The sequence below is a fragment of the Burkholderia plantarii genome (assembly GCF_001411805.1).
Taxonomy (GTDB): Bacteria; Pseudomonadota; Gammaproteobacteria; order Burkholderiales; family Burkholderiaceae; genus Burkholderia; species Burkholderia plantarii.
Map to the genome: position 1 here is coordinate 3,261,169 of NZ_CP007213.1, position 111,989 is coordinate 3,373,157.

Consider the following 111,989-nt stretch of genomic DNA (forward strand, 5'->3'; position numbering starts at 1 on the left):
GCGCGTAGCACCGCGATTCCCTTCTCCAGCGACTGATTGAACAGCGCATCCGGCGTCTCGTCCGATCCCGGAGAGGCTTCCGGCGGCGCGTCGGGGGTCTTGCGTGTCATGGCTTACCCATTGGTTAGGCGTGGTATCGACATTACCATATCGAATATCGATACGCAATTTTCGTTAATCGATAATTTTGATTCGAATACCATAGCTATATCGATGGTAGTCGATACCCCTGTCGGCCCCCGCCAACTCCGTGGAGAGACTCATGTTCCAGTTCGCCAAACGCTTCGCCAGTGTCTTTGCAACAGGATTGCTGCTCGCCGGCGCGCCGGCCTGGGCGGCTGCCGCCACCACCTACGAGGTCGGCTCGACGGCCACCGGCGTGCCGTTCACCTTTCTCGATGTGAAGAGCAATTCGATCCAGGGGCTGCTGGTCGATGCGATCACGGCAACGGGCAAGGCGGCGGGCTTCGACGTGAAGATCGAGCAGACCACGTTCTCGTCGCTGATTCCCTCGCTGACCACCAAAAAGATCGACATCATTTCAGCCGCCATGCTGAAGACGCCGGCGCGCCAACAGGTCGTCGATTTCTCCGATACGGTCTATTCGTATGGCGAAGGCCTGATCGTTCGCGCCGACGACAAAGGTCAGTACAGGTCCATGGACGATCTCAAGGGCGAGATCGTCGGCGCGCAGGTCGGCACCGCGTTCGTCGACGCCTTGAACAAGAAGGGCATCTTCAAGGAAGTGCGCACCTACGATTCGGTCGCCGACATCATGCGCGACGTCGCATTGGGCCGTATCAAGGCAGGTTTCGGTGATCATCCGATCATTGCGTACCAGCTTCAGCACAATCCGAATCCGCAACTGCGTCTCGTCAGCGGATATCAGCCTTCGGTGAAAGGCCAGTTGTGCTTCGTCGTGCGCAAGGGCGACACGGCCATGCTGGAGCAGTTGAATGCCGGCATCAGGAAGATCAAGGCCGACGGCACGCTCACGCAGATCGTCAAGAAGTGGCAGGTGGAATGACGCCGTTTCCAGAATGAGGACAGCCCGCCATGTTCTTCCAGAACGCCGTTGAATTCCTGCCGATCCTGCTGAAAGGTGCGGTCGTCACGATCGAGATCACTTTCTGCTCGTTCGTGCTGAGCACCGTGCTCGGGTTGCTGCTCGCGCTGATGCGCGTGTCCGAGAACCGCGTCGCGTCGAACGCGGCCGCTACTTTCATCAACGTGATTCGCGGACTGCCGATCATCGTCCAGCTCTTCTACATCTACTTTGTGCTGCCCGATCTCGGCGTGCAGTTATCCGCCTTCCAGGCCGGGTTTATCGGCCTCGGCATCGCGTACTCGGTCTATCAGGCCGAGAACTTCCGCGCGGGCATTCAGGCGATCGATCACGGGCAGATCGAAGCGGCGCAGTCCATCGGCATGCGCGGCGCGATGATCATGCGGCGCGTGGTGTTGCCGCAAGCGTTCCGGATCGCGTTGCCGCCGTACGGCAACACGCTCGTGATGATGCTCAAGGATTCGTCGCTCGCCTCGACCATCACGGTTGCCGAAATGACGCGTGCCGGGCAGCTCATCGCATCTTCGACGTTTCAGAACATGACGGTTTTCACGCTGGTCGCGCTGCTTTATCTCGGACTCAGCCTGCCGCTCGTCTATGGACTGCGGCGGCTCGAACGCCGCCTGGGACTGAAAGGAAAACGATGATCAAGGTCGACTCGATTCACAAGCGATTTCACGATCAGCACGTGCTGAAGGGCGTCAGTCTGAACGTGGAACGCGGCCAGGTGGTATGTCTGATCGGTCCGTCGGGCTCGGGCAAATCCACGCTGTTACGCTGTATCAACGGGCTGGAACGGCATGACGCCGGAGAGATTACCGTCGAGGGTCGCACCGTCGACGCAAAATCGAAGCAGATCCACGAACTGCGTGCGCAGGTCGGCATGGTGTTCCAGCGTTTCAATCTGTTTCCGCATCGCACGGCACTGGAAAACGTGTTCGAGGGTCCCGTGTTCGTGAAGAAGCACGCACGCGCTCAGGCACGCGAGCGAGCGCGTCATCTGCTCGACAAGGTCGGGCTTGCGCATCGTATGAACGCGCATCCGGCGGAACTGTCGGGCGGACAGCAGCAGCGCGTGGCGATCGCGCGAGCGCTGGCCATGGAGCCCAAGGCGATTCTCTTCGACGAACCCACCTCGGCGCTCGACCCGGAGCTGGTCGGTGAAGTGCTCGGCGTGATGCGCCAACTTGCCAGCGACGGCATGACGATGATCGTCGTCACGCACGAAATGGCGTTTGCGCGCGAAGTGGCAAACCGCGTGTGCTTTCTTCACGACGGTACGATCCATGAGGAAGGGCCGGCCGCCGACCTGTTCGAACGTCCACGCAATCCTCGCACCCGCGAGTTTCTCGGCAAGATGCCTGCGCTTACCGGTGCATCCCGGATTTGAATACCACTATGAGCCTGGTCGAAGTTGCAAACCCGTTGCCCCCTTCGCTGTGGGCGGCAACGGCGGAACCCTCCGTCGCTACACCGCCGCTCGATGCTTCGGTCACGGTGGACGTGGCGATCGTGGGCGCGGGATACACGGGTTTGTCGACAGCCTTGCATCTGGCGGAACAGGGTTTACGCGTCTGCGTGATCGACGCCAACGAACCCGGATGGGGCGCGTCCGGCCGCAACGGCGGCCAGGTGATCCCCGGCCTGAAATACGATCCCGACGAACTCATGCGGCGCTATGGCCAACGAGATGGAGCCGCGCTCGTGCAGATGGCGGGCGGCGCCGCGGATACGGTGTTCGACCTGATCGAGCGTCACGGTATTCAGTGCAATGCGACGCGCGCCGGCTGGATTCAGCCGACTCATTCGAGCAAGCTGCTCGGCACGCTGCACGCCCGGGCGCGGCAGTGGGAATTGCGCGGTGCTCCGGTCGAACTGCTCGACCGTGCGCAGATATCGAGGCGGCTCGGGACGGGCGCATTCGTCGGCGGCTGGGTTGACCTGCGTGCGGGTAGCGTGCATCCGTTGAGCTTCGCGCGCGGCCTCGCGCGGGCGGCGCAACAGGCAGGCACGGCGATCCATGGTGGAACCCGCGCCGCGAGCATCGAGCGCGGTCCGGCAGGCTGGCGGATTCGCACGGCACGGGGGCCGCTCATCGATGCAAAGCAGATTCTGCTGGCCACCAACGGCTATACCGACGGGCTGTGGCCACGCCTCGCCCAATCGGTGATCGCGGCGAATAGCTTCATCGTCGTAACCAAACCACTGCCCGACGATGTCGGCGCCACGATCCTGCCAGGCGGCGAGGTGGCTTCCGATTCGCGGCGCCTGCTGCTTTATTTCCGCAAGGACGCGCATGGGCGTCTGCTGATGGGTGGACGCGGACCGTTTCGCGAGCCCCGCCATGCGGCGGACTGGGCCCATCTGGAGCGCGCGGCGCAGTTGATGTTTCCACAACTGAAGGACATCGGATACGAATACCGGTGGGCCGGCCGCATCGCCATTACGCGCAATTTCCTGCCGCATGTTCATCTGCCGGCGGAAGGCATGACGATCGCGCTCGGTTACAACGGACGCGGCATTGCGATGGCGACGACCTTGGGCAAGCATCTGGCCGCTTTGATCGCCGGGACGACACGCGGGTTGCCGCTTCCGCCAACGTCGATCGAGCCCGTTCCGCTCCATGCCCTGCAGCGGTTTTACATCAGCGCTGGCGTGGCGTGGTATGGACTACTCGATGCGCTTTCCTGAGCACGCGTTCAAGCGCATCCAGTGAAGCCCGCACGGCTTCGTTTGAAGCGACACGCGCTTGAGGTCCACGTGCGATGCCAGCGCCTGCGCCGCCCCCCGCATGCCCGCCAGGAATGACTGTTATCGCCGCCCCCCGCCTTCTTCGCCGACCGCCCTGCCGTCAAGATTCGCTCATCGACCCAACCACAACAGGAGCAACACGATGAGCCAGTTCCCCTCCCACACGATCGACACCGCCCCGGCCGACTCGAAGGCCTCGCTCGAAGGCGCGAAAAAGGCCTTCGGCTTCGTGCCGAACCTGCAGTCGCACATGGCCGAATCGCCCGAACTGCTGGCAGGCTACTCGGCCCTCTGGGACCTGTTCGGCAAGAGCACGCTGAGCGCGCACGAGCAGCAGGTGGTCTACCTGACCTCGAACTTCGAGAACGACTGCCACTACTGCATGGCCGGCCACAGCACGCTGGCGAAGATGATCGGCATGGACGCGGCCACCGTCGCCGCGCTGCGCGCCGGCACCGCGCTGCCCGACCCGAAGCTCGAGGCGCTGCACCGCCTGACCACGATCGTGGTGCGCGAGCGCGGCTTCGTGCCGGACGCCGAGATCGACGCGTTCCTCGCGGCCGGCTACACGCGCCGCAACGTGCTGGAAGTGATCCTCGGCGTCGCCACCAAGGTGATGAGCAACTACACGAACCACGTCGTGCATACCGAATACGACGCGTTCATGAAGGGCAACGAGTGGACCAAGCCCGGCACTGCCACGGCCTGAAGTCCACACGCGGCACGACATCCGACACACCTGACACCTGACGCGCCGCCTTCCCGCACGCTTCGCGGCCGGCGCGACACGACCTCCCCGATGGAGACGACCATGTCCCTGCAACAGCAACTCGACGCCTTCAAGGCCGACTTTCGCGGCGGCAAGCCGCCCTACCACGCGCCGCCGGAAATCCACCCGATCATGGAGCGCGCCACCGCCGAGCTGATCGCGGGCGGCCAGGCCGGCCGCGCGATCAAGGCCGGCGAGCGCGCCCCGCAATTCACGCTGCGCGACCAGAACGGCCAGGACGTGGCCTCGGCCGACCTGCTCGCCCAGGGGCCGCTGGTCGTCACGTTCTATCGCGGCGTCTGGTGCCCGTATTGCAACATCGAGCTGCAGGCGCTGAACGCGGTGCTGCCGCGGCTGCGCGAATACGGCGCGAACCTGGTGGCGATCTCGCCGCAAACGCCCGTCAACAGCCGCAAGTCGGTGCGCGAGAACCGGCTCGACTTCCCGGTGCTCAGCGATGCCCACGGCGAGACGGCCGCCGCGTTCGGCCTGCGCTTCGCGCTGCCCGACTATCTGGTCGACCTCTACAAGCAGCTGAAGAACGACCTGCCGGTGGCCAACGACGATCCGTCGTGGACGCTGCCGATGCCGGCACGCTACGTGATCGGTCGCGACGGAATCGTGCTTTACTCCGAGGTCAATCCCGACTACACGCATCGCCCCGAGCCGGACGACCTGTTCCCCGTGCTCGAACGCGCCCGCGCGACGCGCTGAACGCCGCGCCGCACTCCGCGCCGGCCCGCGTCATGCGGCGCCGGCGCATCGTCCATGGAGCATTCCGATGAAGCAACGTACCTTTCTCGTCACCGGCGCCTCGAAGGGCATCGGCCTCGCGCTCAGCGAACGGCTCGCGCGCGCCGGCCATCGCGTGGTCGGCCTCGCGCGCGGCCCGGCCGAGTTCCCCGGTGAACTGGTCACGGTCGACCTGGCCGACCGGGCGGCCACCGACGCGGCGCTCGCCGCCCTGCTCGCGCGCCACGAATTCGACGGCGTGGTCAACAACGTCGGCCTGGTGAAGCCGCAGAAGCTCGGCGGGATCGATCTCGACACGCTCGACGAAGTATTCTCGGTGAACCTGCATCCGGCCGTGCAGACGGTGCAGGCGCTGCTGCCGGGCATGCGCGCGCGCGGCTGGGGCCGCGTGGTGAACGTGTCGAGCCTGACCATCCTCGGCATCGCCGAGCGCACCGCCTACGCCGCCGCGAAGGCCGCGCTGGTCAGCTTCGCGCGCTCGTGGGCGCTGGAACTGGCCGAGACCGGCATCACCGTCAACGCGGTGGCGCCGGGGCCGACCGAAACCGAGCTGTTCCGCGCCAACAACGGGCCGGGCAGCGAGGGCGAGCGCCGCTACCTGTCGGCCGTGCCGATGGGCCGCTTCGGCCGGCCCGACGAGATCGCGGCCGCGATCGCGTTCCTGCTTTCGGAAGATGCCGGGTTCATCACCGGCCAGACGCTGTTCGTGGACGGCGGCGCGTCGATCGGCAAGCGCGCGTTCTGACCTCAGGCGGGCGGCGCGGCGCTCTCGGCCTTCTCGTCGCCGCTGCCGCCCAGCAGTTCGGCGACGAAATCGACGAACGCGCGCGCCTTCGAGGTGACCATCCGCCCGGCCGGAAACACGGCCCACAGGTCCACGTCGGGCAGCACCCAGTCGGTCAGCACCGCGCGCACGCTGCCGTTCGCGAGTTCGGGCTGGAACATCCATTCGGAGGCCACTGCCAGCCCCATATGGCCGAGCACCGCGGTACGCATGCCCTCGGCCGCGCTCATCCGCACCCGGCCCGAGACGGCCACCGCCACCTCGGTGCCGTCGCGGCGGAACGCCCAGGTTTCGCCGCCGCCGCGCTGCGAATAGATGATCGCCTGGTGGCGGCTCAGTTCGGCCGGCGTGGCCGGCGTGCCCGCCTCGGCCAGGTATTGCGGCGTGGCCACCACGAGCCGCCGGCTGCTCGCGATGCGCCGTGCCGTCATCGACGAATCGTTGAGCGCGCCCATGCGCAGCGCCACGTCCACGCCCTCCTCGAGCAGGTCGATCGAACGATCGTCGAGGATGATGTCGAGGTGCAGGTCGGGATGGCGATCGGCGAAGGTCTTCAGCGCCGGCAGCACGTGCAGCCGCGTGAAGGTGACGGCCGCGCCGATCCGCAGCCGGCCCGACAGCCCGGTCGACGATTCGCGCACGGCCTGCTCGGCCTGGTCCGCCTCCTCGATCGACAGCCGCGCATGTTCGTAGAAGCGCAGGCCGGCGTCGGTGGGCGTGAGGCCACGCGTGGAGCGCAGCAGCAGCCGCGCGCCGAGATGCTCCTCGAGCTGCGCGACCGATTTCGACACGGCCGGCTGCCCGAGCGCGAGGCGCCGCGCCGCGGCCGAGAACGAGCCCGCGTCCACCACCGCGACAAAGGTTTCCATGGCTGCCATTCGGTCCATCGCGTCAATTCTCCCCGGGTCGCCGCCTGCGCGGCTGCATGAGTTCGCGTGAATTCGGCTGAATTCGCGTCGGCGCGCGCGCCACCTGCCGCGCGCCAGCGTGAAGTCTAGCGCGGCGGCCGACGCTCGCGGCCCGGGCGCGCCGGCCGGCGCGCGGATAACAGTCATTCCCGACGGGAATGACGGCACCGCAGCGGGGCCGGCCAGACGTGCGATGCCCGCCGGGAATAAGCGCTATTGCCGCCGCCGGCGTTCCCGGCGCGCGGCCGGCCGGGCACGATGCGTCATCGATCCACCCACTCCGACCCGAGGATTCCCGATGTATCACGTCCATGCCTTTGCCACCCCGAACTCCGTGAAAGTACCGATCGCGCTGGAGGAACTGGGCGTGCCGTACCAGTTGCACGCCGTCAACGTGCGCGCCGGCGAACAGCGGCACGAGGCCTTCCTCGCGCTGAACCCGAACGGCAAGGTGCCGGTGCTGGCCGAGGCCGACAGCGGCTTCGTGCTGACCGAGTCGGCCGCGATCCTGGTCCATCTGGCCGAGCGCCACGGCGCGCTGCTGCCGGTCGAGCCGCGGGCGCGCGCCCGCACCTTCGAGCAGCTGTTCGTGCATGCCTCGGGGCTCGGCCCCGCGTTCGGGCAAGCCGGCCACTTCCGCCGCGCGGCGCCGGCCGACGGCTCGGCCTACGCGATCGAGCGCTTCGCCGGCGAGGCCGAGCGGCAGCTGCGGCTGCTCGACCGCGTGCTCGGCGAACACCGCTTCGCGGCCGGCGACAGCTACACGATCGCCGACATCGCGCATTTCGGCTGGCTGTGGCGGCGCGGCTTTGCCGGCATCGAGCTGACCGACGCGCCGAACGTCGCGCGCTGGTACGACGACATCGCCGCGCGAGCGGCGGTGGCCGCCGCGCTCGCGAAGGTCGAGGCGCTCGCGGCGGCGAGCTGAAGCGGGCCGGGCGCGCGCCGCCCGGCAGCCCGGGCAGCGCGGCGGAGAACATGGCGGAGATCGCGGCCGGAAGCACCGCTGGAAGCACCGCCGGAAGCGGGGCCGGAAGCGGGGTTGTAAGCGCAACGAAACCCGCGCTGACAAACACGGGCGACGGCCGTGCGGCCCACACCCCGCATCGCGCCGCCGGCCACGCGGCGCGACGGGCGCGAACGTACCCACGCATCAATTGCTGTTTATAATCCCGCTGGCGTTTTCGCTTCGTCGAGCAATCGCCGAACGAGCGCCGCGGTCATTCACGACGGATCGACGATGAAGTCATGGCACGCCGATGCGAGAGGTCGGCGCGCTTCATGCAGCGGCATCCGCGCGATACGCGCGAGCGGGCAGGCACGGCCTGCCGACGCGCATCGCCGATCTCCGTTCCCGCCGGACCGGGTGGCAGGCCCCCACCGCGTCCGGACCGGGTTGCCTGCGGCGGGCGCGACCGCTCAACTTTCAGGCAAAGTCAGAAAAACATGTCGAGCCCGAATACGAACAAATACTCCGCACTGCCTTCGTTGCGTGCGCTGCGCTATTTCGTCAGCGTCGGGCGGCATCGCAGCATCAAGATCGCCGCGGAGGAAATCCACGTCACGCCGTCGGCGATCAGCCAGCAGATCGTCAAGCTCGAGGAAGAACTCGGCGTGAGCCTGCTGCAGCGCTCGCCGCGCGGCATCGACATCACGCCGCTCGGCAGCCGCTACCTGCAGGAACTGCAGCAGGTGTTCGACCTGATCCTGCGCGCGACCGACCGCCTGCGCAGCAACGCGAACCACACCGACATCGTCACCGTCAGCTGCGCGCACAGCTTCGCGATGCAATGGCTGGTGCCGCGCCTGTCCGATCTCGCGCAGTACGCGCCGGCCGTCGACCTGCGCATCAGCACCACCAACCGCTACGCCGCGTTCGTCGACGACCAGATCGATTTCGGGCTGCGCCACGGCGCCGGCCGCTACCAGGGCCTCAAGTCCGAGCTGCTGCTCGACGATCCGCTCTATCCGGTCTGCAGCCCGCGGCTCGTCGAGCGGCTCGGGCCGTTCACGTCGTTCCAGGACCTCGCGCGCACCACGCTGCTGCACGACGAGCGCCACAAGGAATGGCTCGCGTGGCTCAAGCATCATCAGGTGGACGGCGTGCGCGGCGACAAGGGCGCCGTGTTCATCGATTCGAACGGCGTGCTGCAGGCCGCGATCGCCTGCCATGGCGTGGCGCTCGCGCGCCGGTCGATCGTCGCCTCGGAGCTGGCCGACGGGCGCCTGATGGTGCTGTTCGACGCGCCGTTCACGCCCGATTACGCCTACTACCTCGTCTATCCGGAGCAGACGCTCGACAATCCGAGCGCGCGCGTGTTCCGCGAGTGGCTGATGCAGGCGGTCAGGGGCTCGGACGCGGGCGGCGCGCCGGTTGACGGCACCGTGCCGGAGTGATCGCCGGCGGCAGCCGCCGCATGGTTTCGCCGCTGCCGTCTGCCGGCGCTTCGTTACTTCATGGCGCCACGCCGCGCACCGCGCTCGCGACGCCGGCCCCGCGCCTCAAACCGGACGGATCCCGCCGCCGCCGTCGCTGCGCGGCCTCGTCGCTCGCGGCGCTCGGCACCCACACGCCGCCACGCCGCACGCTTGCCCTTGCTCGCGCCTCGGACCACATCTCGAACCGGACCGATCCGCCGGCATCGGCAGCAGCGGCCACCGCACGGAGGTTCATCGCTGCCGTCTGCCGGCGCTTCCTCACTCATGGCGCGGAGCCGCACGCCGGTCTCGCGCCTCACACCATGCCGGCCGCCACGCCCCGGCCCGCCACGCCGGCAAGCGCGGCGCGCAGCGCCGCCAGCCCGCCGTCGAGCGCCGCTTCGCGCCAGTCCTCGCGCGGCACGTCGAAGAACGCGCGCAGCGCGGCCCGCGAACGCAGCGCCTCGGCCGACTGCCCGAACGGTTCGTCGCGCCACGCCACCGCCTCGGCCCGCAGCGCGGCGATCAGGTCCGGTACCGGGTGCGTGCCGATCTCGAGCGCGATCGAGGTCAGCGAGCGGCCGAACAGCCAGCGCCGCCACGCATCGTAGAGCGTGCCGTCGAGATCGACCGACACCGCCTCGCCGGCGCGCGGCGCGCCGAACGCCGGGCCGAACCATGCGCTGGCGCGCGCCAGCGCGGCCGAGCCGGGCTGGTCGAACGACACCGCCTGCACGTCGCCGTAGGAACCGAGCCCGGTATGCAGGTCGACGAGCGCGATGTCCGACGCATGGCCGAGATACTCACGCACCAGCTCGCCGATCAGCTGCGCGCTCCAGGCCGGCTCGGCGCCGCCGTAGAACAGGCCGTCGGGATGGCGGTACTGGCCGCGCGCGAGCACCTGCCGGAACGCGGCGATGCCGTGCCGGCCGGCGTAATCGCGCAGCGCGGCGTCGGCCCGCGCGCGGGCCACCGGGTCGCCGTCGCCCGTCAGCAGCGCGTCGTGCAGCGCGTCGTAGCCGGGGTTCTCGGGCAGCGCCGCGCTGCGGTCGACGAAGTTGCGGTTCAGGTCGACGTTGTGCTCGGTGGCGCGCCGGTGCCAGGCGAAGCCGAACGGGTTCAGCGCATGCACCAGCATCACCGCGGTGTCGTCCGGCAGTTCGGCCGCCTCCGGCAGCCGCAGCCACGCGCACTGGATCGCCGAGCCCGCGAAGCCCTCCACGCCGTGCGTGCCCGACACCACCGTCAGCACGCGCGGCGCGGTGGCCGGCCCGAGCCACGCGATGTCGGTGGTCAGCGTCACGCCGTCCGGCCCGGGCACCGGGTTGTGTCGCTGCGCGAGCCGCGCGCCGCGCTGCGCCGCCGCCTCGCGAAAGCGCGCGCGCGCCTGCTCGAAATCGCGCGAAAACAGTTCGTTCGGCACCATCACGCCGCCAGCTCGATGCCGGTCGCGCGCTGCCAGTCCACCACCAGGCCGAGCGACGTCATTTCATTTTCGAAGCGCGCCACCGCGCGCTCGCGGTAATCGGCATGCAGGATGCCGTGGCGGATCCCGGTGCCGAGCAGCCCCGAGATGTCGCGCCACAAGTACGGATGAATGTGGTCGCGATACCAGTCGCAATGCATCTGCGCGCGCTCGCGCTCGGCCGGGTTCTCCTCGAACACGCGCTGCAGCACCTTCTTGCCGAACGCGAGATGCGTGAGTTCCTCGCGCGCGATCTGGCGAAACGCCGGAAAGATGTCGGGCCGCGTCTCGCCCATTTCGACCAGCGACTCCATCGCCAGCACCCCTTCCGCGTAGACGTTCAGGCCGATCAGCACCTCGAGCTCGTCGTCGCTGTCGAGCAGCTTGGCGAAGCGGTGGTCGAGATCGCTGAGCCGGTAGCGCTCGACCAGCGCGTCGTCCCACTGCAGGCCCAGGTGGCGCACGCCGTCCTTGAAGAGGTTCGAATGCGTCATCTCGTCGTGCGCGTGGTGGACGAGGTAGAACTTCTCGCGCGGGTCGTCACGGCGCGGAATCCACTTCGCGCAGAGGTCGATGATCTCCAGCTCCGAGAAGTAGAAATTGACGTTGACCGTCAGGATCAGGTCGAGCAATTCCTGGCCGCCCTGATCGAGGATCTTCCTGTGTAACTCCATCCGTCATGCTCCTTGGTCGTGCCGACGCGTCGGCAGATCGCGCGCGCGGCGCGGCGGGCGGGCGCGAGGCGCCCGGCTGGCGAATGCGGACCGCATGCGGGGCGCCAGCGCGCCGTGCATCGCGTACGCGGGTCCGTCGTCGCAAAGGGAAGCGCCGGGCTGCGCCGGCATGAAAAGCGTGTGGGGCGTGGGCGCGGTGGCCGGAACGGGGGATCGCGCGCGGCGGCCGTCGGGCCGACACGGCAAGGCGGCACGGCGCGCCGATGGCGCCAGCGAACCGACGCGTCTCGCCTCACGGCGGCGTGCGCGCCCCCGATGCGCCGGATACCCCGGACGACGCGCGATCTCGACCGCAAGCCGCCGGCGCTTCGCGCGTTGCATAGGAAAACTGAATACTGCAATCGAAAAAAAACGCCCGGCCGGCTGGCTGACACGCGAATCGTGCGCAACGCGCGCAATCGCGGCCCGCTGCCGGCCGGCCGCGCGCGGCGGCGCCGGATCGTGGCGCCTGGGCAGGCGGACGGCGGGACGTGGCACGACGGCCACCCGGACTCGCGCAAGGCCGGCATGATCCGGCGCTTCCACGAGCGGCCCCTCGACGCTCGACACCTCTTCCCGCATAGGCTGTGCTCTCGTTTTCCGCAGGCCCGGCCTCGCGGGTTCTTCTTACGGTTGTGGGGGCTCGTACCCCTCGCTCTCTCTGCCGCGGGTTGCCCTCGCGGCGCTCTCAGGTTCGGGGGCTTTTCGCCCCTCTGTGACGGCTTCGGAACTCACGTCCCTCTGCTCTCTCGGATGCAGGGAGTCGTTGCTCCCAGGCTGTTATTCGATCCGGCGCGGGGCCGACCTGCCCCGCCCGGCGGACGCCGCCGTCGAAACGGCCCGCGTCCGGCATCAACACGCCAGACCATCGGCCGGCGATCTCCCCGCCCGCCGCGCGGTCCGGCTTCGCGCGCGCGCCGCCCTCGCGCAGCAACGCGACAGGCGAAACGACAGCGAATTGGGATGAATCCGGTAAAACCACGTCGACAGCGAATACTGACAACAACGGCCAGGCTTTACCGGCGTCGAAAGCGGACAATCCGCGGTGATGGCGGATGCGTCGATCACGCGATTCGCGACACGGCGAATCACCGGCCGATCAAAGACCAATCGACGACAATAACCGGAGCCCTGCTTCAGCAAACGGGATTTCCGGGCGGCAATGAAACGCCCCGACCAAAAAACCGATCAGACCGATATTCGATCGTACTGGCGTGTAACCACCCCCACTATTTCTTCCCGATTGCGTATCGTCTCACGAACCGAAAAGAATCGTCGGGTCGATTAATAAAGCGGCACAAATTCAACATCGGTGGGCAGATTACCAATGCGAAACTGGCCGAACAAGCTAGATTTTCTTCACGAGCATTAGATTTACTAATCCGCGAAGAGGGGGATTCGGGATCGGTGGCGGTGCTGAGGAATTGGCCAGAATCCTTATCTGGCGAGGCTTTCCGGCGATCGACGGGGGATTTGCCGGGGCCGTGGACGACGGCCGGCGAGCATGCAGGGCCGTGTTGCTTCCGGGTCGTGCGATTTCCGGTGTTTTTTAGAATTTTCAACTGCGATCGCAGCGTAAAAGACATTAATTAACGCACGCCGCCGCGATTACTCGTAATTCTTTTTTCGATATTATGCAGAACAACCTGCCGGCCGCGCAAGCGCCGGATTGAAATTCCGGCCACCTTCGCGTCGATGCCCTGGCGCGGCCCGGCCATTTGCCACGTCAATGCCCGCATTGATGTCCATGCATGCCGACAGCCCCGGGAAAACCCGCTCTTGCGCCGGTTTTCAGATAGGCGCATATCACCGCCCCGGCCGATACGCCGCCGCTTGGTGCCGTCGCCTATCCGGCCATGAGCCTGATTTTTTGCGACGGCGTCGCCCTAAATATTTACTTAAATCGACCGTAATCAGAAAGGCGACGGCGCAATCGAATACCGCGGACCGCTTGTGCGGTGCCATATCAAGCTGGTTCACCGACTGTCGCGTTCATTCCAAACAGGGCCCAAAAACCATCATGAAGAACAAATTCCGGTTACTGAGTCTGCTGGTCGGCGCGATGCTCGTGCCGTTCCAGGCCCATGCCGCGCAGCCCCTCAACGCCGAATCGTACGTGCCGGGCATCAGCAGGAACGACGCCCTGCCGGCCGCCGGCCGGGTGGCCGCGGTAGCGGGCAAGACCACGCCGATCCAGCCGCAGGGCGTGCTCACCAGCCGCCTGCAATCGCTGCGCACGCTGCGCGGCGCGCCCGTCTCGCGGCTCGCCGCGGCCGGCACCGCGGCGGCGGCCACCGTCGCGCCGCCGGTGGCCGGCTGCGCCGACATCCAGGTCGGCGCCGCGTACAACGCCAGCACCGCGCCGGCCGGCCAGACCGACTGCTTCGAGTTCGTGGCGGCCGACCTGACCAAGACCGTCGGCTACGTGGTCAACCTGCCGGCCAACGAGGAACACGACGCACATCTCGTGCAGGTCAACAACGACGGCACGCTGACCTATCTCGACGACGACACCGGCACGGCCCAGACCAAGATCGTCGAAGGCACGCCGGCCGGCCCGGTGCGCCTGCTGCTGCTGGTCGATTCGCAGCAGGGCACGGGCGGCGCCACGTTCCAGTTCCAGGTGACGGGCACCACCGGCTACGACAGCTACGAGCCGAACGACTCGATCCTCCATCCGACCCAGCTGACCGGCAACCAGCAGATCAGCGCGAACCTCGACACCGTCAGCGACGTCGACTACTACACGGTGCAGACGCCGAGCACGCAGACCGCCAGCCTGCTGACCTTCACCGGCACCGGCACGCAGACGGCGCAGCTCGAAACCGCGCCGAACACCTGGGCCACGCTGGCGAGCGGCACGACCTACAACGTCGGCTCCTCGGCCGGCGCGACGCTGGCGCTGCGCGTCTACAACACCGGCACCACCGCTCCCGCCTCGCAGGCGTACACGCTGCGCGTGTCGGACGGCGCCGGCATCGCCGGGTTCTACAGCTTCCTCGACAGCGAGAACATCACGCACCTCGTGCCGGGCAAGGAGAACGTGGCACGCAGCATCAGCGCGGGCGTGGTCGGCTGGGACCACACCGGCAACGTGCGGCTGCCGGGCGGCGAACACGTCACGATCCAGGTGTTCGACCGCAGCACGACCGGTGCGCTGACGCTGCTGACCACCGCTTCGGGCTACACCGGCACGGACGGCAGCGTGATGCTGCCGCTCAACATCGGCGTGTGCCAGGGCGCGGGCACCTTCACGCAGAACTACCAGACGCTCTCCACGCCGGCGGATCACTGGCAGATCACCTACAACCCGAACGCCGTGGCCGCCGCAGCCACGGACGCGGGCCAGTACCGTGCGGGCTCGTCCTACACGTACTTCACGCACATCTGCAGCGAAACCTACCTCGGTCGCTACTGACGGCCCGGCCGGGCGCCGCCGAGGCAGGCGGTGCCCGGCCGACGGCGCGGTCGCCTGAACCAGCGGGCCCGGCATCGCCGGGCCCGTCTGCTTTCCACGCACGGCAGGCGCCGCCGCGCTCAGCGCGCCGCACCGCCTCGCGCATAGGCGCCGAGTCCCTCGGCCAGCGCCGTAAACGCCGCCATGCAACGTGCGCTGCGCCGCAGGTCCTCGTGCATCGCGATCCAGGTGTCCATCGTCAGCGACATCGCGCGGCGCAGCACGCGCACCAGCGACGCGTCGCGCGCGGCCAGCGACGCCTGACAGAAGCCGATGCCGAAGCCGGCCCGGATCGCGGCCAGTTGCGCGAGATCGCTGTCGGCGCGGAACGCGAAATCGTCGCGCGTGAGCGGCGCGAACCGGCCGGCGACCGAACGCGTGAAGGCGGTTTCCCGATCGAAGCCGATCATCGTGTGGCGCGACAGCTCGGCGAGCGAGCGCGGCGTGCCGTGGCGCGCGAGATAGGCCGCATGCGCATGCAGCCCGACCTCGATGCCGCCGACGCGCCGCACGACCAGCGCCGCCTGCTCCGGGCGGAACATTCGTACCGCGATGTCGGCCTCGCGATGCAGCAGGTCGTCGGCGCGGTTCGACAGCATCAACTCGATGTCGAGCCGGGGATGCGCCTCGCGCAACGCGGCGAGGATCGGCGGCAACACCTCGACGCCGATCACCTCGCTCGCCGTCAGCCGCACGGTGCCGCGCACGCCCTCGCCATGCCCGCTCGCGGCGCGCCGCAGTGCCGCCGCCGAGGCGGCGACGCCCGCCGCGTGCGGCTGCAGTTCGCGCGCCGCATCGGTCGGCGCGAAGCCATCCACCGAACGCGTGAACAGCGTGAGGCCGAGCGCGGCCTCGAGCCCGTCGATGTGCCGCCCGACCGTCGGCTGCGCGATGCCCATCGCGCGCCCCGCCGCCGACAGTGAACCCGTTTCCAGCACGCTCAGGAAGGTGCGGTACCACTCCCAGTTCGGTTCGTCTTTGCTCATGGCGATGCAATGTTGCAGGGTATGGGTTGATACGCGCACGCTACCGCATCGCAACGGCAAGCGGCAACCTGCCGGCGCGCGGCGGCGCCGGTGAGGCGCCCGGAAGCCGTGGCCCCGACGGCGCGGCGCAAGCCGCGCTCGGTCGATCCGCATGGCGCCGGGCCTCGGATCGCGCGGGCGGCAACGTTCGCGCCGATGCCATCCGCCCCGGCTACAGCGTCGTGACCTGCAGGACCGCGTCGGCGAATGCCCTCGGTGCTTCCTGAGGCAGGTTGTGGCCGATCCCGCCGACGACGTCGCGATGCTGGTAGCGGCCCGTGAACTGCTTCGCGTAGCGGGCCGGCGGCCGATGCGGCGCGCCGTTCGCGTCGCCCTCCAGCGTGATGGTGGGGACGGCGATCGTCGGCGCGAGCGCCAGCCGCCGCTCCAGTTCGTCGTAGCGCGCCTCGCCCGAGGCCAACGACGGGCGGCGGGCCCGGACTCAGAGGTTCGACAGGTCCGGATTCATGCCCCGCACCGGGCTCACGCTTTCCAGCAGCGCGGCCAGGTGCAGGATCGTGAACTCCGCCAGCCACGGCCCGACCAGTTGCACGCCGATCGGCAGCCCGCCGCCGCTGGTGCCGAACCGCAACGACAGGCCCGGCAGCCCGGTCACGTCCCGGCACGCGGCCCGCGAAGATCGGCGAGCCGCGCTGCGTCTTCACGCCGGCGGTATCGATCGGATCCTTGGCCGTGAACGGCACGCCGTGCAGCGGCCCGAGCACCTCGCCGTTCAGGACCGCGGCCTCGGCGGCCCGCGCGGCATCGAGCGCATCGTCGGCGAGCGTGACGATCGCATTGATCCTCGGGTCCACCGCCTCGATACGATCGAGATGGGCCTGTACCACCTCGACCGGCGATACCTCCCGGGTGCGGATCAGTTCCGCGAGACGGGTTGCATCCTGATAGAAGATTTCGTCGTTCATGGCTTGCCTTTGAATGAAATCGATGGTCATGCACAAAGCCAGGCAGTGATTTTTTAAGCTACCTAACGTTTGTTAGAAAAATGCCAGGAGGTTATAATTCGGCTCGTCAACACTTTTTCCGGGGCGAGTCGATGAAAGACCAGGCGGGCATGAATTCCAGCGAGAGAATCCTGGCGGCGGCCACCAGGATGGCGCAGGCCCACGGGTACAGCGGCCTGAACATCCGCAATCTCGCGGACGACGTCGGCATCAAGGCCGCGAGCCTCTATCACCATTTCCCGGGCAAGGCCGAGCTGGCGGCGGCGGTCGCGCGGCGCTACTGGGAGGACGCGGCCGCGACCCTCGAAGCGTTATGGACCGAGGCGAAGGACCCCGTCGACCGGCTGCGCCGATATCCGGCCGAGACGTTTCGCAAGTCGCTCGAGAACGGCAACCGCATGTGTCTCGCCAGCTTCATGACCGCCGAATACGACGACCTGCCCGAGATCGTGAAGACCGAGGCCCAGACCTTCGCGGACGTCAACATCGAATGGCTGAGAAAGGCGCTGCTGGCGGCCGAACTCGCCGGCCCGCGCGACGCCAGGCGGCAGGCGCGCGCGATCTTCGCCGCGGTGGTCGGGGCGCAGTTGGTGGCGCGCGGCCGCTCGGACCTCGCGCTGTTCGATACCTTGATCGACGGCTACCGCGCCGCCGGGCTCCTGCCGAAGTAACGGCGCGCACGCCGGCTCCGGTCGCCTCCTGCGTGCCTGGTTCGTGGCGTTTTCGCGCGCCACCGGCGAGGTCCCGCCGGCGTCAGTCGGCGGCGCAGTCGAGCACGGTCAGATGCACCTCGCGCCGCACCACGAAACCGAGCGTGCGATAGAGGGAAATGGCGTTGTGGTTCGAGGCCAGCACATGCAGGATCGGCACCTCGCCGCGCGCGCGAATCAACGCCATCAGTCGTGCCATCAAGCCGGTGGCCAGGCCCTGCCCGCGGAATCCGGGATCCACGCACACCGCGCTGATCTCGGCATAGCCGTCGATCTGCAGCCGCTCGCCCGCTCGCCCGCTAGCGCCGCCAGCGCTCCCTGCCGGCGCACCCCGGGATAGGTACCCCGTTCGATCGTGCGCGGGCCGAACGGCCCCGGTTGGGTCTTCGCCGTCAGCGCGAGCAGGTCCGGCACGTCGCCCGCCCCGCCCCGCCCCGAGCCGGGCCTGGCCCGGCAAGGCCGGCGCCGGCCGGTCCGATCCAGGCACGCGTGCGCCGATCATCTGCAGCAGCGTCGCGCGCCGCAGCACGGTGAAGGCCGTGGGCGGCTCGATCGCGGCCACCGTCGTCAGCGCGGCCGGCCCGTGCTGCGGGATCGATTCGCGCAGTGCCTCGAACGAGGCCGGCGTGGCGTCGGGCATCGCGGCGCACGGCGCGACCTCGGGCGGAAACCGCAGCACGCGGCCGGTCGGCACCGCGAAACGGCGCTGCCGCCCCGACAGCGCGTGGTGGATGAGGGCATCCAGCGGATGGGCGCCAGCGCGCGATCCCGTTTCTGCCTCGAACATGCAGCGCTCCCGGGTTGCCGTCCTGTCACGCTGGAAAAGGACGCGGCCGACAGCCGCCGGCGGCTGTTCGCGATGACTCCGGACGACAGCCGCCGGCTGCGAGCCGCCCCGCGGCTCTGGAAGCCGGTGCAGAAGCGTTTCGAGGCCTATCTGGGGCGGCTGGAAACGAAGATGTTGCTGGCACTGCTGGATCACCTGGCGTCGGGCGGTTTCGGCGAGGCATAGGCGGCAACGGCGCGGCTTGTCGGAGAGGCCCCGCCAGGCCACCCTGATGCCGGGCCCGCGCCGCCGGCATAGCCATGCATTTCTGCATGGATACCGCACGATATCAGCCGATTTCCTTTGCGGCGCCCCACGCGCAAACTGTGCCGCATCGGTGGCCTCAACGGGCCGTCCGCCAACAATCAGCCACCACCTGGAGCCCTCATGTCGAAAATTGCCCTGTTCGGCGCCGCCGGCGCGATCGGCCAAAGCATCGCCGAGGCGCTGCACGAGGCGCGGCGCCCATACCGCGTGGTCGGCCGCAACCTGGCCGCGCTGCGCGACAGGTTCGGCGCCGATCCGCTCGCCGAGATCGTCGGCTGGGATCCCGAGGCAGCCGAATCGATCCGCGCCGCCGCCGACGGCATCGACACGCTCGTCTATCTGGTCGGCGTCAACTACTGGCAATTCGAGCTACACCCGGAGCTGATGCGCCGGACCCTCGACGGCGCGATCGCCGCCGGCGTGAAGCGCATCGTGTTGATCGGCACGGTCTACCCCTACGGGCACTCGCGCGGCAACCCGGTGCGTGAGGACCATCCGCGCGAGCCGCACACGTTCAAGGGCAGGATGCGCAAGGCGCAGGAAGACCTGCTGCTGGCGGCGCACGCGCAGGGGCGCATCGAGGCGTGCGTGTTGCGGCTGCCGGACTTCTACGGCCCCGGCGTGCAGGCCAGCATGCTGCACGAGGCGATCCGCGCGGCGGTGAAGGGCGGCACGGCGAACCTGCTCGGCCCGCTCGATCGCGAACACGAATTCGTGTTCGTGCCCGACGTCGGCCAGGTGGTGGCGAGGCTGCTCGACACGCCGGCCGCGTTCGGGCGGATCTGGCATCTGGCCGGCGCCGGCGCCACCACGCAGCGCGCGCTGCTCGACGAGCTGGCGCGGCAGACCGGCCGTCCCGTCAAGACACGCGTCGCCAACAAGACGATGCTGCGCGTGCTCGGCCTGTTCAATCCGCTGATGCGCGAGCTGGTGGAGATGAACTACCTGATGACGGCGCCGCTGCTGCTCGACGATTCGGCGCTGCGGCAGTTGATCGGGCCGATCCGCAAGACGCCGTATGCGGACGGACTCCGGCAGGCGCTGGCGGCCGTCGCGGCCGAGCCGGCGCGCGTTTCCTGACGATCCTCGATGCCGCCGCGCCGCCGGCGGCCGGGCCGGGTCCGGTCTCAACCGCGCCCGGCCGGGTCCCCCCGAAGCTCCGGCGCCTCGATCGCGGCCAGCGCCGCGCGCAGCCGCGGCGCGACGAAATCGATGAAACGGCGCAGCTTCAGCGGCATCAGGTTGCGCGAGACATGCACCAGATGCACGGGCACCGGCTCGCATTCGTAGTGCGTGAGCACCGCGCGCAGCTTGCCCGAGGCCAGCGCGTCGGCCACGTGGTAGCTCAGCAGCTGCGTGACGCCGACGCCGCGCACGGCGGCCTCGACCGCCGAATCGGGCGTCGCCACCTGCAGCCGCGGCTTGACCGCCACGGTGCTGAGTTCACCCGATCCGGGCAGGCGAAACGTCCAGTCCGGCGACAGCATCGGCCCGTTGAACATCACCGACGGCATGCGCAGCAGGTCGGCCGGCGTGCGCGGCACGCCCTGCGCGGCGAGCAGCGCGGGGCTCGCGCACACCATCGGCCGCAGCGAGCCGACGCGCGTCGCGATCATCGCGCTGTCGGCCAGCTTGCCGATGCGCACCGCGAGATCGACGTGCGCGTCCACCAGATCGATATGGCGGTCCGACTGCAGCATCTTCACGTTGATGTCGGGAAACAGCGCGAGGAAATCCATGATCTCGGGCAGCACATAGAGCCTGCCGAACAGCACCGAGGTGGTGACCACGAGTTCGCCGCGCGGCGTCGTGAACTCGCCGCAAGCCTCGCGCTCCTGCTCGTGGACGAGGTCGAGGATGCGCCGCGCCGACGCCACGTAGCCGATGCCCGCGTCGGTCAGCGTCAGCTTGCGCGTGGTGCGGATCAGCAGGCGCGTGCCGAGCTGTTCCTCGAGGTCGGTGACCTTGCGCGTGAGCGTCGGCACCGGCACGCCCAGTTCGCGCGCCGCCGCCGAGAGGCTGCCTTTTTCGACGGCCGCGAGCAGCATCGTCATCGCTTCGAGACGGTCCAAATCGTTTGCCCGGTTTCGAGGGAAGGTGACGCGATTCTAGAGGAGTCGAACCCGGGCCGGCTACGCGCCGCGCGACATCCTCGCGATGGTCGCGACGATCTCGCCGCGTGCGCGCCGCAGCGTCCCGCGCGCGGCGGTGATCCGCGCGAGCTGGGCGCGGTCGCCGCCGCCGAGGCGGCGGCCCGGCACGTCGGAATCGCTCACGGTCTCGAACAGACGGTTGACCGCGATCGTCGCGTATTGCCTCGCGTCGTCCACCAGCCGCGACGCCTGCATCAGGTCGTCGGTCCGCTTGCCCTGGCCGCGCACCTCGTCGATGCCGCGCCGGTGCCGCAGCGCGAACACGAGGCCGCGCATGGTCGGGGCGAAATCGCGGATCGCGCGGCCGAACGCGACCAAATGGGCGTGGGCGCCGCCGGCCACGCGGCCCCGGTCGATGGCGATCTCAAACGCGTCGCCGGTCGGGGTGCGCCGGCACGCCGCCAGCTTCGCATACGGCACGCGCCCTCGCTGGTCTGGCCGATCCCGGTGCGGATCATCAGATCGCCCGCGTCGCGCGTCGTCTTCGACAGTCCGGCCGCGAACAGGTGGTCGCCGCGTTTGCCGATGGTCATCGCTTCGTCTCTCCTCGGTCGTCGTGGGGATCGCCGGCGCCGGCGGGCCAACCCGCACGGCGCCGCGTGAGCCACGATACCGCAGGAGAAGATCCAGCCGGATGAAAGCCGCGTGGATGCCGGCCGCGCGCCGCCGTTCAGCCCGGCAGCTTCGCCTCGATCGCGGCCGCGCCGGCCCGCGCGCAGACTTCGTCCTTGTCGCCGCCCGGCGAGCCGCCCACGCCGATGCCGGCCACGATCTCGTCGTGCAGCTTGATCGCCACGCCGCCCGGCAGCGCCACCACGTTCGGCGTCGAGGCAAGGCTCTCGGCGGCCACCGGCGGATATTTCGCGAGCACGCCGAGGAACGCGGTGGTCGTGTCGAAATGCCAGATCGGCCCCATCGTGACGATCGTGTAGGCCTTGTGATAAGCCGAGTCCCTGGTATGGATCGTCGAATGATCGCCGCGCAGCACCACCTGCTGCGTGCCCGACACGTCCACCACGTCCACCGTCACGTCGTAGCCCTTCGCCTCGCACGCATGCAGCGCCGCGAGCGCGCCGTCGAGCGCAAGCTCGAGCGGCAGCGCGTAGCCGCTCCTCGACACCTGCGCGCCCGCCGGCCCGCACGCCGCCAGCGCACCCGCCGCGACGAGGCCCATCACCATCGCCTGTTTCCGTTTCCGCATGATTCACCTTCGGTCCGTATTCGGTCCGTATCGGACCCGCTACGTTTTCGTCGACCCGATTTCCCGGCATCGGGCCGGTGCCGGCGACGCGGCGGCGGCACGCCGCCTCGCGTCAATCCTTCTGCCGGTCGAGAAACGCCAGCGTCAGCCGGGCGATCTCGTCGAGCTTCTCCTCGGTCGCGAAGTGCCCGGCATCGAGCACGTGGATCTCGGCGTCCGGCAGGTCGTGCCGGTAGGCCAGCGCGCCCGGCGTGATGAACGAGGGGTCGTAGCGGCCCCACATCACCAGCGTGGGCGGTCGATGCGCGCGCAACCATGCCTGCCAGCGCGGATACGCGGCCACGTTGTTGCGATAGTCGTAGATCAGGTCGCCCTGGATCTCGCGCTCGCCGGGGCGCGCGAGGAACGCGTCCTCGCCGAGCCACATGTCCGGGTCGTAGCGCTCCGGATGCGGGCTGTTGATCAGATGGCGGTTCCTCGTCAGCTCGGGGCCGGTGAAGCTGTCGAGGACCTCGGGATGCGCGTCGCGATCGGCCCAGTACTTCGCGATGGTCTGCCAGTTCTTGCCGAGCCCTTCCTGATACGCGTTCGCGTTCTGGACCACCAGGGCGCGCAGCCGTTCGGGATGCGCCTCCATGATCCGGAAGCCGACCGGGCCGCCGTAGTCCTGCACGAACAGCGTGTAGCGGTCCACCTTCAGTTGGTCGAGCAGCGCGCTGGTGGTCTGCGCCAGATGATCGAACGTGTAGCCGTAGCGTGCCGGCGGCGGCGCCTCGCTCTGGCCGAAGCCGGGGTAGTCCGGCGCGATCACGTGATAGCGCGTGGCCAGCAGCGGGATCAGCCCCGCGTACTGCCGCGACGAGGACGGATAGCCGTGCAGCAGCACGATGGTGGGCGCGCTCGGCGGGCCGGCCTCGCGGTAGAACACGCCGACGCCGTCCACCTGCGCGACGTGATAGGTCACGCTCGCCGCGTCGGACGGCGTGGCGGCCAGCGCCGCCCGGCTGCCCGTCAGGGCCGCGAACACGAGCAGCATGCCGCCCGCGAATCCTGTTTTCTTCGCCTTCTTCATTTGCACTCCAAATCAAATAATCCGGGCCTTGCCCGCCGTTTCTCGTTCCGGCTAACTCGCGGCCGGCATGTTCAAACCCGCGCGCTCGCCACGGCCAGCGTGTCGATGAACTGGCGGAACCGCGCGATCCGGCCGTTCTCGATCGTCCACGCGTGCGCGTAGGCGGCGTCGGCACGCTTGCCAGTGGTGCCGTGGGTGCCGACGAAGCGCCCGATCGAGACCACCGTGTCGCCCTCGGCGACGAACTCGGTGGCCGCGATCCGGAACGTCGACCACTCCTTCATCAGCGGCATCAGCAGCCCTTCGGCCACCTGCCGCGGGCCGCGTCCCTTCACCTGGTAATGCCACATCGCGATCCATTCGATGTCGTCGGCCATCAGGCCGAGCGCCTGCTCGGCGTTGCCGCTCTCGAGCGCCGCGTAAAAGCGCTGAACGATCTGGACGGGAGTCGTCATGGGGTGCCTGCCTTCGAAAGTAAACAGTGGAGCGCGCGCCGCCGGCCGGCACGCACGAACGATGTCGATCCGGGTTTCCGCGGCATCGACGACGCCCGTAACGTAGCATCGCCACTAGTAACCTGTCAAAGCATATTTAAATGGTTACCAATGAAACCCTGTTCGATGCGGCGCGGCCAAGCATAGTCCGCTCGCCGCCGGCCCGGCTGTTCGTTTTTCGAGAATATGGTGTTCGTTTTCGATGGATTGCTCGGCGCGGCGCCGAGCGGCAGAATTCGACGGACGCTGCCTCGCGCGGAGCGACAGGAGAGGACATCGCCATGCCGCGCGTCGCCGTTCCGGGCCGGGACGATGTCCCGGACGCCTCGAAGGCGCTGCTCGATGCCGTCCACCGGCGTCCCGGCTTCGTCCCTGGCGTGTTCCGGCTGATCGGCAGCCCCCCGCGATGCTGAGGGGCTACGCGGCGCTCGCCGGCGCGCTGGCCGGCGTGTTCGACGTGTTCGACGCGCGCATGCGCGAGCGTATCGGGCTCGCGCTCGCGCAGCAGGCCGGCCGCGACCGCATGCCGGCCGGGCAGCGTTATCTCGCGCTCAACGTCGCGCACCTGTATCCGGAGGAAATCGACCTGAATCGCCGAGGCGGCCCGGCCGACCCACGGGCAGCGGCGGCCGTGACGTTCGCGCCGCAGGTAGCGCGGCTGCGCGGGCGCGTGGACGACGCGCAGCTCGCCGCCGCGCGCGAGGCCGGCTTCAGCGACGCGCGGATCGTCGGCCTCGTGGCGCTCGTCGCCGCGAACCCGATGACGCAGATGCTGAACGCGGTGCCGCGTACCGAGATCGATTTTCCGGCGCCGCGCGCGGAGGATGGGTGACAGCGGAAGGGAGAAGAAGCAACGCCGCGGCGCGCGTTCGGAAATCAGCGCCGGGCTGACGCGAGGCTTGCGACGGCGACCCGATCGCGCTTGATCGGGCTCAGTCCTGCTCGTCGGGTCTGCCGAGCACGCGCGCGTTGCGCAGCTCGATGGCCTCGTGCGTGCTGGCCTTGGCGCCCGGCCCCGGCGCGAAACGCACGTCGCGGAACGTCAGCGCGCGGCCGTCGCTGCCGCGCAGCGCGAGCGGTTCGAGCGGCTCGCCGCTCGCGTCGTCGACGAGCGCGATCGGCGGCTTGCCGTCGGTGGCGAGCCAGCGCCCGCCCCATTGCATCAGCGCCACCAGCACCGGATACAGCTCGCTGCCCTTCCCGGTCAGCCGGTAGCCATCGGTGTTGGCGCGCTCGGCGAGCGGATAGCGCTCGAGGATGCCCAGTTCGGTCAGCCGTTCGAGGCGCGCGGCCAGCACGTTGCGCGCGATGCCGAGCCGGCTCTGGAATTCATCGAAGCGCGTCGTGCCCTGCGTGCATTCGCGCACGATCAGCAGCGACCACCACTCGCCCACCTCGTCGAGGGCGCGCGCGATCATGCAGTTCGATCCGTCATAGCGTTTTCGGTACATGTGCCGCGTTGTAGCACACAAGGTTTCGTCATGCAACTCTTGCGCCGTTCACCCCCACGCCCGGCAGGGTTTCGCCTCGAACAGTAGCGTCACGAAACTGAGTTCCGTATAGTTGCGTCACGAAACTCAACGTGTCAACGGGCTTGCCCCGGGAACCCTCGCCATGGATCGCCGCTTGCTGGTGCTTGCCCTCGGGATGTTCGCGCTCGGAACCGACAGCTTCGTCGTGGCCGGCATCCTCCCTCAACTCTCGCGCGCGTTCGGCGTCGGCATCGGCGCGGCCGGCCAGATGACCACCGTCTACGCCGTCAGCTACGCGCTGCTCGCGCCGACCCTCGCGGCGGTGGCGGCGGCGGTGCCGCGCAGGCGGCTGATGCTCGGCGGCCTGGGCGTGTTCGTGGTGGCCAACCTCGCCACCGCGTTCGCGCCGAGCCTCGGCATCGCGCTGCTTGCGCGTGCGTTCGCCGGGCTCGGCGCCGCGATGTTCTCGCCCACCGCCACCGGCGCGGCCACCATGCTGGTGCCGCCCGAGCGGCGCGGCTTCGCGCTGTCGATCGTGGTGGCCGGGCTGACCGCGGCCACCGCGCTCGGCTCGCCGCTCGGTGCCGTGATCGGCGGGCTCGGCAACTGGCGCTGGACGCTCGGCTTCGTCGCCGCGCTCGGCGCGCTGGCGGCGCTCGGCGTGCATGCGCTGCTGCCGGCCATGCCGCTGCCGCCGGCCGTGTCGCTGCGCCAGCGCCTCGCGCCGCTGGCCGACGCGCGCATCGGCCTCACGCTCGCCACCACGCTGCTCGCGATGGCCGGCCTGTTCACGATGTACACCTACTTCGCCGTGGTGTTCGACCGGGCCACGGGCGGGGACACCGCCGTGCTCGGCGTGCTGCTGGTGATCTGGGGCGTGGCCGGCACCGCCTCGAACCTGCTGGCCGGCCGCCTGATCGACCGGATCGGCTCGCGCCGCGTGCTGGTGACGATGCTCTCACTGCTCGCGATCGACATCGCGCTGATGCCGTGGAGCGGCGCGCAGGTCTGGAGCGCCGCGCTCGCGATCGCGATCTGGGGCGCCAGCGGCTGGGGCCTGCTGGTGCCGCAGCAGCACCGGCTCGTCACGCTCGCGCCGTCGATCGCGCCGGTGGTGGTCGGGCTCAACACGGCGGCCACCTATCTCGGCGTGTCGGCGGCGGGGCTGATCGGCGCGGCCGCGCTGCCGGCGGTGGGCGCGCATCGCCTCGGCTTCGTCGCGGCGGTGCTGCTCGTGGCGGCGCTCGGCGTCGCCGAACTCGCGGCGCGACACATCCGGGCGGCGGCGCGGCGGCAAGGCACGGCGAGCGCGGTCGTGGCTTGAGTTCCGATCCGGGTTTTGGTTTGAGCTTCGGCCTGAGTCCGGGCTAGTCGATCCCGACCCGGGTCTCGGCCTGAATCGTGGCGCGCAACCGGGCGGTAGCGCGCGGGCGATGGCGCGGCCTGAAGCGAGGCGCTCGACGCGCACCGCCGCAGGCCGCCGCGCGCCACGAAACACCGACCGACAAGCAGCCCGCCCCCGCGCTGATACTCACTCCACCGGACCACGGCCGGCCGCGCGTCCGCACTGGCACCGATGGCGCCACCGCGAACCGGCTCGCTACAATCGCCGGATGGACATTCGTTACGTGCAGAGCTTCGTCGCGGTGCTCGAATGCGGCTCGATCGCCGAGGCGGCGCGCCGGCTCGACCTGACCGCGACGGCCGTGGCCGCACGCATCCATTCCCTCGAGGAAGCGCTCGGCGCGCGCCTGATCCGCCGCTCGGGCCGCCGCGTGGTGCCGACCGCCGACGGCCTGCGCATCCTCGACAGCGCGCACGCGGTGCTGCACTCGGTGCGCGACCTGCAGGCGATCGCGCAGGACGGGCGCACGCAGTTCGGCGAATTGCGGCTCGGCGTGTTCGTGTCGGCGATGGTGAGCGTGCTGCCTTCGGTGCTGCAGCGCGTGTACGCCGCGTATCCGGACCTGAAGCTGTTCGTCGAGCCCGGCGCGTCGGTCGAGCTGTGCCGCAAGGTGGGCACCGGCGAACTCGACGTCGCGATCGTGGTGGAGCCGCAGTTCACGATCCCGAAGACCTGCGAATGGCGCAGCCTGACCGAGGAGCCGCTGGTGGTGGTGGCGCCCGCGCGGCTGGCCGGCCGCGACGCGCACGAGCTGCTGCGCGGCGAGCCGTTCATTCGCTACGATCGCGCCGTGCTCGGCGGCCAGCTGGCCGAACGCTACCTGCGCGATCACGATCTGCATCCGCGCCAGCGGCTCGAGATCGACGGGCTGCTCGCGATCGCGGCGCTCGTCGACAAGGGGCTCGGCGTCTCGCTGCTGCCCGACTGGCCCTCGCTCTGGACCAGCGGCCTCGCGATCGCGCGCATCCCGCTGCCCGAACGCGCGCCGGTGCGCCGGATCGGCCTGATCATCGCGCGGCACACGCCGCGCTTCCCGCTCGCGCAGGCGCTCGCGCACGAGGCGGCCGAGCTGTTCCGCCCGGCCGGGGCCGGCGAGCCCGCCGTCGTGTCCTGAGCGGACCCGAGCGAGCAAGACGCCCGGCCCTGCTCGGCGCTCAGACCGGCGTCGGTGCCGGCTCGCCGCCCGGCACGCGATGCACGTTGTCGAGCATCAGCCGCAGCATGATGCGGCGCGCTTCCACCGTGGCCGAGCCCGCGTGCGGCGACCGCACGCAATTCGGCATCGTCAGCAGCGGCGAATCGACAAGGGGCGCCGTCTCGAACACGTCGAGCGCGGCTTCGTCCACCGCCGGGCCGCGCGCGACGTTGACGAGAAAGCCGTCCTGCCCGAGGCCGGCCAGCACGCGCGCGTCGACCCGATGACGCGTGGCCGCGCCGCCCGGGCAGCCGACGACGAGGATGTCCACCTGCTCGGCGAGCGCGGCCGCATCCGGGAAATACGCATGCGGCACGGGCCGGCGCCCGCGATAGGCGAGTTCCATGCCGAACGGCGCGAGCCGCGCGGCGATGCCCGGGCCGATCCGGCCGAGCCCGACGATCCCCACGCGCTCGCCGGCGAGGCCCATGGTGAGCGGATACCGCGTGCGCGCCCAGCCGCCGTCGCGCAGGTGCCGCTCCCTCGCCGGAATCTCGCGCGGCGGCGCGAGCAGCAGGCCCACGGCGAGTTCGGCCACCGCCGCGTCGAGCACGCCCGGCGTGTGGGTGACGACGATGCCGCGCTCGCGCACCGCCGCGAGCGGAATGCCGTCGCGGCCGACGCCCGAGGTCGCGACGATCGCCGGCGCGGGCAGCCGCTCGAACCGCGCCGGCGCGACCGGATACGGGCTGCGCGTGACGATCGCGCGAACCCGGCCGCGCAGCGCGGCGTCGTCCGTCACGCGCCTCGTCGTGGCAGTCGAATTCGGCGTCATGGCGCGCCGCGGCGTCTCGCGACATTCGCCGATCCGCAGCACCGGCACGCGTGCGTCGTCGCTCATCGCGGCGCGTCGTTCGCGGGGTCCGCGCCACGCGCGCCACGCGCGCCGCCCGCGTCGTCCGCGCCTTGCGCCCCCTGCGCGCCGCGCTGCAGGCTCGCCGCGCGCAGGAAATCGAAATCGACGCCTTCGTCGGCCTGCGTGACGCTCTGCAGGAACAGCTTGCGATAGCCGCGCGCCGCGCTCGGCCGCGTCACCGGCCGCTCGCTCGCGCGCCGCGCTAGTTCCTCGTCCGTCACCAGCAGCGCCACCTCGCGCCGCGCCACGCTGAGCCGGATCCGGTCGCCGTTGCGCACATGCGCGAGCGGCCCGCCGATCGCGGCTTCAGGCGTGACGTGCAGCACGATCGTACCGAACGCGGTACCGCTCATGCGGCCGTCCGAGATCCGCACCATGTCCCTCACGCCGGCGCGCGCGAGCTTGCGCGGAATCGGGATGTAGCCGGCCTCGGGCATGCCCGGCGCGCCGAGCGGGCCGATCTGCTTGAGCACCAGCACGTCGTCGGCGTGTACGTCGAGCGCCTCGTCGTCGATCCGCGCGACCAGGTCCTCGATGTTCTCGAACACCACGGCACGCCCCTCGTGTTCCATCAGCTTCGGGTCCGCGGCCGACTGCTTGATGATCGCGCCGCCCGGCGCGAGGTTGCCGCGCAGCACGGCCAGCCCGCCCTGCGGATAGATCGGCCGGGAGAACGGCCGCACCACGTCCTGCGCGAAGCCGGCGCCGGCCGCCTCGATCCGCTCGCCGAGCGTGTGGCCCGTCACCGTCAGCGCATCGAGATGCAGCAGCGGCTTCAGTTCGCGCAGCAGCGCGGCGACGCCGCCCGCCTCGTGGAAATCCTCCATGTAGTGCTGGCCGGTGGGCTTCAGGTCGAGCAGCACCGGCGTCTCGCGGCCCATGCGGTCGAGCGCGTCCAGATCGATGCGATGCCCGAGGCGCCCGGCGATCGCGGCCAGATGCACGATCGCGTTGGTCGAGCCGCCGATCGCGAGCAGCACGCGCAGCGCGTTGTCGAACGCGTCCGGTGTGAGGATCCGGTCGATCGTGAGCCGTTCGGCCGCGAGCCACACGGCCGCCGTGCCGGTTTCCTCGGCCGCGCGGATGCGGTCGGCCGTGACGGCCGGCGGCGTGGCCGCGCCCGGCACCGTCATGCCGAGCGCCTCGGCGAGGCAGGCCATGGTGCTGGCCGTGCCCATCACCGAGCAGGTGCCCACGCTCGCCACCAGCTGGTTGTTGACGTCGGCCACCTCGTCGTCATCGATCTCGCTCGCGCGGAATCTCGCCCAGTAGCGGCGGCAGTCGGTGCAGGCGCCCACGCGCTCGCCGCGATGCGAGCCGGTCAGCATCGCGCCCGTCACCAGCTGGATCGCCGGGATGCCGGCCGAGGCCGCGCCCATCAGCTGGGCCGGCACCGTCTTGTCGCAACCGCCGATCAGCACCACGGCGTCCATCGGCTGCGCGCGGATCATCTCCTCGGTGTCCATCGACATCAGGTTGCGCAGGTACATCGAGGTCGGCGAGGCGAAGCTCTCGTGTATCGAGATGGTCGGGAAATCCACCGGCAGGCCGCCGGCCAGCATCACGCCGCGCTTCACCGCCTCGACCAGCTGGGGCATGTTGCCGTGGCACGCGTTGAAGCCGCTGCCGGTGTTGACGATGCCGATCACGGGGCGATCGAGCGCCCGGTCGGTGTAGCCGGCGCCCTTGATGAAGGCCTTGCGCAGGAACAGCGAGAAGCCGGAATCGCCATACGAGGTGAGGCCGCGCCGCATGCCGGTGGCTTCAGCAGCGGCAGCGGACGTGGTGGAAGGTTCGGAGGGCGAGCCGGACCGCGGGCGGCCTGGCTGGTCGGATCGATCGTTCATGGCGTGTTCCCTGCCTCGGATTGCGTGGTTGTCGTGCGCGTCTGCGTCTGCGTCGGTGTTGCGGATGCAGCTGCATCCGTGCCTGCGTTTGCTGCCGGCGGCTCGCCATGGCGCCTCGTCGCTCGCGCGCGGCGAGCCCCGGCATCGCGAAGCCGGCCGCGCCGAGTTCGGCCAGCAGTTGCGCGGCGCCCGCCGCGTCGGGCGCGGCGAGCGGCGAGCGCACGCTGCGCCAGCGTTCGTCGCGCCGCCAGTGCGCGAGCATGAACATCATCGCCGCAATCCTCGGTCGCCCCTGGAAAATCCGGCGCACCTCCGTGACGGCCTGCTGCCGCGCATCGGCATCGGCGTCGCGCCCGTGCGCGCCGAGCCGTGCGATCGCCGCCGGGTTCACGCCACCGCCAGCCGGCATGGCCGGCCGCGCCGTCGAACGCATGCATGATGAAGCCCGACCGCGGGCCGACGACGATGCCCGACACCGGGTTGCCCGCCATCAGCACGGCGGTCATCCTGCCCCGCCGGTGCGAGGAGAGCCAGCAGGCCAGGTAGGGGATCATGCCGGGGAAGAAGCCGGCCTCGGCCACGCCGGGCGGCAAGCGCGCCGCGTAGGACGTCGCCGGCGTCGACACCCAGGCCGTGGCCAGCGACAGCACCGCCCGGCCGACCATGATCCGCGCGATCCAGCGGCGCGCGCCGGGCCGGTGCAGCAGCAGGTTGCTCGGCACCTCGAGGAAGAAATAGCCGACGAAGAACAGCCCCGCGCCGAAGCCGTACACGGCCTCGCCGACATGCAGGTCGCCCGGCATCCGCGGCGTCGCGAAACCGACGTTCACGCGATCGAGATAGGCCACCGCGTAGCGGATGAACAGCAGCGGCATGAAGCGCCAGGCTGCCCGTCGAAAGGTCGCGTCGGCGGACGGTCGGGCCGCTCCCATCGGCATCGCCGGGCGAGTCGACATTGCGGGTGCCTCCGGTTGGCGGCGCGGCGCGCGCCCTGTCGCGAGCGCGCCTGCCTGGGCGCGCTTCATCGGCACGGTTGCTTGCGGTCAGCCGGCGGGCAAAGGGCGAGGCGGCGGGCGAGGTCGCCCGCGTTCCGGCGTTGGCAGCAGTATTGCAACCCTGGCAGCGCGGAAAAAGCAGGGAACTCGTCGTTCAGACCTCAAAGATTTTTCGGTCCGGGAAATGAGGAGGCGTGGGCCCGGCAGCGGGAGACGAGGGACGGGAAACGGGAGCCGGGAGGCGGCTTGAAAGGGGAGGCGGCTTGACCCGGCCGCCCGGCGGTCGACGAGAAAGCGCGCGCCGCGCCGGCATGGCGCGCGGTGCCGACGGCGAAGCATGCAGGCGCCCCGCATGCAGACGGCGCCCGCTTCGACGCGGCTCAGCGCGCCGTGCCGAACGTCATCAGTTCGCCAAGGTCGCGCTCGACCGACCGGCAGCCACGTTCGCGCCACTGCGCCGCGTCGATCTGGCCCGTCACGGCGCCGATGAACGGCACGCCGGCGGCGGCCGCTGCCTGCGCGTCCGCCTCGTGGTCGCCGACGTACACAGCCTCGTGCGGCGCGACGCCGAGCAGCGCGAGCGCCTTGTGCAGCCCTTCCGGATCCGGCTTGTGGTGCGTGACGTCCTCGTTGCCGACGATCGCCGTCACGTAGTGCGCGAGATTCGCATGCCGCAGGATCTGCTCGATCCGGTAGCGGAACTTGGTCGACACGATCGCGACCGGAATCGCCTGCGCCGACAGCGTGAACAGCAGCGAGATCGCTTCCGGGTAGAAGCGCGTCATCTTCACCATCACCTGGTCGCCGTGCGCGACGAAGCGCGTGGCGTAGGTGGCCGCGAGCGAGGCGTCGTCGAGGCCGGTCAGGAACGCGAACGTGGCGGGCAGCGTCAGCCCGATCGACTCGCGGATGCGCGCCGCCGGCGGCGGCGTGATGCCCATGTCGGTCAGCGCCGACTCGGCGCAGAACGTGATGGCGTCGCTCGAATCGGCGAGCGTCAGATCGAAATCGAACAGATAGGCGCGGCTGGCTGGAAACATGATCGGGTCGGTGCGGCTGCCGGCCCGGCCGGGGCGGCGCTGCCGGAATCGAAAACGCTCGATCATAGCGGAAGGCCCGCGGCCGCGCGTGGTGTTTCGTCAAGCGCGGGCGCTTCGCATGGCTTGCGCGCGGTTCGTGCGGGCCGGCAGCGGCGGCGCGGCCGGTCGCCTACAATGGCGGCGGATGAGTCGACGGATCGCGGTATGCCCGTGACGAACTTTCCGGCGCGCTTTCGCGGATACTTTCGGGCACCTGTCGCGCCGCCCGTGCCGCCGCCCGCATGCCGGCCGTGTCTCGTCCCGATTCCACGCTTCCAGGCCTCCATTCGCCAGTCACGCATGACCCAGTCCTCGCCCTCCCCCCTTCCGCCCGGCACCGACCCGGCATTCTTCGCGCTGCTCGCGCGCAGTTATCGCCGGCTGCTCGGCAAGCCGCTCGTTGCCGACACCGTGCCGGCCGACCAGCAGGCGGTCTGGCTCTACGAGGCCGCGCCGTTTGGCATCCTCGCGCACGACACGGCGGCCGATCCGGTGTTCGTCTACGGCAACCGGCGCGCGCAGGCCATCTTCGGCTACGACTGGCACGAACTGACCACGCTGCCCTCGCGCCTGTCGGCCGAGGCGCCCGAGCGCAGCGAGCGGCAGGCGTTTCTCGATCAGGTGACGAACCACGGCTACGTCGACGACTATCGCGGCATCCGCATCGCGAAGTCGGGCGCGCGGTTCTGGATCGAGAACGTCACCGTCTGGCAACTGACCGACGCCGACGGCACGTATCGCGGACAGGCGGCGCTGCTGCCGAACGTGACGCCGATCGGGCCGGCGCGGTAAGCGCGCCGCGGTTCGGCCCGCTCGCGCGTGCCCGGCAATTCGACCATGGCCTACACGGGATGGGCGCGCGGCGCGGGCCGAACCGCGTCGCCACCGATGCGACCGGGATCGGCACCCGCCGCCGCGCCGAAGATGCACGGCGGCTCGAAGGGCTGCCACGACGCGGAAGGACGGCCGCTCACGCCGATGGCCCCGCCGATCACCACGCGCCATCCGATGCCACGAACATAGGGACTCCCTAGTAAATCGGATGAAGACGCTGCGCCGGCTGATTGCCGGGACGGCTTCATCGAACTCGAACCGTCGGGCCTGCCTGCCCGCCACGAGCGCGGCATCGTCACGCCAGGGCAGTCGCCGCGCCATGCGCGTGATGCCGGCAGCGAACGGCGATGGCTGGCGGCGCATTGTGTCCGGGCAGGCTCCCGCCCGGACATCCCGAGCCATGCAAGGATCCCGTGAAGCCTTGTCGCACGGCGCGATCCGGCCGACACCACGGTTCAATCCGGTCGGGTTCATCCCTATGGGTCGAGCATTCAGCAATCGCGTCGCGTCCCCGTTAACTAGGTATCTACCGCGATTGGCGCGACCGCGCTTTGCTGGGAAAGTGAAGCCAGCGGGCAAACGCAACGTCGACGAGCAAACGATCGACGGAAGATCCAAGCCCGACCGAATGGTGGAGCATGCGTCGCGCGGGAGCGGCGATCGACTCCGGGCATCGGCGGCGCTGACGAACGGATACGGGATACAACGGCGACGGGGTGAAGTCATGCATGTCAAAGAAATGAAAATCGATGCGCGTCCGGGCACCGGGCTCATCGGCGCGCTGCTCCTGCTGTGTCTGGCCGTGACGGCCGGGGCCTGTCAGGTCTCCCGCGCATTCACCGGCACGCACGCCATCACGACCGTCCTGCTGCCCGGCATCGAAACGCTCGACGACATCCAGGCCAACGCCAACCGGGTGCGCCGGAACACACTGCGCCTGACCCTCATCACCGATCCGGCCGCGCGCCGGAGCCAGCTGGACCGGCGCAGCGCCGCGATCGCGGCGCTGAACCGCGACTTCTCGCAATACGAGCGGATGATCGGCTCGCCGCGCGAGCGCGAACGCTACGACCGGATCCGCCAAAGCTGGACGCAGTATCTGGCGCTGGACCAGCAGGCGGTCGACGCCAGCGAGCACGGTGGGGCGGGCGGCATCAAAGCGCGCGAGCTGGCGGGCGACGAGGCGCCGAAGGTCTTCGCGGCCATGCTGCTCATGATCGAGCAGGGCATCCAGTCGCGCCATCAGGATGCGCTCGCCGAATTCGCCCGGGCGCAGCAGCGCTATCACGAGGCGCTGCTGCTGGCCGGTGTGCTCGGCGTCGCGTCCCTGCTGATGGGCGGCGGCGCCGGCGTCTGGGTGCGGCGCAAGGGTGCGGTGCCGGCGGCGCTGCAGGCCGGCGCCGGGCGCCTGCTCAAGGCCGTGGCGCGGCTGATGGACGGCGCGGACGGCATCACGCGCGACCCCGCCGAGCGCGCGGGCAGCATCGTCCCGCGCCATCCGATCGGCATCAGCAGCATCGTCGCCAAGCCGTTGACGTTCGTCGAATTCGCCTCGGCGATCCGCACGCATCTGCCGGTCGCGCCGCGCGCCGCGATGCCCGTGGAGATCGACCCAGGCGCGCCGGCCAGCGCCGCGATGCCGGCCCTCGAGGCGGCCGGCGGCACGGCACGGCCGGACTACGCGAGCGAGGCCGCGATCGACGACGCCTGCGTGGCCGCGCTGTACGAGCAGGCCAACGACGAGATGCCCGACCTCGCCCGCGACGTCGTCGCGATCTACCTCTCCAGTTCGGCATCGCAGGTCGCCGCGCTGACCCGCGCGCTCGAATACGGCGCCCTGCACTACGCCGCCCGGCTCGCGCACACGCTCGAGGCGAGCAGCGCCTACGTCGGTGCGCTGGGCTTCGCGGCCTTGATGAAACACGCCTCGCAGCAAGTGCGACTGCATGATCTGGACGCCGCCGCGCTCGCCCGGCATATCACCGCGGTGTTCACGCTGGTGCAGGCGAACCTGTTCGAACGGTTCGCCAAGGCCTAGGGCGCGCGCCCTCGCGCTGTACGGTCGCGCCGGCGGCCGCCTCGAGCGTCTGCCGATGGCGCGCGATTGCCGCCGGTCCGGTTCGACTGCCGGCCGGGCAACCGCGCTCAGGCGCCGAACGCGGCCTTCGCGAGCAGCCCCACCGCGACCACGCTCAGCACCGCAGCGAAGCCGGCCTGAACGTGGCGCGCCGCGAGCCGGTGCGAGGCGAAGCGGCCCGCGATCATGCCGGCCGCCGTGGTCACGCTGAACCAGACGGCGACCTCGACCGGCACCGGCGTGCCGTGCGCGACCGTCGAGGCGATGCCGCCCGCGCCCACCAGCGCGATCACCATCAGCGAGGTGGCCACCACGCCGTGCATCGGCACGTCGGTCAGCTTGCGCAGCATCGGCACGATGATGAAGCCGCCGCCCACGCCGAGCAGCCCGGTCATGAGGCCGGTGACGGCGCCGGTGGCCGCGAGCGCGACGGCGGTACGCGGCGTCCAGGCGAGCCGGCCGGTCGCGGGATCGAGACGGCCGACGCAGAGCGGCGAGGGCTCGGCCTGCCCGGCGCGCCCGGCCCGCACCTGGCGCCACAGCCGCAACGCGACGACCAGCATCACCGCCGCGAACAGCGCGAGCAGCAGCCGCTGCGGCAGCGCATGCGCGGCGCGCACGCCGAGCGAGGTGGCCGGCACGCCCGCCACCGCCATCAGCAGCGCGGCGCGATAGCGGACCAGCCGCTGCCGGAACGCCTCCAGCGCGCCGATCGCCGCGCTGCCGGAGACGGCGATCAACGCCACCGGCGTGGCCTGCTGGATCGGCCAGCCAAGGCCCACCACCAGCGCCGGCACCGCGAGGATGCCGCCGCCCGCGCCGGTCAGGCCGAGCACCGCGCCCACCAGCGCGCCGAGAATCAGCGCGGTTTCCATTCAGCGGCTCCGGTGGGGAAAGGCGGCGCGCGGCGAGCCGGCCGGCGGCAAGGCGGCGGACGATGGACGACGGCGGGCGGCCGGCACGGCGGCATGGGCATCATGGGTCAACACGGTTTCCTTTTCTGTCGGAGGCGACGTCCCGGGCGGGCGCGCAACGAAGGCAGCGACTATTAACAAGTCGCGTGCCAGCCTGCGACAGGCGCACCTAAACCTTTGATTTTGCTCGCAGCGCGCCCGCCAGTGCGGGTGGCACGGGCATGCCGTGCCGCGCGCGGCACGCGCCGGCGCCGCCATCGGCAGCGATGCGTGGCAGAAAGTGGCAGTGATGGCAGTGCCGGTTCGTCCCGGCCGGCCCGGCGCACACGCGGAGCGCCGGGCGCCGGCGACGGCGGGAACGGCGCTTGCCGGCGCGGACGTCGGCCATTCCCGTCACGGACGGGCCGATCGACACCGCCCGCGCAGGGTGGCCCGCATCGCGCCTCCTTCGGCAGCCGGCGCCATGACGCCTGCACCGCGAACACCCCGGCCCGCCTCGCCCGTAGTCCATCGCCGCGCCCGGGTGGCGATTCCCCCACCTCGCATGCATCCCGCTCGTTTCGGCGTCCGTATCTGTCCATGCCAACTTTCAGCGAAACCGACCATGCCCGCCCACGCGCGACTCGCCTGCCGAATATCCGGCCCTGCAACGGGGGCCGGAGTGCTATATTTCGACAGCCCTGTCCGCTCACGCGCGCCGCGCGTCCCGCCCTCCATGAACGACACGCCCGGCCGTGCCGAGAATTCCGATCCCGACGACGTCGCCCGCGATGCCGGCGCCGCGCGCCGTGAACGCCTGAACCAGCTGCTGCTGAGCGTGGCGCAGGGCAACCAGCAGGCGTTCGCCGAGTTCTACCGCCTGACTTCGTCGCGCGTCTTCGGCGTGATCGTGCGGATGCTGCACGACACCGGCGAGGCCGAGGACGTCCTGCAGGAGGTCTACACCAGCGCATGGCGCCGCGCCGACAGCTTCGATCCCGCACGCGCCGGCGCGATGACCTGGCTCGTCACGCTGGCGCGCAACCGCGCGATCGACCGGCTGCGCCAGCACCGCGAAACCCAGCTCGACGATAGCGCCGCGCAGGACCTGCCCGACGACGACACGCCCTCGCCCGCCGCCCTTGCCGAAGCCAGCCAGGAACGGCGCCGCCTGCAGGACTGCCTCGACCAGCTCGGCGCGCAGCAGCGCCATGCCGTGCGCGACGCGTTCTTCAGCGGCGCGACCTACGCGGAACTGGCCGAACGGCTCAGCGTGCCGCTCGGCACCATGAAGAGCTGGATCCGGCGCAGCCTCATGCAGCTGAAGCTGTGCCTCGAACGATGAATACGCCCGCCCATTCCGATCCCGAGCTGCGCTGCGCCGAATACGCGCTCGGCGTGCTCGACGCCGACGCGCGCCGCGCGCTCGAACAGGCAGCCGCCGCCGATCCCTCGCTCGCGGCGACGCTCGCGCGCTGGCAGGCGCGTCTCGCGCCGCTGGCCGAGGACGTGCTGCCGATCGTGCCGTCGCCGCGCGTCTGGACCCGGATCCGGCGCGATCTCGGCTTCCTGCCGGCGCGCGACGAGGCCGCCGCGCGCGACGGCCAGCGCGGCGCGGGCGGCTGGTGGAACCATCTCGGCTTCTGGCGCTGGCTCGGCATCGGCGCGAGTCTCGCCACCGTGGCGCTGGTGGCCGTGACGCTGACCACCGCGCGCCACGAGGCCACCGCGCCGGGCACGCAGACCGCCGCCCGGCCGGGCGCCGGCTACATGGTGGCCACCATCGCGCGGCCGGACGGCGTCGCGCACTGGACGGCCACGGTCGACCTGCGGCGCGCACGGATGCTGGTGGTGCCGGCCGACAAGCCGACCATCGCGGCGAACCGCTCGACCGAGCTCTGGCTGATCCCGCCGAACGCGAAACCGATTCCGCTCGGCGTGTTCGCGGCCGACGCACCGGCCGCGATGGCGCTGCCGCCCGGGATCGTCGCGCAGCTGAGCGCGCGCGCGGTGCTGGCGGTGTCGGTCGAACCGGTGGGCGGCTCGCCGACCGGCCAGCCGACCGGGCCGGTGATCGCCACGGGAGCGATGCACGAGGCTTGAGGGCGCGCCTCTCGCGGAAACCGATCCAGCTCGTATCGGTTTCCCGGTGGGCGCCCTCGCATGCCGTCGAGCAGCGTTTTCTCCCGCTGCGCCCCCTCGCGGTCGGTATCTTTATTGCTCCTCGCGCCCGCCACCGCCGACGTGTTTTATTTGACGGCACACGCGGCCCGCCGCCGCCGCGATCATGAAATGCGTGGCGGGGCAGTGCCCGGGCGTCTGCCGCACCGCCACAAGCCACGCCCGCAAAATCCCCCTTCTCCCCTCCCCGCCTCGCCCGCCCCGATACCGCGCCGCAGCACGCCAACTGTTACGGATACCCAATCAACCACCCGTTCCCCCGATCGCGCCCCGAATCGATCGCCGAGCCGTTTCGCCCCCGTCAACAGCGCGGCCGATCCTGCCGCTTTCAGCTGAGCATTCCCCCGTATTGACCTCCGGCCACACTTAATGAAAATGGAAGCATTCCTTCGCCAGGAGAGGCGATGCGCAGCGTTTTCATTTCACCCGAAGCGAACCGCGCGCCACGCACGCTGACGCCCTGCGCCCCGCATCCGGGCCGGCCCCCGCTCCGTATCTCCCCGTTTTCACCAACGGGAGTTCGCATGCCCATCGCCGCCACCGTCGCGCTCGCCTTCATCGCCACCAGCGCCGCCTTCACCGCCGTCTGGCTCCACCAGCTGCGCTCGCGCAACGCCGGGCTGATCGATCCCGTCTGGGCCGCGATGCTCGGCGCGGTGGCCGTCTACGTTGCCGTGGCCGGCACCGGTGCGCCGGCCAGCCGCGCGTTCGTGGCGATCGCGGGCGGCCTCTGGGGCCTGCGCCTGGCCGTGCATCTGTTGCGCCGCAACGCGGGCCACGCCGAGGATGCGCGCTACCACGCGCTGCGCGAACAATGGGGCGATGCCGCGCCCGCCCGCATGTTCGGCTTCTTCCAGCTGCAGGCGGTGGTGTCGATGCTGCTGGCGATCGCATTCCTGGTGCCGGCCTATCGCCCCGAGACGCCGCCGCCGGCGGCGTTCGTCGCGGCCATCGTGATCTGGCTCGCGGCGGTGGCCGGCGAAGCCTCGGCCGACCGCCAGCTGCGCCGCTTCGCGGCCGATCCGGCACACCGCGGCCAGGTGTGCCGCGCCGGCTGGTGGCGCTATTCGCGGCACCCGAACTACTTCTTCGAATGCCTGCATTGGCTCGCCTACACGGCGCTCGCGATCGGGCTGCCGTGGGGCTGGCTCACGCTCGCGCCGCCGTGCCTGATGGCGTGGCTGCTGCTGCGCGTGTCCGGCATCCCGATGCTCGAAGCCCACCTGCAACGCTCGCGAGCCGGCTATCGCGACTACATCCGCACGACGAGCGCGCTCATCCCGTGGCCGCCGCGCGCGGCCGCCGACCATAACGACCCACAAGAACGGAGCCCACGATCATGACAGCGACCACTCTCGATTCGAAATCCGCCGCCGACCGCGACAGCTGGCTGATCCGCTACTGCGAGCGCGGTCGCGTGTCCGATTCGGTGATCCGCGGCGGCATCGCGGCGCTGCTGTGGCAGCGGCTGCGCGCCGAGCACGTCGACGACGACGAGGTGCGCGCCAACGCGCTGAACGCGTTCGTCGAGGAATTGAACCGCAGCCCGATCGCGATCGACACGCAGGCGGCCAACCGCCAGCACTACGAGATGCCGGCCAGCTTCTTCGCGGCCCATCTCGGCCCGCGCCTCAAGTATTCGTGCTGCTACTTCCCGACCGGCGAGGACACGCTCGCGCACGCCGAGGACGCGATGCTCGCGCTCTACGCCGAGCGCGCCGAACTGGCCGACGGCCAGCGCATCCTCGATCTCGGCTGCGGCTGGGGGGCGCTGTCGCTGTGGCTGGCCGAGCGCTATCCGGGCTCGCAGATCGTCGGGCTGTCGAACTCGCAGAGCCAGCGCGCGTTCATCGAGCAGCGCGCGGCCGAGCGTGGCCTGACGAACCTCACGATCGTCACCGGCAACATCGTCGATTTCGAATTCGCGGCGGCCGACGCGCGCTTCGACCGCGTGCTGTCGATCGAGATGTTCGAGCACATGAAGAACTACCGCGCGCTGCTGGCGAAGATCTCGCACTGGCTCGACGACGACGGCAAGCTGTTCGTCCACCTGTTCGCGCACCGGCTCGTGGCTTATCACTTCACCGCGCGCGACGGCAGCGATTGGATGTCGCGCCACTTCTTCACCGGCGGCACGATGCCGTCGGCGGACCTGCTGCTGCGCTTCCAGGACCACCTGCACGTGCAGCGGCAATGGTGGCTCGACGGCACCCATTACGCGCGCACCGCGAACCACTGGCTCGCCTCGCTCGACGCCGCGCACGAGCAGATCATGCCCGGGCTGCGCGAGGCGTTCGGCGACGACGCGCCGATCGTGTTCCAGCGCTGGCGCATGTTCTACATGGCCGTGGCGGGGCTGTTCGGGTTCCGCCGCGGCCACGAATGGGGCGTCGCGCACTACCTGTTCGACAAGCGCTCGGCGCTCGGCGCGTGAGCCGAGCCGCTGAATGACGGTGACGACCCGCGCGCCCGTCTGCCCGGAGCGGCCATGACGCTCCCGCCGGGAGCACCGGTCGATCCCGCCCGGCGCCGCGCGCTGCTCGCGCTGGCGGCGGCGCCCGCCGTGCTCGGCGCCGCCTGCCACGAGGCGCCGCCCAATCCGAATCCGCGCGCCGGCCTGCCGCTCGTGCCGGTGCCGGTCGACCTGCCGCGCTACATGGGACGCTGGTACGTGATCGCGCACCTGCCGTACTGGGCCGAGCGCGGCTTCGTGGCGAGCCGCGCCGAGTGGACGCTGCGCCCCGACGGCCGGATCGACGACCGCTTCATCGCGCGGCGCGGCTTCGACGGCCCCGAGCGCAGCTACCACTTCGTCGATACCGCGCTGCCGGGCGGCGGCGAATGGCGCGTGCGGCTGCTCTGGCCGATCCACGTGAGCCAGCTGACGCTGTTCGTCGATCCCGACTATCGCACCACGCTGCTCGGCTATCGCGGCAAGCACCTCGGCTGGGTGTTCGCGCGCGAGCCCGAACTCGACGACGCCACCTACCACGGCCTGCTCGCGCGCTTCGACGCGTTCGGCTACGACACCTCGCGCTTCCTGCGCGTGCCGCAGAAACGCGAGCAGCTCGGGCGGGACGGCTTCGAGGCTGCTGCCGGCTGAGGTCGTGCCCCCCATGAAGGCGGCCGCTCGCGGCAGCGCTGTCCGCGCTCCCGGCACGCGATGTCCGCGCCTGGCGCGCGGCCGGCCCGGCGCCGCCACGGCCCGCGCCTCGCTGCCGAATCCGCGCCAACCTTCCGTCTCACGCGCCGCGCTCCCCAATCCCGCAGTCCCCTTCCCTGCATCCATCCGGCGCAACCGCCCGTATATCTCCCGACACCGGCAATCATGCCGGCCGCCCCGCCTCAGGAGATCGCAGCCGATGTCACTCGTGTACGCCCCCGTCCCCGCCGGACAACGGATCGCCGTGGTCGGCGCCGGCATCGCCGGGCTCGCCGCCGCCTATCTGCTCGCGCGCCGCCATCGGGTCACGCTGTTCGAGGCGAACGGAAAGCTGGGCGGCCACACGCATACCGTCGACATCGAGCTGAACGGGCAGCGCCATCCCGTCGACACGGGTTTCCTGGTCTTCAACGAACGCACCTATCCGAACCTGATCGCGCTGCTCGACGAACTCGGCGTGGGGACCCACGACTCCGACATGTCGTTCTCGGTGTCGATCGGCGACGGCCGCCTCGAATGGGCCGGCACCAACCTCGCCACCGTGTTCGCTCAGCGCCGCAACCTGTTCTCGCCGCCGTTCATCGCGATGCTGCGCGACATCGCCCGCTTCAACCGCACGGCCGACGCCAACCTCGCGCGCGCGACGCGCGGCGGACTCACGGTGGGCGAGCTGCTCTCGGCCGGCGGCTATGGCGTGCCGTTCCGCGATCACTATCTGCTGCCGATGGCCGCCGCGATCTGGTCGAGCGCCGTCAACGACATCCTGCGCTTCCCGGCCGAGACGTTCCTGCGCTTCTGCCTCAACCACGCGCTGCTGCAGGTGAACGGCCGGCCGAAATGGAAGACCGTGGCGGGCGGCGGGCGCGAGTACGTGGCGCGCATCGCGGTGATGCTCGACGACGTGCGCGCGCGCTCGCCGGTGCGCGCCGTGCGCCGCGACCACGACGGCGTGGTGGTGCATACCGACGCGGCCGGCCCGGAGCGTTTCGACCAGCTCGTGCTGGCCTGCCACGCGCCCACCAGCCTGCGCCTGCTGCAGGACGCGAGCGACGCCGAGCGCGCCGTGCTGGGCGCCGTGCGCTACCAGCGCAACGTCGCGCTGCTGCATACCGACGCGGCGCTGCTGCCGCGCCGCCGCCGCGTCTGGTCGGCCTGGAACTACCTGGGCCGCGCGGGCGCCGCGCACGAGGCGCGGCCCGTCTGCGTCAGCTACCTGATCAACCGGCTGCAGCCGCTGCCGTTCGATACGCCGGTGGTGGTCACGCTGAACCCGATCGACGATCCGGAGCCCGGCCGCGTACTCGGCTGCTACGAATACGAACATCCGCTGCTCGATCGCGCGGCCGTGGAAGCGCAGCAGCGCCTGCCCGACCTGCAGGGCCGCCGCCGCACCTGGTTCGCGGGCGCCTGGACCGGCTACGGTTTCCACGAGGACGGGCTGCGCTCGGCGCTGCGCGTCGCGCAGGACTTCGGCACGCTGCCGGCCTGGGCGGTGCCGTGAAGCCGCGCCGGCCGAGCGGCACGATGCCCGACGCACGGCCCCGCGCCGGGCGGGATCACGCGCGCCCGGCGCCCGACCGCGGCGCGGCCACGGACACCACGAGCGCCGCCGACACCGGCGCGCGGCTGCTGACGGGCCGCGTCGTCCACGAACGCCTGCGCCCGGTGCGCCACGCGTTCCGCTATCCGCTGTTCCAGATCGACTGCGACGTGGCCCGGCTCGACGCGCTGCCGCGCCGCTGGTTCGGCGTCGACCGGCCCGCGCCCGTCGCGCTGTGGCAGCGCGACCACGGCCCGCGCGACGGCAGCCCGCTCGACGCATGGCTGCGCGGCGTGCTGGCCGACGCGGGCATCCCGGCCGACGGCGCGATCCGGCTGCAGGCCATCCCGCGCGTGTTCGGCCATGCGTTCAACCCGGTCGCGTTCTGGTATTGCCACGACCGCGAGGGCCGGCTGCGCGCGCTGTACGCCGAGGTGCGCAACACCTTCGGCGCCCGGCACGGCTATCTGCTCTCGGCGCCCGGTCACGCGCCGATCGGCGACGGCCGTCCGCTCGCCTGCCGCAAGACCTTCCACGTCTCGCCGTTCTGCCGCGTCGAAGGCCACTACGTGTTCCGCGTGCGGCGCGAGGCGGCGCGCAGCGTGGTCGAGATCGACTACCACGACCGCCACGGCCTGCTGATCCGCACCGCGCTCGCGATGCGCGCCGAGCCGCTCACGGCCGCGCGCGTCGCCCGCGCGCTGCTCGGCCAGCCGTTCGGCATGTTCACGGTGCTGGTGCGGATCCACTGGCAGGCGCTGCGGCTCGCGCTCAAGCGCGTGCCGTTCTTCGGCAGCGCGCCGGCCGCCGAACCGTCGCCTGCATCCGCCACACCCGCCGCCACACCCGCCGCCACATCCGCCGTTACGCCAGTCGCTACGCCCCACCGCGCGCCGCCGGCGCCGCGGCGTCCGTCCCTTTCCGATCCCGAGGCTCGTCCATGAACCTGCTGCGCACCCTGACGTTCCGGTCCCACGTCCCTGTCGCGGGACGCCTGTTCCTCGCGTTGCTCGCGCGCATCCGGGTCGGGCACCTGACGCTGGAGACGCCCGACGGCGCGCACCATGTGTTCGGCGATCCGCACGCGAAGCCCTCGGCCGCGCTGAAGCTGCTGGACTGGCGCGCCTGCCGCGCGATCCTGCGGGCCGGCGACATCGGCTTCGCCGACGCCTGGCGCGCGTCGTGGCTCGATTCGCCGGACCCGGTCGCGCTGCTGCGCCTGGCGATCCGCAACGAGGCCGCGCTCTCGCCGGCCGTCACGGGCGGCCACGTGGCGCGGCTCTGGTACGCGCTGCGCCACCGGCTGCGCGCGAACTCGCGCACCGGCAGCCGCCGCAACATCCATGCGCACTACGACATCGGCAACGCGTTCTACGGGCTCTGGCTCGATCCCACCTGGACCTATTCCGGCGCGCTCTACGACGGCGACGCCGCGCGCGCGCTCGACGTCGCGCAGGCCGCCAAGTACCAGCGCATCGTCGACACGCTCGGCCTGCGCGCCGGCATGCACGTGCTCGAGATCGGCTGCGGCTGGGGCGGTTTCGCCGAGCATGCGGCGCGGCTCGGCATCCACGTCCATGCGCTCACCATCTCGGCCGAGCAGCACGCGTTCGCGCAGCGCCGCATCCATGACGCGCGGCTCGGCGCGTTCGCGCGGATCGAGCTGCGCGACTACCGCGACGCGCACGGCCAGTACGACGCGATCGTCTCGATCGAGATGTTCGAGGCGGTGGGCGAGGCCTTCTGGCCCGAGTACTTCGCGACGCTCGCCCGCTGCCTCGCGCCCGGCGCGCGCGCGCTGGTGCAGTCGATCACGATCGACGACGCGCATTTCGCGGCCTACCGCGCCTCCAGCGACTTCATCCGCGAGACGATCTTCCCCGGCGGCATGCTGCCGAGCCCCGAGCGCTTCGCCGCCGCCGCGCGCGCCGCCGGCCTCGCCGCCGCGCCCACGCTGGCGTTCGGCGCCGACTACGCGCTCACGCTGCGCGCCTGGCGGCAGGCGTTCGACGCGCGGCGCGACGCGGTGCGCACGCAGGGCTTCGACGAGTGCTTCATCCGCACCTGGCGGCTTTATTTGATGTATTGCGAGGCGGGCTTCGCCGAGCGCAAGACCGACGTGATGCATTTCGTCGTCGGCCGGCCGGCGTGAGGGGCGCGCGATACGGGCGGCGCCTGGATATCCGGATTATTGCTGGCTCATCAGACTGACATCGAATCGTGGTTCGATCGAAGAAGCCGCTCATGCTCACGGTGAAATCTGCGCGCGCGATCGCACCAGAACACGATGTCACGCATGGCGTCGCCGTTTTCAGATATCCGAGGCAACATCTGCGCGGCAAAGGCGGCCGTGCCTTGCGACCGGTCCCGGCTGGATTCGGGTCCCGACTCCGGTCGGTCGCAATGCACCGAGCCACGAGACGTCGGCTCCGCAACAGGTGCCGAAAAGACCGCACATGGCGTTGATCCGCCTTCCATCCATGAAGTGATGTACTACACCATCGAGACGAAAATTCGAGAGCCGATCTCATGGCTCTCGCACGAATCAATCGTCGCTTGATTCGAACGTGGACATCCTCGCCTCGATAAACCGCAAGAGATTTTGCGCGGCATACGGCAACGTTCTCTGTGAGTTCACGAGCAGCTGCACGCTTTGCCGACCCAGCAACGGGTGGTCGATTTTTTTCCCAATCAGACGACCGGCGGCGACCTCATCCGTGATGGAGTAATCCGTCAAAAACGACAATCCCATTCCGGCGAGAGCGAAACGCCGCAGAATGTCCAACGTATTTCCAACCAGGCTCGGCTGGTATCGCACCGTCTCTCCGCGCGCGAGCATCTCGATCGTTCCGCCAAGACCGTACATCACCGGCATGGTGGCGAACGGATAGGAAATCGCCCGGCCGAACGTGACCGCCCCGGAATGCCGGGCGAGCGGATGATCGGGCCGCATCGCTGCGACGACATGGTGAATGGCGGTGCGGTGGACCGCGATCCCCTCGGAAGACGGCGGATTGTAGGCAATCCCGATGTGCGCCGCGTCCCGCCTGACATCCTCCACGATTTCTCCGGTGGCGCGAAGGTTCAGCGTAAACCTGATGTGCGGATGCCGCCGCCCGAAGGCCCAAAGTATCTCCTCGGTCAGTGCTGGAATCACGCCTTCGCTGGCAGAAAGAATCACGTGGCCGCTAGTCATCGAACGCAGCCCGTCGAGTTCGCTCTGCAGGGATTCATATGTCGCTTCGCATCCACGGCGATACCGCTCCAGGCAAGCAGCCTGCTCCGTCGGCGCGACGCCCGTCGGGCCACGATCGAACAGATGCAGGCCGGTTTGCGATTCCAGGCGCTGAATCTGCCGGCTCACTTCCGATGCCGCAACCTGCATCTTGTCGGCAGCCTTTCGAAAGGATCTTTCAGAAAGCACGACTTCGAAATACTCCAATTGCTTTCTTGTGGGAGGTTCCATTTTTCTTTTTGAAATAATTACGTTATCCATGCCGGGTGTTGCGTTATTGCGCAACACCCAGGCCCGTTAGATGATATGCATCCATTCGCCAATTATCGCTACAGTGGGCGCCTGCGTTGCATCCGCAACGATCGAACAGCGATTCTGAATATCGAGGGCATTGATGTCCAATGTGTTAACCGCTGACTCCGGGGAAGTGGTCGGTGCATATCGAAAAATCGATCGGCGTGTGTTGATGTTCCTTGCCGCGGCTTACGCCGTTGCCTATGTGGATCGAGTCAATATCGGGTTCGCGAAGCTGCAGATGCAGCAGGCGCTTTCACTTGGTGACGCCGCATACGGCTTCGGCGCCGGAGTCTTCTTTCTCGGCTACATGCTGTTCGAGATCCCCAGCAACCAGTTCCTGACACGGATCGGCGCCCGACTGACGCTTGGTCGAATCATGGTGCTGTGGGGACTGGCCTCCATGTCGACGCTGTTCGTCACGAACCCGACCGGTTTTTACATCGCCCGCTTCTGCCTTGGCGTATTCGAGGCCGGGTTCGCGCCCGGGATGCTGTTCTATCTCTCGCGCTGGTATCCGCGCGAGCGCCTTGGACGTGCGATCGCGCTGCTTCTCGGTGCCGCCCCGATCGGTGGCGTGGTGGCGGCGCCGGTCTCCGGCTGGCTGCTCGTGCATACCAACAACGTGGCGAACCTCGCGGGATGGCAGTGGATGTTCCTCGTCGAAGGCATTCCGGCGGTTGTGCTCGGATGTTGCGCGTTGATCTGGTTGAGCGAATCGCCCGACACGGCATCGTGGCTCACGCCATCGGAACGGGAACTGGTACGCGCGCGCCTGAGCGATCGGCAACCCCGCCGCGAAGGCTGGAAGGAGTTGAAGGCCGTGTTGATCGACCCTGGCGTGTACCGCCTGGCGTTGATCTACTTTTGCCTGATTTGCGGCGTGTACGTCGTGGGCTTCTGGTTCCCGTCGATCCTGAAGGCAAGCGGCGTCAAGAGTGCGGTGGCGATCGGCTGGTACTCCGCCATTCCCTACATCGGCGCCGTGGTCGGCATGTACTGGCTCGCGAAACGGTCGGACCGCCTGCTCGAACGGCGTCGCCATGCCGGCATGGCCGCCGCCGGAGGCGCGATCGCGCTCACTGTCGCGGCCTTGTTCGTCAAGCAATTCGAAGCGGCCATGGTCACGATGACCCTCGCGACGGCACTGGCCTACGCTGCCTACGCGGTTTTCTGGTCGATTCCGGCCGATTATCTCCGGCCATCCGTGGCGGCGAGCGGCACCGCGCTCATCAACTCCATCGGCCTGTTCGGCGGCTTCCTGAGTCCCGTGATCATCGGTGCGCTGAAAGACGCGACCGGCAGCACGGCCGCCGGACTGTTCGCCATCGTTGCCCTGCTCGCGCTGGGTGCTTTGTTGCTGTTGATCGGCCCCGATCGCCGATCGGAGGGCGCAACGCCATGAAAATCTTCCTCTCCGGATTTCTCCACGAAACCAATACGTTCGTCTCGTCCCGCGCCAGCTATATCGACTTCACGAGCGGTGCCAACGGCCCCATCGTCAGGGGCAACGCGATACTCGCGCTGCAAGCAGCCAACCTGGCGATCGGCGGGTTCATCAGCGAGTTCGAAGCGTCCACCGACATCCTGATTCCGGGGCTGTGGGCGCATGCCACGCCGTCGGGGCCGGTGACCTACGACGCCTACGAGCGAATCGTCGGGGAAATCATCGACGGTCTGCGCGAATCCCGGGCGGACGCGGTGTTTCTCGATCTTCACGGCGCGATGGTCGCGGAGCACATGGACGACGCGGAAGGCGAACTGCTGCGACGCGTGCGCAACGTAGTCGGGCCGGACGCCCTCGTCGTCGCCACGCTCGATCTGCATGCCAACGTTTCCGCGCAGATGTTCGAAAGCGCCAACGCGCTCGTGGCATACCGAACCTACCCGCATGTCGACATGTTCGACACGGGGGTGCGTGCGGCAAGGCTCCTGATGAAGATCGCCGCGGACCGGAAGTTCTACCATCGCGGCATGCGGCGCGGCCCGTTTCTGGTACCGATCGAGGCGATGACGACGTTCGCGCGGCCCGCGGCGGAGCTTTACGACGCGCTCGCCATGCTCGAATCCCGGCACGACGTGGACCTTTCCATCGCGATGGGCTTTCCCGCCGCGGACATCCCGGAGTGCGGCCCGACCATCTGGGGCTACGGGACGGACCACGCGGCGCTCTATTCGGCGTTGAATCACCTGTACCGGCAACTGACGTCGCACGAGGATGATTGGGGGGTCGACTACCTGAGCGCCAACGATGCGGTATTGCGGGCGATTGCGCTGGCGGAGCCGGCAAGCCGGCCGGTAGTCATCGCCGACACGCACGACAATCCAGGCGCCGGCGCCGATTCGAACACGACGGAGATGCTGGCGGCGCTGTTACGACATGGGGTCAAGCGCGCCGCCCTGGGAATTCTCTGCGATCCCTCGGCAGCCGCCGCCGCGCACGAGGCGGGGGTAGGCGCGACGCTTGATTTGACGCTGGCGGCTCGAACGCAACGAGCGCTACGGGCGAGGTTCGTCGTCGAGCATTTATCCGACGGCGTCTGCCGTCTGGAAGGGCCAATGATGCGCAATGCCGAAATGCGTCTCGGCCCCTGTGCATGCCTGAGCGTCGAGGGTATCCAGGTGGCGGTCAGCACCGCGAAAACCCAAATGCTCGATCTGAATCTCTATCGGATGTTCGGCATCGAGCCCGAAGCCATGTCGATTCTGGTCAACAAGAGCTCGGTCCATTTCCGTGCCGCCTTCGAGCCCATCGCCGAAGCGATCCTGATCGCCAGAACGGAGGATGGCATCGCGACCGACCCTGCCCGGCTGCCCTGGATCAAACTGGACCGCAGTGTCAGATCTGCCCCGCGCTACAAGCTGAAGAACAAATCGTAGTCAGTCGCCGATATTCGAGCAAGTCGTGGCTCGCCCCGCGCATGCCATCTCGATCCTCGACTTCAATGTCTTTCGGCGCGGGACGCTCTCAGGTCTCTCTCCCGCGCCCCGCCTGGAAAAAGCCGACGCTTCTTCAAGCGGTCTGGTCGTGCGGTGAACCGATACATCGCACCACCTTTTTTATTCTTCGCCCTGGTTGCGATTGCATTCGCTCCCACGCCATGAAAGCGCCCGCTGCGTGATTCGCGACCGGAGACTCGAATGGCTGGAAAACAGCACGCAGGCCATCACGTTGCCGTTCGAGCTTGACGACGACGGCAGCCCCCGGCAACGCGAGGCTCGCGCGTCTTCCTTCGGATGCTTCGAAGCCCATGGAATCGCAGCCGCCCACCCGCGCGACAAGATTCAAATTGCAAGAGAACGCCACGCAAGCGGAGGATCAGATCAATGAGGTTTCCTGCAATGCGTCGAAGCGCCGGCATCCTGGCTGAACATGCGAGACGACATGACGCCGCCCTGCTCGGATGAGGGCATGTCGCCCGTCGCGACCGTCGTCACCGACGCCGCATTCGACGACTTGATTGTCGATGCATTCGCACGTGTCTTGAAACAGGCGATCGCGAACCGCCGTGGCGACGACCGCAGCCGCTCGTGGAGCGCAACCACTGCGGATCTCTCCGCTTCGCTCCACGCCGCCGTTGCGGAAGGCGATCCTCTCAAAATCGCCGCGTTCGCGCTGTTGCATTGGCATCGCGGCGAAGCCGTCTCGGCCCGGCCTCCCGGGACGATGGCGTTCGCTCCGTCCGGCGAGCGGGTCCGACCGACACCGGATTCACGACCGAACGCCGGCCGGACCCCGACACCGCGTGCTCAACACCGTGACATCGATATCGACGGTTGGCCCGAGGAACCGCCGCGCGTATGCAAACCGTGCCTCGAGCCAGTGGACTTCGCGACTCGCTCAACCTCCACTCGATTACCGGATCGCCCTCCCCCCGTCGCCGGTCCGACCCGTCCGGCGCCGAGCCGGCACTGGATTCCCGCGGGCCGGGCCGCTCACGAGAGCGGTGTGGACCTCGACGTCGTGCGCGCGTGGGCAAAGGCGGAAGAGATCGAGCACCGTGAAGACGCGGGGATGCTCCTGGTAGACCGCGAGTCGATCATCGCGCGCGCGCATCGCTACTGGAGAGAGCTCGACCGTGCCGCCGGGATGGATCGTCGGGGCGATCCGGTGTGAACCCGGCTCCGCCGCGATGCATGGCAGACATCACGGTCGATGGACGAGACCGCGGCGCGAGGGCCGGCGCCGGCCGTCAGCAGGGCACGACGGAGGCAGGAAATCGGCGACCGGGCGCAGAACGGATTGGCCATGCCGCTGCCCCGCTCGTGGGGCGATCCTCTCGGGCAAGTCCGGCAACGCTTGACCCGCCGCGAGCCCCTCGAAAAACCTCGCGCGGCGCTGGCGTCATTCGCCAGCGCCGCGCGCATCGACCACTCGAGTCAACCCGACGACCTCAGCGCGTCACCCCCGCCGCCGCGCCCGCCGGCCGCTGCCGGCGCCGATAGGCGGTATCACGCGTGGCCAGCCAGTAGTAAAGCGGCGAGGTCAGCACGAGCCCGACCAGCCACGACAGGTCCGCCCCGTCCAGATGGGCCGGCACCGGGCCGGCGTACATCGGCGTGTTCATGAACGGGATCTGCACCGCGATGCCCACCGCGTAGGCGATCAGCGCCTGCGGGTTGAAGCGGCCGTAGATGCCGCCGTCCACGCGGAAGATCGAGTCGATGTCGTAGTCGCCCTTGTGGATCACGTAGAAGTCGATCAGGTTGATCGCCGTCCACGGCACCAGCACCACCAGCAGCGCGAGCACGAGATCCACGAGGTTCGACACGAAGTTGGTCGACACGCCGATCGCGCCGTAGCAGCAGGCCAGCAGGATCGCGATCGAGAAGCCGGCGCGGGCCCTGGCAGTGGGAATCCAGCGATACGCGAAGGTCTGGATCGAGGTGATCGACGAGAGCACCGCGCCGTACAGGTTCAGCGCGTTGTGGCTGATCACGCTGAGCAGGAACAGCACCAGCATCAGCGAGCCGAACGGGCCGGTGGCCTGCTTGACGGCGTCCATGGTGTCCACGCCCGGCGCGACGGCGAGCGCGGCCACGGCGCCGAACACGAACGCGAGCGACGAGCCGATCGAGCAGCCGAGGTAGGTGGCCCAGAACGTCGACGACACGCGCACGTCGGCCGGCAGATAGCGCGAATAGTCCGACACGTAAGGAGCGAACGCGATCTGCCAGAGCGCCGACAGCGACACGGTGGCGAGCCAGCCGGCGAAGTTGAAGCCGCCGCGCGTGGCGAAATCGGCGGTCTGCACGTGCGTGAAGATGTAGATGAAGCCGACCGCGATGCCGATGCCGAGCACCCAGGTGCCGATCCGGTTCAGGATGTGGATGAAGCGGTAGCCGATGATGCCGATCAGCCCGGAGCCGACCGCGCCGATCACGATGCCCACCGGCACCGGCACCGCCGAGGTGATGCCGTGCAGCGACTTGCCGGCCAGCACGATGTTCGAGGCGAAGAACGCCACGTACATCACGCCGGCGATCACGGTCACCAGCAGCGCGCCCCACGATCCGAACTGCGCGCGGCTCTGGATCATCTGCGGGATGCCCATCTGCGGGCCCTGCGCCGAGTGCAGCGCCATCAGCACGCCGCCCACGGCCTGTCCGACCAGGATCGCGACGATGCCCCAGAACAGGTTCAGGTGGAAGATCTGCACGCCGAGCGCGCCGGTCACGATGGGCAGCGGCGCGATGTTGCCGCCGAACCAGAGCGTGAACAGATCGCGCACCTTGCCGTGGCGATCCTCGGGCGGCACATAGCCGATCGTATGTTTTTCAATCAACGGGGACGCGGTGCGATCCGGGGTGGTCACGATGAAGTCTCCTTGCCTGCGCGGGTGACCGCGCGCTGTTACCGGTTCAAGGCTTGCCTGAACCCCTGCATCAATCATCGGCCGGCACGCGGCGCCGCGAGGCCGCCCCGAATCCGTGTCTTGCTTCGAAATCCGAATCAATTGCGAATGCGCGGCGCCCGTGGGCGGCGGCACGGTTCGACGGCGTCGTCACGCCTTCGCATGTCGCCCCGCTCGATACCGCCCCGCTTTTCCGGGTGCCTGGCCCGCCCGATGAAGGCCGGTCGACGCCGCCCGCCGCGCTCGCCCCTGCGAGTCCGCCACCGCGCCGCCATACTCGCTTCATCCGCCAGCCGTTTGATGTGAAACAAATTTAGCGAAGCCGATAATATTTGAGAAATATCGTTTTAGTGGGTCTTGCAAAGCTTTTTGCTATGTTCGTTTTTGAGACACGGCTGGCACAAAAACGGTGCCGGATCGCACCGGAAGCGACCCGAAAACGGGCCGCGGAGCCGTGTCCGGCGTGGGTTTTCGCGTGACGGGGACGGCGTCGGGGCGACCGCCGGCGCGTGCGCCGTGACACCGGACCCGCGGGTTTTCACGACCTTTCGTTTTCACCGGGGTTGGCGAACGGAGGCATGGCGCGCGCGGGCGGGACCGCTACCGCGCGCGTCGAAGCACATTCGCGGCCGCGATCAAAAATAAAATTTATGCTCGCGCCATATGATAAAAATCGGCCGCCGGCGCGCATCCGGGCGCACGGCCTGCGGTAAGGTACCAACCGGAACGACGAACGCCGGCCCGGCGCCCCGTGCGCGGCCGGGCAGCAGAGGTGGATGTGGCCTTCTATACATTGCGACAACTGAAATACTTCGTGACCACGGTCGAGGCCGGCAGCGTGGCCGAGGCTTCGCGGCAGCTGTACATCGCGCAGCCCTCGATCTCGAACGCGATCAAGGGCCTGGAGGAAAGCTTCGGCGTGAAGCTGTTCATCCGCCATCACGCGCAGGGCGTGTCGCTCACGCCGAGCGGCACGCGCTTCTACCGCAAGGCGCAGGAACTGCTGCGCATGGCCCACGAGTTCGAGCAGAACGCGCTGGCCGACAACGACGTGGTGACGGGCCAGATCGACATCGGCTGCTTCGAGACGGTGGCGCCGCTCTACCTGCCGCAACTGATCGCGGGGTTTCGCGAGCTCTACCCGGGCGTCCACATCCGGATTCGCGACGGCGACCAGCAGGAACTCGTGCAGGGCCTCACGGCCGGCACCTTCGACGTGGCGTTCCTCTACGACCACGAGCTGGACGGCACGATCGAGACCGAACCGCTGATGCCGCCGCAGCGCCCCTACGTGCTGCTGCCGGAAAACCACCGTTTCGCGGAACAGACGCAGGTGTCGCTGCGCGACCTCTGCGTCGAGCCGATGATCCTGCTCGACGTGCAGCCGAGCCGCACCTACTTCGTGAGCCTGTTCCACGCACTCGGGCTCACGCCGAACATCGTGTTCGGCTCGCCGTCGATCGAGATGGTGCGCGGCATGGTGGGCCAGGGCTTCGGCTTCTCGCTGCTGGTCACGCGCCCGCATTCCGAATGCACCTACGACGGCAAGAAGGTCGTGACGATCGGCATCGCCGAGCCGGTGGCCACCTCGGGGCTCGTCAGCGCCCGGCTCAAGCGCGGCCAGCTGACGAAGCCGGCGCAGCTGTTCGTCGACTTCTGCCGCGAACGGCTCACCGAGCTGAGCGCGCGCCCGCGCCACGCGGAGCCCGACGACGAATGAAACGGGCCGCGCCCGCCGACGCGGCGCGCGGCCCCGAGGATGCCAGGATGAAGGCGCGGGCGCGGTGGAGAATCTCCCCCCGCGCCCGGCCGGTCGAGCCGGCTCAGCCGGCCACCGCCAGATGCCCGGCCAGCCGCGCCAGCATCGCGTCGCAGCGTTCGAGCTGCTCGATGCTGACGAACTCGTCGGGCTTGTGCCCCTGATCCATGCTGCCCGGCCCGCACACCACGGTCGGGATCCCCGAACGCTCGAACAGGCCGCCCTCGGTGCCGAACGCCACCGTGCCGAACTCGCGGGAGCCGCAGAGCAGCGCGAGCAGCTCGGCCGCCTCGCTGTCGGGCGGCGTGGCGAGCGCCGGATAGGCCGACAGCGGCTGGAAGCGGATGCCGGTGTCGGGCTGCACGGCGCGCATCCTCGGCAGCAATTCCGATTCGGCGTAGTGGCCCAGCTGGTCGGCGACCTGCTGCGCCTCGAAGCCCGGCAGCGCGCGCACCTCGAAATCGAATTCGCATTCGGCCGGCACGATGTTGAGCGCGCGCCCGCCGTGGATCACGCCCGTCTGCACGGTCGAGAACGGCGGATCGAAACGTGCGTCGTGATGCTCGGGCGCGGCGAGGTCGCTGCCGATCTCGCCGAGCCGGCCGATCAGCTTCGCCGCGTATTCGATCGCGTTCACGCCGTAGGGCGCGTAGGCCGAGTGGCAGGCGGCGCCCTTCACGTGGCAGCGCATCGCGAGCTTGCCCTTGTGGCCGAGCACCGGCTTCAGCCCGGTCGGCTCGCCGATCAGGCACAGGCGCGGCCGGGGTTCGCGCCGCTCCAGCTCGGCCAGCATCGGCCGCACGCCGAGGCAGCCCACTTCCTCGTCGTAGGAGAACGCCAGATGCACGGGCAGCGTCAGCTCGCGTTCGAGAAAGCGCGGCACCGCCGCGAGCACCGAGGCGAGGAAGCCCTTCATGTCGGCCGTGCCGCGCCCGTACAGGCGCCCGTCGCGCTCGGTCAGCCGGAACGGCTCGACGCTCCAGGCCTGGCCGTCCACCGGCACCACGTCGGTATGGCCCGACAGCACGATGCCGCCGCGCTCGCGCGGGCCGATCGTCGCGAACAGGTTCGCCTTGGTGCGCTCGGCGTTGTGGAACAGCTCGCTCTCGACACCGAACCCGGCCAGGTAGTCGCGCACGAATTCGATCAGCTCGAGGTTCGAGTCCCGGCTGACGGTGGCGAAGCCGATCAGCCGCGCGAGCAGCTCGCGGCTGGTCATCGGCCCGGTCGCCGGATGCGCCGCCTCACTCATCGCCGGGCACCCCGTAGCTCGGCGCGACGGTCGGATTGATCGCGCGCGTCAGGTAGTCGGCCATCTGCGGGCGGTAGGCCTGCCACAGCGCGTCGAGTTCGCCGATCGGGTCGGCCTCGGCCCAGTCCACGCGCAGGTCGACGATCGGCCAGGTCACGTCGCCGGCGATCTTCAGCGCGGCCGAATGGATCGGCCCCGCCTCGCCGCCCGCCGCGACGGCGGCCTGCATCGCCGCGATCAGGCGGTCGGCGAGCGCGCCGGGCGTGGTTTCGAAGGCCGGCACCATCGCCTCGATCACCTTCGGGTCCGACAGCAGGTTGCCGGCGGCCACGCACTGCTCGCCCGCCACCGCGTGGTGCAGGCCGAGCGATTCCTTGCCGCTGAACAGCGCGGTGCGGCCCTGGCCGTCGATCACCGTCACCTGCCGGTACTGGCTCCAGCCGTTCGCGCTGAGCGCGCGGTCGAGCGCGGCGGCCGGATCGAGCTGGCCGGCCTCGAGCAGGTCGAGGATCTGCGGGCCGAGCGCGGGCAGCGTGACGTTCTGCGTGGCCACCGCGCCCACGCCGGCGCGCACCCACGGGCAGCGCGCGCCCACCGCGATGCTCGACGAGCTGATCGCGATGCCGAGCTGCCCGGTTTCCTGACACCGTCCGACGATCGAGAAAGTCATGTCCGTCTCCTTATGCCTGCGCGGGCGCCCGGTGGTCCGGGATCACCGCGATCACGTCGATTTCCATCAGCCATTGCGGCTGCCCCAGCGCGCTGACCACCAGCCCCGTCGAGATCGGAAACACGCCCTTGAGCCACTTGCCCACTTCCTGATAGACGGCCTCGCGGTAGCGCGGGTCGATCAGGAACGTGGTGGTCTTGACGATGTGCGAAAGGTCGCTGCCGGCTTCCTCCAGCAACTGCTTGACGTTCTTCATCGCCTGCTCGGCCTGCGCGCGCGCGTCGCCGAGGCCCACCAGGTTGCCGTCGAAATCGGTGCCCACCTGGCCGCGCACGTAGACCGTGTTGCCGGCGCGCACGGCCTGGCACAGGTCATTGTCGAGCGTCTGGTTCGGATACGTGTCCTTCGTATTGAACATCCGGATGCGGGTGTGCGTCGGTTCGCTCATGAATCCACCTCGTCGATTGCGATTCGATAAAAAAGCCGCGCCGCCGCGATCGAAATCCGGCGGCGCCAGTCGTGCGGGCCCGCGCTCAGGCCGTGGCGGCCGGCTTCCAGCCGTCCGGGATCACGGCGATCACGTCGATCTCCATCAGCCATTCCGGCTGGCCCAGCGCCACCACGGTCAGGCCGGTCGAGATGGGATGCACGCCCTTGAGCCACTTGCCCACCTCGCGGTAGACGGGCTCGCGATAACGCGGATCGATCAGGTAGGTGGTGGTCTTGACGATGTGCGAGAGATCGCTGCCGGCTTCCTCCAGCAGCTGCTTGACGTTCTTCATCGCCTGCTCGGCCTGCGCGCGCGCGTCGCCGAGGCCCACCAGGTTGCCGTCGAAGTCGGTGCCGATCTGGCCACGCACGTAGACGGTGTTGCCGGCCCGCACGGCCTGGCAGAGGTCGTTGTCGAGCGACTGGTTCGGGTAGGTATCCCTGGTGTTGAACATCCGGATACGGGTATGGGTGGGCATCAGTTCACTCCGATTTCGCTGGGGCTCGGCGCTTGCGCGCCGGCGATCGTGGCGCGCGATTCGCTCGCCGCCTGCGCGTGGCGCTCGGCGCCGTCTCGATACGACAGGTATTTGCGCTGGGTGGCGATGTGGTCGGCCACGTGCTTCGCGTCGTGCCACACGCCCCAGATGAAGCTCGAACCGCGCCGCGACTGCCACGGCAGGCCGAGGAAATAGATGCCGGGCTCGCTCGACACGCCGCGCTGGTGCCTCGGCTTGCCCTTCGCGTCGAACGCGTCCACCTGCAGCCAGCGGTAGTCGACGGCGTAGCCGGTGGCCCAGATGATCGAGGTGACGCCGGCGCGCGCCAGGTCGAGTTCGAGCAGCGGCTGCGCGAGGCAGGCCGGATCGGCCGGGATCACGCGCGCCTCGGGTTCCTCGGGCAGGTCCAGGCCGTTGCGCGCGACGTAGGCGTCGGCCTCGTCGAGCAGCGAGAGGTAGTTCTCGTCGCCGCGCGCGATGTTGGCGGCCAGGTCGGCCTCGAAGCTCACCACCTCGCCGTCGAACGCGCGGGTCAGGCCGACCAGTTGCACGCCCTGGTTGGCGAGGCGCCGGAAATCGACGGTGTGGCCGCCGCGCGCGCCGCTGACGGCGATCGTCACGTGCTCGCGGCCCGGCTGCGCGGCCTCGGCGTCCCACTTGCCGAGCACGCCGAGCCACCAGCAGAAGTCGCGGTTGCGGTAGGCGCGCGGCGGGCGGTCGTGCGGGCCGACCGACAGGTAGACGTCGCGGCCCGCGCGCTGCAGCTCGTCGGCGATCTGCACGCCGGAGGAGCCCGCGCCCACCACCAGCACGCCGCCCGCGGGCAGCTGCTGCGGGTTGTGATAGTCGGCCGAATGAAGCTGCGTGAGCGTGGAGGTGGCCGGCGCGATCGGCGGAATCACCGGGCGCTGGAACGGGCCGGTGGCCACCACCACGCGGCTCGCCTCGATCGTGCCGTCGCTGGTCTCGATCGTGAAGCCGGGGCGGCCCTGGTTTCGCACCACCTTCGTGACCTCGACGCCGGTACGGATCGGCGCGTTGAACTTCCTCGCATAGGCTTCGAAATAGTCGGCCACGCGATCCTTCGAGGCGAACGCATCGGGATCGAGATCGTCGAATTCGAGGCCGGGGAAACGGTCGTGCCAGGCCGGTCCGTTCGCCACCAGCGAATCCCAGCGGCCGGTGCGCCAGCGCTCGGCGATCCGGTCGCGCTCGAGCACCAGGTGCGGCACCCCGAGCTTGCCCAGATGTTCGCTCATCGCGACGCCGGCCTGGCCGGCGCCGACGACGAGCGTGTCTACGACTGTGTTCTCGACTGTCATCGCGAATTCCTCTGAAATGCTGTTTCCGTCCACGGCGTCGGCACCGTGGCTCGCATGAATGGAATTCTGTTCAGAGCCGGGGATTCGCGAAATGATGTTTTTTGTGGTCGCTGGCTAGGAAAAAGCTGGAGGCCCGCGCCAGGCCTCGCGCGGCGGCCGGTGCCGCACCGTCGCGGCGCGCCGGGGCGCCGGCGCGGGGCGTGCCTGCCCGTTTCGGGTGCCGGATCGGCACCACGCGGCCGCCGTGGCGTCGGAACCGCACGCCCTGCGCGAGGCCGCCGTCCACCAGGAAGCTGGTGCCGGTCGTGAAGCTCGCGGCGCGGCCGGGGAGGAACACCGTCGCGCGCGCCACCTCGTCGGGCCGCGCCATGCGCCCCATCGGGTTGGCCGCGGGGCAGGCCTGGAATGTGTCGGGCGGCTCGCGCTTGCTCCGGCCCCACACGCCGTCCTCGAAATAGACGTTGCCGGGCGGACACCGCGTTGACGCGGATGCCTTCACGCGTGGCGCGCCGACAGCGTCTTGCCGTAGTGGATCAGCGCCGCCTTCAGCACGCCATGGGGCTCGGCGAAGCGCTCGACCTCGCGGCCCGGCACGCTCGAGATCAGCACCACCGAGGCAGCCCGCGACTGGCGCAGGCAGCGCCGCACTGACGAAGCCGACCGTGCCGAGCAGGTCGGTATCGAACGCGCGCCGCCACGCGGCCGGATCGCCGCCGGTGCATGCCGGCGGCTGCTTGACGCCTCGCGGCCACAACGACATCGTCTCGCGAGCCTCCGGCCCGACGCCGCGTGTCCCCCGGGCCGACGCGGCTGCAAGGCATGCCGCTCAATCCGTGCCGGAATCGAACACGATCGTCACCAGTCCGCCGTACCGATGCCCTGTCTGCATCTGCCGCGTCGCGCCTGGCTGGGTCCGGAACGTCAATCGCGCCGGCACGATGCCGACGGGCAGCCCGGCGAGCGGCGTGAATGCACGCGCGGTCGTCGTCAGCCGGCTGTCGATCGCCACCCTGCCGCTGTCGTCCTTCAGGTGGTTGTCGGTCAGCAGCGCATCGACCGCCAGCGGCGCCCCACCCGCCAGATCGACGATGCCGCAGGTGTCGCCGGCCGGATTCTGGCATTGCAGCGAGATCCGCACCGGCCCGAGCGTGGCGAAATCGAACGGCACCTCGGCCGTGAGCGTGGGCGGCATCCTGCCCTGCCAGTCGAACCAGCCGCCCGGCGGCGCCAGATCGGCGCTGACCACGCCGTCGTGATCGCCGGGAAAGCGAATGTACATGTCGGGTAGCACGGTCAGCACGAAGTCGAGCGAGACGTCGTCCACGGTGCCCTGAAAGTTTCTGCCGAAATAGATATCGCGGCCGGCGCCGTAGCGGTAGAGGTAGCTGCCGCGGTAGACGCCCGGCGCCCAGGTCCACGGCTTGGCGAGAGTGAGCCGGTATCGAAAGCTCAGATGACTGTAGGCGATCCACTGCGGATAGGTGAGATACGCCGTCGCCGGCATCACGTAGCACACCACCGGGCCGGGACCGGACGCGCCGAACATCGCATAGACGTCGTCGTAGGTGTACCAGTGGGTCGGTTGGTACCTCGGCGTGCCGACCGCACGGCAATTCGTGCCGCGCGGCGAACCGTATTGCCTTTCGTCGCCGCCGATGGACGGATAGTGATAAAAACCGATGGCATCGACGGTCAGTTCGACCTGCCTGGAGATTCCGCTCTGGCTTGTGACAGTGACCGGTTTCACGCCCGCATCGAACGCCAGATAGGCGTTGTCCTCGGGATTGGAAAAGGAAGTCCGAGGCACGGTTTTCGTGCCGATGCCGGGGTTCTTCGACAGATTGCCGGCCCAGGGGAACAGGATGCTGAAGTAGCCTTGCGGGCACATGCCGGGCAGGTCGACGCAAATGCCGCTTTGCGGTGTGGTGTTGGTGAACTGGCCGCCGGCGCCCATCACGCTGCTCTTGTAGCTCGCCGTGATCGTCAATTCCGAGGCCCATGCCGGCTCCTGTGCGAAGAGGCTCAGCAGCAGGAGGCCGCCCGACAGCAGGATCCGCGCGCACGATCGGCAAATCCACGGCCGGTGGACTGTCGCGACGGGCCTGGTGATCCGCCCGCGCGGACGCGTCGCGCATCGATGCCGGCACAACACGGACTGCTGGGCGAAAACCGACGAAGCCGATCGCAAATTCACCTCGACAATTGCCACCGGCGTTTCGCGCCGGCGTTTCGCGCCGGCGTTTCGCGCCGGCGTTTCGCGCCGGCGTTTCGCGCCGGCGTTTCGCGCCGGCGTTTCGCGCCGGCGTTTCGCGCCGGCGTTTCGCGCCGGCGTTTCGCGCCGGCGTTTCGCGCCGGCGTTTCGCGCCGGCGTTTCGCGCCGGCGTTTCTGCTTTCAACTAGAAAGTTTGAAGCCGCACTCGATTGAGGAGTTGATTAACGTCACATTTTATTCAGCATTCCGAATAAAACCATCGCGATACCAGACAACGAGGTCTCGAAACCGAGGCGAATGAACCGCCCCGCGCGGGCCGCTCAGCACTGCACCGGCGCCAGGAACCGCTCCACCAGCCGCACGAAATAGCCGGCGCCCACCGGCAGCAGCGCGTCGTTGAAATCGTAGCTGGCGTTGTGCAGCAGGCACGGGCCGCCGCCGTGCCCCATCGCGCGATGCTCGCCGGTGCCGTTGCCGATGAACGCGTAGCAGCCGGGCCGCTCGCGCAGCATGAACGAGAAATCCTCGGCGGCCATGGTGGGCTCGGCCGTCGCGTTCACATGCTCGTCGCCCACCAGCTCGCGCATCACGCCGGCCGCGAACGCGGTCTGCGCCGCGTCGTTGACGGTGGCCGGATACTGGTGCGTGAATTCCACCTCGCTCTCGCATTCGAATGCCGCCGCGGTGGCGGCCACCACCGCCCGCATGCGCCGCTCGATCAGCTCGAGCGTGGCGTCGGAGAAGGTCCGCACGGTGCCGCCGAGCCATGCGTCGGTGGGCACCACGTTCATCGCCTCGCCGGCGTGGATCTGCGTGACCGACAGCACCGCGCCGTCGACCGGATTGCGGTTGCGCGTGACGATGCCCTGCAGCGCGGCCAGCACCTGCCCGGCCGCGAACACCGGGTCGCGGCCCAGATGCGGCATCGCCGCGTGGCAGCCGGCGCCGCGCAGCGTGATGCGGAACAGGCTGGTGGACGCCATCAGCGGCCCGGGGCGCACGGCGAAATCGCCGGCCGCGATGCCGGGCCAGTTGTGCAGCCCGAACACGGCATCCACCGGGAAGCGCTCGAACAGGCCATCCTCGATCATCGCGCGCGCGCCGCCGCCCGCCTCCTCGGCCGGCTGGAAGAACAGCTGGACGGTGCCGTCGAAGCCGCCCTCGCGCGCCAGGTGGCGGGCCGCGCCGAGCAGCATCGCGGTGTGGCCGTCGTGGCCGCACGCATGCATCGCGCCGGCCACCGTCGAGCGGTGCGCGAAGCGGTTCGCCTCCTGCACCGGCAGCGCGTCCATGTCGGCACGCAGGCCGATCGCGCGCGGGCTGGTGCCGCGCCGCAGCGTGCCCACCACGCCGGTGCGGCCCACATTGCGCGTGACCACGTAGCCCCAGCCCTCGAGCCGCGCGGCAACGAGCTCGGCGGTGCGGAACACGTCGTAGCCGATCTCGGGATGGGCGTGGATGTCGCGGCGGATCGCCTGCAATTCGGCCGCGTCGGCCTGGATGGATTCGATCAGTGTCATGCGGGGTCCTTGATGTCTTGTCGCTCGCGAGCGAGCGGGCCGCTCAGATATGGAACAGCTGGGCGACCAGCGTGGCGCCGATGAACGTGCCGGCGTTCGCGACGAACGACACCACCACGATGCGCCAGCCGAGCCGGCGGAACGCCGGGATGTCCTTGGCGATCGACAGGCCGGCGAACGCGAGCATCGGCGTGGTCACGCCGAGGAAATCGTTGTGCGAGCTGAACGCGGCGATCTGCGTGGCCCACGGGCACCACGGCGAAGTCAGGAACATCGCCACCACCGACACCCAGCAGACGGCCGGAATCCGGCGCCCCGTGACGCGCGCGAGCGCCTCGCCGAGGATCGTCGCGGCCACCATGATGGCGATCCCGGGCAGCCCGGCGAGCGGCGTGGTGCCATGGGCGATCCAGTCGCAGACGAGCGCCATCGCGGCCGTCGCGATCCACGCCAGCAGATAACCGCCGTAGCCGAGCTTCGGCGCCTCGGTGCGCACCTCGCCGAGCGACGGGCCGGCCGCTGCCGTGGCCTGGCCCGACGCCCTGGTGGTGCGCCCGATCAGCGGTTCGAGCACGCGGTAGCCCCACACCGCGAGCGGCAGCGAGATGAACAGCGTGAAATACGTGCCGATGGTGGTGGTGATCAGGTTGCTGGCCGCCGCGAACGCGAGCACCGACTTGGCGGTTTCGGCGTCCTGCTGCGCGGCGATCGCGCCCGAGGCCGCCGCCATCATGCTGCCCGAGCCGACGCCCGAGCCCATCGCCAGCGCGAGCGGATCGAAGATGCCGAGGCTCGTGACGAAGCCGGCGAAGATCGCGATGAACACGGCGCCGAACACGGTGCCGGTCAGGTATTCGGCCAGCACGCCGCGGCCCTCGGCCGAATCCATCCCGTACTTCTCGCCGATGATGGCGAGGCTCGGCTCGCGACCCACCGAAAACGTCGCGCCGATCGCCTCGCGCTTGATGCCGAGCACGAGCGCGAGCGGCAGGCCGAGCAGCAGCGTGCCGACGAAGTGGCCGAACTCCTGGAACGCGAGCGCCCAGCCGGCCGCGGCGAGCTTCGGCAGCGCGCTGCCCACCATCAGCCCGAGCTTCGAGACGAACAGCAGCAGCGCCGGCTGCAGGATCGCGGCGGCGAAAAACTGATCCGATACGTCGAGCCGCGCGCCGCCGCGCCAGCGCGAGCCGGCCAGCCCGACCGCGGCGCCGAGCAGCAGCGCCCAGATCATCGGCAGCAGCACCACCTTGCCGGGCCCGATCCTGAACGCGAACGCGCCGATCCATTCCGCCACCAGCAGGATGCCGGCCGCGTAAAGCAATACCTTCGCGCTCTGCGCGCCGCCGAACGCGTGGCGTTCGACTCCCAGTGCCTGTGCCATCTTCCGTCTCCCGTTGCGCCCGGCCTTCGTCGCGAGGCCGGACCGTTTTACAGATATCCGAACGCGGTGGGCGGCGCCTCGGCCGTCTCGACCCACACGCTCTTGGTCTGCGTGTATTCGTGGAGCGCCTCGACACCGCTCGAGCGCCCGTAACCGCTCATGCCGTAACCGCCGAACGGCGACGCGACGTTGATCGTCTTGTAGCCGTTCACCCAGAACGTGCCGGCGTTGACCTGCGCGGCCACGCGGTGCGCGCGCGCCACGTCGGTGGTCCACGCCGCGCCGGCCAGACCGAAGTCGCTGTCGTTGGCGATCGCGATCGCTTCGTCTTCCGTATCGAATGGAATCGCGGCCACCACCGGCCCGAAGATCTCGGTGCGCGCCACCTCCATCGCGTTGCTCGCGCCGGCCAGCACCGTCGGCGTGACGAAGTAGCCGCCGCCCGGCGCGCGCTCGGCCGAACCCGCCGCGAGCGTCGCGCCGGCCTCCACGCCGCGCGCGATCATCGCGAGCACGTGATCGTACTGCTTGCGGTTGTTGATCGGGCCGACCTCCGTCAACTCATCGAGTGGTGCGCCCACCCGGATCTTGCGCGCGCCGGCCGCCACCATCGCCACGAAATCGTCATAGACGGCGCGCTGCACCAGCAGCCGGGAGCCCGCCACGCAGCTCTGCCCGGCGCCGGCGAAGATCGCCGCCTGCGCCGTGAGCGCCGCGCGCTTCAGGTCCGCGTCGGCGAACACGATGTTGGCCGACTTGCCGCCCAGTTCGAGCACGCACGGCAGCACGCGGCGCGCGGCCGCCTCGGCGATGCGCGCGCCGGTGGCCGGCGAACCCACGAACACCACCTTGCTGACCGCGCGGTGCGCGATGGCGGCCTGCCCGACGGTGTGGCCGTAGCCGGCCAGCACGTTGACGAGCCCGCGCGGCAGCCCCGCGCGCTCGCCGAGCCGCGCCACCGCGAGCGAGGTGAACGGCGTGAGTTCGGAGGGCTTGAGCAGCACGGCGTTGCCCATCGCGATGGCCGGCGCGACCTGCCAGCCGCAGGTGAACACCGGCGCGTTCCACGGCGTGATCTGCAGCACCACGCCGGCCGGCTCGCGGCGCGTGTAGTTCAGGTGCGAGGTGGGCACGGGGATCACGCTGCCGTAGAACTTGTCGGTCCAGCCCGCGTAGTACTCGAACATCTCGGCGACCTTCGCCACCTCGCCGCGGCAGTCGCGGATCGGCTTGCCCGAGCCGAGCGCCTCGAGCCGCGCGATCGCCTCGGCCTCGGCGCGGATCGCGCGCGCCACCTCGTGCATCACGCGGCCGCGCGCGGCGTGCGTGAGCGCCCACCACTCGCGCTGCGCGCGCTGCGCGGCGCCGGCCGCGTGGTCGATCACGGCGGCGCCCGCGTCACGGTAGGCGAGCGTCGGCTCGCCGGTGGCCGCGTCGTGCAGTTGCACCGGCTCGCCGTGGCCTTCCACGAAGGTGCCGTCGAGATACGAGCCGATCGTGGTCACGTCGGGGAAGAAGTGGGTGAACGCGGCGAGAAGCTGGTCTGCATGCTGGGCCATGGAGTCGGTTCCGGTAGGAAGTTCGGATGCGGGTTCGAATATCGATGCTGGGACGGATGGGGGACGGCGCCGCTCAGGCGCGGTCGAGCAGTTCGACGATGCGGTTGAAATCCTCGGCGTCGCCGATCACGGCCTCGCTCGCGGCCCACTGGCGCGCGGCCTCGCGCGCCACGGGCGCCGCGCCGCCCTGCTGGTCGAGCAGGCCCAGCGCGAGCCGCACGTCCTTGCGCATCAGCTTCATCGTGAAGCCCGAATCGAACGCGCCGTTGAAGATCCAGGTCGGGTAGTTGACGAGCGTGGCGCTGTTGCGGCCCGAGCCGCCATTGAGCGCCTCCACCAGCTTTTCGGGGTCCACGCCGGCCGCGCGCGCGGCGCGCACCGCCTCGCTCGCGGCCAGCAGGTGGATGCCGGTCAGCAGGTTGTTGAGCAGCTTGGTGACGTGCCCGGCGCCCACCGGCCCGACGTGGACGCGCTTCGCGCTGATCGCGGCGAGCACCGGTTCGACCGCTTCGACGTCGGCCGGCGCGCCGCCGAGCACCATCGTCATGGTGGCCGTAGCCGCGCCCTTCGGGCCGCCGCTGACCGGGCCGTCGACGAAGCCGATGCCGCGCTCGGCCAGCGCCGCCGCCACGCGCCGCGTGCTGTCGGGGTCGGCGGTGGTGGTGTCCACCACGATCGCGCCGCGCCGCGCATGGGCCAGCACGCCGTCCTCGCCCAGCACCACCGCCTCGACCACCGCCGAGGTCGGCAGCGACAGCAGCAGCAGGTCCGCGTCGCGCGCGATCCCGGCCACCGATTCGCGCGCCTCGATCACGCCTGCGGCGGCCAGCGCGGCCGCCACGCCGGGCGCCGCGTCGTAGCCGAGCACCGCATGGCCGCCGCGCCGCAGCGAGCCTGCCATGCCCCGCCCCATGTTGCCCAACCCGATCACGCCTACCGTTTTCATCAGACGAACTCCCGATGTGAAGTGGAACGGGCCGCCTCGTCGAGCCGTGCCGGCACCGCATGTCGATACGATGTTGCGGTGGCCGACTCGTATAATCAATCAACGCCAATATTGAAACTGTTCTATTTTTTAGAACACTCCACCGATGACCGACACCCTCACCGACAGCCGCATCGTCTACTTCTACGAGGCCGTGCGCTGCGGCACGATCCGCGCGGCGGCCGACTGGCTCGACGTGGCGCCGTCGGCCGTGAGCCGCCAGATCGGGCTGCTGGAAAAGGAACTCGACGCCACCCTGGTGGAGCGCCACGCGCGCGGCGTCACGCCCACCGCGGCGGGGCATTGCGTGATCGAGTATTTCCGCGAGCAGCTCGCGCATCGCGACGACCTGCTCTCGCAGTTGCAGGAACTGCGCGGGCTCAAGACCGGGCAGGTCGCCGTGGTGCTCGGCGAGGGTTTCGTGTCGGACCTGCTGGCCGGGCCGATGCAGCAGTTCTGCCGGCAGTACCCGGGCATCCACGTCAATCTCGACGTGGGCAGCACCAACGACGTGATCCGCAAGATCTCGAACGACGAGGGCGAGATCGGCCTCGTCTACAACCCGCCCGACGAGCCGAAGCTGGTGTCGCGCGCCACCCGGCGCCAGCCGATGATGGCGATCGTCGGCCCGAGCTTCCCGCGCCGCACCCACAAGGTGCTCACGGTGCAGCAGCTGGCGGGCTACCCGCTCGCGGCCACGCACCCGTCCTACGGCACGCGGCAGATGCTGGAGGCGGTCGAATACGCCGAGCGCGTGCGGCTCGCGCCCGTGGTCACGACCAATTCATTCGCCATCCTGAAGGATTTCGTGAAGTCGGGGCTCGGCATCGCCGTGATGCCGGCATTCGCGGTGTCGGCCGAGCTGCAGGCCAGGGAGCTGTTCGCGATCGAGATCGCGCATCCGATCCTCGAGAACGCCGAGGCGCACATGGTCACGCGCGTGGGACGCAAGCTGTCGGTGGCGGCCAACAAGATGCTGCAGATGATGACGGGGCAGATGCGGGCGTTTCGCTGAGGGCGCGGGCTTGCGGCCGCGCCACGTGGCATCGATGCCCGCGCCCCGATCGAATCGCCACCGGGAAAATGATGAAAGGCACGCGCCGGCGTTGCTCCGCGGCGGTCGGTGCGAAGCTGGCGCCGACAGCGGCGTCTGTTCCCGTGACCGACTCTTCGAGGGGGCGGCCGATCAAACGCCATGCGCGAAGCCTGGACTACCCAGGCAATGCCGGACGCCGTCGGCCTGTAAAACGAATCCGGGACGGTTCAGGATTCGCCATCACGGTAGCGTTGACGCGCCAGCCTGATCTCGCCGTGATTTCTCTCCGCCCACGAGATGAATTCGGCAAGCGGCGCGAGCAGCGACTGGCCGAGAGGCGATAGCCTGTACTCGACCGAAGGTGGCTTGGTGGGGAACACCTCGCGAATGACGATCCCGTCTTCCTCGAGGTTGCGCAGTGAATGAGTCAGTGAGCGCTTCGAGATGTCGGGCACCGCCTTCATCAATTCGGCGAAGCGGCGCGGCTTCTCGGCAAGCGCCATCACGAGCAACGTGGTCCATTTCTCGCCGAGACGATCGAGAACATCGCGCACCGGACAATTCGACTCAATAACGGGCATCGCGACCCAGCGCTTGTAGCTTTCGATCACGACATCATGGGTATCCGACATTGAAGATCTCGATGTGAGGGGCGGCCCGAGATCAGGCTGCGTCGTCGCGGGTCTCGCCAAACGTCAACATGATCTTTCCACCCCGCATGGCGTGCGCGACCGCGTCGTTGACGCGTCCGAGGGGATAGCATGCCGCCACGGGTTGTTCGATTCCGCCCGGCTCCAGGGCGCAGAGCACTGATTCTAGCGTGGGGCGGATCCGGGCCACGTTCTCCGGCCGGCCTTCGAAGAATCCATGCACCGAGACGCGCTTGAAGATTAGATGCTGCGCCGATACTTCCATCGGTCGATGACTGGCCGCGCCATAGGCAACCAATGCACCATCGGACGCGAGCAAGGACGCGAGGCGGCCGGCCGACGGGCCACCCACGCCGTCCAGCGCCAGTCGCACCCGCGAACCGTTCAATTCCGCGTCGCCGGTCGGATCCAGCCCGTCATCGAGGCGGACGATCTCGCAGCCCGCCTCACGCACCCGTCCGATATCCGCTGCCGCGCGCACGAACCCGAGAGTGCGCAGACCACGGCGGGACGCAAGGCCCGCAATGCAGTGCCCCAGTCCGGAGTTCGCGGCGTTATAGGCGACCACGTCTCCGGGGGCGAGCGGGACATAGTCGTCCAGCAACATCGCGGCCGTGACCAGGTTGATCGTCGCCATCGCGGCCTGCTGCAGCGTGACGTTCGGGGGGACCACCGTCAATTGCCGGGCTTTCACGGTCAAGCGCTCCCGCCAGGTTTGCGCCATGAACGGAAGCACGACGCGCGTGCCCGGGCGCATTCCCTCGACATCCTCTCCGGTGGCGACGATCACGCCGGCGCCCTCGTTGCCCAGCGTGGCGGGAAGCTGCGGGCGCCAATCGTATATTCCGCGCGCGACCATCAGGTCGCTGACATTGACCGGGGCATATCGCATCTGCACCAGCACTTCCCCCGCCCCGGGAGCGGGAGGCTCGGGCACGTCATGCAGCGCGATGCCGGCCAGCGGCTCGCCGTACGATGTCAAGCGCGCGGCTTTCATGCGCCGGTCTCCTTCCCCAGAAACCAGCGTTCGTCGAGTTCCGGCGCCAATCGATCGCGCAGGCCCGCGGCGAGTGACAGCACCGCGTCAAGTGGACTGAACGCAATGTGCAGGGTCGTCACCCGCGCGTCGGCATTTCGAACGATCGAAACGAGTCCGGCGGCCGGCTTGCCGTCCTGCAATCGAACGTCATACTCGAAATAGCTACGCTCGCCGACATGGCCAAGGAAGCGCGGCTTTTGCGTCGCATATTGAGCCGCGCCGGCTTTGACGATCCGCAGCACGACGTCCCGGCCGCGCACGGCCTGGCGTAATACCGAGGATTCCAGTACGACGTCGTCGGCGAGGTCGTCGAGAAAAGGATGGCGCGAGGAAGATTCGTTCATCAATGACTCCCGTTCCGGTGCAGGCATCAGCTACCGGTTCCACCGGTTTCGATGGATTCGCTCTCGGCGCCGATGGCCGGATCGGAGATGACCAGGCTGCCGAGGGAGCGCAAATCGAAGCCCCGCAAATCCTGCAGACGTCCCTCACGAACCTTGTCAGGCCATGCGGGATCAGTCAGCAAGGCGCGGCCGACCGCGACCAGGTCGAATTCGCCGTCGTTGAGGCGCGCGCGCAGTTCGTCAAGGCCGCCGGGGCCGGCATTTCCCCCCTTGCCGGTCAGCAAATCGGTGACGTCCGGGCCGTCGAGGCCGACGGAGCCGACGGTGATCGACGGCTTGCCGCTCAAACGTCGCGCCCAACCCGCCAGATTCAACGGCGAAGGCGCGAAGGCCGGCTCCCAGAACCGGCGCTGGGACGCGTGGAACATGTCGACGCCGGCATCCGACAGGACGTTCAGAATGGTGCCGAACTCATACGGATCGTCCGCGATGCGCGCATCGAACGCCTTCTGCTTGAACTGCGAAATGCGGAACAGCACGGGGAATCCCGGCCCCACGGCCAGGCGAACCGCTCTCACCACCTCGACGGCGAATTGCGTGCGGGCGAGCAGGCTGCCGCCCCACCGATCCGAGCGTGCGTTACGGCCGGACCAGAGGAATTGATCGATCAGGTTGCCGTTCGCGCCATGGATCTCGACCGCGTCGAAACCGAGCGAACGCGCCGTGGCGGCAGCTTCCGCAAACGCCGCGATCGTGTCCTCGATGTCACCCTGCGTCATGGTATTCGGCTCGTCATTCGGCACATCGGGTGCTCCCATTTCCTGCGGGTCTCGCAGCGCACCTGCATGATGCAATTGCGCGGCGATGCGGCCGCCCGCTGCATGGACGCCATTGACGACCGCAGACCAGCCCGCTCGCGACTCGGCCGTGTGGAACGTCGGGATCCCGGCCACCTCGGCGGCGGCGGCACGTCGAATCGCCACGGCCTCGGTGATGATCAGGCCGACGCCTCCTTCGGCACGGGCACGATAATAGGCAGCCACATCGTTGCCCGGCACGCCTCCCGTGCTGAAACCCCGCGTCATCGCTGACATCACGATGCGGTTCTTCAACGACAACGCGTTGATGGAGAACGGGGTGAAGAGAACGTCTGTCATGGCGAAAAATCCTCGATGAAACAAAAATGCGCGTCGTCGCGCGTTGTTCGACCATCCCGGCACCATGCGGAAACCGGGAGTGCGTGAAGCCGTGGCCAACAAGACCGCTTGCGGCAAGACGAGCCACCGTGTTGCAAGGTCTTGAATCGTCACCCCGGTCTCAACCTGATACCTCGATAGATTAGGGAATCTAACTGTCTGCAACAAGAAGGCAGTTTTTTCTCACCAGGTAACCTTTTTTGATCCTGTTGCCGCGAGGCGGGATAGCCCTCGACGTCGAGCGGACGATCGATCTGTTGAAGCGAGTTCGCGACGAAAGGGCGGCCGACGTTCGTCAGCGCGGCGGCCGAGGCATCGCCATCGCCCTCCTCCCGATCAGCCGAGCGCCCGGGACGGCAGGTTCCCGGCCTCGATCAGGATCGCGTGCCCGGCTCGAGCCGGGCTCCCGCCGAACCCCGCACCACGGGTTTCCGGGCGAGCGTGAGGCTCAGCGTTGCGCCGACGGCAAGGCAGAAGGCGATACAGAGCGCCGCGACGACGAACGCGTGTGCGATGGCGGCCGGATCCTGGCGCGAACCCAGCACCGTGTAGAAAATCCCGCCGATGACCGCGACGCTGAGCGCGGTGCTGACCTGCAGGGTCGAACTGGCGATGCCGGCAATCATGCCCGACATGGCCGGCGCGACGCGGCCGGTCACCATCCGCATCAGCGTCGGCAGCGCGAGCCCTTGTCCGAAGCCGATCGTGAACAGCGCCAGGGCCAGCGGCGCGCCGGCCGGCGGCATGCCGGCCGGCGTTGCCCCGATCAAGCAGGCCAGGCCGCCGAAGCCGGCCACTTCCAGGCCCATGCCGAACGGATTGACATAGGCGCCGAGCATGCGCCCGGCAAGCGGCGTGGACAGGGGGCCGAGCAGGAAGCCCGCGCCGAACGGCAGGAACACGAGGCCCGCGCGCAAGGCGTCGACGCGCACGGCGTTTTGCAGGTAGACGGAGAACAGCAGGAAGAAGGCGGCGATCGCATAGAACAGCAGGGCGACCAGCAACGCGCGGCCCAGGCCCGGCGCCTGGAGGGCGGTCGGATTGAGCAGCGGGGCGCCGCCCTTGCCGGCGAGCCGGCTCTCGTAGCGCCAGAAGCGCCATGCCAATACCGGCACCGCGGCCAGGCAAAGGCATGACCACAGCGGCCAGCCCGCTTCACGCCCCTCGATCAGCGGCACGATCAGCGCGCCCAGCGTCGCCATCGACAGGGCCGTGCCGACCAGATCCAATTTACGGGCGTGTTCCGCACGCGTCTCCTTCAGGAGGGGGATGCCGAACAGCACGACCAGGATCGCCACCGGCAGGTTGACGAGGAAAATCGTGCGCCAGGCCAGGCCGAACAGGTTCAGCGAAATCAGGATGCCGCCCAGCGCCTGCCCGATCACCGAGGCCAGGCCGAATACGGCGCCGTAAAGGCTCAGCGCGAGCGGCTTTTCCGCTTCCGGAAAGATCGCCTGGATCGAGGCGAGTGCCTGCGGCGCCATGATGGCGGCCGTCACGCCCTGCAGGGCGCGTCCGATGATGAGCGTCCAGGGCGACCAGGCGAGGCCGCACAGCAAGGAGGCCGCCGCGAAACCGATCAGGCCCAGAAAAAATACACGTCCGCGGCCGAACAGATCGCCCAGCCGGCCGCCGGTGATCAGCGTCACGGCATAGGACGCCGCATACGAGGAGATGACCAGCTGCCCGGCCGAGGACGTGGCGCCCAATTCTCCCTGGATCGACGGCAGCGCGACGTTGACGATGAAGAAATCCAACGGCGGCAGGAACGCGCCGACGAGGAGGATCAGAAACATTGCCCAGCGGCGCGGATCGGGAGATGAAAGCCTATTCGGAGGCATGAGGGATCCTTATACGGAACCAATTGGTTCCAAATTTGGCAAAAAAAATCAATCGAGAATCCGCATCGTGCTGTCGACCAGCCCGAGCATGTCCGCTTCGAGCACGCCGGTCTTGCCCAGCACGCGCATGCCCTCGATCTGGCAGACCAGAAAACGCGCCAGGACTTGCTCGTCGTGGTCCGGAATCTCGCCGCTCGCCTGGCCCCGCACGATCGCGCCGGCATAAAGCTGCTGCAGGCGGCGGAACATGCGGCCGGTGCGTTCCGCGACCTCGGCGTCGTGTGCGGCCATTTCCGTGGTCATGGCCACCACGAGGCACCCGCGCCGCCCCGCATCGCCAACCGAAAGGCGGACGTAGCGCAGCAGCGAATCGCGGATCGCGGCCTTCACGGCGCCCGGCTGCGAGAGGATGTCGGCGGTCGCCTTGAGGCCATCGGCCATATACAGGTCGAGCGCGGCCAGCAGCAAGCCTTTCTTGTCGCCGAAAGCCTTGTAGAGACTGCCGCGCGACAGCCCGGTGCCCGCGATCAGATCGGGCAGGGACGCGCCTTCGTAGCCTCGGTCCCAGAATACGTTCATCGCATCTCGTGCGGCGTCGTCCAGTTCGAATTCGCGAGGACGGCCGAGACCAGCGGGGTTTGCCATGGATAAGCCCTGAGAAACGTGGGCGCATTATATGGACCGATCGGTTTCTATGTCAACCGTAACGAGGGAGGCAGGATGCGCCGCGGGCTGCGAAGGGTGCGGCGGGAAAGGCCGCGATCGTCGACGACGGTCGACGGCGACAACGGGCGCCAAGTTGCCGCCGCCTCTCGTCCCGATCGGCCTGCACCCATCCGCGCCGATGCCGTCATGCGTCGCGCTGGAGCGTCTGGCTGATCTTCCTTCGCATCACGTCACGGTGCCGGCCGCGCCCGAGCCTCTTCCCCGAGCATGCCTCGCGATTCGCCACCGCCTGGCTCGATCTGCTCGCCTGCGTCGCGCCTCCCGGGACACGGCACGCGCAGCGAAGTCGCGCGACCGCGCCCGCCTCAGGCGTGGGCCGCGCGCGGTCCAGCACCCATGGACCGGCCGCGCAAGCGTATATCATCGCGGCAGCACATTCCCTCCTTTCCGCCACTTTCGACCGACGCAGCCCGATGACCACTCCGACCGAAGCCCCCACCCCGCGCCCGCTGCGCGCGCTCACCCCGCTCGAGGCACGCATCGTCGGCGTGCTGATCGAGAAGCAGCACACCGTACCCGACACCTATCCGCTGTCGCTGAACGCGCTCGCGGCCGGCTGCAGCCAGAAGACCGCGCGCTCGCCCGTGATGAACGTGAGCGAGGCCGAGGTGCTGAGCGCGATCGAGGACCTGAAGCAGGTGAGCCTCGTGTTCGAGGGCAGCAGCAGCCGCGTGCCGCGCTTCGAGCACAACCTGAACCGTGTGCTCGGCATCCCGAGCCAGGCCGTGGCGCTCCTGACCGTGCTGCTGCTGCGCGGCGCGCAAACGGGCGCCGAACTGCGGCTCAATTCGGCGCGTCTGCACGGCTTCGCCGACGTCTCGTCGGTGGAGAGCTTCCTCGACGAGCTGGCCGAGCGCACCCCGCCGCTCGTCGTGAAGCTGCCGCGCGCGCCGGGCGAACGCGAGAGCCGCTGGATGCACCTGCTGTGCGGCGAGATCAACATCGCCGCCCATGCGCCGGCCGCCACGCGTGGGGCCGGCGAGGCCGGCGGCGAGACGCTCGCCGGCGTCACGACGGCCGATTTCGAGGCGCTGCGCGACGATCACGACCGGCTCGTCGGCGAGGTCGCGCGGCTGCGCGCGCTGGTCGAGCGGATGGCGGGCGAACTGGGGATCGACGCCGGGGAAATCGACGCCGGCGCGACGGACTGAGCCCGCCGCGCGCGGCCGGGGCGGCACGTGGAACCCAGCCCGTGCGGGCGGCCCGCGCACGAGGTGATCGTGGCGCGCGCGCCCGCAAGCCCCGACCCGCGTCAGTCGAGCGCGCGGCCCTTCAGTTCGGGGATCAGCACCAGCGTGGCGATCATGTCGATCAGGTACAGCGCCGCCAGCGCCGCGATCGCCACCGGGAACGAGTAGCGCGCGGCCAGCGCGCCCACCACCAGCGGCCCGAGCCCGCCGAGCGCGCGCCCCACGTTCCACAGCACGTTCTGCGCGGTGGCGCGCGCGGCGGTCGGATAGGCTTCCGACATCAGCGTGCCGTAGCCGCCCACCATCCCGTTCACGAACATTCCCATCAGCGCGCCGGCCCACAGCATCGCGGCCGGCTCCGCGAGCCGCGCGTAGACGAACACCATCACCACCGCGCCCGCCTGGTAGATCAGGAAGGTCGGCTTGCGGCCGATGCGGTCGGCGAGCTGGCCGAAGCTCCAGACGCCCGCCATCATCCCGAGCACCGTCACCGCCGTCCACATGCCCGATTTCGTCAGCGAGAAGCCGAGCTGCTTCGAGAGGAAGGTCGGCATCCAGATCATGATCCCGTAGTAGCCGAAGTTCTGCACCGCGCAGAGGATCACGATGCCGAGGCTGGTGCGTGCCGTGCGCGCGTCGGCGAACAGCAGCCGGAAGCGATGGCCGAATGCCACCGCCGCGCCGGCCGCCCCGGCGCCCTCCGGATGCGGCCGGCGGGCGCGCACGAACGGCTCGGGCTCGTGCAGCCGGTTGCGCATCGCCCAGGCCGCGAGCGCCGGCAGCACCCCCACCGCGAACATGCCGCGCCAGCCGATCACCTGCAGCAGCGCCGGCGTGAGCAGCGCGGCGAGCAGCACGCCCACCTGCCAGCCGAGCGCGACGTAGGACGACACGCGCGCGCGCTTGCTGGCCGGCCACGCCTCGGCGGCCAGCGCCATGCCGATGCCGAACTCGCCGCCCAGGCCGATCCCGGCCACGGTGCGGTACACCAGCAGGTCGGTGAAGCCGCGCGCCAGCGCGCAGAGCCCGGTAAACACCGCGAACAACAGGATCGTCCAGCTCAGCACGCGCACGCGGCCGTAGCGGTCGCTGAGCGCGCCGAAGATCAGCCCGCCCGCCACCGCGCCCACCAGCGTCCAGGTGACGAGCGCGCCGGCCTGCTGCGCGTCGAGCCGCAACGAGGCCGAGATCGCAGGCAGCATGAAGCCGAGGATCAGCAGGTCGAAGCCGTCCATCGCGTAGCCGATCGCCGAACCGGCGAGCGCCTTCCACGCGTAGCGGGTGACGTGATCGGGAGAGGCGGCGGCGAGGTCGGCGGCGGGGGGAAGCGTGGGCGGCATGTCGGGTCGGCGGATCGGCAAATCGGCGGGTCGGGGCACCGCAGGAAACGGGCGGCGCCGGAAGGATACCGCGTTCGCGCCGCGCGTTCGTGGCCGCCCGTCAACGAAGCCGGAAGACCGCCGCGACGCGCCCGCCGGCAGGCGCCCTGGCATCGCCGCCGCCATCGCCCGGTCGTGGCCCGATGATTGCCCGATTGCCGCCCGGCTGTTGCCGATCCGCATCGCTGCGCGAGCCGGGCCGGCGCACCCCTGCAAGCTTCGCGCCCCGCCGCGCGGGCCGCAGGCTTTCAGAATGGAAAAGACGGAAAAATAATCAGGAAACCTTGGCAAACAGGGTTGACGCCGCCCGCGCGTGCTCCCTAGAATCCGGCATCTTCATCAACGGGGCAAATGTCTTGGACACTTGCAGTAGTCGACCTTCGACCAACCTTCCCGCCTGAACGACCGACACCCGCCGCTTCCCCGGCCACCGTCAGCCGCTCGGGCCGACGGTGCGCGCAGCAAATTTTTCCGCAGTCCCGCTCCTCACGCACCGCTTTCGCGCCGGAACGCGCGATGCCGTCACGCATCCGCGCTCCGGGTCCGCCGCCGTCCGGCATCCCGCCGCGTTCGCGCGCGCCCGCGCTTCCGGGCCGGCGCGCGCGGCGGCCCCGGCCGCGCGGCCACTCATCCTCGGGATGCCCGAGACAGGAGCCAGCATGAACGACAGTGACAGTCACCCCTTATCCAACGTATGCCGCCTGATCCCCATTCATCCGGGCAGCGGTGACGCTCCGGCCCACTGACGCGCCTCATTCGCCTCGCCGGAACGGCTCCGCGCCCGATTACGCGGCGAGCGCCTCGCGCGCCGCCGCACGGAGCCAACTCATGAACTTCGGCCTTCTGCTTTCGAAACTCCCGCACGTCGCGGAATCGCGCGCCCACTACGACACGATGCTCTCGCTCGACGCTCGCCAGCCGATGCTGATGCACTGGCTGCGCTGGCTGAAGATCGGCGTGCGCCGCGACCGCTGAAGCGGCCCGGCGCCAGGGCCGGCCGGCACCGGTCCGGTGTCGGCCGCGGCCCCGGCCCGGCGCCGTGCCCGCGCGCCAGGGCCGTGAACCCGCGTCACGTTTCTCCCGTCGCCCATCCGCCCCGGCCGCGCGCCTGCCGTGCCCCGTGCCGTGTCCCCGTGCGAGCGCTCAAGGCGCCCGCGCCCCGCGCCTGCCCAGCCGGCGCCACAGCCCGTGCAGGCTGCCGAGCATCGAGGCCAGCACCATCACCGCGCCGCCGGTGAACTGCGCGGGCGCGAGCGGCTCGCCGTTCAGCGCGCCGAACAGGTAGGCGAACGGCAGGTCGAGATTGAAGATCACCGAGGTGCGCGCACTGCCCACACGCGGCTGGCAGCTCAGCTGGATCATCAGCGCGAGCGCCGGACAGCACGCCCATGAAGCCCACCGCCAGCGCGCGCGGGCCGCCGGCGAGCGGGAAACCGGCGAGCAGCAGCGCGCCGAAGCCCATCTGGCAGACCGCCAGCACCAGCCGGTCGGCGCGGCAGGCGGGGCCGCCGAGACATCAACCGTCGCGACGGCGCAGGCAGGCGTAGGGCGTGCCGATCATGAACAGGGAAGGAAACGCGGCAGGCAGGTCGAGCGGGCCGCCGGACTCCGTGACGGCGCCGGGCCGCCGTGGCCGACGCCGCAGCCATTCGAGCAGGCCGGCCACGATCGCGACGGCGGCCCGGTCATTTCCGATGAAAGCCATTTCCGAATCCCGATATTTGATTGGGACGCAGTCTTATTTAAAAGGCCGAATGAGTCTTCCGGCAAGACGAAGACCCGGCCGCGATTCCGAATCAGCGACCAAAACTGGTACAACAAATAAAAAACGGGCGCTTTTCTGGTGCCGGAGAGCACCGACAGACAAGGCTTTCAGCCATTTTTCAGTGCTATCGCGCCGATCGCCGCAAGATTGCGGCAATCATGAAAAATCGCGAATGCTCGGCATTTTCCTGAAAACAAAATCACCCGCATGATTTCACGAATCAGATTAATTGATCATTGAGTAGCACGACGACCGATGTTATCAATACTCAAGCCGCCGCCCGCTTCAGCCATGCGCGCGAATCAGCCGGTCCAGCCGCCCGCAGGCGTCGGCCAGCCGCGCCTCGCTGGCGGTGGCCACGCCGAGCAGCAGCCCCGAGGTCGCGCCGCCGCCCGTCGCGGCGAACCACGGCGACAACGGCCCGGGCGCGAGCCCCTCGCGGCCGGCCGCGAGCGCGATCTCGACGTCGCCGGCGCGCGTGCCGTCGGGCAGCCGCAGCAGCATCGCGAGCCCGGCCGGATGCACCTGGTAACCCAGCGCCTCGAGGCGCGTTTGCAGCGCGTGGCCGCGCGCGGCATACACGCGCTTCATGCGGCGCAGGTGGCGCATGTAGTGGCCCTCGCGCATGAACGCCTCGGCGGCCAGCTGCACGGCCACGTCGGGTGCCGGCGCGAAGCACGCGGCGGCCTCGCCGAAGCGCGCCGCGAGCGGCGCCGGCGCCACCAGGAAGCCGAGCCGCAGCGCCGGGCTGATGGTCTTGCTGAACGAGCCGATGTGGATCACGCGCCCCGCCGTGTCGAGCGAGGCCAGCGCCGGGGCCGCGCGGCGCCGCAGCTGCAGTTCGCCGAGATAGTCGTCCTCGATGATCCACGCGCCGGTGTCGCCGGCCCATTCGAGCAGCCGGCGGCGCCGCGCCAGCGACAGCGTCGGGCCGAGCGGCGCCTGCTGGCCCGGCGTGAGCAGCGCGAGCGCCGCGTCGGGCGCGTGCCGCAGGCCATGATCGACGTCGATGCCGTCCTCGTCGACCGGCACCGGCACCGGCTCGATGCGCGCCAGCGACAGCGCGCGGCGGCTCGGCACGAAGCCGGGATCCTCGAACCAGGCGCGCCGGCCCTCGGCGCGCAGCACGCTCAGTGCGAGCTGGCGCGCGCCCGAGAAGCCGGCCGTCACGAACACCTGCGACGGCCGGCACTCGATGCCGCGCGCGATCGCCAGATGCGCGGCGATCTCGCGGCGCAGGCCCGGCTCGCCGCGCGGATCGGGATAGACGGCGGGCGCCGTCGCCTCCGCGCGCGCGGCCCGCGAACGCAGCCGCGCGAACAGCGCCGCAGGAAAACAGTCGGAGGCCGGCACGCCGTTCTGGAACACGGTCGGCGCGGACGGGAAGAAATCCCAGAACGGCCCCGGCAGCTGCGCCGCGCCGAGCGCCGCGTCAGGACTCGCGAGCCGCGCCGGGCGCCCGGTCACGCGCGTGCCGCCGGGGCGCGACGCCACCACCAGCTGCGCGTCCACCAGCCGCTCGTAGGCCGCCTTGACGGTGCCGCGCGCCACGCCGAGCTGCGCCGCGAGATCGAGCCACGACGGCAGGCGCGCGCCCGGCGCGAGCACGCCGCTGTCGATCGCGGCGGCGATGCCGAGACGGATCTGCTCGGTGAGCGGCAGCGCGGCCGAGCGGTCCAGCGCGAGGTTCAGGGGTTTCGACATGCGGGCCATGGTACAGGGAAAAAACAGCTTTTCGGTGCTTTTTCATGGACCGCGAACGGCGCAGAATGGCCATCCGATCCCGTCGAGGAGAATCCCGTGAAACCCGCGCATCGCTACCTGCCGCTGCTGCTGGCCGCCGCGGCCGTGCTGAGCCGCCCCGCCATGGCGGACCCTGAAGCCGGCCCCGCCGGCGACAGCGTCAAGCCCAATTTCTCGCACGCGATCCCGACCGTGCCGGGCAAGTCGCTGGTGGCCGTGGAAGTCTCGTATCCGCCGAACGGCGCGTCGCGGCCGCATCGTCACGAACATTCGGCGTTCATCTACGCCTATGTCGTGTCGGGCAGCGTGGCGAGCCAGGTGGAGGGGCAGCCCGAGCGCGTCTACCACGCCGGCGAATCGTTCTACGAAATGCCGGGCGCGCATCACGTCGTGAGCCGCAACGCGAGCCGCACCGAACCCGCCAGGCTGCTCGCCGTGTTCATCGTCGACAGCGATCATCGAACCCTGACCATCAACGACCAACCCAAGGTGTCGCAATGAGCGAACGCATCAACTATCAACACGCGGCGCCGGCCGGCTACAAGACGCTCGCGGGCGTATACGGCTACGTCTCGCAGTGCGGGCTCGACGCCACGCTAATCGATCTCGTCTACCTGCGCGTGAGCCTGATCAATGGCTGCGCCTACTGCATCGACATGCATACGAGCGACCTGCGCAAGCGCGGCGTGGCGATCGAGAAGATCGCGCTGGTGCCCGTCTGGCACGAGGCGAAGCGCCTGTTCAGCGAGCGTGAGCAGGCCGCGCTGGCCTGGGCCGAATCGGTCACGCGCGTGGCGCAGACCGGCGTACCCGACAGCGACTATCAGGCCGCCGCCGGCGTGTTCGGCGAAAAGGAACTGGCCGACCTGACGATCGCGATCGGCCTGATGAACACGTTCAACCGGCTCGCCATCAGCTTCCGCAGCACGCCCGCGGCGGCGCTGGCGGCACGGGGCTGAACGTGGCGGTCCCGGGGGCGCGCCGGCGCGCGCTGCAAAAAATGCCGTCTTCTCCTTGGATGGCCCGGAGCACATCGCGATAGCCAACCGGATCGAGATTCGTTTGGTCGATCAGGATTTGCCGCCAAGCTACACGGACCGTTAAATGAGCGAGCACATTGTCCGGGTCAGTACCTGCGTGTGAACCCGCGCGCCGGCGCGACTCAGGTGGGCGCATCCTCGGTTTCCATCCGCATCCACCGGTCGAAACTCCGTGGGAGAGTCGCGGACTCCGCCTCGACGTGCGCCTCGAACACCTGGAACTGCCTGCGATGGGCCGCGCGCAGGATTGCATCGACGGACTGCCCCTCGGCCACGCTTTCGATTCCGGGAATATTCCTGAGGGCTCGCTCGATGGCCCGGTTCGGGAAAAAATCACGCGCGATGCGATACCGGTCGCCCTTGCTCGCGTTGCAGCTCTTGCAGACGGGAATCAGGTTGCCAGCCTCGTTGTTGGTCGCGAGCGTCCTGAACTCGGGCTTGGGTTGCGGCCGGATGTGATCGATTTCGAACGCTTCGTCGTCATCGTGCAGTCCCAGGCAGTAAAGACAGAGATACCCTCTCAGGTGCTGTTCGACGGTCCGCACCTGGGCACCTTGCAGCTCGTTCCAGCTCTCCTGCGGGGTCTGCGGGATCCACTCGATCATGAAATTGCCGACGACGTTCACGAGTTCGCCGATCTGCTCGCGCAATGTCCGGCCGACGCCGCGGGCGGGGCCGGCACGATGCAGGATTTGGCTGTAGAGGTTGTACGGGGGCGCGTAGCGCAGGTTCCAGGTATGTTGACGAACGATGAACGTGTGCAGGTGCCGGTTCTGGGTGAAGACCCGCTCCATCTCCATGGAAATCTCGCGCGCCCTCAGCATCTTCGCGCGCACCGGGTTGCCGAGGTCGATGCGCTCGGCGATTTCCAGAAACCTTCTCGGGCTGTACAGCTTGTTCGACTTCTCCCGGTTGCAGCTCGCGCAGGCCAGCACGTGATTCGACAGGTCCGTCGCTTGGGTTTCGAGGAAGGTCCGGATTGTCGTCGTGCCTTCTTCCAGGTACGGGAGCAGCGTCTTGCTCTGCTTCATCGCCTGGTACTTCATGTAAAGATCGCGCGGGATGATGTGGTCCATCTGCATCGCCGCGCGCCCCTTGGCGACGCCGCAATACGGGCAGTCGAACTGTTCGACCCGCAGTTTCACGTCGCACCGGGGAAGCGCACCCAGCAGCGCGTCCTTGACCGTCGGGGCGAAGCCTTGCAGCAGCCTGTCCGTTTCCCGCCCCGGGAATACCCGCGTGATTTCAAACCGGTTCAGCTGTTCGAGAATATCCATGTTCGATTCTTTTCAACGATATCGTGCGTGACGCGCGGCCTGCCGGCCGCCATCACGTCCATGCCGGCCGCCCGCGCTCAGCCCGGCATCCGCAGCAGCACCTTGGGCTTGAGGATCTGCGGGCCGTCGCTGTACTCGAGACCGATCGCGGTGATGCGCAGCGGGCCGTCCTCGTTCTCCGCCATGTCCATCCCGATCTCGAGGCCGTCGGGCCGCATCACGATCGCGCGGCCGCCATCGTCGGACGACAGCCCGTACCATCCGCCGTTCCGCGTCAGCCGGTATTCGAGCCCGAGGCGGCGGCACGGTTCGAAGCTGACGTTGAGCCGGATGCTGTGGATCGATTCCGCGGGCAGGATCAGGAAGCGCTCGTCCACGACGGTCCGGCCGCAATCGATGAAGCGCTCCGCGTGCGGCCCGTGCTCGCCGTCGAACCTCAGGTCGACTTCGTCCACGCCGCGCGAACGCTCCACCGAGGCCCGCAGGCTCAGCGCGACGCTGCCGTCCTCGCGGTGCAACTGCGTCAGGCCGATGCCGGCCAGGTAGCCGTCGACGACGAGTTCCCGCCCGTCGATGGCCTGCACGGTGACCGGCCGCATGGTCCGCTCGCCGGGCGACGTCACCGCGCGATAGCTGATCACCCGCTCGTCGGCGCCGAGCGGCTCGAATCGCCAGTCGCGGCGAACGCCTTCGTGCTGGGTGACCGCGGAACCGGCCGCGCCGGTGACCGGCCCGTCCGCCCCGTTCGCCACCGCGTCCATGATCTTGCCGTCGGAGCCGTTGGTGACCAGCCGCGGGTCGCGGTCGTCCCACTGCATCGCCCGCGACAGCAGGTTGGGCGGCTGCGCGACCAGCTTGTTGGTGTTGTCGGCCGTCAGGTAGACGTCCCATTTCGCCGAGGCATCCACGCCCTCGACGGCCGACAGCACCGACATGACCTCCCCGACGTCGTTAAGACGCCAGAGCTGGTGGCGCCCGCCGATGTCGCGCTGCATGACGATGCGGCGCTGCTCGGAGCGGCTGAACGCGGTCCTGGCCTCGGCCCCTTCGATCGATATCACGAGCCCGCTGGCAATGTGCCGGAACCTGCCCATCGCGGCGCGCCCGGCCAGCTTGCGGTGGTCCGAGGCGACGATCGGCGTGATCTGCCACAGCGACGGCTCCTTGACGTTCAGGGCGCCGCGCGCGATCAGCACCGGCCCGCCCATCTCGAACTGGAGCAGGTGGTTCGACCCGAACGCGTGGCAGTGGATCTCGCCGTAGTCGGTCACGGTCCAGGTCTGGTTCTTCGCGGCACCGAGCGGCTTGAGCGTGACGGAATGACAGGGTGTCTGGGTGCCGGACACGAGCCTGGTCTCTTCCTCGACGGTCAGCACCAGCGGCGAGTTGCTCTGGCGGCCGGCGAAGCCTCCCGGCAGCTCGATCATGCTGACGATGTGGCCGTCCGGGCTCAGCCGCCAGACGCAGCGCAGGTTCTCGCCGAGTTCCTGGATCCTTGCCTGCTCCACGCGCAGGTCGACGCGGTTCGGGCGGATATCGGTGCGGACCGTGAGGAACATGTTCATGTCGACGTGCCTGATGCCCACCAGGTCCGCCTGCGTGAGACTGCCCACCCTGCGGTTGTAGTACCCGTAGAACAGGAAGTAGGCGTGGTGTTCATCGATCAGGTGCATCGCGCTGCGCTCGCGCGCATAGCTCGTCAGCGTGTCCCACGCGAGTTCGCGCAGCGGCACCGGCAGCACGTTGATGCTGGGGATCAGCTTCTCGCGCTGCACGGCCGCCCAGCGCCGGTAATCGTAGAGCGACTCGGCCCACCGGCCGGCCTGCTCGGCCACCGCGCCCTCGCCGCCCACCGCCTGCACCGTGAACTGCTGCTGTTCGTCGGTGGCGTTGTTGCGGGCCTGCGTCTGCTTGCCGTGCGCGGCCGACGCCTCGGCCTCCACGTCCACCGCATAGGTGCTGACGCTCGCCTTGACCTTCGCGGCGAAGCGCGTCGTGACGTTGGTGTCGCTTTCCTTGCCGGTGAACGTCTTGGTTTCCGTCGCGAACAGGCGCCCGCCGACCAGCGTCTGGGTGGAAACGAAGTGGCCGAAGCTGCCGAGCACGCCCAGCAGCGCTGCGAAGCGCTGATCGAGGCGCCGGTGGTTCAGCGCCGCCTCACAGGCCTCCAGGAAGTCGTCGCTGGCGCAGGGCTTGAAATCGTCGAACGACAATTCGATCTTCGGCAGGAAATAGTTCGCCGTGGTGTGGATCTGCTTGCCGATACTTCCCGAGTTTTCCTGCTCGGACTGGAAATAGGAACCGCTCACGCCTACGCCGCCCTTCGCGCCAAAGCCGCCCACCGCCACGCCGATCGAGGCCTTGATATCGGTCACACCGTTTTGCTGAAGCTGGTGAAGCGATTCCGAGGTGCTGAAATAGTTTTCGAAATAGCCGGTGAAATTCGGCTTTCGATAGAGCAGCTTCGCCGCCTGACAATGGCCGCCGCCGGATTCCTCCTCGGCGCTGTCCTGCCGCTTCAATACCTCGCGAAAACCGCTTTCGACCGGATTCGACAGGCTGTGGTCGATGACGATGCCCTTGTAGAAGCCCACGCGATCCAGCAGATCCTCGCGCTCGGCGAGATTCAGGTCGAAGAAATCGCGCGAATCCTGCAGTTGCGCGTCGCTCTTCATCAGCCTGACGAGTTCCTTGTCGGCGAACTTGTGACCGGCGTTGCTGAGCTTCTCGAAGGTCTCGACCAGCGGCTTGCTGATTTCCGGCGCGGCCACGCGCACCGCGCTCAGCAACTGCGAGCGGCGGTCCGCCGCCTCCTTGCTCTGCTGCTTCATCTCGCGCTCGCGCTGCTCGAGCTTCGAGGTGAAATCCTGGTCGGTCAGCTTTTCGAGCCGCTCGCTTTCGTCTTCCTTGTTCTCCGTCCGCAAACGTTTCGCGTCATCATCGGAACCCGAGCCGGAACTGGAATCACCCGGCGCGGGCTCGACATTCAGTCCGAGTTTCGCGTATTGCGCCAATGCGTCCTGCTGATCTTCCGCTACGGTCGTGGTGGATTTCCTGACGTCCTGAGGCATGCCTTCCCTGGCTCCATGTTGATGAAATTGCGCTGTCGCCGCCGCTTCGACGGCCTCGCCGGAATCCCCGCCGGCGGTTCACCGATTCATGTCGATCCGGTGCGCGCCATACTACTCCCGTCAAATTACGGCCATGCGAATTTTTCATGCCATTTGAATCGCGTATTTGAATCATTTCCATTGCCTGGCTGAAATAACGCGATGCTTTTCATCGCATATATCGCTGGTGAAACGTCGCTGCGCAAGGCGGGCGCGTCATGGCCGCCGGCCTGCCCGTCCTGATCCCCTCACGCCGCTCGGCATGCCGTAACACGGCGCAAAAATTCGCGAAACACCGCGCTGACGTTCCTTTCGTCTTCCGAACGAATCGCCTTCGCATGCGCCTCGCATCGCCGGCATCACGCCACCGCCGCGCCGCGATTTCACGCGGCGCATCCGCTTGGCGGGGCGCGCGCCGCGCCTGAAAAACGCCGGTCCGGCCCGCGCGAGCCGCGTTTGCGCGCCGCCCGCATCACGCGTTACATCCGCATACTCGCCGCGCATGCCCCGTCAGCGCGCGGAAAGAAACATGCAGTAATCGGCAGGTAACCCGTCACGCCGGTCACGCCGCGATACTCGTTCCCGTTTTCCAACCGGAGCGCGAAGATGGCGCCGCCCCAGGCTTTTTCGATCGACGCGTTGCATGGCTTCGAGCTGACCGAGGACGGCCAGTACCTGATGCTCAACAGCAACCAGCCGGACCGCGTCGCGCTGCACTGCTCGGTCATGCACGAGCTGCTCGCCGCGCTGTCGAACGCGATCGGCTCGTCGGAACGCATCCGCCACAAGCAGCGCAGCGTCAAGTTCGTGATGCCGTGCGAGGCCTGGACGGTGGGCCGCGACGCCGGCGGCGCGCCCGACCTGATCCTGTCGTTCCGCCTGCCCGGCGGCGCGGAGCTGTCGTTCCAGGTGGCCCGCGCGCTGGCGGGCCAGATGGCCGACGTGCTCGCGCTCGCCACCGGCACCGCCTCGGCGCTGCCGCGCGCGGCGGGCTCGCTGCAATAGCAGGCCACCGACACGCCATGACACGCCGGCACGCGCCGCCAGCCGCGCGCGCGCCCTTCCACCCTCGCCTTACCGGCCTCGCGGCCCTTTCGTCATTGCGCATGAACGCCTCGTCCCTGTTGTCCCGCCGCGTGCGGATCCTGACGTTCGCCGGCCTCGGCGCCACGTCCGTCCCCGCGTTCGCACTCGATCCGTTCACGGTCACCGATATCCGGATCGAAGGGCTGCACCGGATCGAGCCGGGCTCGGTGTTCGCCTACCTGCCCGTCAAGCAGGGCGATACGTTCACCGATGATCTGGCCTCCGAATCAATCCGCAAGCTCTACGCCACCGGCTTCTTCAACGACGTGAAGGTGGCCACCGAGGGCAGCGTGGTGATCGTCCAGGTGCAGGAGCGCCCGGCCATCGCGTCGATCGATTTCGCCGGCATCAAGGAGTTCGACAAGGACAACCTGATCAAGGCGATGACGGCGGTCGGCCTCGCGAACGGCCGCTACTACGACAAGTCGCTGGTGGACAAGGCCGAGCAGGAACTGAAGCGCCAGTACCTGACGCGCGGCTACTACGCGGCCGAGGTCACCACCACCATCACGCCGGTGGACGCGAACCGCGTGGCGATCCTGTTCTCGGTGGCCGAAGGCCCGAGCGCGAAGATCCGCCAGATCAACTTCATCGGCAACCGCACGTTCAAGTCGAGCACGCTGCTCGACGAGATGCAGCTGTCCACGCCGAACTGGTTCTCGTGGTACACGAAGAACGATCTCTACTCGAAGGAAAAGCTCTCGGGCGACCTCGAGAACGTGCGCTCGTACTACCTGAACCGCGGCTACCTGGAGTTCTCGATCGACTCCACCCAGGTGTCGATCTCGCCCGACCGCAAGGACATGTACCTGACGCTCACGGTCCATGAAGGCGAGCCGTACACGCTCTCGAGCGTGAAGCTCTCGGGCAACCTGCTCGATCGCGACGCCGAGCTGCGCAAGCTCGTGAAGGTGAAGGCCGGCGAGCGCTTCTCGGCCGAGAAGCTGCAGCAAAGCACCAAGGCGATCGTCGACCGGCTCGGCACCTACGGCTACGCGTTCGCCACCGTCAACGCGCAGCCCGAGATCGACCAGGCCACGCACAAGGTCGGCCTCACGCTGGTGGTCGATCCGGGCCACCGCGTCTACGTTCGCCACATCAACGTGGTCGGCAATTCGCGCACGCGCGACGAGGTGGTGCGCCGCGAGATGCGCCAGATGGAGAGCGCCTGGTTCGATTCGGGGCGCCTGGCGCTGTCGAAGGACCGCATCAACCGCCTCGGCTACTTCACCGACGTGGACGTGACGACGGTGCCGGTGGAAGGCACCACCGACCAGGTGGACGTGAACGTGAAGGTGACCGAGAAGCCGACCGGCTCGATCACGCTCGGCCTCGGCTACGGCTCGGGCGAAGGCCCGATCATCTCGGCGGGCGTCTCGCAGGACAACGTGTTCGGCTCGGGCACGAGCCTCTCGTTGACGGTCAACACGGCCACCACCTACCGCACGCTGGCGGTCGAGCAGGTCGACCCGTACTTCACCGTGGACGGCATCCGCCGCATCACCGACGTCTACTACCGCACGAGCCAGCCGCTCTATTATTCGAGCAACACCGACACGAGCTTCCGCGTGATCACCTACGGCGCGTCGATGAAGTTCGGCATCCCGTTCTCGGAGACCGACACGGTGTTCTTCGGCGCCGGCCTGGAACAGGACCGGCTCGACGTCGATTCGACCACGCCGCAAAGCTATATCGATTACGTGAATTCGTTCGGCCGCGTCTCGAACAACGTGCCGGTGACGGTGGGCTGGTCGCGCGACAACCGCGACAGCTCGCTGATCCCGAGCAAGGGCTATTTCCTGCAGGCCAACGCCGAATACGGCACGCCGATCGCCACCACCACCTACGCGAAGGGCGACCTGCAGGCGCAGTACTACTACTCGTTCGCGCGCGGCTTCATCCTCGGCCTGAACTTCCAGGGCGGCTACGGCAAGGGGCTCGGCGGCAAGCCCTATCCGATCTTCAAGAACTACTACGCGGGCGGCATCGGCTCGGTGCGCGGCTACGAATCGAGCTCGCTCGGCCCGCGCGACGCCACCACCGGCGACCCGATCGGCGGCTCGAAGATGGTGGTGGGCAACATCGAGCTGACGGTGCCGCTGCCCGGCACCGGCTACGACCGCACGCTGCGCGTGTTCACGTTCGTGGACGGCGGCAACGTGTGGGGCTCGGAAGGCAACAGCATCGGCGCGAACGGCCTGCGCTACAGCTACGGCGCCGGCCTCGAATGGATCTCGCCGATCGGCCCGCTCAAGATCGATCTCGGCTTCCCGGTCGTCAAGCACACCGGCGACCAGTACCAGAAATTCCAGTTCCAGATCGGCACGTCGTTCTGAACGAACGCGCTGCCCGCGCTGTCTACCGTGTTCCGCGGCGGCCGGTTTCGCGTAGGATATCCGCCGGTCCGCCCGCGGACCGGCGGCACCGGCCTGCGCCGCCCATCCCACGGAGACGTATGAATTCCTCGACCGACCGGGCCGCGGCGCTCGGCACGCTGCTGATCGCCGCCCTCACCGCCCTGCCGCTCGGCGCGCTGCCCGCCACCGCCCGGGCCGCGAGCTTCGACTGCGCGAACGCCGCGACGCCGACCGAAAAGCGCATCTGCGCCGACCCGCGGCTCTCGAAGCAGGACGACGCGCTGCGCGCGCTCTACGCGCGCGTCGGCGACTCGCCCGACTGGCGCGCCGACCAGCGCGCCTGGCTGGCCTCGCGCGACGCCTGCGGCGACGCGGTCTGCCTGCGCAACCTCTATGCCGACCGCCTCGTGGTGCTGCGCCACGCGAGCACGCCGTTCCGCTGGGACACGCGCTGGCAGCGCGTGGACGCGAGCGGCCATGCCGGCGCCCGGCTCGACATCTCGCACGCGAACGCGCGGAGCTTCTCGTTCAGCTTCGACGCCGTCACGGGCGCGAACTCGGGCGCGCTGTCCGAGATCGCCACGTTCTCGTCGCCGGACCTCGCGCGCTACGTCGGCAACGCGAAGATGGACACGCGCGGCTGCACGCTGACGTTCCGGCGCGTGCTGAACCGCCTGCACGTGGACCAGCAGGGCGACGCGTTCGCCTGCGGCGCCGGCGTGGGCGTCTACTACAGCGGCGATTACGTGGCCGCCGCGAAGGATCCGAACGCCACGCCCACGCTGCTCTCGCTCGGCGTGGCGCGCAGTGCCGCCGAGGACGAGGCGCTGCACCGGCTGCTCGGCAAGGATTACGCGACGATGGTGGGCACCGCCGGCGCCGTCGATACCGAGGCCGACAACCTCGACGGCAACGGCGCGCGCGTCACCTCGATGTTCGTGCAGGGCATCGCCTGCGATACCAAGTCGGTGCTGATGAGCGACGACCGCGGCCGGCTGTGGGCCGCCGTCTGGGAAGCGGGCACGCCGCCCGCGCCCGCCGCGATGCGCTACTACACCAACGTCGCGGCCGACAGGCACCGGCTGCCGAAGACGATCGCCGCGGCCAACGCCCAGACCTGCCCCGGCGAAACCGTCCGCGTGACGATGATGCCGTAGTCCTGCGTGCCGCCCCGGTGGCGTGCTAGATTGCCCGCATCGCATCCACCGAGGCCGCCATGCCGACTCTCCCCGGCTCCGTCGTTCGTATCGCCCGTCATGCCGCCGGCGCCGCCGCGCTCGCGCTGCTCGCCGCCTGCGCGCAGGGCGGCCGCCCGGCCACCGGCACCGCCGCGCCGGCCGCCGCGAGCGCGCCCAAGGCACCGGCCACGCCGCTGTCCGGCGCCGCGCCGCTCACGCTCGAACACGCCAACGCCGACGCGTTCGTCGCGCAATACGGCATCGATCCCGATTCGCCGAAGGCCGCGATCCTCGCGCACTGGCGCCAGAAGATGCTCGACGACCCCGACATCCGCCGCCTGTTCGGCAACGCCGGGCCGAACCAACTGGGCCGCTCGATCGCGATGCAGCGCACCGAGCTGTTCAGCGAGGGCTCGCTGCGCGTCTCGCAGGCCGACCGCTCGACCTTCATCGCGCTCGGCACGCGCGTGCTCGACGCCGCGCCCGCCGACTGCGGCGGCCTGAAGAACATGAACGCGGTGGTGCTGCGCTACCTCTCGCTCGCGAATCTCTCCGAGCACGAGATCGACGACTACTTCCGCATCACCTATGAATCGCTGAAGCGCACCGCGCTGAAGACGCCGATCGCCACCATCAACGCCGAGCAGCGCAACCAGGGCAAACAGGCGCTGTCGGCGGCGATCGGCGTGCAGCTGCGGCGCGACCCCGACGCGATGCGCACGCTCGCGATCGCCGCCGCCGATCCGGAGAACACGCCCCCCGCTGCCTGGTGCCACAACATGCGCACCATGCAGCACGCCGTGATGGCGATGCCGCAGCCGCAGCGCGACTGGCTGCTCATCTCGATCCAGACCGACGCGATCGCGCGGCTGCACGCGGATGACGCGGCGCCGGGCGCTTCGCCTTCGCCTTCGCCTTCGCCTTCGCCCTCGCCCTCGCCCTCGCCGTCGTCGTCGCCCGTGCCCGCGCCGGGCACGCCGGGTACGGCCACCGCGTCGCCCGAGCCGGACGCCGCCACGCCCGCCTACCTCGAGCGCGTGCGGCGCCGGATCGTGCCGCTCATCGCGTGGCACGGCGCGGCGGGTCACTACGTGACGGAGCTGGAGATCCGCAGCGCGCCCGACGGCACGCTGCAGTCGGCCGCCATCGTGACATCGAGCGGCAACGCCGATTGGGACGACGCCGTGCTGCGCGCCGTGCGCGCGGCCTCGCCGCTGCCGCCCGATGCCGGCGGCGGCACGCCGGCCGCGTTCCGGCTGACGGTGCATGCCGGGCAATGACGCGGCGCCGGCGCCGCCGCGACGCGCGCCGGGAGATATTTCGAAGACCGGCTCCACTAATCCGGACGCAAGCGTTTGCGCAATCGATTGCAGAAAGCCGGCACCCGCCGGCAACTACGATTAACCGTAGGGCGTGGTTATTTGTTAGCGGTCCGGCAGTGGATTTTACAATCGGCCATACTTTTTTTATTCCATTCGTGCGATTATTCCGCCGCGGCGTAGTGGATACGTCGCACGGAAATACCGCCGGCCCGTATTCCGGCGGCATTATCCAGTGCCTTGACGGTCCGCGCCGTGAGCGGCGCGGATCTTTTTCCTCTCAGCGACGTTCGCGACGCGCCTCGGGCAGCGCGCGCGGCGGCCTGCGTCCCGAATATTGCACGCTCTCGACGCCGATCCGGTAGGCGCGCCGCGCGTACTCCCGATGCTGCGCCAGCTCGGCCACCAGGCTGCTGCTGTAGACGTCGAGCAGCTTCGCGTGGCCATGGGCGGCCTGCCCGGCGTCGCGCTCGGCGCGTCCGATCATCATGCCGATGCCGCAGTAGCCGTCGATGGTGCCGGCCATCCGCTCGTTCGGACAGTGCCGGTCGAAATCGGCTTTCAATTTTTTCAAGCGAAAATCCCTGATCACGTCGCCGATCAGCCATTTAATGAATTTCACCTTGGCCTCGATGTTGTAATTTTGTTCCGATGTCATGCGCGGGCGGCGCCAGCAAGTGACAGCAGATTCCCGTGAAATGCAGAAAACGTGGTTCGCAACGCGCGCCGGCGATTCTAAATCATAATCTTCGGCATCAGACTCGATCGAATTCGATCCGAAACCCGATCGAACAGATTTAATTCCTGGCTGGAGATAATCGAACGGCATTGCGGATTTTACGCAATGTCGAGGTGGCTTTCCGGGTAATGCGGCGCGCATGGCTTTCAGTCTGCCTGCCGGCATCGGCAGCAGGCACACGCGCCGCCGGCAAGCTCAGCCGCGGCCGACGAACGGCATCCCGCTCGCCATCACCGTCATGTTCAGCACGTTCGCCGAGAGCGGCAGGCTCGCCATGTAGCCCACCGCGTCGGCCACGTGCGCGACGTCGAACATCGGCTCGCTCGCGGTCGTGCCGTTGGCCTGCAGCACGCCGCGCTGCATCCGCTCCGACAGTTCGGTCAGCGCGTTGCCGATGTCGATCTGGCCGCAGGCGATGTCGAACGCGCGGCCGTCGAGCGCGATGCTCCTGGTCAGGCCCAGCACCGCGTGCTTGCTCGCCGTGTACGGCGACGTGAACGGCCGCGGCGTGTGCGCCGAGATCGAGCCGTTGTTGATGATCCGGCCGCCGCGCGGCGACTGGCGGCGCATCAGCGCGAACGCGCCGCGCGCGCAGAGGAACACGCCCGTCACGTTGGTGTCGATCACGTCGCGCCATTTCTCGACGCTCAGTTCGTCCATCGGGATCGCCGGCGCGTTGACGCCGGCGTTGTTGAACAGTACGTCGAGCCGGCCGTAGGTCCGCTCGATGGTCGCGTAGAGCGCATCGACGCTGGCCGCGTCGCGCACGTCGACGGGTACGGCCAGCGCCTCGCGGCCGCGCGCCTTCGCCTGCTCGACGAACTCGGCGAGCGGCGCCGGCCGGCGGCCCGCCGCAACCACCGTGAAGCCGTCGTCGAGCAGCCGGTTGGCCGCGGCGCGGCCGATCCCGCTGCCCGCGCCAGTCACGAGCGCGATGCGCGGCGCGGCGCGGGAGGTGGCGGTCGATTCCATGTCGTGAGTCTCCTGTGATGTCGCTGATGAGTGAAAGCGGCGCGCGCCGCCCGGCGTCAGTGTAGGGAAGTCCTCGCGCGGGCGGGTGGCGGGATCACAAAAAGAACGACGGCCGGGACTCGGGAGGGCTTGGCGATGGCGGCCGACGGCTCGCGTCGGCAGGCGCGCGGGGCGCCGCCCCGCGCGCGCCGCCTCGCGACGGCCACGCGGCGAAGGTGCTAGCATGACGCAACCTGCGGCGGCTCGTCGCGGGCTTTCGATACGCTTGCACATCGCAGTAGACCAGGAGGAGATATGTCTTTCGAGCATCGTGGGTTTCGCGTGTCCACGGACGCCTTGCCGGACGATACCGGCACGCAGTGGCATTGCAGCGCGAAGATCCACGGCGTCGACGACGCGCATCGCGACACGACGCTGCCGCCCGTCGAGCTGACGATCCCGCGCACCAAGATCGACGTGCTGATGGCGATCAGCATGGTCGAGCAGCGCGCCCGGGATTCGATCGACGAATGGCTCGCGCAGCAGTGAGCGCGTTTCGCCCGCCGCGCACGGCGGCGCGATAAGTACCGCCGCCCCCGGCATCGCGCTCGCGGTGCCGCCGCAGTTAGCGGCCGGTCACGGCCGCGCCGGAACGCACCGACGCGCAACGCGTGTCGGCCCGGCAGCCGCCACCGGTTCGCCCGCTTCACCGACGCTCTCCCTTCCCCGCGATCGTTTCCTGGCCCATCCCACCTCGCCACGCCCTGCTGGCGCGGTTGCGCCGCGAGCCGTTACGCGCTACGCTAATTCGGATCAAAAAAGTCGGAGTTGCGATGGCCCACATCAGTTCAGGTGTCGAATACGGATTGCACTGCCTGCTGTACCTGACGGAACCGCCGTCGGGCGTGCGCGAGGCGAGCGTGCGCGATCTGGCCGAGCTGCAGGGCGTGTCGGTGGATTTTCTGGCGAAGCTGTTCACGAAGCTGCACAAGGCCGGCCTCGTGATCGCCACCGAGGGGGCGAAAGGCGGCTTCGCGCTGGCGCGGCCCGCCGGGCAGATCTCGCTGCTCGACGTGGTCAGCGCGATCGATGGCGACAAGGCGCTGTTCGAATGCCGCGAGATCCGCGAGCGCTGCGCGGTGTTCGAGGGTGCCAAGCCGGCTTGGGCGACGAGCGGCGTCTGCGCGATCCACTCGGCCATGCAGCAGGCCGAGAAGCGCATGCGCGAATCGCTGGCCTCGCAATCGCTCGCGGATATCGCCGGGCGCTTCTCGTCGAAGGCGCCGCGCACTTTCGGCCCGCAGGTCGTGAAGTGGTTCGAGGATCGCGCGGCGGCCCGCCGGCGCTGAACCGATCGACCACGGCGGCGGCCCTGGCCGGTCCGGCACCGGAGCGCCCGCATGAGGAGCACCGCGCGTCGCCCGCCGAATCGCGGCGGGCGACGCCGGCTCCCCTTGCCGGCCTCAGGCCACCACGGCCCGCATCGGATCGGCGGCGGCAAGCGCCTCGGCACGATCGGCGCGCGGCGGATAGATCCACTCCGAGTTGATCTGGTGCTTGAGCGCCTTGGCCTCGGCGCCGCGCAGCCGCACCTCGCGTTCCCATCCTTCCGTGTAGACGGCGCCCCACGGGCCGAGATCGAGACAGGTCACGTACTTGGGCTGGCGGTACGGGATCGGCGCCTCGCCGAGCAGGTCGGCCGCCACGTTGTGGCCGGCCGAGCGCCCGAGGCCCATCGCGTGCTGGCACGACATCATCGCGTGATTGCCCGCGTCGTCGGTGGCGGCGTAGGCGCAATCGCCCGTCGCGAACACCGCGTCCACTCCTTCCACCTTCAGGTTGTCGTCGACGCGCAGGCGCCCCAGCGCATCGTGCCGGCCCGGAATCTGCGCGGCCAGCGCGCTGGCGCGGACGCCCGCCGTCCAGACCACGGTGTCGGCCGCGATGCGTTCGCCGTCGGCCAGCGTCACGCAGTGCGCGTCGATCGACGCCACGCCCGCGCCGAGCTTCCAGGTCACGCCCAGTTCGGTCAGCGCCTCCGTGATCACGGGGCGCGGGCCGGGGCCGAGGTCCGGCCCGAGTTCGGCGGCCCGATCGACGAGGATCACCTCGACCGCCGCGTCGGCGCCGAGCGCCTCGCGCAGTCGCGCCGGCAGTTCGGCCGCCGTCTCGATGCCGGTGAAGCCGGCTCCGGCCACCACCACCGTGTTGCGCCCGGCGCTGGCCGGACGCGCGGCAAGGCCGCGGAGATGCGCTTCGAGTTCGGCCGCGCTGCCCGTCTGGTCGACGTTGAACGCGTGTTGCGCGAGCCCCTCGACGGGCGGCATGGCCAGCCGGCTGCCGGCCGCCAGCACGAGGCGGTCGTAGCCGAGGTCGCGGCTTTCCGCATCGGCGCCGGTGTCGGCGATGCCGACGCGCCGGTTCGCGGTGTCGATGCGCGTCACGTATCCGGCCACGAACTTCACCCCGACCGCCTCGAACAGCGCCGACAGTGGCGCCGTCATCGCGCCCGGATTCTTTTCGTAGAGGCGCGGACGCACGTGCAGCACGGGCTCCGGCGCGATCACCACGATTTCCACGTCGGTTCGCGCCTGCCCGTCGAGCAGGCGGGCGGCACCCAGCGCGCTCCACATGCCCGCGAATCCGGCGCCGATCACAACGATGCGTCTTGACACGTTTCTCTCTCCTGGTAGCAAGCCACGGCTTCGAACGATGCGGTGGCACCGTGCCATCAGGACACCGGCTTCGTCCGCCACATCACATAACTCGGATTGTATTTGTCGTAGTTTGTGATTGCAAGCTTGAAGTCGCACAGGATTTTTGTGTCAAACATCTATTTCCAAGCCAGATCGAGCCATGTCACTATTGCGACAGCCATGGTCCGAGTCATGAGGAGCGGCGAAATCTTCACCCGGATGATTTTCGCCGGAACAGCCGGCGCGGCGGCAGCGACGCGCTCGTCATGCGACAATGATGGCCCACCGGTTCCGCACGTTTCGTCACGCCGGACCAGTCCAACAGGCACCCCGATGACCCAACGCGACCGCGACCTGAAGCTCGACATCGACCGGCGCCTGCAGCTGCCCGTCTATCTGCAGATCTGCGAGCGCTTCAAGCTCGCGATCCGCGCCGGGCACCTGCGCCCCGGCGATCGCGTGCCGGCCGTGCGCGGCCTCGCCACCGAGCTGAACACGGCGCGCGGCACGATCGAGATGGCCTACCGGATCCTCGTCGACGAAGGCTATCTGCAGGTGCGCGGCGCGGCCGGCACCTACGTTTCACCGTCGCTGCCGGCGGCGCTGCGCGGCACCGCGCGCGGCGCGCGCGCCGGCGCCGCGCCGAAGGACAAGCCGGCCGTGGCCCATCCCGATCGCCCGCTCGGCGAGCGCGGCAGCGAACCGCTGCCGCTGCAGCCGGGGCTGCCCGCGCTCGACGCGTTCCCGCGCAAGGTCTGGAACCGGCTCGTCGCCTACCGCCTGCGGCGCGCCGAGACGGCCTCGCTCGCCTATCCCGATCCGCGCGGCTACCCGCTGCTGCGCGAGAAGATCGCCACCTATCTCGGCCTGTCGCGCGGCGTGGAATGCACGCCGGACCAGGTGTTCGTGACGGGCGGCTATCGCGCCACGCTCGAGCTGGTGCTGCGCGCGCTCGCCACGCCGGGCGACCGCATGTGGTTCGAGGATCCCGGCTATCTGCTGGCGAGGCGCTTCCTGGTCGATGCGGGCATGGAACTCGTGCCGGTGCCGGTCGACGCCGAGGGGCTGATGGTGGAGCGCGGCGAGGCGCTCGCGCCCGAGGCGCGCTTCGCGGTGGTGACGCCGTCGCATCAAAGCCCGCTCGGCGTCACGCTCTCGCTGGCGCGGCGCATCGCGCTGCTGGACTGGGCCTCGCGCGCCGGAAGCTGGGTGATCGAGGACGACTACGACAGCGAGTTCCGCTACGCGGGGCGCCCGCTGCCCGCGCTCAAGAGCCTCGACCGGCACGACCGCGTGATCTATTGCGGCACGTTCAGCAAGGTGATGGTGCCGGGCCTGCGGCTGGCCTACGTGGTGGTGCCCGAGCGCGCCACCGCGCGCCTGCTGAGGATCTGCCAGACCATGAACGCCGCCTCGCCGTACCTGCTGCAGGCCGGCGTGGCCGATTTCATCGCGCAGGGCCATTTCGCGCGGCACCTGAAACGGATGCGCTCGCTCTATGCGGAGCGCCGCGGGCTGATGGTGGAGGCGCTGCGCGACGCGTTCGGCGCGCGGCTGCGCATCGACGTGCCGCCAGGCGGCATGCATCTGGCGCTCGGCTTCGACGGCGCCGCCGCGATCGACGATCTCGGCTTCGCCGCGCGGGCGCGCGAGGCGGGGCTCGGCGTCAGCGCGCTGTCGGAATGGTATGCGAACAGCCGCGCGAAGCAGACGCGGCGCGGCGCCGTGCTCGGCTTCGCGAACGTGATCGATCGCGACGCGGCGCAGCGCTACGCGCGCCTGCTCCGGCAAGTCTACGAGGCCTAGCCGCGGCGCCGCCGTGGCCGGATCCACGCGGACGCGATCACGGCCGCATTCGCGAAACGATGCGGCGGAAACGGGGGAAGGACGCGCGCGGCTCGCTGCCAGCCGCGCCCGGCACCGCGATACCGCGCGGGCTCAGGTGGCCGCGGCCGGCTGCTCGGCGTCGATCGCCGGCAGTTCCGAGAACGGCACGTAGCAGCGCAGCGCGGCGCGTTCACGCGCGAGTTCGGCCTGCGCCGCCGCCTCGCCCATCACGAGCCCCTGCAGCAGGAAGAAGCGCACGTTGCGAATCCCGATCGTGCCGAGCGCATAGCCGAGGTAGGGCGTGAGGAAATCGGCCTGGCGCGCGTTCGGGCCGCTGTGGATGCCGCCCGAGCCGACGATCACGAAGGTCGGCCGGTCCTGCATCAGCCCGACCTTGCCTTCCGGCGTGCCCTTGAACGTGCGGTTGATCCGCAGCACGTAGTCGATCCAGAGCTTGAGCGCGGCCGGCACCGTGAAGTTGTGCATCGGCGTGGCGATCACGAGGCAGTCGGTTGCCTCGATCTCGCGCACCAGTTCCTCCGACAGCGCGAACTGCCCGGCATCGGGCGTGCGCGAGGTGATCGCGCTCGCGTAGCCGGGCGCGATCGGCGGCAGCGGCGCGGCCACCAGATCGCGCTCGATCAGCGTGAATTCGCGGCCGCTCGAAGCCTCCTGGCGGTGCAGCGCGTCGACCGTCTCGCGCGCGAGCCCGTAGGCGTGGCTCGCCTCGCCGAACGGGCTCGCATTCAGCAGCAGCAGTTTCATCGTGATGTCTTCTCCAGGGCGGTCAGCGGCTCGACGAAATGCATGCCTTTCGCGAGCATCCCGTTACGAAAATAGAAGCGTTGCGCGAGCGGCATGTGCAGACCCGTGTCGAGCACGAAATGCGCGCAGCCGCTCTCGCGTGCAATGGTACGCGTCGCGTCGAGCAGACGCGCGCCGATCTGGTGGCGCTGCAAGGCCGGATCGACGACGAGATCGTCGACGTAGACGAAGCGGCCGTACAGCAGGTTCGTCTGGTGCCGGTAGCCGGACAGGCCCAGCACGCGCGCGCCGTCCACGGCGGCCAGCAGCCGGTAGCCCTCGGCGCGCTGCCGGTCGAGCTGCGCGACGAACGCGTCCACGCCGCTCAGGTGCGGGCGCAGCGCGCGCATCACGTCGTAGGCGGCCGTCAGATCGGCCGGCGTATCGAGATGCCGGATTTCGATTACGGGGTCCATTCTCGCTCCATGATGATTTTTGTAAGCGACAAGATAGCCTCGCCACGTCACGGCCGACAGGGCCAGAAAAAATTAAAACGGCTAGGACATCGCGTCAGGCGCGCACGCTGCCAGGGCGCGCAACAAAATCAGCTCACGGCCGCCCGGCATGGCCGCGGCACGTTCCGCCCGATTCATTCGGATTACCGATCAATCGATGGGCTCGCCGTGCATGCCGGGAGTCGATGCGCCGAAGGCCGCCGCCAGCGCCTTGTCGATTTCGTCGACGAAGCGCCGGATCACGGGATGCCGGCCGTGCCGGACCTTCTGCACGATGCCGAGTTCACGATGGAAGGTATGCGGGCCGAGGTCGAACGCGATCACGCCGGCGGGCCAGGCGCGTTCGTCGACGTTGCGCGGGATCAACGCGATGCCGGCGCCGCGCGAGACGAGCTGGGCGATGCAATGGAAATCGACGGCCTCGATCGCGTCGTCCACGCGGATGCCCTCGCGTGCGAGGAACTGATCGACCAGCTGCCCGGCGAACGTATGCCGCGCGCAGCGGATGAACGGCGCGCACGCGAACGCCGCGCGCCACGAACCGGCGGCGATCCCCTCGGGCGCGAGCAGCACGAACGGCTCGAGCGCGAGCCGCCGCCATTCGATCGCATCGGACAGCGTGAAGTTGGGCCGGCTCATCACGGCCAGGTCGACTTCGCCCGCATCGACCTGACTCACCAGCGCGAGCCCGCCGCTCGTGGAGATCTCGACGCGCCAGGCCGGAAACGCCGCGCGAAAGGCCGTGACCGGCCCCGCGATCAGCATGCCCTGCGCCGAGGCGACGGCGCCGATCCGCAGCGTGCCGGTGTTCTCGGCCACGCCCGGCTCGCGCAGCAGGCGCGCGTGCAGCGCCATCATCTCGGTGGCGAGCGCGAGCGCCTCCTGCCCCGCCCGGGTCAGATGCGGCGTGCGTCCGGAACGGTCGAACAGCGCCACGCCGAGCTGCTCCTCGATGCGCTGGATCTGCGAGCTGACGGCCGACTGCGTGATGCCGATGCGCGCGGCGGCCGCCGAGAACGTGCCGTGCTTGACCACCGCCAGAAACGTCTTCAGCTCGCGCAGCATCGCAATCCATCGAATCCGTCAATATGCCCCATAGAATAGTATCGTTTTACATCGAATATCGATAGCGGTAGGCTCCGAAGCGCGTGACCTGCCATGCATTAACCGATGCGCCTGGAAAGCGAATTCCCTTCACCCCGGATATCCATATCGGGTTGATCCGGATTTACCACGGATTTCGCCAAATCCATGGCCCGGCTTTTTCGCAGTGCATCAAAAGCAGCGCGTGGCGTGGCATTCCACGGTATTTCCAGTGGACGTCGTACCGTATTGATTCGTTATTCGATAACACTCGACACTGTAAATCGACAACCGGATCGCGCACTGACGCGAAATGGCACCGGCGGACACCGGCGCGCCTCACGAAATAAAAACATAATCCGCATCCGCAATTGCGATTCACGTTCCGTGCCGCCGCCATTCAGCCTCACCCATCCATCGCAGATGAACCAAGGAGAGACGCAAATGCAAGGGAAAATCGTGAATGGCGCGCTCGCCGCGCTGTGCGCCGGCCTGTTCGCGGCCCATGCCGTGGCCGGCCAGTCGGCCGAGATCCTCGCCGACGATGCCGCCGTGGTGGCGGCCGCCATTCTCGACCCGTCGGCGCCGCCGGGGTCGAACTTCAACCTGAAGCCGTGGACGCTGCAACTGCCGATCGGCGCCTCGGGCAGCGTCACGCAAGTAAACGGCGACAGCCTCGCGGCCGGTTATACGAACCAGTACTACTTCCATACCGACAAGTCCGACGGCGCGATGGTGATGATGGACCCGACGCGCGGCTGGACCACCTCGGGCTCGCAACATCCGCGCACCGAGCTGCGCGAGAACGCGATCTGGCCGACCTCGGGCGCCAACCGGCTCGACGCGACGCTGATCGTCGTGCAGGTGCCGAAGACCACCACGATCGGGCAGATCTTCCAGGGCAACGGGCCGAGCAAGCCGCTCTGCGAGCTGCAGGTGACGTCGGGCGGCAACGTGCAGCTGCTGCTCGAGGACACCAACCAGGGCGGCGCCTCGCATACCTACCCGATCGCCGGCGTGACGATCGGCAAGTCGTTCACCTATGAGCTGAGCCTGTCGGGCACGACGATCGGCGTGAAGGTGAACGGCACCTCGAAGTCGTTCACGATGGATTCGAGCTTCGACGGCGAGAGCTTCTACTTCAAGGCCGGCAACTACGATCAGAGCGCCACCTCGGGCACGCCACTGACCACGCCGGGTACCGTCGTCAAGTTCTACGCGCTGACGCTCACGCACGGCTGACGCGCGCGCGGCCCGCGCGCCTCGTTGCGATGCGCGCGGGCGCGGGTGGCCGTGCGCGCCGGGCCGGCTAGAACGCCGGCACCGGGTCGTGCCCGGCCACCAGCACGTACTTGCCGTCGCGCAGCCGGTACACCGCCGTCTGGTGGATCGTGCGCACGGCGGGCTCGTCGCCCGAGCCCGAGGTCTGCGCGCCGTCGAAGTGGATCCGCATTTCGCTCGTGCCGTCGGCGGCCGTGGCGAGCGAGAGCTTGCCGTTGATGTCGAAGCACGACGGCGGGCCGCCCGCATCGGTCGTCGCGACCACGTCGGTCTCGCTCGCGGCGCCGTGCGCCGTGTCGGCCGCCTTCAGCGCCGCGTCGCAATCGCCGCTCGCGCCGAGGTTGTTGCCGTCGGTCGGGATCGTGCTCGCGTAGGTCGCGACGTGCCCCGGCTTGATGCCGTAGACCGAGGCCCAGGTTCCGCAGACGCCCTGCCAGCATCCGCCGCCCGTCACGATCAGGCCGAACTCGTCGGCGCCGATGCGCGCGACGCTGGTGTCGCCGAGCGTGCCGGCCACGCCGAGGTAGTCCACGCCGTCCATGCGTTGCTCCAGCACCCAGCCCGCCGCGTCGTGGCGGAAGAAGTAGGCGCCGAGCCACGCGCCCGACGCGTAGCTGTCGTCGCGCACGCCGCCGTCGTCGACGCTGACGCCTTCGGTCAGCATCACCGCGTGCGTGTCGTCGAGGCGGATCACTTCGCGCGGCGCGATCTCGATGCGGGTCACGGCCGTCCTCGCGGCGCCGGCCGCGCGGCGGATCCTTCCCGAATCGTCGCGCTCGGGCAGTTCGACCTCGACGTCGCGCGCGCCGGGATCGTTGCCTTCATGCCAGTGCGGAAACACCGCGCGCATCAGGTCGGCGCGCTTGAGGCCCGGGGTGGAGGCCGACGCGGAAGACGCGGAAGACGCGTCGGAGGCGGTCGATGCCGGCCGCGTCGCGGAAGCGGCGGCCGGAGCCGGCGCGCTCACGCTCGCGGCGCCGGACGCCGTGGCGGTGCCGGCGTCATGCGCGCCGTGCCGCTCGCAGGCGCTCAGCAGCACCGACATCGCGCCGAGCAGCGCGAGCGATGCGAGCCGCCGCGCCGGCGGACAGGCCGGCATGACCGCGGACACCGGCGCGAAGGCGGACGGCCCGAGCGGGCTGGGCGAACGAGACGGGCTGGCGAAAATCATCGGCGGTACGAATCAGGAAAGGGCGAGGCGGAGGCCATCGAATCGCCGGAATCGACGGTGCGTGCAGCGCGCGGATGTTACCAGAAATTTCCCATGAATCCGGCCCGTCACGCTCGTTGGCGCACGCTTCGCCAAGCCCGGTGCCGCCGCGCGGAAGGCCCGCCCGGTCAAGGGTTTACGCGATGTCGCGCGATACTCCGCCGAGCCGCGGCACGGAACGCGCGGCGACGATTCCCGCCCGTGCCTTTCACCTTGCGTCGCGTTCCCCCTCGAAAATTTTCACCGCCCCGCGACGGATTTCCGCCGCTCGCTCCGTTCAAGCCGAGATGGCGCGATCGCGCCGGATCCATCAAGGGAGCCCATCCAATGAAACGACTGTTCCATCCTGCCCGGCTCGCGGCCGCGCTGAGCCTGACGCTCGCCACCAGCGCCTTCGCGCAGGCCGTCATCGTCGCGCCGATCGCGCCGCCCGCGCCGCGCTACGAGGTCGTGCCGCCCGCGCGCACCGGTTACGTCTGGGATCACGGCCGCTGGCGCTGGGAGCATGGCGCCTACGTCTGGCAGCCCGGCCACTGGCAGCCGGTGCGCGTCGGGTACCACTGGGTGCCGGGCCACTGGGTCGCCCACGGTCCGAACTGGCACTGGGTGCCGGGGCACTGGGCCTGAGCGTCCGGACGACGGGCGCCCGAGCGCCGGGGCCGTCGCCTCGCGCCATCGCGTTTCATCACGCGCCGTCGCCCCCCGCCGCGTCCGCCATGCCCGCTTCGTCAGCCGTGCCGTCCCGCGCCGTCCGCAGCGCCGCCACCGGCGGTCGAGGCAGGCCGGCACGCTCCATCGTCTTGCCAGGGAGTTCCTCTCGTGAAAATGTTCGCGATCCTCGTGCTCGTCGCGACGACGCTCGCCGGTTGCGTCGTCGTCCCCGCCCGGCCGGTTCATGTGCGGCCGGCCGCCGTCGTCGTATATTGATCGCGTGCGGCGGGCGCGCCGGCCTCGCCGATGCCTGTCCGCCGCCGCCCGTTCGCGATGAACGGATCGACCGCCGCCATGCCCGCGCCTCCAGCCCGCCCCCGCCCGTCCACCACGCGGCAGGCGCGTGACGGCGCGGCCGGGGCAGGCGTCCAAGCCGTCCCGCAGGGAGTCCTGACCCGTGAAACCAGCCCGGCGCGCGCAGCGGCGCGCCCCCCCGCCACCGTGGCCGCGCGAGCGGCCGCCGAACCGCAAGCCCGCCTCGTGAGCGAACCCGATCCCGACGCGGAACTGCTCGCGCGCGTGGGCGCGCGCGACCCCGGCGCCGCGCGCGCGCTGGTCGCGCGCAAGCTGCCGCGCCTGCTCGCGCTCGCCACGCGGCTGCTCGGCGACCGCATGGAAGCCGAGGACGTCGCGCAGGAGGCGTTCATCCGGATCTGGAAACAGGCGCCGCGCTGGAAGACGGGCGAGGCGCGCTTCGACACCTGGCTGCATCGCGTCGCGCTGAACCTCTGCTACGACCGGCTGCGCGGCCGGCGCGAGGAGCCGGCCGACACGCTGCCCGACGAGCCGGACCCACAGCCGCGCGCCGACGCACGGCTCGAGACGCAGGAGCGCGACGCGCGCGTGCGTGACGCGCTGGCCGCGTTGCCGCCCCGGCAGCGCGAGGCGCTCGTGCTCCATTACTATCAGGAGCTGTCGAACATCGAGGCGGCCGGCCTGATGGGCATCACGGTGGACGCGCTGGAGAGCCTGCTCTCGCGCGCCCGGCGCAATCTGCGCGCGCAACTGGCCGCCCGCGGCCGCAGCGAGGAAATCTGATGACACCCGAACGATTCCGCAACATCGTCGAGGCCTACGGCGCCGATTCGCGCCGCTGGCCCGACGCCGAACGCGACGCCGCGCGCGCCTGGGCCGGCGCGCATCCCGAGGCGGCCGGCCCGCTGCTCGCCGAGGCCGCCGACCTCGACGGCTGGCTCGGCGCCCACCACGTCGCGCCGGCCGGCCACGCGCTCGTCGAGCGCATCGTCGCGACGGCGCCGGCCGCGCGCCGGCCCTGGACGCGCGGCCGGCTCTGGTGGTCCGGCGCCGCGGTGGCCGGCGTGGGGGCGCTCGGCGTGCTGGCCGGCGCGCTCGCGATGTCGTCGGCGCTGCTCACGGGCGCGCCCGCGGCGATGCACGAGAGCACCTACCTGACCACCAGCTTCGGTGGCTCGACCGACGACTGGAGCGGTGAATGAACGGCCGTACCCCCACCCTGCTGCTCGCCGCGTCGATCGTGCTGAACGTGTTCCTGCTCGGCGCGATCGCGGGCGGCGCCTATCAGTGGTACGCGCGCCAGCACGGCGCCGGCGGCGCCCACGCGCCGAAGGTGGCGCTGCGCTTCGCGGCCGAGGCGCTGCCGGCCGAGCGGCAGCGCGAATTCACGGAGGCCCTGAAGGCGGCGCGGCGCGACGCGCGCGTCTATGCGCGCGAGGGCCGCGACGGCCGTCGCGACGTGCTCGACCTGCTCGCCATGCCGCAACTCGATCGCCCCGCGCTCGACGAGGCGCTGGCGCGCACGCGCGAGGCCGACATGCGTCTGCGCGCGCAGGTCGAGAGCAGCGTGGCCGATTTCGCGGCGAGCCTGACGCCCGAGGAGCGCCAGCGCTTCGTCGACGGGCTCCGGCACAGCGGCCAGTGGCGCCAGCCCGCCGCGAAGAACGCGCGTGAGAACAACGCGCACGACGCGAGCGCGCGCGACGGCGACTGAGTCGCGAGCCGTTCACGCCTTCATCCGGCCTCCTCCACGAAACGCGCGGGGCCGGGCCGCCATCGAACGGCGCGCCCTCGATGCGCCGGCCCATGCCCCGGCAAGCGCCCATGTGCGCTCGCAGCAGCGCGGCCGCCGGCAGCGTGCCGCCGCTCGCGCCGCCCGATGACAGCCGCATCCATCGCGGCGCGATCCGCTCGCGAACGGCGATCGACATGACGTCATCCACGCCGCGCGCCGACGCCGCCGCTCGGGATGCCTCGGCGTTCCGCCCTTCGATGCAGCGCCGCAAGCCCGCGCCCGTGTTCATCGTTTCGGCCGGCATGCGCTGCGGTTTCAAATCGTTGCGCCACGTTGCTCATCGTTTAGTAAATCTAAGAAAATCATTACAGATGTGTTCATTCGATTGACGCGCAAACGTTCCAACTCCTAGTCTTACGACGCAGCAAGATTCACGACGAGCCGGCGGTCGATCGGTCGAGTCGCCGGGACAGGATCGGGAAGAACAATGGAGAGAGACGATCATGAATCGGTTCATGACGCTCGCCGCCACGCTGGCCGTGGCGTGCGCGTTGAACGGGTGTGGGGGTGACGACGGCGGTGGCGGCGCCGCGTCGATACTGGCGGCACGGCCCGCGGCGGCAGCCGCTGGCGCCGCCGACACGACGGACCTCGACCGCGGGCAGACGCTCGCGCTCACGCAGTACGTCGATCCGCTGATCGGCACGCTCGCGAGCCATTCGCCGAACCCGGTGCCGGCCGGGCAGGCGGGCAGCGTGGAGCCGGCCGCGGGCCTGCCCTCGGGCATGGTGCAGTGGGCGCCCGACACCAACACCACGCCGGCGCCGAACAGCAGCGCCGAGCCGGGCTCGCCGGCCGGCTACTACTACGACATCAACTCGATCCAGGGCTTCAGCGTCACGCACATGCCGGGCGCGGGCTGCTCCGGCAACAACGGCGAATTCCCGGTGATGCCGACCACCGACCCGGCCAGGCTCGTGCCAACCTTCAGTCATGCGAACGAAATCGCGAGAGCCGGCTACTACTCGGTGCTGCTCGACTCGCAGATCAAGGTCGAGCTGACCGCCACGCTGCGCACCGGCTTCGGCCGCTTCACCTACCCGGCGGGCCAGCCGGCCCTGCTGGTGCTCGACGCGACGCGCACCAACACCCGGACCTCGACCTCGGGAGCCATCACCCAGGTGTCCGACAGCGCGATCTCGGGCAGCACCACGGGCGGCGGCTTCTGCGGCAACTCGGTGGCGGTGCCCGTGTATTTCTATGCCGAGTTCGACCGGCCGTTCACGTCGGCGTCGATCTCGCACGGCGTCGCGCAGCTCGGCTTCCGCTCCGGCCTGACCGTGAAGATGAAGATCGGCATCTCCTACGTGAGCGTGGCCAACGCGAAGGCCAACCTCGACGCCGAGAATCGCGGCTGGGACTTCGACGGCGTGCGCGCGCTCGCCGACGCGACCTGGAACGACCGGCTCAACGCGATCCGCGTGGCGGGCGGCACCACCGAGGCGAAGACCAAGTTCTACACGGCGCTCTATCACGCGCTGTGGGCGCCCAGCATCTTCAGCGACGTGAACGGCCAGTACATCGGCTTCGACAGCCAGGTGCATCAGGTCGGCAGCGGCCAGCATGCGCAGTACTCGTCGTTCTCGGGCTGGGACATCTACCGCTCGCTGATCCAGCTGAAGGCGATCCTGAACCCGGCGCAGACCAGCGACATGATCCAGTCGCTCGTCAACGACGCCGACCAGTGCGGCGCGATTCCGCACTGGGTCAACGACAACGTCGAGGACGGCGTGATGCCGGGCGACGCCGGTTCGCTGATCGTCTCGAGCGCCTATGCGTTCGGCGCGCGCGGCTTCGACGCGCAGGGCGCGCTGCGGCACATGGTGAAGATGGCCAACATCCCCGGCACCGCCTGCAACGGCGTGACCACCAACGGCGGCCGCGCGAGCTACCTGCAGACCGGCTACATCACCAGCGGCGAGTGGGGCCAGGCATCGTCGACGCTCGAGTACGCGAGCAGCGACTTCGCGATCTCGCGCTTCGCCGGCGCGCTCGGCGACGCCGCCACGCAGCGCATGCTGCTGAGCCGCTCGGCCTACTGGCAGAACCTGCTGAACACCTCGCTCGCGCCGCCGCTGAACGCGGCGCGGCAGGCCAGCGGCGCGTGGATTCCGGAGACCCCGGGCAGCGGCGACAACTACGTGGAGGGCAACGCCGAGCAGTACACCTGGATGGTGCCGTACAACCCGGCGGGCCTGTTCGCGCAGCTGGGCGGCGACACCACGGTGGCGTCGCGGCTCGATACGTTCTTCACGGTGCTCAACGCCGGCCTGAGCCTGCCGAACTTCTACATGGGCAACGAGCCGACCTTCGAGGTGCCGTGGCTCTACAACTGGGCGGCGCAGCCGTCGGGCACGCAGCGCGTGGTGCAACAGATCATGGCCAGCGCGTTCGGCACCGCGCCCGACGGCCTGCCCGGCAACGACGATCTCGGCGCGGTGTCCGGCTGGTACGTGTGGGGCGCGCTCGGCCTGTATCCGGAGATTCCGGGCGTGGCGGGCCTCGCGATCGGCAGCCCGCAGTTCCCCGCGATCGACGTGCGGCTCGGCACCGGCCGGCGCCTGCGGATCCGCGCGGCGGGCGCGCCGGCGTCGAGCTACGTGCAGGCGCTGTCGATCGACGGGCGCGCGCAGTCAAGCCCGTGGGTCGACTACGCCGCGCTCGCCGACGGCGCGACGCTGCGCTTCTCGATGGGCAGCTCGCCGTCGCAGTGGGGCGCCAGCGTGCCGCCGCCGTCGTTCGGCGTGCCGGTGGCGATCAACGCGGCCGACAGCTACAACAACCGCGGCTTCAGCGCCGACGGCGCCACCAACACCGACGGCCAGGGCGCGGACTTCGACGGCAGCCTGTTCAGCTACTCGCTGAACGCGCTGGCGGCGGCCGGGGTCCAGCCGGGCAAGCCGTTCCCGGTGGCGGGCGCGGCCGTGGCGGTGGCGGGCGGGCCGCTCACGCTCGACAACACGGTGACCGTCGGCCAGACCGTGATGCTGCCGCCGGGCTCGACCGGCTCGGGCGTGGTGGTGCTCGGCTCCGCGAACAACGGGCCGTCCAGCGGCGTCGCGCAGCTGAACTTCGCCGACGGCACGAGCCAGGCCGTCACGCTCGCGTTCGACGACTGGACGCTCAACGGCGGCGGCGCGAGCCCGAGCTCGGCGATCGCCGTGACGATGGCCTATCGCAACTCGGGCAACGGCCAGCCGGACAACGTCAAGACCTACCTCTTCGCGCAGAAGATTCCGGTGCCGCCCGGCAAGGTCGTGACGAGCATCACGCTGCCGCGGCAGGTCAGCGCCGGCAAGATGCACGTGTTCGGGGTGGCGATGGCGTCGTGAGGATTCGTTGAGGATTCAGCGGCGCCTTTTTCCATTCGGATGATGCGCGACACCGCTTGCGGGAAGGCGCTCGATGAAACGACGCTCAGGCGATCCGCGCGAGCCGCGGGCGCGCGGCGGCGCCCTCCCTCGACATGGTCTCGCGCACGTGGTGCGCGAACGCCTGCGCGGCCGGCTGCGCGACCGCCGGCAGGCGCAGGCAGATCGCGAACGGCGGCAGCGCGGGCAGGCCGGCCGCCTGCGGCGCGAGCGTTTCCAGGTCGTCGGGCACCGTGGAGGCGAGCCAGGTGGTGATCGCCACGCCCGCGCGCACCATCGACGCGGTCGCCTCGATGTTGCCGCTCTCGAACACGGTGCGCCACGCCACGCCCTGCTCCGCGAGCGCGCCGAGCACCACGGGGCGGAACACGCAGCGCTCGTCCACCATCGACAGCGGCAGCGGCCGCTTTCGCCATGCCTCGCTGCCGCGCCCCGACACCCACACCAGCGGCTCGACGCGAATCACCTCGCCCCTGGCCTCGCTCGCCACGTACTGGATCAGCGAAACGTCCACGCGCCCGCTGTCGACGGCCTCGTGCAGATCGGGCGACGCGCAGCAGACGAGCGTGATGTCCACGCGCGGATGCGCCTCGGCGAACGCCTTCATCGCCGGCGCGAGCGGGCCGACCAGATCGTAGGGCACGCCCACCCGCAGGCTGCCGCTGAGCGGGCCGTCGGCCATGTCGGCCCAGATCTCGTCGTTCAGGCGCAGCAGCTGGCGCGCCTTGACGAGAAACGTCTCGCCCTGGCGCGACAGCTCCAGCCGGCGCGTCTTGCGCACGAACAGCAGGCAGTCGAGCATGTCCTCCAGGCGCCGCACCTGCTGGCTCACGGCGCCTTGCGTCATGTGCAGCAGGTTCGCGGCCACCGTCATGCTGCCGCTGTCGGCCACGGCGACAAAGGTTCGGATCAGGTCGAGGTCGAGGTTTCGGGTCATGGACGCATTATGCCGGCTAATGCATCGCATCAAAATTATTGCCTTTCATGATGCATCGGCCGTCCGTACAGTGCGAACCTCGTTCCTTCGAATCGCCGCCAATGACCGCGCTCCTGCCGCTCTTCCTGTTCGTCGCCGTCGCCACCCTCACGCCCGGCGGCGCCACCACGCTCGCCACCGCGTCGGGCGCGCGCTTCGGCTTTCGCCGCTCGCTGCCGCTCGTGACCGGCATCGCGGCGGCGCTGGCCATGCTGGCCGCCGTGGCCGCGCTCGGGCTCGGCGGCCTGCTGCTCGCCATGCCGTCGCTGCAGACGGCGGTGAAGGCGCTCGGCTCCGCCTACCTGCTCTGGCTGGCGTGGCGCATCGCGCGCAGCGGCCCGCCGAACGCGGGCCAGGGCCCGGCGCGGCCGGTCACGCTCGCCAGCGGCTTCCTGCTGCTGTGGCTGAACCCGAAAAGCTGGGCGATGACGGTGGGCGCGGCGGCCTCGTTCGCGCTCGTCGCCAGCAGCCCGCAGCGGCTCGCGCTGCTGCTCGGCGCCGCGTTCGGCGTGGCCGCGGCGCTGTCGCTCGCGTTGTGGTGCGCGCTCGGCGTGCTGCTCGCGCGCCTGTTTCGCACGCCGCGCCAGTGGCGCATCCTCAATCTCACGATGGGCCTGCTGCTCGCCGCGTCCATCGTGCCAACCTGGAGATAAGCATGGTTTCCCGTTCGTTTGCCGAATCGTTCGATCTCGACGCGGCGTTCGCCGACATCACCGCGCACTGGTCGCCGAAGGTGGTCGCGCAGGTCAACGACCAGTACGTGAAGGTGGCCAAGGTACTCGGCCAGCTGGTATGGCACGACCACGCGCACGAGGACGAGCTGTTCTTCGTGGTGCGCGGCCACCTGAAGATCGAATACGAGGGCGGCCGCGTGGTCGAGCTGCCGGCCGGCTCGATGCACGTCGTGCCGCGCGGCACGCCCCACAATCCCGTCGCCGAGGAGGAGTGCTGGATCATGCTGGTCGAGCCGGTGGAGACGAAGCACACGGGGGACGTGGCGTCGCCGCTGACGAAGACGATCGAGCAACAGCTGCGCTGAGCCGATGCCCGCGCCCGCCCGGCCGGCTCACGGCTCCCGGCGGGCGACGCCTAGCCCGCGCCGTCGCCCTCCCTCCCCGATGCCGTAAACGGCGCGCGGATTCCGTCCGCCGTCGCGATCTCCGGCGCCGCGCGAATCGCGCAAGGCAGGCCGGCCGAACCCCGCCCCCGCCCGCCGCCGCCTCACGACGCGCCCCCGCACCGCACCAACGGCAGTTCTTACCCACGCGCCGCGTGCCCGCCGGGCAGCCCTACCGCCGCGTCGCGCGCCGTCGCCGCCTTCCCGCAGAAACATAAGACCATTGCGGGAAAACACCGATGCTGTAGTCGAACTACATTCATACTATCTAACACGGTGGAGGCTACCTACATCGCGCTGGCCCCGTCGATTTCTCCATCCCGCCGCCCGGTGCGCACTGGCGCGGCACCCGCGTCTCGTGTTTCACCGCTGTCGCTTCCCGCCTCATCGTCGACAACCAGAATCGAATAACCGGAGAGAGAGACATGCAGGTCAGACTTTGGTCGGCCGCCGCATTGACGGCGTTCACGTTCGCCAGCGCGCAGGCTGGCACCCCCGATTTCATCAACTTCCCGCCGACGAGCTTCGACGCCGTCGCCTCGGTCACCGCGCGGCTGCGGGCCGATGCGCTGGTGCGCAAGATGACGCTCGACGAAAAGCTGCAGATGATCCATTCGCAGTATGAGATGAGCGCGGTGCCGGGCGGCGGCGCCGGCTACATCCAGGGCGTGCCGCGGCTCGGCATCCCCGACCTGAACATGGCCGATTCGTCCACCGGCTCGGGCAGCACCTCGCAGCCGAGCACGACCTTCCCGGCCACCCTCGCGCTGGCCGCGAGCTGGGACCGCCAGCTGTCGAGCGACTATGGCCGCCAGGTCGCGATCCAGTTGCGCGCGCAAGGGTTCGGCATGGGCCTCGGCGGCGGCACCAACCTCGCGCGCGAACCGCGCGGCGGGCGCCTGTTCGAATACCTCGGCGAGGATCCGCAACTGGCGGGCGAGCTGCTCGCCGAACGCACCGACGGCACCCAGCGCGAGCAGGTGATCGCCACCATCAAGCACTACGCCGGCAACGAGCAGGAACACGGCCGGCAGGGCGGCAACACGCAGATCGACGAGCGCACGCTGCGCGAACTCTATCTGCTGCCGTTCGAGATCGCCGCGAAGCGCGCGCGGCCCGGCAGCGTGATGTGCTCGTACAACCGCCTGAACGGCGACTACGCCTGCGAGAACACGTTCCTGCTCTCCACCGTGCTCAAGAACGACTGGGGCTTCGAAGGCCAGGTGCAGTCCGACTGGGGCGCGGCGCACAGCACGGCGCCGTCGATCAACGCCGGGCTCGACGAGGAAGAGGACGTGGGCGCCACCGTCTACCTGACGCCGGACCTGGTGCGCCAGGCGATCGCGAACGGCTCGGTGTCCACGGCGCGGCTCGACGACATGGTGCGCCGCAAGCTCTACACGATGATCCGCCTCGGCGTGCTCGATCACCCGGCCAGGGGCGGCGGCACGATCGACTTCGCGGCCGGCAACGCGTTCGCGCAGGCGGTGGCCGAGCAATCGATGGTACTGCTGAAGAACGACGCCAATCAGCTGCCGCTCGCGGCCGCCGCGCTGCGGCGCATCGCGGTGATCGGCGGCCACGCCGACGCGGCGGTGCTCTCGGGCGGCGGCTCGGGCAACACGCGCGATCCGGTGACGGGCTCGTTCGCCGGTTGCGGCGGCCTGCAGTTCGGCACCGACACCGGCTGCAGCTGGTGGCGCAATCCGTGGCTGAAGGTGGATACGCCGATCGTCGCCGCGATCCGGCAGCTCGCGCCGAACGCGCAGGTCGCGTTCGCCGGCAACAGCGACCAGCAGCAGCCGTTCCGCGCCTACACGCAGCAGGAGATCGACCAGGCCGCGGCGCTCGCGAAGCAGTCTGACGTGGCGATCGTGGTGGTGGCGCAGCCGGCCGGCGAGGATTTCGGCGACCTGCAAAGCCTCTCGCTCGCGAACCCGACCAATCAGGACGCGCTGGTCGCCGCGGTGGCGCAGGCGAACCCGCGCACGGTGGTGGTGGTCGAGAGCGGCAACCCGGTGCTGATGCCGTGGAAGGACAGCGTCGCGGCGATCGTCGAGGCGTGGTATCCGGGC

The 111,989-nt window shown here is 69.4% G+C and carries 107 protein-coding genes and 2 pseudogenes (2 of these 109 only partly in view); 56 read left to right on the forward strand and 53 right to left on the reverse strand.

From position 1 onward, the window contains the following. Nucleotides 1-110, reverse strand: partial view of an IclR family transcriptional regulator gene (locus bpln_RS30590; RefSeq protein ID WP_042628844.1) — the beginning only. It extends 715 nt beyond the left edge of the window; the window shows 110 of its 825 coding nt (coding positions 1-110); its start codon is at nt 108-110; its stop codon lies off the left edge, out of view. 152 nt (nt 111-262) lie between these two features. On the opposite strand from bpln_RS30590, the gene bpln_RS30595 reads away from it, so the two are divergent. The 7 genes from bpln_RS30595 to bpln_RS30625 all read left to right on the forward strand — a co-directional run bounded on the left by bpln_RS30595 (nt 263) and on the right by bpln_RS30625 (nt 6,084). Continuing rightward, nucleotides 263-1,027, forward strand: coding sequence for a substrate-binding periplasmic protein (locus bpln_RS30595; RefSeq protein ID WP_042628845.1), 765 nt, complete (start codon nt 263-265; stop codon nt 1,025-1,027). A gap of 29 nt (nt 1,028-1,056) precedes the next feature. Further along, nucleotides 1,057-1,713, forward strand: a complete 657-nt coding sequence (locus bpln_RS30600; RefSeq protein ID WP_042628846.1) for an amino acid ABC transporter permease — start codon at nt 1,057-1,059, stop codon at nt 1,711-1,713. Then, complete coding sequence (locus tag bpln_RS30605; RefSeq protein ID WP_042628847.1) at nt 1,710-2,456, forward strand: amino acid ABC transporter ATP-binding protein; 747 nt, start codon at nt 1,710-1,712, stop codon at nt 2,454-2,456. Before bpln_RS30600 ends, bpln_RS30605 begins: the two co-directional genes overlap by 4 nt. Before the next feature lie 8 nt (nt 2,457-2,464). After that, complete coding sequence (locus tag bpln_RS30610) at nt 2,465-3,757, forward strand: NAD(P)/FAD-dependent oxidoreductase (RefSeq protein ID WP_055140906.1); 1,293 nt, start codon at nt 2,465-2,467, stop codon at nt 3,755-3,757. A gap of 202 nt (nt 3,758-3,959) precedes the next feature. Next, complete coding sequence (locus bpln_RS30615) at nt 3,960-4,526, forward strand: carboxymuconolactone decarboxylase family protein (RefSeq protein ID WP_042628849.1); 567 nt, start codon at nt 3,960-3,962, stop codon at nt 4,524-4,526. Nucleotides 4,527-4,628: 102 nt separating this feature from the next. Continuing rightward, the gene (locus tag bpln_RS30620; protein ID WP_055141283.1) at nt 4,629-5,300 is read left to right on the forward strand and encodes a peroxiredoxin-like family protein; all 672 of its coding nucleotides are present in this window, start codon (nt 4,629-4,631) and stop codon (nt 5,298-5,300) included. A gap of 67 nt (nt 5,301-5,367) precedes the next feature. Continuing rightward, a complete protein-coding gene (locus bpln_RS30625; protein ID WP_055140907.1) occupies nt 5,368-6,084 on the forward strand; it encodes an SDR family oxidoreductase in 717 nt (238 codons plus the stop codon). 2 nt (nt 6,085-6,086) lie between these two features. On the opposite strand, the gene bpln_RS30630 is transcribed toward bpln_RS30625, so the two are convergent. Continuing rightward, nucleotides 6,087-7,010 carry a LysR family transcriptional regulator gene (locus tag bpln_RS30630; RefSeq protein WP_042628851.1) on the reverse strand — a complete coding sequence of 308 codons (924 nt, stop codon included), beginning with the start codon at nt 7,008-7,010 and terminating at the stop codon, nt 6,087-6,089. Between the two features lie 319 nt (nt 7,011-7,329). Between bpln_RS30630 and bpln_RS30635 the strand changes: the two genes are divergently transcribed. Both bpln_RS30635 and gcvA read left to right on the forward strand, forming a co-directional pair. Further along, nucleotides 7,330-7,959 carry a glutathione S-transferase family protein gene (locus bpln_RS30635; RefSeq protein ID WP_055140908.1) on the forward strand — a complete coding sequence of 210 codons (630 nt, stop codon included), beginning with the start codon at nt 7,330-7,332 and terminating at the stop codon, nt 7,957-7,959. Nucleotides 7,960-8,477: 518 nt separating this feature from the next. Next, nucleotides 8,478-9,428, forward strand: coding sequence for a transcriptional regulator GcvA (gene gcvA, locus bpln_RS30640; protein WP_055140909.1), 951 nt, complete (start codon nt 8,478-8,480; stop codon nt 9,426-9,428). 337 nt (nt 9,429-9,765) lie between these two features. Here gcvA and bpln_RS30645 read toward each other — a convergent pair whose 3' ends face one another. Together bpln_RS30645 and bpln_RS30650 are read right to left on the reverse strand one after the other, a co-directional pair. Beyond that, entirely contained in the window at nt 9,766-10,875 is a 1,110-nt protein-coding gene (locus tag bpln_RS30645; protein WP_244131984.1) for a DUF2817 domain-containing protein, read from the reverse strand. After that, complete coding sequence (locus bpln_RS30650; protein ID WP_055140910.1) at nt 10,875-11,588, reverse strand: hypothetical protein; 714 nt, start codon at nt 11,586-11,588, stop codon at nt 10,875-10,877. The genes bpln_RS30645 and bpln_RS30650 overlap by 1 nt, the downstream gene beginning before the upstream one ends. Nucleotides 11,589-13,647: 2,059 nt before the next feature. Between bpln_RS30650 and bpln_RS30655 the strand changes: the two genes are divergently transcribed. Further along, the gene (locus bpln_RS30655; protein WP_042628855.1) at nt 13,648-15,045 is read left to right on the forward strand and encodes a hypothetical protein; all 1,398 of its coding nucleotides are present in this window, start codon (nt 13,648-13,650) and stop codon (nt 15,043-15,045) included. Nucleotides 15,046-15,164: 119 nt separating this feature from the next. On the opposite strand, the gene bpln_RS30660 is transcribed toward bpln_RS30655, so the two are convergent. From bpln_RS30660 to bpln_RS34735, 4 genes and pseudogenes are all read right to left on the reverse strand, one after another. Further along, the gene (locus tag bpln_RS30660) at nt 15,165-16,070 is read right to left on the reverse strand and encodes a LysR family transcriptional regulator (protein ID WP_042628856.1); all 906 of its coding nucleotides are present in this window, start codon (nt 16,068-16,070) and stop codon (nt 15,165-15,167) included. 211 nt (nt 16,071-16,281) lie between these two features. Further along, nucleotides 16,282-16,539 (reverse strand): annotated as a pseudogene (locus bpln_RS30665) (alpha/beta fold hydrolase); the annotation flags it as partial. Nucleotides 16,540-16,551: 12 nt separating this feature from the next. Further along, nucleotides 16,552-16,725 (reverse strand): glutamyl-tRNA(Gln) amidotransferase, encoded by a 174-nt coding sequence (locus bpln_RS34730; protein WP_082465495.1) that lies wholly within the window; start codon nt 16,723-16,725, stop codon nt 16,552-16,554. Nucleotides 16,726-16,780: 55 nt separating this feature from the next. Beyond that, a pseudogene (locus bpln_RS34735) lies at nt 16,781-17,065 on the reverse strand (amidase family protein); the annotation flags it as partial. A 101-nt stretch (nt 17,066-17,166) separates the two neighbouring features. On the opposite strand from bpln_RS34735, the gene bpln_RS30675 reads away from it, so the two are divergent. Further along, the gene (locus bpln_RS30675; RefSeq protein ID WP_055140913.1) at nt 17,167-17,745 is read left to right on the forward strand and encodes a TetR/AcrR family transcriptional regulator; all 579 of its coding nucleotides are present in this window, start codon (nt 17,167-17,169) and stop codon (nt 17,743-17,745) included. 82 nt (nt 17,746-17,827) lie between these two features. Here bpln_RS30675 and bpln_RS30680 read toward each other — a convergent pair whose 3' ends face one another. Beyond that, nucleotides 17,828-18,571, reverse strand: a complete 744-nt coding sequence (locus bpln_RS30680) for a GNAT family N-acetyltransferase (RefSeq protein ID WP_244131983.1) — start codon at nt 18,569-18,571, stop codon at nt 17,828-17,830. A gap of 72 nt (nt 18,572-18,643) precedes the next feature. On the opposite strand from bpln_RS30680, the gene bpln_RS36915 reads away from it, so the two are divergent. Further along, nucleotides 18,644-18,796: a hypothetical protein gene (locus bpln_RS36915; protein WP_158512093.1), complete on the forward strand. Its 153-nt coding sequence runs from the start codon at nt 18,644-18,646 to the stop codon at nt 18,794-18,796. A gap of 201 nt (nt 18,797-18,997) precedes the next feature. Further along, nucleotides 18,998-19,957, forward strand: coding sequence for an NAD-dependent epimerase/dehydratase family protein (locus bpln_RS30685; RefSeq protein ID WP_055140914.1), 960 nt, complete (start codon nt 18,998-19,000; stop codon nt 19,955-19,957). 47 nt (nt 19,958-20,004) lie between these two features. On the opposite strand, the gene bpln_RS30690 is transcribed toward bpln_RS30685, so the two are convergent. The 5 genes from bpln_RS30690 to bpln_RS30710 all read right to left on the reverse strand — a co-directional run bounded on the left by bpln_RS30690 (nt 20,005) and on the right by bpln_RS30710 (nt 23,758). Then, on the reverse strand, nt 20,005-20,949 hold the full coding sequence (locus bpln_RS30690; protein ID WP_055140915.1) for a LysR family transcriptional regulator: 945 nt from the start codon (nt 20,947-20,949) through the stop codon (nt 20,005-20,007). A 60-nt stretch (nt 20,950-21,009) separates the two neighbouring features. After that, entirely contained in the window at nt 21,010-21,450 is a 441-nt protein-coding gene (locus bpln_RS30695) for a hypothetical protein (RefSeq protein WP_055140916.1), read from the reverse strand. A gap of 250 nt (nt 21,451-21,700) precedes the next feature. After that, nucleotides 21,701-22,231, reverse strand: coding sequence for a heme-binding protein (locus tag bpln_RS30700; RefSeq protein ID WP_082465496.1), 531 nt, complete (start codon nt 22,229-22,231; stop codon nt 21,701-21,703). A gap of 112 nt (nt 22,232-22,343) precedes the next feature. After that, a complete protein-coding gene (locus tag bpln_RS30705; RefSeq protein ID WP_082465497.1) occupies nt 22,344-23,303 on the reverse strand; it encodes an alpha/beta fold hydrolase in 960 nt (319 codons plus the stop codon). Nucleotides 23,304-23,374: 71 nt separating this feature from the next. Next, the gene (locus bpln_RS30710) at nt 23,375-23,758 is read right to left on the reverse strand and encodes a nuclear transport factor 2 family protein (protein ID WP_052498510.1); all 384 of its coding nucleotides are present in this window, start codon (nt 23,756-23,758) and stop codon (nt 23,375-23,377) included. A 140-nt stretch (nt 23,759-23,898) separates the two neighbouring features. On the opposite strand from bpln_RS30710, the gene bpln_RS36390 reads away from it, so the two are divergent. After that, nucleotides 23,899-24,210: a hypothetical protein gene (locus bpln_RS36390; RefSeq protein WP_148654233.1), complete on the forward strand. Its 312-nt coding sequence runs from the start codon at nt 23,899-23,901 to the stop codon at nt 24,208-24,210. After that, nucleotides 24,204-24,629 carry a carboxymuconolactone decarboxylase family protein gene (locus bpln_RS30715; RefSeq protein WP_055140918.1) on the forward strand — a complete coding sequence of 142 codons (426 nt, stop codon included), beginning with the start codon at nt 24,204-24,206 and terminating at the stop codon, nt 24,627-24,629. Before bpln_RS36390 ends, bpln_RS30715 begins: the two co-directional genes overlap by 7 nt. 100 nt (nt 24,630-24,729) lie before the next feature. Here the strand turns inward: bpln_RS30715 and bpln_RS30720 are convergent, their stop codons facing one another. Then, the gene (locus bpln_RS30720; RefSeq protein ID WP_319424454.1) at nt 24,730-25,215 is read right to left on the reverse strand and encodes a winged helix-turn-helix transcriptional regulator; all 486 of its coding nucleotides are present in this window, start codon (nt 25,213-25,215) and stop codon (nt 24,730-24,732) included. Nucleotides 25,216-25,411: 196 nt separating this feature from the next. Between bpln_RS30720 and bpln_RS30725 the strand changes: the two genes are divergently transcribed. Both bpln_RS30725 and bpln_RS30730 read left to right on the forward strand, forming a co-directional pair. After that, on the forward strand, nt 25,412-26,593 hold the full coding sequence (locus bpln_RS30725) for an MFS transporter (RefSeq protein ID WP_042628861.1): 1,182 nt from the start codon (nt 25,412-25,414) through the stop codon (nt 26,591-26,593). A 289-nt stretch (nt 26,594-26,882) separates the two neighbouring features. Continuing rightward, a complete protein-coding gene (locus bpln_RS30730) occupies nt 26,883-27,788 on the forward strand; it encodes a LysR family transcriptional regulator (protein WP_055140919.1) in 906 nt (301 codons plus the stop codon). 40 nt (nt 27,789-27,828) lie between these two features. Here bpln_RS30730 and bpln_RS30735 read toward each other — a convergent pair whose 3' ends face one another. From bpln_RS30735 to bpln_RS30750, 4 genes are all read right to left on the reverse strand, one after another. Then, nucleotides 27,829-28,710: an NAD(P)-dependent oxidoreductase gene (locus tag bpln_RS30735; protein ID WP_055140920.1), complete on the reverse strand. Its 882-nt coding sequence runs from the start codon at nt 28,708-28,710 to the stop codon at nt 27,829-27,831. Continuing rightward, complete coding sequence (locus bpln_RS30740) at nt 28,707-30,479, reverse strand: IlvD/Edd family dehydratase (RefSeq protein ID WP_082465498.1); 1,773 nt, start codon at nt 30,477-30,479, stop codon at nt 28,707-28,709. The genes bpln_RS30735 and bpln_RS30740 overlap by 4 nt, the downstream gene beginning before the upstream one ends. 89 nt (nt 30,480-30,568) lie before the next feature. After that, nucleotides 30,569-31,528, reverse strand: a complete 960-nt coding sequence (locus tag bpln_RS38055; protein ID WP_244486980.1) for an MFS transporter — start codon at nt 31,526-31,528, stop codon at nt 30,569-30,571. A gap of 419 nt (nt 31,529-31,947) precedes the next feature. Beyond that, complete coding sequence (locus bpln_RS30750) at nt 31,948-32,607, reverse strand: HAD family hydrolase (protein WP_042629629.1); 660 nt, start codon at nt 32,605-32,607, stop codon at nt 31,948-31,950. Between the two features lie 339 nt (nt 32,608-32,946). On the opposite strand from bpln_RS30750, the gene bpln_RS30755 reads away from it, so the two are divergent. Beyond that, nucleotides 32,947-33,438: an MEKHLA domain-containing protein gene (locus tag bpln_RS30755; protein ID WP_055140921.1), complete on the forward strand. Its 492-nt coding sequence runs from the start codon at nt 32,947-32,949 to the stop codon at nt 33,436-33,438. Nucleotides 33,439-33,688: 250 nt separating this feature from the next. Continuing rightward, nucleotides 33,689-35,518 (forward strand): MCP four helix bundle domain-containing protein, encoded by a 1,830-nt coding sequence (locus bpln_RS30760; RefSeq protein WP_082465499.1) that lies wholly within the window; start codon nt 33,689-33,691, stop codon nt 35,516-35,518. Between the two features lie 107 nt (nt 35,519-35,625). Here the strand turns inward: bpln_RS30760 and bpln_RS30765 are convergent, their stop codons facing one another. After that, nucleotides 35,626-36,432 (reverse strand): sulfite exporter TauE/SafE family protein, encoded by an 807-nt coding sequence (locus bpln_RS30765; RefSeq protein ID WP_042628866.1) that lies wholly within the window; start codon nt 36,430-36,432, stop codon nt 35,626-35,628. Between the two features lie 754 nt (nt 36,433-37,186). On the opposite strand from bpln_RS30765, the gene bpln_RS30770 reads away from it, so the two are divergent. From bpln_RS30770 to bpln_RS36395, 9 genes are all read left to right on the forward strand, one after another. Further along, entirely contained in the window at nt 37,187-37,795 is a 609-nt protein-coding gene (locus bpln_RS30770) for a sigma-70 family RNA polymerase sigma factor (RefSeq protein ID WP_042628867.1), read from the forward strand. Then, a complete protein-coding gene (locus bpln_RS30775; RefSeq protein ID WP_042628868.1) occupies nt 37,792-38,553 on the forward strand; it encodes an anti-sigma factor in 762 nt (253 codons plus the stop codon). Before bpln_RS30770 ends, bpln_RS30775 begins: the two co-directional genes overlap by 4 nt. A gap of 602 nt (nt 38,554-39,155) precedes the next feature. After that, a complete protein-coding gene (locus bpln_RS30780; protein ID WP_042628869.1) occupies nt 39,156-39,974 on the forward strand; it encodes a DUF1295 domain-containing protein in 819 nt (272 codons plus the stop codon). Continuing rightward, complete coding sequence (locus bpln_RS30785; RefSeq protein WP_042628870.1) at nt 39,971-41,065, forward strand: SAM-dependent methyltransferase; 1,095 nt, start codon at nt 39,971-39,973, stop codon at nt 41,063-41,065. The genes bpln_RS30780 and bpln_RS30785 overlap by 4 nt, the downstream gene beginning before the upstream one ends. A gap of 54 nt (nt 41,066-41,119) precedes the next feature. Next, nucleotides 41,120-41,734, forward strand: a complete 615-nt coding sequence (locus bpln_RS30790) for a lipocalin family protein (RefSeq protein ID WP_148654234.1) — start codon at nt 41,120-41,122, stop codon at nt 41,732-41,734. A 259-nt stretch (nt 41,735-41,993) separates the two neighbouring features. After that, nucleotides 41,994-43,295 (forward strand): NAD(P)/FAD-dependent oxidoreductase, encoded by a 1,302-nt coding sequence (locus tag bpln_RS30795; RefSeq protein ID WP_042628871.1) that lies wholly within the window; start codon nt 41,994-41,996, stop codon nt 43,293-43,295. A gap of 23 nt (nt 43,296-43,318) precedes the next feature. After that, nucleotides 43,319-44,278: a DUF1365 domain-containing protein gene (locus tag bpln_RS30800; protein WP_082465548.1), complete on the forward strand. Its 960-nt coding sequence runs from the start codon at nt 43,319-43,321 to the stop codon at nt 44,276-44,278. Next, the gene (locus bpln_RS30805; protein WP_055140923.1) at nt 44,275-45,486 is read left to right on the forward strand and encodes an SAM-dependent methyltransferase; all 1,212 of its coding nucleotides are present in this window, start codon (nt 44,275-44,277) and stop codon (nt 45,484-45,486) included. Before bpln_RS30800 ends, bpln_RS30805 begins: the two co-directional genes overlap by 4 nt. Nucleotides 45,487-45,630: 144 nt before the next feature. Then, nucleotides 45,631-45,894 (forward strand): hypothetical protein, encoded by a 264-nt coding sequence (locus bpln_RS36395; protein ID WP_148654235.1) that lies wholly within the window; start codon nt 45,631-45,633, stop codon nt 45,892-45,894. On the opposite strand, the gene bpln_RS30810 is transcribed toward bpln_RS36395, so the two are convergent. Then, the gene (locus bpln_RS30810) at nt 45,880-46,830 is read right to left on the reverse strand and encodes a LysR family transcriptional regulator (RefSeq protein ID WP_226993717.1); all 951 of its coding nucleotides are present in this window, start codon (nt 46,828-46,830) and stop codon (nt 45,880-45,882) included. The two genes, bpln_RS36395 and bpln_RS30810, sit on opposite strands and share 15 nt — an antisense overlap. A 133-nt stretch (nt 46,831-46,963) precedes the next feature. Here bpln_RS30810 and bpln_RS30815 point away from each other — a divergent pair, with 133 nt between their 5' ends. The 3 genes from bpln_RS30815 (at nt 46,964) to bpln_RS36400 (ending at nt 50,980) form a co-directional block, all read left to right on the forward strand. Beyond that, on the forward strand, nt 46,964-48,268 hold the full coding sequence (locus tag bpln_RS30815) for an MFS transporter (RefSeq protein ID WP_055140924.1): 1,305 nt from the start codon (nt 46,964-46,966) through the stop codon (nt 48,266-48,268). Further along, nucleotides 48,265-49,743: a M81 family metallopeptidase gene (locus bpln_RS30820; protein ID WP_055140925.1), complete on the forward strand. Its 1,479-nt coding sequence runs from the start codon at nt 48,265-48,267 to the stop codon at nt 49,741-49,743. The genes bpln_RS30815 and bpln_RS30820 overlap by 4 nt, the downstream gene beginning before the upstream one ends. A 532-nt stretch (nt 49,744-50,275) precedes the next feature. Then, on the forward strand, nt 50,276-50,980 hold the full coding sequence (locus bpln_RS36400; RefSeq protein WP_209444934.1) for a hypothetical protein: 705 nt from the start codon (nt 50,276-50,278) through the stop codon (nt 50,978-50,980). Between the two features lie 277 nt (nt 50,981-51,257). Here bpln_RS36400 and bpln_RS30825 read toward each other — a convergent pair whose 3' ends face one another. Beyond that, on the reverse strand, nt 51,258-52,679 hold the full coding sequence (locus bpln_RS30825) for a purine-cytosine permease family protein (RefSeq protein WP_055140926.1): 1,422 nt from the start codon (nt 52,677-52,679) through the stop codon (nt 51,258-51,260). Between the two features lie 817 nt (nt 52,680-53,496). Between bpln_RS30825 and bpln_RS30830 the strand changes: the two genes are divergently transcribed. Beyond that, complete coding sequence (locus bpln_RS30830) at nt 53,497-54,438, forward strand: LysR family transcriptional regulator (protein WP_042629632.1); 942 nt, start codon at nt 53,497-53,499, stop codon at nt 54,436-54,438. Nucleotides 54,439-54,541: 103 nt separating this feature from the next. Here bpln_RS30830 and argE read toward each other — a convergent pair whose 3' ends face one another. From argE to bpln_RS30865, 8 genes are all read right to left on the reverse strand, one after another. Further along, complete coding sequence (gene argE, locus bpln_RS30835; protein ID WP_055141287.1) at nt 54,542-55,696, reverse strand: acetylornithine deacetylase; 1,155 nt, start codon at nt 55,694-55,696, stop codon at nt 54,542-54,544. A 25-nt stretch (nt 55,697-55,721) separates the two neighbouring features. Then, on the reverse strand, nt 55,722-56,399 hold the full coding sequence (locus bpln_RS30840) for a DUF1028 domain-containing protein (RefSeq protein WP_055140927.1): 678 nt from the start codon (nt 56,397-56,399) through the stop codon (nt 55,722-55,724). A 10-nt stretch (nt 56,400-56,409) separates the two neighbouring features. Then, nucleotides 56,410-56,847 carry a RidA family protein gene (locus tag bpln_RS30845; protein ID WP_042628879.1) on the reverse strand — a complete coding sequence of 146 codons (438 nt, stop codon included), beginning with the start codon at nt 56,845-56,847 and terminating at the stop codon, nt 56,410-56,412. A gap of 85 nt (nt 56,848-56,932) precedes the next feature. After that, nucleotides 56,933-57,367, reverse strand: a complete 435-nt coding sequence (locus bpln_RS30850) for a RidA family protein (RefSeq protein WP_042628880.1) — start codon at nt 57,365-57,367, stop codon at nt 56,933-56,935. Then, nucleotides 57,367-58,710 (reverse strand): flavin-containing monooxygenase, encoded by a 1,344-nt coding sequence (locus tag bpln_RS30855; protein ID WP_055140928.1) that lies wholly within the window; start codon nt 58,708-58,710, stop codon nt 57,367-57,369. Before bpln_RS30855 ends, bpln_RS30850 begins: the two co-directional genes overlap by 1 nt. Nucleotides 58,711-58,780: 70 nt before the next feature. Then, a complete protein-coding gene (locus bpln_RS37525) occupies nt 58,781-59,209 on the reverse strand; it encodes an SDR family oxidoreductase (RefSeq protein ID WP_208459465.1) in 429 nt (142 codons plus the stop codon). Next, the gene (locus bpln_RS37530) at nt 59,206-59,358 is read right to left on the reverse strand and encodes a hypothetical protein (protein WP_208459464.1); all 153 of its coding nucleotides are present in this window, start codon (nt 59,356-59,358) and stop codon (nt 59,206-59,208) included. Before bpln_RS37530 ends, bpln_RS37525 begins: the two co-directional genes overlap by 4 nt. Nucleotides 59,359-59,536: 178 nt before the next feature. Then, nucleotides 59,537-60,697 carry a hypothetical protein gene (locus tag bpln_RS30865; RefSeq protein WP_055140929.1) on the reverse strand — a complete coding sequence of 387 codons (1,161 nt, stop codon included), beginning with the start codon at nt 60,695-60,697 and terminating at the stop codon, nt 59,537-59,539. A gap of 150 nt (nt 60,698-60,847) precedes the next feature. Between bpln_RS30865 and bpln_RS30870 the strand changes: the two genes are divergently transcribed. Further along, nucleotides 60,848-61,135 carry a hypothetical protein gene (locus bpln_RS30870; RefSeq protein ID WP_148654237.1) on the forward strand — a complete coding sequence of 96 codons (288 nt, stop codon included), beginning with the start codon at nt 60,848-60,850 and terminating at the stop codon, nt 61,133-61,135. A 107-nt stretch (nt 61,136-61,242) separates the two neighbouring features. Here the strand turns inward: bpln_RS30870 and bpln_RS30875 are convergent, their stop codons facing one another. The 4 genes from bpln_RS30875 to bpln_RS30890 all read right to left on the reverse strand — a co-directional run bounded on the left by bpln_RS30875 (nt 61,243) and on the right by bpln_RS30890 (nt 66,328). Continuing rightward, on the reverse strand, nt 61,243-62,442 hold the full coding sequence (locus tag bpln_RS30875) for a M20 aminoacylase family protein (protein ID WP_055140931.1): 1,200 nt from the start codon (nt 62,440-62,442) through the stop codon (nt 61,243-61,245). Nucleotides 62,443-62,485: 43 nt separating this feature from the next. Then, on the reverse strand, nt 62,486-63,823 hold the full coding sequence (locus bpln_RS30880) for a DUF3100 domain-containing protein (protein WP_042628884.1): 1,338 nt from the start codon (nt 63,821-63,823) through the stop codon (nt 62,486-62,488). A 47-nt stretch (nt 63,824-63,870) separates the two neighbouring features. Then, nucleotides 63,871-65,382 (reverse strand): aldehyde dehydrogenase family protein, encoded by a 1,512-nt coding sequence (locus bpln_RS30885; protein WP_055140932.1) that lies wholly within the window; start codon nt 65,380-65,382, stop codon nt 63,871-63,873. Between the two features lie 73 nt (nt 65,383-65,455). Further along, on the reverse strand, nt 65,456-66,328 hold the full coding sequence (locus tag bpln_RS30890) for an NAD(P)-dependent oxidoreductase (protein WP_042628886.1): 873 nt from the start codon (nt 66,326-66,328) through the stop codon (nt 65,456-65,458). A gap of 145 nt (nt 66,329-66,473) precedes the next feature. Here bpln_RS30890 and bpln_RS30895 point away from each other — a divergent pair, with 145 nt between their 5' ends. After that, nucleotides 66,474-67,382 carry a LysR family transcriptional regulator gene (locus bpln_RS30895; RefSeq protein ID WP_042628887.1) on the forward strand — a complete coding sequence of 303 codons (909 nt, stop codon included), beginning with the start codon at nt 66,474-66,476 and terminating at the stop codon, nt 67,380-67,382. Nucleotides 67,383-67,630: 248 nt separating this feature from the next. On the opposite strand, the gene bpln_RS30900 is transcribed toward bpln_RS30895, so the two are convergent. The 6 genes from bpln_RS30900 to bpln_RS30925 form a co-directional block, all read right to left on the reverse strand. Continuing rightward, the gene (locus bpln_RS30900) at nt 67,631-68,035 is read right to left on the reverse strand and encodes a winged helix-turn-helix transcriptional regulator (RefSeq protein WP_052498512.1); all 405 of its coding nucleotides are present in this window, start codon (nt 68,033-68,035) and stop codon (nt 67,631-67,633) included. A gap of 31 nt (nt 68,036-68,066) precedes the next feature. Next, entirely contained in the window at nt 68,067-69,050 is a 984-nt protein-coding gene (locus tag bpln_RS30905) for an MDR family NADPH-dependent oxidoreductase (RefSeq protein ID WP_055140933.1), read from the reverse strand. Further along, nucleotides 69,047-69,436 (reverse strand): hypothetical protein, encoded by a 390-nt coding sequence (locus bpln_RS30910; RefSeq protein ID WP_055140934.1) that lies wholly within the window; start codon nt 69,434-69,436, stop codon nt 69,047-69,049. Before bpln_RS30910 ends, bpln_RS30905 begins: the two co-directional genes overlap by 4 nt. A gap of 26 nt (nt 69,437-69,462) precedes the next feature. Beyond that, on the reverse strand, nt 69,463-70,593 hold the full coding sequence (locus tag bpln_RS30915) for an oxidoreductase (protein ID WP_055140935.1): 1,131 nt from the start codon (nt 70,591-70,593) through the stop codon (nt 69,463-69,465). Between the two features lie 413 nt (nt 70,594-71,006). After that, complete coding sequence (locus tag bpln_RS30920; protein ID WP_055140936.1) at nt 71,007-72,473, reverse strand: MFS transporter; 1,467 nt, start codon at nt 72,471-72,473, stop codon at nt 71,007-71,009. Nucleotides 72,474-72,521: 48 nt separating this feature from the next. Further along, nucleotides 72,522-73,118, reverse strand: a complete 597-nt coding sequence (locus bpln_RS30925) for a TetR/AcrR family transcriptional regulator (RefSeq protein WP_082465500.1) — start codon at nt 73,116-73,118, stop codon at nt 72,522-72,524. Between the two features lie 494 nt (nt 73,119-73,612). On the opposite strand from bpln_RS30925, the gene bpln_RS30930 reads away from it, so the two are divergent. Beyond that, the gene (locus bpln_RS30930) at nt 73,613-74,350 is read left to right on the forward strand and encodes a YceH family protein (protein ID WP_055140938.1); all 738 of its coding nucleotides are present in this window, start codon (nt 73,613-73,615) and stop codon (nt 74,348-74,350) included. A gap of 101 nt (nt 74,351-74,451) precedes the next feature. On the opposite strand, the gene bpln_RS30935 is transcribed toward bpln_RS30930, so the two are convergent. Beyond that, on the reverse strand, nt 74,452-75,729 hold the full coding sequence (locus bpln_RS30935; protein ID WP_055140939.1) for an MFS transporter: 1,278 nt from the start codon (nt 75,727-75,729) through the stop codon (nt 74,452-74,454). Nucleotides 75,730-76,596: 867 nt separating this feature from the next. Between bpln_RS30935 and bpln_RS37245 the strand changes: the two genes are divergently transcribed. Beyond that, complete coding sequence (locus tag bpln_RS37245; RefSeq protein WP_167352321.1) at nt 76,597-76,743, forward strand: hypothetical protein; 147 nt, start codon at nt 76,597-76,599, stop codon at nt 76,741-76,743. 168 nt (nt 76,744-76,911) lie between these two features. Here bpln_RS37245 and bpln_RS36920 read toward each other — a convergent pair whose 3' ends face one another. After that, a complete protein-coding gene (locus bpln_RS36920; RefSeq protein ID WP_158512094.1) occupies nt 76,912-77,082 on the reverse strand; it encodes a hypothetical protein in 171 nt (56 codons plus the stop codon). Between bpln_RS36920 and bpln_RS36405 the strand changes: the two genes are divergently transcribed. Next, nucleotides 77,072-77,593, forward strand: coding sequence for a hypothetical protein (locus bpln_RS36405; RefSeq protein WP_148654238.1), 522 nt, complete (start codon nt 77,072-77,074; stop codon nt 77,591-77,593). The genes bpln_RS36920 and bpln_RS36405 overlap by 11 nt on opposite strands. 225 nt (nt 77,594-77,818) lie before the next feature. On the opposite strand, the gene bpln_RS30950 is transcribed toward bpln_RS36405, so the two are convergent. After that, nucleotides 77,819-79,237: an aminotransferase-like domain-containing protein gene (locus bpln_RS30950; RefSeq protein ID WP_042628895.1), complete on the reverse strand. Its 1,419-nt coding sequence runs from the start codon at nt 79,235-79,237 to the stop codon at nt 77,819-77,821. A gap of 96 nt (nt 79,238-79,333) precedes the next feature. On the opposite strand from bpln_RS30950, the gene bpln_RS30955 reads away from it, so the two are divergent. Both bpln_RS30955 and bpln_RS30960 read left to right on the forward strand, forming a co-directional pair. After that, entirely contained in the window at nt 79,334-79,777 is a 444-nt protein-coding gene (locus bpln_RS30955) for a cupin domain-containing protein (protein ID WP_042628896.1), read from the forward strand. Continuing rightward, a complete protein-coding gene (locus bpln_RS30960) occupies nt 79,774-80,235 on the forward strand; it encodes a carboxymuconolactone decarboxylase family protein (protein WP_042628897.1) in 462 nt (153 codons plus the stop codon). Before bpln_RS30955 ends, bpln_RS30960 begins: the two co-directional genes overlap by 4 nt. Nucleotides 80,236-80,438: 203 nt before the next feature. On the opposite strand, the gene bpln_RS30965 is transcribed toward bpln_RS30960, so the two are convergent. Together bpln_RS30965 and bpln_RS30970 are read right to left on the reverse strand one after the other, a co-directional pair. Beyond that, nucleotides 80,439-81,593 carry an HNH endonuclease signature motif containing protein gene (locus bpln_RS30965; RefSeq protein ID WP_055140941.1) on the reverse strand — a complete coding sequence of 385 codons (1,155 nt, stop codon included), beginning with the start codon at nt 81,591-81,593 and terminating at the stop codon, nt 80,439-80,441. 77 nt (nt 81,594-81,670) lie between these two features. After that, nucleotides 81,671-84,517, reverse strand: a complete 2,847-nt coding sequence (locus tag bpln_RS30970) for a hypothetical protein (RefSeq protein ID WP_148654239.1) — start codon at nt 84,515-84,517, stop codon at nt 81,671-81,673. Between the two features lie 792 nt (nt 84,518-85,309). Here bpln_RS30970 and bpln_RS30975 point away from each other — a divergent pair. The 4 genes from bpln_RS30975 (at nt 85,310) to bpln_RS30990 (ending at nt 90,604) form a co-directional block, all read left to right on the forward strand. Then, entirely contained in the window at nt 85,310-85,708 is a 399-nt protein-coding gene (locus bpln_RS30975) for a hypothetical protein (RefSeq protein ID WP_055140943.1), read from the forward strand. Nucleotides 85,709-85,809: 101 nt separating this feature from the next. Continuing rightward, nucleotides 85,810-88,125 carry an outer membrane protein assembly factor BamA gene (gene bamA / locus bpln_RS30980; protein ID WP_042628901.1) on the forward strand — a complete coding sequence of 772 codons (2,316 nt, stop codon included), beginning with the start codon at nt 85,810-85,812 and terminating at the stop codon, nt 88,123-88,125. A gap of 119 nt (nt 88,126-88,244) precedes the next feature. Beyond that, on the forward strand, nt 88,245-89,303 hold the full coding sequence (locus bpln_RS30985) for a lysozyme inhibitor LprI family protein (RefSeq protein ID WP_042628902.1): 1,059 nt from the start codon (nt 88,245-88,247) through the stop codon (nt 89,301-89,303). Nucleotides 89,304-89,362: 59 nt separating this feature from the next. Next, entirely contained in the window at nt 89,363-90,604 is a 1,242-nt protein-coding gene (locus tag bpln_RS30990; protein ID WP_055140944.1) for an energy transducer TonB, read from the forward strand. Nucleotides 90,605-90,923: 319 nt separating this feature from the next. On the opposite strand, the gene bpln_RS30995 is transcribed toward bpln_RS30990, so the two are convergent. Beyond that, the gene (locus bpln_RS30995; RefSeq protein WP_148654240.1) at nt 90,924-91,472 is read right to left on the reverse strand and encodes a hypothetical protein; all 549 of its coding nucleotides are present in this window, start codon (nt 91,470-91,472) and stop codon (nt 90,924-90,926) included. A gap of 105 nt (nt 91,473-91,577) precedes the next feature. Then, nucleotides 91,578-92,354, reverse strand: coding sequence for an SDR family oxidoreductase (locus tag bpln_RS31000; RefSeq protein WP_042628904.1), 777 nt, complete (start codon nt 92,352-92,354; stop codon nt 91,578-91,580). Between the two features lie 294 nt (nt 92,355-92,648). On the opposite strand from bpln_RS31000, the gene bpln_RS31005 reads away from it, so the two are divergent. Further along, a complete protein-coding gene (locus tag bpln_RS31005; RefSeq protein WP_042628905.1) occupies nt 92,649-92,882 on the forward strand; it encodes a hypothetical protein in 234 nt (77 codons plus the stop codon). 284 nt (nt 92,883-93,166) lie between these two features. Continuing rightward, nucleotides 93,167-93,682, forward strand: a complete 516-nt coding sequence (locus bpln_RS31010; RefSeq protein ID WP_042628906.1) for an RrF2 family transcriptional regulator — start codon at nt 93,167-93,169, stop codon at nt 93,680-93,682. 114 nt (nt 93,683-93,796) lie between these two features. On the opposite strand, the gene bpln_RS31015 is transcribed toward bpln_RS31010, so the two are convergent. Next, nucleotides 93,797-95,008 (reverse strand): NAD(P)/FAD-dependent oxidoreductase, encoded by a 1,212-nt coding sequence (locus tag bpln_RS31015; RefSeq protein ID WP_055140945.1) that lies wholly within the window; start codon nt 95,006-95,008, stop codon nt 93,797-93,799. 354 nt (nt 95,009-95,362) lie between these two features. Here bpln_RS31015 and pdxR point away from each other — a divergent pair, with 354 nt between their 5' ends. After that, nucleotides 95,363-96,835 carry a MocR-like pyridoxine biosynthesis transcription factor PdxR gene (pdxR, locus tag bpln_RS31020; RefSeq protein WP_055140946.1) on the forward strand — a complete coding sequence of 491 codons (1,473 nt, stop codon included), beginning with the start codon at nt 95,363-95,365 and terminating at the stop codon, nt 96,833-96,835. A gap of 132 nt (nt 96,836-96,967) precedes the next feature. On the opposite strand, the gene bpln_RS31025 is transcribed toward pdxR, so the two are convergent. The 3 genes from bpln_RS31025 to bpln_RS31035 all read right to left on the reverse strand — a co-directional run bounded on the left by bpln_RS31025 (nt 96,968) and on the right by bpln_RS31035 (nt 99,180). After that, nucleotides 96,968-97,621 carry an FMN-dependent NADH-azoreductase gene (locus bpln_RS31025; protein ID WP_042628909.1) on the reverse strand — a complete coding sequence of 218 codons (654 nt, stop codon included), beginning with the start codon at nt 97,619-97,621 and terminating at the stop codon, nt 96,968-96,970. Then, the gene (locus tag bpln_RS31030) at nt 97,618-98,076 is read right to left on the reverse strand and encodes a GNAT family N-acetyltransferase (protein ID WP_055140947.1); all 459 of its coding nucleotides are present in this window, start codon (nt 98,074-98,076) and stop codon (nt 97,618-97,620) included. The genes bpln_RS31025 and bpln_RS31030 overlap by 4 nt, the downstream gene beginning before the upstream one ends. Nucleotides 98,077-98,265: 189 nt before the next feature. Continuing rightward, nucleotides 98,266-99,180, reverse strand: a complete 915-nt coding sequence (locus bpln_RS31035; RefSeq protein WP_042628911.1) for a LysR family transcriptional regulator — start codon at nt 99,178-99,180, stop codon at nt 98,266-98,268. 462 nt (nt 99,181-99,642) lie between these two features. Between bpln_RS31035 and bpln_RS31040 the strand changes: the two genes are divergently transcribed. Beyond that, entirely contained in the window at nt 99,643-100,440 is a 798-nt protein-coding gene (locus bpln_RS31040) for a polysaccharide lyase family 7 protein (protein ID WP_055140948.1), read from the forward strand. Between the two features lie 67 nt (nt 100,441-100,507). Here bpln_RS31040 and bpln_RS31045 read toward each other — a convergent pair whose 3' ends face one another. Beyond that, nucleotides 100,508-101,578: a hypothetical protein gene (locus bpln_RS31045; protein WP_148654241.1), complete on the reverse strand. Its 1,071-nt coding sequence runs from the start codon at nt 101,576-101,578 to the stop codon at nt 100,508-100,510. A 438-nt stretch (nt 101,579-102,016) separates the two neighbouring features. Here bpln_RS31045 and bpln_RS31050 point away from each other — a divergent pair, with 438 nt between their 5' ends. From bpln_RS31050 to bpln_RS31070, 6 genes are all read left to right on the forward strand, one after another. Continuing rightward, nucleotides 102,017-102,316, forward strand: coding sequence for a YXWGXW repeat-containing protein (locus bpln_RS31050; protein ID WP_042628913.1), 300 nt, complete (start codon nt 102,017-102,019; stop codon nt 102,314-102,316). A 378-nt stretch (nt 102,317-102,694) separates the two neighbouring features. Next, nucleotides 102,695-103,438 (forward strand): RNA polymerase sigma factor, encoded by a 744-nt coding sequence (locus bpln_RS31055; RefSeq protein ID WP_080937581.1) that lies wholly within the window; start codon nt 102,695-102,697, stop codon nt 103,436-103,438. Then, on the forward strand, nt 103,438-103,857 hold the full coding sequence (locus bpln_RS31060) for a hypothetical protein (RefSeq protein WP_055140950.1): 420 nt from the start codon (nt 103,438-103,440) through the stop codon (nt 103,855-103,857). The genes bpln_RS31055 and bpln_RS31060 overlap by 1 nt, the downstream gene beginning before the upstream one ends. Continuing rightward, the gene (locus bpln_RS31065) at nt 103,854-104,369 is read left to right on the forward strand and encodes a periplasmic heavy metal sensor (RefSeq protein WP_055140951.1); all 516 of its coding nucleotides are present in this window, start codon (nt 103,854-103,856) and stop codon (nt 104,367-104,369) included. The genes bpln_RS31060 and bpln_RS31065 overlap by 4 nt, the downstream gene beginning before the upstream one ends. A 110-nt stretch (nt 104,370-104,479) precedes the next feature. Further along, entirely contained in the window at nt 104,480-104,779 is a 300-nt protein-coding gene (locus bpln_RS36410) for a hypothetical protein (RefSeq protein ID WP_148654242.1), read from the forward strand. 114 nt (nt 104,780-104,893) lie between these two features. Further along, complete coding sequence (locus bpln_RS31070) at nt 104,894-107,782, forward strand: GH92 family glycosyl hydrolase (protein ID WP_055140952.1); 2,889 nt, start codon at nt 104,894-104,896, stop codon at nt 107,780-107,782. An 85-nt stretch (nt 107,783-107,867) separates the two neighbouring features. Here the strand turns inward: bpln_RS31070 and bpln_RS31075 are convergent, their stop codons facing one another. Then, complete coding sequence (locus tag bpln_RS31075; protein ID WP_042628919.1) at nt 107,868-108,758, reverse strand: LysR substrate-binding domain-containing protein; 891 nt, start codon at nt 108,756-108,758, stop codon at nt 107,868-107,870. A 101-nt stretch (nt 108,759-108,859) separates the two neighbouring features. Between bpln_RS31075 and bpln_RS31080 the strand changes: the two genes are divergently transcribed. From bpln_RS31080 to bpln_RS31090, 3 genes are all read left to right on the forward strand, one after another. Further along, nucleotides 108,860-109,450 (forward strand): LysE family translocator, encoded by a 591-nt coding sequence (locus bpln_RS31080; RefSeq protein WP_042628920.1) that lies wholly within the window; start codon nt 108,860-108,862, stop codon nt 109,448-109,450. A 2-nt stretch (nt 109,451-109,452) separates the two neighbouring features. Further along, on the forward strand, nt 109,453-109,836 hold the full coding sequence (locus bpln_RS31085; RefSeq protein ID WP_042628921.1) for a cupin domain-containing protein: 384 nt from the start codon (nt 109,453-109,455) through the stop codon (nt 109,834-109,836). Nucleotides 109,837-110,339: 503 nt separating this feature from the next. After that, nucleotides 110,340-111,989, forward strand: partial view of a glycoside hydrolase family 3 C-terminal domain-containing protein gene (locus bpln_RS31090; protein ID WP_055140953.1) — the 5' portion only. 555 nt of this gene lie beyond the right edge of the window; the window shows 1,650 of its 2,205 coding nt (coding positions 1-1,650); it begins with the start codon at nt 110,340-110,342; its stop codon lies off the right edge, out of view.

Excerpts from the sequence above, each read along its gene's own strand:
- bpln_RS30810 (WP_226993717.1), bottom strand. The coding sequence starts at position 46,830 with ATGGATAACGTAATTATTTCAAAAAGAAAAATGGAACCTCCCACAAGA.
- bpln_RS30950 (WP_042628895.1), bottom strand. The coding sequence starts at position 79,237 with ATGTCGAAACCCCTGAACCTCGCGCTGGACCGCTCGGCCGCGCTGCCG.
- bpln_RS30800 (WP_082465548.1), top strand. The coding sequence starts at position 43,319 with ATGCCCGACGCACGGCCCCGCGCCGGGCGGGATCACGCGCGCCCGGCG.
- bpln_RS30840 (WP_055140927.1), bottom strand. The coding sequence starts at position 56,399 with ATGACTTTCTCGATCGTCGGACGGTGTCAGGAAACCGGGCAGCTCGGC.
- bpln_RS30815 (WP_055140924.1), top strand. The coding sequence starts at position 46,964 with ATGTCCAATGTGTTAACCGCTGACTCCGGGGAAGTGGTCGGTGCATAT.
- bpln_RS30760 (WP_082465499.1), top strand. The coding sequence starts at position 33,689 with ATGAAGACGCTGCGCCGGCTGATTGCCGGGACGGCTTCATCGAACTCG.
- bpln_RS30795 (WP_042628871.1), top strand. The coding sequence starts at position 41,994 with ATGTCACTCGTGTACGCCCCCGTCCCCGCCGGACAACGGATCGCCGTG.
- bpln_RS30600 (WP_042628846.1), top strand. The coding sequence starts at position 1,057 with ATGTTCTTCCAGAACGCCGTTGAATTCCTGCCGATCCTGCTGAAAGGT.
- bpln_RS38055 (WP_244486980.1), bottom strand. The coding sequence starts at position 31,528 with ATGTCGACTCGCCCGGCGATGCCGATGGGAGCGGCCCGACCGTCCGCC.
- bpln_RS30985 (WP_042628902.1), top strand. The coding sequence starts at position 88,245 with ATGAATTCCTCGACCGACCGGGCCGCGGCGCTCGGCACGCTGCTGATC.
- bpln_RS30855 (WP_055140928.1), bottom strand. The coding sequence starts at position 58,710 with ATGACAGTCGAGAACACAGTCGTAGACACGCTCGTCGTCGGCGCCGGC.
- bpln_RS36410 (WP_148654242.1), top strand. The coding sequence starts at position 104,480 with ATGTGCGCTCGCAGCAGCGCGGCCGCCGGCAGCGTGCCGCCGCTCGCG.
- bpln_RS31040 (WP_055140948.1), top strand. The coding sequence starts at position 99,643 with ATGCAAGGGAAAATCGTGAATGGCGCGCTCGCCGCGCTGTGCGCCGGC.
- bpln_RS36395 (WP_148654235.1), top strand. The coding sequence starts at position 45,631 with ATGGCGTCGCCGTTTTCAGATATCCGAGGCAACATCTGCGCGGCAAAG.
- bpln_RS30595 (WP_042628845.1), top strand. The coding sequence starts at position 263 with ATGTTCCAGTTCGCCAAACGCTTCGCCAGTGTCTTTGCAACAGGATTG.
- bpln_RS30935 (WP_055140939.1), bottom strand. The coding sequence starts at position 75,729 with ATGCCGCCCACGCTTCCCCCCGCCGCCGACCTCGCCGCCGCCTCTCCC.
- bpln_RS30995 (WP_148654240.1), bottom strand. The coding sequence starts at position 91,472 with ATGCCGTTCGATTATCTCCAGCCAGGAATTAAATCTGTTCGATCGGGT.
- bpln_RS30790 (WP_148654234.1), top strand. The coding sequence starts at position 41,120 with ATGACGCTCCCGCCGGGAGCACCGGTCGATCCCGCCCGGCGCCGCGCG.
- bpln_RS30870 (WP_148654237.1), top strand. The coding sequence starts at position 60,848 with ATGCCGGCACAACACGGACTGCTGGGCGAAAACCGACGAAGCCGATCG.
- bpln_RS30775 (WP_042628868.1), top strand. The coding sequence starts at position 37,792 with ATGAATACGCCCGCCCATTCCGATCCCGAGCTGCGCTGCGCCGAATAC.
- bpln_RS30850 (WP_042628880.1), bottom strand. The coding sequence starts at position 57,367 with ATGCCCACCCATACCCGTATCCGGATGTTCAACACCAGGGATACCTAC.
- bpln_RS30755 (WP_055140921.1), top strand. The coding sequence starts at position 32,947 with ATGACCCAGTCCTCGCCCTCCCCCCTTCCGCCCGGCACCGACCCGGCA.
- bpln_RS30680 (WP_244131983.1), bottom strand. The coding sequence starts at position 18,571 with ATGTTCGAGGCAGAAACGGGATCGCGCGCTGGCGCCCATCCGCTGGAT.
- bpln_RS30630 (WP_042628851.1), bottom strand. The coding sequence starts at position 7,010 with ATGGACCGAATGGCAGCCATGGAAACCTTTGTCGCGGTGGTGGACGCG.
- bpln_RS31035 (WP_042628911.1), bottom strand. The coding sequence starts at position 99,180 with ATGCTGCGCGAGCTGAAGACGTTTCTGGCGGTGGTCAAGCACGGCACG.
- bpln_RS31025 (WP_042628909.1), bottom strand. The coding sequence starts at position 97,621 with ATGAAACTGCTGCTGCTGAATGCGAGCCCGTTCGGCGAGGCGAGCCAC.
- bpln_RS30770 (WP_042628867.1), top strand. The coding sequence starts at position 37,187 with ATGAACGACACGCCCGGCCGTGCCGAGAATTCCGATCCCGACGACGTC.
- bpln_RS30725 (WP_042628861.1), top strand. The coding sequence starts at position 25,412 with ATGGATCGCCGCTTGCTGGTGCTTGCCCTCGGGATGTTCGCGCTCGGA.
- bpln_RS30880 (WP_042628884.1), bottom strand. The coding sequence starts at position 63,823 with ATGGCACAGGCACTGGGAGTCGAACGCCACGCGTTCGGCGGCGCGCAG.
- bpln_RS30610 (WP_055140906.1), top strand. The coding sequence starts at position 2,465 with ATGAGCCTGGTCGAAGTTGCAAACCCGTTGCCCCCTTCGCTGTGGGCG.
- bpln_RS30890 (WP_042628886.1), bottom strand. The coding sequence starts at position 66,328 with ATGAAAACGGTAGGCGTGATCGGGTTGGGCAACATGGGGCGGGGCATG.
- bpln_RS31080 (WP_042628920.1), top strand. The coding sequence starts at position 108,860 with ATGACCGCGCTCCTGCCGCTCTTCCTGTTCGTCGCCGTCGCCACCCTC.
- bpln_RS30965 (WP_055140941.1), bottom strand. The coding sequence starts at position 81,593 with ATGGATATTCTCGAACAGCTGAACCGGTTTGAAATCACGCGGGTATTC.
- bpln_RS30895 (WP_042628887.1), top strand. The coding sequence starts at position 66,474 with ATGACCGACACCCTCACCGACAGCCGCATCGTCTACTTCTACGAGGCC.
- bpln_RS31055 (WP_080937581.1), top strand. The coding sequence starts at position 102,695 with ATGCCCGCGCCTCCAGCCCGCCCCCGCCCGTCCACCACGCGGCAGGCG.
- bpln_RS31050 (WP_042628913.1), top strand. The coding sequence starts at position 102,017 with ATGAAACGACTGTTCCATCCTGCCCGGCTCGCGGCCGCGCTGAGCCTG.
- argE (WP_055141287.1), bottom strand. The coding sequence starts at position 55,696 with ATGACCAGCCGCGAGCTGCTCGCGCGGCTGATCGGCTTCGCCACCGTC.
- bpln_RS30740 (WP_082465498.1), bottom strand. The coding sequence starts at position 30,479 with ATGCGGCGCGGCCTCACCTCGTATGGCGATTCCGGCTTCTCGCTGTTC.
- bpln_RS30990 (WP_055140944.1), top strand. The coding sequence starts at position 89,363 with ATGCCGACTCTCCCCGGCTCCGTCGTTCGTATCGCCCGTCATGCCGCC.
- bpln_RS31005 (WP_042628905.1), top strand. The coding sequence starts at position 92,649 with ATGTCTTTCGAGCATCGTGGGTTTCGCGTGTCCACGGACGCCTTGCCG.
- bpln_RS30705 (WP_082465497.1), bottom strand. The coding sequence starts at position 23,303 with ATGAAGAAGGCGAAGAAAACAGGATTCGCGGGCGGCATGCTGCTCGTG.
- bpln_RS31065 (WP_055140951.1), top strand. The coding sequence starts at position 103,854 with ATGAACGGCCGTACCCCCACCCTGCTGCTCGCCGCGTCGATCGTGCTG.
- bpln_RS31060 (WP_055140950.1), top strand. The coding sequence starts at position 103,438 with ATGACACCCGAACGATTCCGCAACATCGTCGAGGCCTACGGCGCCGAT.
- bpln_RS31030 (WP_055140947.1), bottom strand. The coding sequence starts at position 98,076 with ATGGACCCCGTAATCGAAATCCGGCATCTCGATACGCCGGCCGATCTG.
- bpln_RS30875 (WP_055140931.1), bottom strand. The coding sequence starts at position 62,442 with ATGACACTGATCGAATCCATCCAGGCCGACGCGGCCGAATTGCAGGCG.
- bpln_RS30900 (WP_052498512.1), bottom strand. The coding sequence starts at position 68,035 with ATGTCGGATACCCATGATGTCGTGATCGAAAGCTACAAGCGCTGGGTC.
- pdxR (WP_055140946.1), top strand. The coding sequence starts at position 95,363 with ATGACCCAACGCGACCGCGACCTGAAGCTCGACATCGACCGGCGCCTG.
- bpln_RS30820 (WP_055140925.1), top strand. The coding sequence starts at position 48,265 with ATGAAAATCTTCCTCTCCGGATTTCTCCACGAAACCAATACGTTCGTC.
- bpln_RS30925 (WP_082465500.1), bottom strand. The coding sequence starts at position 73,118 with ATGGCAAACCCCGCTGGTCTCGGCCGTCCTCGCGAATTCGAACTGGAC.
- bpln_RS30750 (WP_042629629.1), bottom strand. The coding sequence starts at position 32,607 with ATGTTTCCAGCCAGCCGCGCCTATCTGTTCGATTTCGATCTGACGCTC.
- bpln_RS30700 (WP_082465496.1), bottom strand. The coding sequence starts at position 22,231 with ATGCGGAAACGGAAACAGGCGATGGTGATGGGCCTCGTCGCGGCGGGT.
- bpln_RS30615 (WP_042628849.1), top strand. The coding sequence starts at position 3,960 with ATGAGCCAGTTCCCCTCCCACACGATCGACACCGCCCCGGCCGACTCG.
- bpln_RS30845 (WP_042628879.1), bottom strand. The coding sequence starts at position 56,847 with ATGAGCGAACCGACGCACACCCGCATCCGGATGTTCAATACGAAGGAC.
- bpln_RS31010 (WP_042628906.1), top strand. The coding sequence starts at position 93,167 with ATGGCCCACATCAGTTCAGGTGTCGAATACGGATTGCACTGCCTGCTG.
- bpln_RS30735 (WP_055140920.1), bottom strand. The coding sequence starts at position 28,710 with ATGAGCGACGACGCACGCGTGCCGGTGCTGCGGATCGGCGAATGTCGC.
- bpln_RS30660 (WP_042628856.1), bottom strand. The coding sequence starts at position 16,070 with ATGAGCAAAGACGAACCGAACTGGGAGTGGTACCGCACCTTCCTGAGC.
- bpln_RS30785 (WP_042628870.1), top strand. The coding sequence starts at position 39,971 with ATGACAGCGACCACTCTCGATTCGAAATCCGCCGCCGACCGCGACAGC.
- bpln_RS30905 (WP_055140933.1), bottom strand. The coding sequence starts at position 69,050 with ATGAAAGCCGCGCGCTTGACATCGTACGGCGAGCCGCTGGCCGGCATC.
- bpln_RS31045 (WP_148654241.1), bottom strand. The coding sequence starts at position 101,578 with ATGCCGGCCTGTCCGCCGGCGCGGCGGCTCGCATCGCTCGCGCTGCTC.
- bpln_RS31000 (WP_042628904.1), bottom strand. The coding sequence starts at position 92,354 with ATGGAATCGACCGCCACCTCCCGCGCCGCGCCGCGCATCGCGCTCGTG.
- bpln_RS30730 (WP_055140919.1), top strand. The coding sequence starts at position 26,883 with ATGGACATTCGTTACGTGCAGAGCTTCGTCGCGGTGCTCGAATGCGGC.
- bpln_RS30655 (WP_042628855.1), top strand. The coding sequence starts at position 13,648 with ATGAAGAACAAATTCCGGTTACTGAGTCTGCTGGTCGGCGCGATGCTC.
- bpln_RS30975 (WP_055140943.1), top strand. The coding sequence starts at position 85,310 with ATGGCGCCGCCCCAGGCTTTTTCGATCGACGCGTTGCATGGCTTCGAG.
- bpln_RS30685 (WP_055140914.1), top strand. The coding sequence starts at position 18,998 with ATGTCGAAAATTGCCCTGTTCGGCGCCGCCGGCGCGATCGGCCAAAGC.
- bpln_RS30765 (WP_042628866.1), bottom strand. The coding sequence starts at position 36,432 with ATGGAAACCGCGCTGATTCTCGGCGCGCTGGTGGGCGCGGTGCTCGGC.
- bpln_RS30605 (WP_042628847.1), top strand. The coding sequence starts at position 1,710 with ATGATCAAGGTCGACTCGATTCACAAGCGATTTCACGATCAGCACGTG.
- bpln_RS30960 (WP_042628897.1), top strand. The coding sequence starts at position 79,774 with ATGAGCGAACGCATCAACTATCAACACGCGGCGCCGGCCGGCTACAAG.
- bpln_RS30920 (WP_055140936.1), bottom strand. The coding sequence starts at position 72,473 with ATGCCTCCGAATAGGCTTTCATCTCCCGATCCGCGCCGCTGGGCAATG.
- bpln_RS36915 (WP_158512093.1), top strand. The coding sequence starts at position 18,644 with ATGACTCCGGACGACAGCCGCCGGCTGCGAGCCGCCCCGCGGCTCTGG.
- bpln_RS30715 (WP_055140918.1), top strand. The coding sequence starts at position 24,204 with ATGCTGAGGGGCTACGCGGCGCTCGCCGGCGCGCTGGCCGGCGTGTTC.
- bpln_RS30645 (WP_244131984.1), bottom strand. The coding sequence starts at position 10,875 with ATGGTGCCGAACGAACTGTTTTCGCGCGATTTCGAGCAGGCGCGCGCG.
- bpln_RS31075 (WP_042628919.1), bottom strand. The coding sequence starts at position 108,758 with ATGACCCGAAACCTCGACCTCGACCTGATCCGAACCTTTGTCGCCGTG.
- bpln_RS36400 (WP_209444934.1), top strand. The coding sequence starts at position 50,276 with ATGTCGCCCGTCGCGACCGTCGTCACCGACGCCGCATTCGACGACTTG.
- bpln_RS30650 (WP_055140910.1), bottom strand. The coding sequence starts at position 11,588 with ATGGAGTTACACAGGAAGATCCTCGATCAGGGCGGCCAGGAATTGCTC.
- bpln_RS30885 (WP_055140932.1), bottom strand. The coding sequence starts at position 65,382 with ATGGCCCAGCATGCAGACCAGCTTCTCGCCGCGTTCACCCACTTCTTC.
- bpln_RS30780 (WP_042628869.1), top strand. The coding sequence starts at position 39,156 with ATGCCCATCGCCGCCACCGTCGCGCTCGCCTTCATCGCCACCAGCGCC.
- bpln_RS30620 (WP_055141283.1), top strand. The coding sequence starts at position 4,629 with ATGTCCCTGCAACAGCAACTCGACGCCTTCAAGGCCGACTTTCGCGGC.
- bpln_RS30710 (WP_052498510.1), bottom strand. The coding sequence starts at position 23,758 with ATGACGACTCCCGTCCAGATCGTTCAGCGCTTTTACGCGGCGCTCGAG.
- bpln_RS30720 (WP_319424454.1), bottom strand. The coding sequence starts at position 25,215 with ATGATCGCGCGCGCCCTCGACGAGGTGGGCGAGTGGTGGTCGCTGCTG.
- bpln_RS31070 (WP_055140952.1), top strand. The coding sequence starts at position 104,894 with ATGAATCGGTTCATGACGCTCGCCGCCACGCTGGCCGTGGCGTGCGCG.
- bpln_RS30930 (WP_055140938.1), top strand. The coding sequence starts at position 73,613 with ATGACCACTCCGACCGAAGCCCCCACCCCGCGCCCGCTGCGCGCGCTC.
- bpln_RS31085 (WP_042628921.1), top strand. The coding sequence starts at position 109,453 with ATGGTTTCCCGTTCGTTTGCCGAATCGTTCGATCTCGACGCGGCGTTC.
- bpln_RS30915 (WP_055140935.1), bottom strand. The coding sequence starts at position 70,593 with ATGACAGACGTTCTCTTCACCCCGTTCTCCATCAACGCGTTGTCGTTG.
- bpln_RS30625 (WP_055140907.1), top strand. The coding sequence starts at position 5,368 with ATGAAGCAACGTACCTTTCTCGTCACCGGCGCCTCGAAGGGCATCGGC.
- bamA (WP_042628901.1), top strand. The coding sequence starts at position 85,810 with ATGAACGCCTCGTCCCTGTTGTCCCGCCGCGTGCGGATCCTGACGTTC.
- gcvA (WP_055140909.1), top strand. The coding sequence starts at position 8,478 with ATGTCGAGCCCGAATACGAACAAATACTCCGCACTGCCTTCGTTGCGT.
- bpln_RS30675 (WP_055140913.1), top strand. The coding sequence starts at position 17,167 with ATGAAAGACCAGGCGGGCATGAATTCCAGCGAGAGAATCCTGGCGGCG.
- bpln_RS30910 (WP_055140934.1), bottom strand. The coding sequence starts at position 69,436 with ATGAACGAATCTTCCTCGCGCCATCCTTTTCTCGACGACCTCGCCGAC.
- bpln_RS30635 (WP_055140908.1), top strand. The coding sequence starts at position 7,330 with ATGTATCACGTCCATGCCTTTGCCACCCCGAACTCCGTGAAAGTACCG.
- bpln_RS37245 (WP_167352321.1), top strand. The coding sequence starts at position 76,597 with ATGAACTTCGGCCTTCTGCTTTCGAAACTCCCGCACGTCGCGGAATCG.
- bpln_RS30805 (WP_055140923.1), top strand. The coding sequence starts at position 44,275 with ATGAACCTGCTGCGCACCCTGACGTTCCGGTCCCACGTCCCTGTCGCG.
- bpln_RS36390 (WP_148654233.1), top strand. The coding sequence starts at position 23,899 with ATGGTTACCAATGAAACCCTGTTCGATGCGGCGCGGCCAAGCATAGTC.